This window comes from Sulfitobacter delicatus (assembly GCF_900102535.1).
Classification (GTDB): Bacteria; Pseudomonadota; Alphaproteobacteria; order Rhodobacterales; family Rhodobacteraceae; genus Sulfitobacter; species Sulfitobacter delicatus.
Map to the genome: position 1 here is coordinate 1 of NZ_FNBP01000011.1, position 113,625 is coordinate 113,625.

Genomic DNA, 113,625 nt, shown 5'->3' on the forward strand with positions numbered 1-113,625 from the left:
ACCTTCGATACCTTCTGAAAACCTGGAAGCCTCACACCGCTACGCCCGAACTTGATTCTATATTTTGGAGGTGTCTACAACTTCTAGCAGCTGTAGGTTCAAGCGCGATTGTCGCTAATTGGCTGGCAATCACGGACCTGTGAGGAGGTGGTGAATCTTGTGATGTCTGCCACTTAAAGCTACACCCTCTGTAGCTAATGTGGAGAGCCTGAAATGTTGACCATTGGGACGCTTGCAAAAAAGACCGGTACAAAAGTGCAGACAGTCCGGTATTATGAGCAGATCGGGCTCATGCCAGAACCCGGCAGAACTGAAGGCGGCCAGCGACGATATGGTGATGCCGAGCTTGACCGCCTGTCGTTCGTCCGGCACGCGCGGCAACTGGGGTTCTCGTTGGATGCGATCCGCGAACTGCTCGACCTCAGCGATCACCCGGGAAAATCTTGCGCGGAGGCCGATGCGATTGCCCGCCGGCAGCTTAAGCAAGTTGAGCATCGACTGGCTCGCCTGGAGGCGCTGCGCACGGAATTGAAACGTATGGTGCATGAGTGCAGTGGCGGGCAGACCGCTGACTGCCGTGTGTTAGAGGTGTTGAGAGACCACTCCGAATGCCTGACAAACCATGAAGAGATCGGCGGCTAAGATGCCCGTTGCGTTTGTCTATCCGATCGCGGCGCTCTTGCCGCGCCGCGTGGGGTGTGACCGCTCTTCGCGTCAAAGAGACAGACACTGTTGTTCAACTTGCATGATCTCGATGTCGCTGCGCGCGCTCTTCATGATGCAGAGGGCAAGACCCCGGCCTTCGACCGCGTGCTCAAGGCCAAGGCCAACTTGTCGCGCATGTGGTACGCGGACTGACTGAAAAGAATCGGGCAGCCGTGTCTGGTCGGTCTGGGCACGGCTCTGAGTTCGCGCGCATCTTTGGCGACGAAGTCATCTTGTGCAGACTGGGATCCCATCTTCCAGTCCCGGAAAATCGCCGCAGGTTCCGATCTCCGTTGCTGAACGCTAAAAGCTGACTTGTCGCGGCTGGCCTCTGGGCGATACGACGGGCGACAAACATTGGCGCAGACAAGGGACGTATTGAATGTTCGAAATCTCCGGTGTCGGGATCATTGAAGAGGTTGCCGGTTGGGTTCGTATTTGTGCTCTATCGTATTGCGCCGCTCTGCCGGGTGTCGAATTCGCTTGAACCTATAGCAGCTAGAGGAACTATGTTGCACAAAGGTTGGAAAGACCGACTACCTGCGCCTCTCGAAGCCGCGTAACGCGAACGCCTCTCGTTCAAAAGGAATACCGCATGTTTTTTCATCGGCCCGCGTGTGACGGATCAGCCAGTTAATCTGATCGCATGGCGACAGGTGCAAGTCAGGACCCGCCGATATTGGATGAGACGGAGATGTAGAAAGATTGTGTATGCTGCACATTGCAGGACATCAACCTCCCCAGACCACTTTGCCATCGCCGTCCCAAAGGTGGCTCATTCTATCTGTCTCAATCGTAGTCGCTCTTACCGCAACGTCGCTTCGCGCCCACACCGACGGCGCACCTCTAGAGCCCCATGACTTCTGGACAACCTGGTCTCTACCGCCTTCCGTCATTTTGCCTTTAGCAAGTGTCGTGGCATTGTACTCACGGGGCGTTCTTCTTGCATGGACGAAGGCCGGCCTAGGCCGCGGCGTCCGAACTTGGCAGACGGGTTCGTTCTGCATAGGCATACTGGCCCTGATTGCAGCCTTAGTGTGGCCTCTCGATGCGTTGGGCGAAAGTCTCTTCGCTGCTCACATGGGCCAGCACATCGTCTTGATGGGGCTGGCAGCGCCATTCCTTGTGCTGGGCCATCCTGTTCCGACTATGATGCGCACGTTGCCAAGGACATGGCAAAGGGGGCTCGCGTCACTCGCCTCATCTGAGGCCTGGCGAACGGGATGGAACTGGCTCACCGCAACCAGCATCGCATCCCTTCAGCAACTGGTCGTGTTTATCTTATGGCACGCGCCACCAGCGATTGCCGTTTCCCTGGAAAACGACCTCGTGCATTCGATCATGCACGGCTCGATCTTTGCTTCTGCATTAGTCTTCTGGACAGCGATAACACGCAAGCACAGTAGCGGACCGGGCGCCGGCGTTCTGGGACTGCTGATTACCTTTAAGTTCTCACTGATCACCGGAGCCTTGCTCGCTTTCGCTCCAGAAGCGTTCTATACGAGCTACGGTATCCGCTCCATGGCTTGGGGCTTGTCGCCGCTCGAAGACCAGCAGCTGGCCGGACTGCTGATGATGACGGTCGGTTCCATGATGTACGTCGTGGCGACAGTCATTCTAGTGGGCGTCTGGCTGGGGGTATCGGAAAAAACCGGAATGACGCCAAACGGATTCGGCTCGAAGGCCACGCGCAAGGGTCCCACTTGATGAAGAAATTTCGAACGAGCAGAACATTTCCAGCGATCTTCGCACTTTCCGCTTGCGAAGGTCCTCAATCTGCGTTCGACGCGGCCGGTGCTGAGGCTGCGCGGGTTCTCACACTTTTTTGGGTAATGCTTATTGGCGCCGTGGCGATCTGGGCTGTCGTTGTCGCCATCGGTTACTACGCTACAAAGACGCGGCCCGGACAACACAGCGAAAAAGCCGGCCTACGGCTCATCATCTGGGGAGGATGCGTCTTTCCGACCGTCGTGCTGGCGATGCTGCTGTTCTGGGGGCTCAGGATGATGCCTGATCTGCGCCCCCCCGGTGACGGCCCTACCATCGCCGTCTCGGGTGAACGATTCTGGTGGCGCGTCGCCTACGGCGTCGAGGGCGAACCCGGCGTGGTGCGCAACCTCCCGATAGGCGGGGTCCCTAGCGCCAACGAGATCTGGATCCCGCTGGGGAAACGTACGGAAATTCTCCTCGGCAGCCCGGACGTTATCCATTCGTTTTGGGTGCCGCCGCTTGCGGGCAAGATGGACGCGATACCCGGACGGGTGAATCGGCTCATCCTCGAACCGACAGAAGTCGGCGTCTTCAACGGTGCTTGTGCGGAGTTCTGTGGTACGGCTCACGCGCAAATGGGTTTTCGTGTGGTCGTGGTGCCTGAAACCGAATTCACGGAGTATGTGAGGGCGCAGGCCCAGCCTGCAGCAGTGCCCGAGAGCGAGGGCCTCGATCTATTCATTCGGAACGGATGTGCAGCCTGCCATGCGATCCGGGGCACACCGCCCGACGGGGTAGTAGGGCCCGACCTTACGCACCTCGCCAGCCGACGTACGATTGGAGCTGGCATTGTTCCAACCACTGTCGAGAATATCGCCGACTTCGTTGCCTCGCCGGACCATTTCAAGCCAGGCATCGAGATGCCGGCCTTTGGCATGCTGCCGAAAGACGAGATCGCTCAAATTGCTGCTTGGCTAGGGAGTCTGGAATGACCGAACGCGAGAACACCGCAGCAGATGGACCGGATCAGGAGGACGAGGAGGTTCGTCGCGGCCAGGAGGAGCGGCTCCGCAAGGTCTGGGCTGCACCAAAAGGTTGGCGCTACTGGTCGGCGGTGAACAACACTGAGGTCGGTATCTGGTACACGGCTGCGGCATTCGGGTTCATGTTATTCGCTGGAGTATTGGCGCTGACAATGCGGGTGCAGCTCGCGGTGCCAGAGAACGACTTTCTCACGGCAACCTTCTACAATCAGGTTTATACCCTTCACGGCACGGTGATGATGTTTCTTTTCGCCGTTCCGATCTTCGAGGCAGTGGCCATAATTCTGCTTCCTGAAATGCTTGGCGCTCGTGATTTGCCCTTTCCTCGCCTGTCGGCATTCGGATTCTGGTGTTTCATGATCGGCGGCGTGTTCGTCGCAGGATCCATTTTCTTCGATGCCGCGCCGAACGCAGGCTGGTTCATGTACCCGCCACTCACTACGGACGAGCGGTACACGCCGGGCTATGGCCCGGACATCTGGCTGCTGGGTCTGTCGTTCATCGAGATTGCCTCGCTTGCCGCGGCGGTTGAATTGATCGTGGGAACGCTGAAATGCCGCCCGCCCGGCATGCGGCTAAACCTGATGCCGCTCTACGCCTGGTACGTACTCGTCGTTGCCGGTATGATCCTCTTCGCTTTCCCGCCACTGATCGCAGGTGACATCCTTTTTGAGCTCGAGCGGATGTTCGATTGGCCATTTTTCGACCCTAGCCGCGGCGGCGATCCTGTCCTCTGGCAGCACCTGTTTTGGATCTTCGGCCATCCGGAGGTCTACATTGTCTTTCTCCCGGCAATCGCGCTGGTTGCGATGATCGTGCCGACCTTCGCCCAGCGTCCGATCCTCGGCTATTCGTGGATCGTGCTCGCGGCCGTGGGCACCGGTTTCATCTCCTTCGGGCTCTGGGTGCACCACATGTACACCACGGGCCTCCCTGCGATCTCGCTCGGTTTCTTCTCAGCCGCCTCAGAGGCAGTTGCGATTCCGACCGGTGTGCAGATTTTTGTGTTTTTGGCAACGCTCCTGACCGGCCGCGTGATCTTTTCCGTTCCGATGCTCTTTGTCGCGGGAGCGCTCGCCACCTTTGTCATCGGTGGGTTGACTGGCGTCATGGTGGCGTTGGCGCCTTTTGATTGGCAGGCCCACGACACCTACTTCGTGGTTGCTCACCTGCACTATGTGCTGATCGGGGGGATGCTGTTCCCCTTGATGGCCGGAGTTTACTATTACTGGCCGATCATCGGCGCGCGGAAGCTATCGGATCGGCTGGGCCGGATCGCGTTCTGGCTGATGTTCGTGGGCTTCAATGTCGCATTCTTGCCGATGCACTGGGCTGGACTAATGGGAATGCCACGCCGCGTCTGGACCTACCCGGAGGCACTTGGCGTTGGCATATCAAATCTGGTCTCCTCGGTCGGCGCCTTCGTGTTCGCCTCCGGTGTGTTGGTGATCGTCTGGGACGTGATTCGGCCCCGCAGCAGGGAGCCATACGCCAAGCGAAATCCGTGGACCGCCGGCACGCTGGAGTGGCTGGCAAGAATGCCCTCAGAGAGTTGGGGTGTGCGCTCGGTGCCGATAATCTCTTCTCGCTATCCCCTCTGGGAACAGCCGAACTTCGTCGACGATGTCGACAAGGGCCGGTTCTACCTGCCCGACGCCGAGGAGATGAAGCGCGAGACTTTGGTCACAACAGTTCTCGACGGCAAACCATTGCATTGCCTACGCGTACCTGGCCCCAGCTTCATGCCGATGATCGCAGCCATCATGACCGGCGCAGTGTTCATCTTCGCCACGTTCCACTGGTGGACCCTCACCATTACCGCGATGGTCCTGTCCATCGCGTCTATTATTATTTGGCTCTGGCGCGGCACCGCCCAGATTCCTGAGAAAGCCGAAAAGGATGTCGGCCTCGGCCTGAAACTGCCACTCTACAAGTCGGGTCCGGATTCGATTGGCTGGTGGGCGATGTTTATCACCATGACGGGCGACGCCACGGCCTTCGTCGGCCTGATCTTCGGATACTTCTACTTCTTCACTATCCATGCCGATTTTCCACCACCGACAGCGGTCGGACCTGGTGTGTTCTGGCCAAGCATCGCACTCCTGCTGTTCGCGAGCGCTTGGACGGCAGCCCTCTTCGCACGGATATTGAACCGCGCTGGACGGGTCGGACCGGCACGTGGCCTAATGGCTGCCGGCAGCGTGGCCTCGCTCGCTGCCAGCGCGACACTGCTTTGGGGACCGTTCACCAACGGCCTCGACCCGTCCGCCCACGTCTATCCGGCGACTGTTTGGGTGTTAGCAATCTGGACAGCCGTCCACGGTGGGGTGGGCGGCCTGATGCTCGGCTACTGCTTGGCTCGTTCCTATGCCGACCGGATGACCCCCGAATACGATATCGATATCTCGAACGTGGCGCTATATTGGCATTTTGCCGGAGGTACCGCTCTGGTCACTGTGGCGACGCTCGCGTATTTTCCGATGTTGATGTGAGATCGGCCATGCAGATATTTGGCAGAACAAAGGACAATCTTTGGACACTGATCGCAGCACCAGTGATTTGGGGAATTCACTTTCTCTTCAGCTACTTTCTCGCAGCCTTTCGGTGTGCCCCAAATGCCGATATTTTCGAATCGATCGGAAGCACACGCGTTGCTATCGGTTTCGTGACGCTCGTCTCGCTTTGCCTGATTGCACTCGTAATTCGCCGCGCATGGCACGAATGGCTAACCGGAGGCGGGGGTTTCCGGAATGACCAAGACACGCCGGAAGGGCGTGAAAGCTTTCTCGAATTCTCCACGCTGCTTTTGGCCGGACTTTCATTCGCTGCGGTAGTCTTCGAAACCATGCCCATTCTGGTCATTGGAGACTGTAGATGAACTGCAGACCTTATCGCTCATTATCGCACAGTTGGGATGCAGCTTCATGCGGCTAAAGCTCGTTCTGACCTGGAAATGGATGGCCGGAATCGTTGGCCTCGGCATCGCGGGGGCGCTCCTGATCAGTTGGTCGGGACTGGTTTCGATCGCCGCCTCATCCGGCCACTGGAGCGTGACGCGCTGGTTTCTCGGCTGGACAATGGAGAATGCGGTCGAGAGCCAGTCGTTGCTTGTCTCAAAGCCGGAGGGTCTCGACCTCGATGACCCCACATTGGTTCTTCGCTCGGCCGCCCACTATGCGACGGCCTGCTCCATATGTCACGGCGCCCCAGGTGTCCCGCAATCTCCAGTAGTTCAGGCGATGACTCCGAGCCCGCCTCGTCTCGAGGAAAAAGTCTCTGAATGGAGCGACGAGGAGTTGTTCTGGATCGTCAAGTACGGGATAAAGTATTCGGGCATGCCTGCTTGGCCAACGCAAGATCGCGACGATGAGGTCTGGGCACAGGTCGCCTTCTTGCGGGCACTTCCCGGCATGACGCTAGGCCAGTACGCCGAGTTGGCCTTGCGCGGTGAGCCGACGGGCATTGATTTCGCGCAAGGCGCCGAATCCGCCGCTGCACCAGACGGCGTTGTTGAAAACGCGCTCGCGGATTGTGCCCTTTGCCACGGACGCGATGGCTTGGGTCAAGTAGACGAAGAGGCGGAGAACGCATTTCCTGCCATCGCCGGTCAGCCCGCGCCGTATCTATATGCCACGCTGCGCGCGTTCGCACTCGGAAAGCGACGAAGCGGCTTCATGGAGCTCCCCGCGAGCCGCTATGAACCGAAGGTGCTTGAAGCGCTTGCGCGCTATTTCTCGGAGCAACCGAATCCGGCTCTGGCAACAGTCGCAGGTTCCGGAGCGGAGTTTCGAAGCGCAACCACTGACCTTCCCACCGATAGCAATGCCGTGGACAGCCCTCTCGTTGCCAGAAGTCCAGAACCATTCGTACCGCCGTTGTCCTCCTGGCAGGACGAAGCCGGAATCCTGGAAAGAGAAGATGATGTTTCTAATCCCATGACCCCGACAGCAGCGCCCGCGGGTCTCGTCACTCCAAGGGAAGGATTGCTCGAATTTGGAAGACGCATCGCTGTCGAGGGAGTCAGACCGTTAAAAATTCCTGCCTGCCAAAGCTGCCACGGCCGGTTAGCGCGGGGAAATAACCCCTATTACCCCTATCTTGAGGGCCAGCCCGAATGGTATCTTTCGGAGCAACTCAGCCTTTGGCAACAGAGGAAGCGGGGCGGCACTGTATATTCACACATTATGTCCGAAATCGTGCAAAACATGAGCGATAATCAAATTGCAGCAGTTGCCGCCTGGTACGCTGAACAACCTCACGTGCGCAGGCGCAAGTAAAGTGGCCGGAGCGCTCCAAAGACCCTTAGGGTGCGACAGCGTCAGTAGTTCGCAAGTCCAATGGAATAGGTACAGATGTCACGGTCTTGCAATGCCAGCTTCCGTTTCGTGACAACACATCAAAAGGCGGAGCCTGAACCGTCGTTGCGGAACGGCGACATCGCCTAGATGCAGATTGGGAACCAAATAACCGCTTGCGCGTTCTTGTTGAACTGAAATTAGTATTTTTGGACTTCGCGAATGGTACAGCGGCAGGACGCATCGGAAAGAAGCACACTCTGGATCGTCCTGGGTCTCAACATCGGGCTGGCAGTCGCTTTCTTCGCATCGGGTGCATTCGGCGATTCAAGTGCGCTTATCGCCAATGGCCTCGACAACCTGTCGGACAGTTTCGTCTACGCGATTAGCCTCCTTGCGCTGTCCCGTTCCGCTAAGTGGAAACGCGGAGCGGCGAATGTTTCGGGCGGCCTACTGATCCTCTTCGCCCTTGGCATCCTTTATGACGCCTGGCGCCGCTACGTCGACGGATCGGATCCTCTTGGCACAATCATGATTGTCATGGCGCTGATAGCGGCGGCCATCAACGCGCTTTGCGTCTGGCTGTTGGCGCGGATTCGCGATCCGGACGTAAACATCCGAGCGGCGAATACGTTCAGCTGGAACGACTTCGCGGCTAATCTCGGAATCGTCGTCGGAGGCGGGGTCGTGGCCTGGCTCGGAACTAACTGGCCGGACCTTGTCGTGGGCGTGATCGTCGCCGGTATCGCGGCCTGGGGTGGAGTCGGAATCCTGAGAGACGCACATGGTGAACACCACAAGGCGGTGCACGATGACGGTAAGGCAAGTGAGGACATCGCCTGAAATCGGGGCTTGAAGCTACAGTGACCGTAGCAACTACATTTCCTTGGAAGCGATCCGACGAGAAACCAGCACTCCAAGTATTGAAAAATCCAAATTGTGGCTGCTGCACCGCTTGCGCGGAAACTCGCTGCTCAGCGCAATGAAAGGAACTTGAACACCCGTCTTTCGGTTTCCACGCTAGTAACCAAAACAAGGAGTAAGATCATGCAAGTTCACGAAATCATGACCAGCAATCCAACATGTTGTAGTACCGACACTACGATTCAGGAGGCCGCAAAGCTGATGGATGAAAAGTCGGTCGGCGCGATTCCCGTGATCAATGACGCCGGTGAGCCGGTCGGCATCATTACGGACCGCGACATCTGCTGTGGTGCCGTCGCAGAGGGAAAGGCAGCCGACACGCCGGTTTCTGACGTCATGTCGGATGACCTCCTGACAGTCTCACCTGATGAGGACGTTAAAAGCTGTTGCAGCAAGATGGAAGAAAAACAGGTGCGCCGCAGCGTGGTTACAGACGAAAGCGGCAAATGCTGTGGGATCGTGGCTCAAGCGGACGTGGCACGGGAAGCCGACGGCGCGGAAACAGCCGAATTGGTGCAGGAAGTGTCGCAGCCAGAGAAGAGTTCTGGCTGCTGCTGACCCAATGGCGCATGGGATCCCGAGTGACCGAACTTGTTGCGAATAAGTCCGGTCTGGCTGCACATGTTGAAAGGAAGTCAAAACGCGGCGCTTGACCGCGTTTTGATCTGCCGAACAGATAGGAAATTGCCTGATGGCCCACGATCACGCCCATATCGACCCCGAGTCCGGCGACCGTCGAGTCTCCATCTCCATCTGGGCCAACGGTCTTCTGACCGTCGCGCAGATTGTCGGCGGCATCCTATCCGGCAGCCTCGCACTGATCGCGGATGCTCTGCACAATTTCTCGGATATGGCATCGTTGGTGATCGCCTTTGCCGCTCGGAAAATCGCGCGGCGGCCTGCGGACGCGCGCATGACCTTCGGCTATGGGCGGATAGAAATTGTCGCAGCGCTCATCAACTACACGACCCTTATCCTGATCGGCTTCTACCTGATCTACGAGGGTGGCATGCGCATGATCGACCCGCCCGAGGTACAGGGTTGGACGGTGGTGATCCTAGGCGGTGTGGCACTAGTCGTCGACACGTTGACGGCGGTGCTCACCTATTCGATGCAGAAGGGCAGTGCGAACATCCGTGCGCTCTTCCTGCACAACCTATCGGACGCTTTGGCCTCTGTCGCGGTCATCATCGGCGGCTCGCTTATCCTACTCTACGACATGCGATGGGTTGACCCGGCGATCACCATCGGCATCGCTCTCTACATCCTTTACCTCGCCTTCACCGAGATCGGCGGTCCGATTCGGACGCTGATGCTCGGCAGTCCGCCGGACATCGATAATGAAGCCGTCGTTGAGGCGATGCGGCGTGTGGATGGCGTGGCGGAAGTTCATCACGTGCATCTGTGGCAGATGCAGGAGCACGAAGCGGCTTTGGACTGCCACGTCGTGCTGACAGCGGACGGCTGGCGTCAAATCGAAAAAATCAAGACGGCAATCAAGGACCGTCTGAAGGACGATTTTAGCATCGGTCATTCGAGTTTGGAATTTGAGCACGAAGACCGAGCCCATGAGAACGCCGACCTTTACGGTCACGGCAAGCCGGAAGAAGACGAGAAAAACCATGTTAACCAAGACACTGGCTGATCATGACGAGATGATTGCCCTTGTCGGCGAAGGCAAGCTGAGCGAAAGCGATCTGAAACGGATGCACGTCCTGCTTCAGCAGCGTCTGCAAGAGACAAGCAAGCTAGGGCCGAGACCTCAATCTCACGAGGTTCGAAGCCGGCGCATAGTCGCGTTTGGCTCTGTGAATCTGGCCTACTAGGTCAGATAAGAAGATGGTTCCGCGGAGAGGGGTGAGCTTAGCCGGAGCCAATCAATCGGCAAGCTGGATCGTGATCTAGTCCTCCCGCTTCTAAGAACGATTAAGAGGAGGAAGACCTTAAATGGACCCAAAGTTTTCGAAATCCGACGCTACGTGGGGATATATCCTTTCCGCCCAAGGTAGGCCGTCCGCCAAACGACAGCGACAAGAAATTTCGCTGCATGGGGTAATTGAACAGGTTAGGTGTGACCAGTTTGAAGGGCAAACTACGCGTCCTCGAAAGCATCTCATCCAACGAGAGCAACTGCTGCTGTCGGTAAATCAAGGGGATAAGGTCGTTGTGACGGTACCAGAATGCTTGGGATTGTCAGAACGTGACGTGAACTGGTTCTTGACAGAACTCGCCATTCGCGGCGTGCTTCTGTTGGTCCATTCCGGAACGATTGTTGTTGATCCGGGTGGATCGACAAGGGACTTAGCTGCTGCAGCTGGCCGATTTCACAGCAAACTGCGGGCATGACACTGGAACGCGGAGAAACCGCTCAACAGCAATTTCCGCCAGCTTGAGATCCCTCCAGTCGGCGGAGGGTCCAGAATAAGCGCTAAATATTCAGTGCAATAAAAGATACTTATGGACATCACTGATCAAACGCTGCTGCTTGCATTTGGCCTCGGCTTGCTCGGTTTTGTCGAACCCTGCACAATCGGTGCCCATATGCTGTTTCTGGGAAGTCAGAGGACCCGACCGATGGGTCAGCGGCTCAGCGCAGCGTTAATCTTTCTTTTGGCAAGGCTCGCCGTCATGGGCGGGTTTGGCGGTATGATCGTTGTGCTTGGTCAGCGCCTTATCGGGTTGCAGACAGGCGCATGGCTCATTTTCGGTGCGATCTATCTTGGCCTTGGGGTAACGATCCTTGCGGGTTGGGACAAACCAATGCGTCACCGCATCGGGGTCGCGCCGGATCGCTGGAAAATGGCCTCAAGCCCGATGCTTCAAGGGCTGGCGTTCGGACTGAACATACCAGCTTGTGCTGCGCCGATCCTTTTTGGACTTATGGGCACGGCAACAGCGATTGGATCAGCCAGTATGGGTTTTTTTGATGATGGCAGTCTTCGCTCTTGCGCTGTCGCTCCCGTTGATCCCGCTCTCCGTTATCCCTGGTCTTGCACGCCCCCTCGACCGGGTTGCCGTATGGCTGCGGCCTCGACGCTGGTTGCTGGGCGTGATCTTTGTTGGCCTCGGTATCTGGTCGATATGGTTTGGATTGTTTGTTGAGCCTGTGGATTGGAGTGGGACATGACCCCCCGCCGCCGCTTCTGGCATGTGGCAGGCGCAGGCACTGCATTCCAGGCTGGTTCGGCTGCGGTGGACAGTGGAACAGTCATGTCTGCGCTGGTCTTTCAGTTGACAGGCAGCACTATCGCCGCAGGCGCAGTTTCCACAATTCTGCGGCTCGGTTGGCTTCTGCCCCAACTTTTCGTCGGCTATCTCGCCGGTCGCGGTGCGTCCTCAATGCCATTCTACATCGTGGGCGCGTTCGGAAGGACCGCTGCTATTGCTCTGCTCGCAATCGTTCTGTGGACCGGCGCGGTCGCTGGTTGGAGTGATGCCGCGCTTGGTGCTGCGACCCTTGGGCTTTGGGTTCTCTACGCTTTCCTTAGCGGGATCGTGGGCGTTCCTTACAATGACATTGTTGCGCGGTCCGTTTCGTCGGAACGCCGGAGCCGGATGCTCTCGGTCCGTTTTTTCGGCGGCGGCCTCGTAGCACTTCTTATAGCTGTGGTGGCGGACAGGCTTCTGCGAACGCTTGATTTTCCGATTTCCTATGCTGCGGTGCTTGGGATTGCAGCGCTCCTGATGTTGCTCTCGTCCCTCATTTTCACTGCAATGGGAGAGCCTGAGCAGAAAGCACCTTCAAAAGCGGCCACAAGCTTCATGGCCTATTTGCGCGAAGGTGTAATGACGTTCCGGGACGATCCGGTGTTCCGCCGTTTCGTCTTTGCGCAATGGTGCGGAGGCGCTGTTCTCATAGCCGCTCTGTGGCTGATTTAGCGTTTTAGGCAGAAATTTTTGGGGTAAACGGGACCCCTTACGCCTTCATCGCTGCGATCATTGCTGGAATGCCCATGATGTTCATGACGCGGGTCATATTGTAGGCGTGGACATGCAGCGCCATCTCGGTGGCGACGTTTTTTAGCCGCCGCATTTTGAAGTGGGTGGCCCCCATCCATAATTTGATCGTGCCGTAGGGATGCTCAACGGTCATACTGCGAACAGCCAGTTGGGTTGGGTCTCCATCCAGCCGTTCCTGGACCCGCTCAAGCACACCCTCTTTCTCCCATCGACGCACGCGCCGCTCTTTTGAGGTCGTGCATTTGTCTTTGATGACACAGTCGGCGCAGGCTCTCGACCAATACGATCTAATGGCTTTGCCGTCTTGCTGGCCGGTAAATCTGTACGTTAGGTTCTCACCCGCCGGGCAGATATACACATCCTTTTCGCTGTCATAGGCGAAGTCAGCCTTGTCAAACTGACCGCGTGCAGCGGCGTTTGATGTCATGGGTTTGGGAACGACAACTGAGATACCCGCGTCTTCGCTCGCAACGATTTCCTCGCTTTTATAGTAACCCTTGTCTGCGATTGCTGTGAGCTGACCTGTCGTCATGACATCTTTTGCTGCCGCAGCCATCATCGACAAGGCATCCCGGTCAAACCCAAGCATTGTTACCTCGTGCGCGACGATCAGATGATGATCTGCTTCAACGACCGTTTGGACATTGTAGCCAACAATACGCGGCATGCGTGCTGTGGTCGCCATCGAGCGCGCATCAGGATCACTCAACGAGACCTGCGTCTCGCCCGTCTGATCCATGCGCTGCTCGATTGATCTGTAGCGCACCGCCTCCTTTTGCAGGTGGTCCAGCTTTCTCAAAGTGCGTTCCATGCGGGCCTCTGGCAGCACCGTGCCGGTTTGCTCCAACACTTCATCCGCACGATCCAACTCACCCAAATAGCGCTCAATTGCCTTGTCAATCTTGCCCAGCTTCTGGCGCAGCTTACCACGTGTGTAGTTCTTGGCTTTGGCATTCACAGCCTTGAATCGGCTGCCATCAATCGCAACCACATCCCCATCGAGCAAGTTCATGTTGCGGCATAGCGCGACAAACTGCTGGCACACCTTCCGGATCGCGGAACCGTTATCTTTCCGAAAGTCGGCAATCGTCTTGAAGTCCGGCTTTAACCGACCCGTCAGCCAGATGAGCTCCAGGTTGCGGCCACACTCGCGCTCCAACCGTCGCGACGACTGCGCTTGATTAAGGTATCCGTAGAGATAAATCCGCAGCATCAACCCCGGGTGATAACCCGGCCGACCCGTGGCAGCAGCCTGCGTGTTGAAGCCAAGCGTCGCCAAATCAAGCAGGTCTGCAAAGGCATCAATCGCACGAACAGGGCTGTTCTCATCAACATAATCGTCCAGACATTAGGGCAGCAACATCGTCTGCTGACGGTTTTGACCCTCGATAAACTGCGTCATCATCAACCTCCGTACCGAATAGGGAAATTATACCATCAGTCCGCTCAAAATGGGGGAGTTTTCACACAGCCTCTCCGCTTAGCGGACCAACACAATATGCGGACACCCCCAAATAGAAGGCGGGCTCGAAAGCCCGCCTTCTGCGTTACTTGATGTGAAATCTTATTCCCAGCCGACCGAGTTGAAGATCTTCTGCGCGGTGCCGATGTTCTCGGCCACGTCCGACAGGTTCACTTCATCGGCTTTGAACTCACCCAACTGCTTGACGCTGTCGGCCAGTTCCACGCCTTCCACGGTGGGGAATTCATCGTTGCCCGCCGAGAAATAGACCTGCGCCTGATCAGAGGCGAGATACTCAAGGAATTTCACCGCGTTCTCACGGTTCGGGGCGTTCTTGGCCACGCCGCCGCCCGAGAGGTTCATATGCGTGCCGTTGCCTTCTTGGTCCGGCCAGATCAGGCCGATCTTGCCGATATCGGCGCTCACGCCGTCGACGTCGGTGCGGATCGCGCGGGCGAAGTAGTAGCTGTTGGACACAGCGATGTCGCACTCACCCGAAACGATGCCGCGCAGCTGGTCGGTGTCGCCGCCTTGGGGTGCGCGCGCCATGTTGTCGACCACGCCCTGTGCCCAGTCGGTCGCGGCTTCTTCGCCCTCATGGGTCACGATGGAGGCCAGCAGCGTCTGGTTGTAGGTGTTGGTCGAGGACCGGATGCAGACCTGACCTTTGTAGGCCGGATCGGCGAGGTCCATGTAGGTCGCTGGCGGATTGTCCATCGTCTCTTTGTTGTAGAAGATGATCCGCGCGCGTTGGGACAGACCGAACCACTGGTTGTCGTCGTCCTGCAGGTTGCCGGGGATGCGCTCTTCGAGCGTGTCGCTCTCGACCGCTTGCAGCAGGTCCATGTCTTTGGCGCGCTTGAGGCGGCTGGTGTCCGCGGTAAGCAGGACGTCGGCGGGGGAGTTCGCGCCTTCGGCTTCCATACGGGCCAGCAGTTCGTCGGCTTTGCCTTCGATGCGGTTGATGGTGATGCCGGTTGCTTCGGTAAAGTCGGAGTAGAGCCGCTCATCGGTGTCATAGTGACGCGAAGAGTAGAGGTTCAACTCGCCATCGGCCAGCGCGGGTAGTGCCAGCGCCATCAGCGCGGCGGCGGCAGTCGATGTTTTGCATAAGGTCATATCAGGGTCCTGTTCCATTTGGGATAACTTGACTGAAATAGTAAGAAACAGATTTCAAACGTCACTGCAACCAATTCCGATAAAATCGGTCAGAAGGCCCGGCACCATTTCCCGACGCAGACCATCAGCCATTGAGCGCACCGAGAGGCCGGGCGATGAGGGCGGAACAAACATCTCGACTTGTCTGGCTGCGCAATAGGACACTCCGTGGCTGCCTCAAACGTAAGACTTCAAAAATTGCGTCGGAGGGCCGAGCGCTAAAGCGAAAGAAGTCACTGGGGGGGTTGTCATTTCGAGGCCAGCGAAGCTGCGCATTGCTGTGACGTCATAGAGCGTGTCCTCGGCCATCGGATCGTTCAGGGCATACCGATTCTGGAGGAAGTAGATGCGCAGCATCATTTCCAACGGATTCGGTGAACGCCCGCCTTTCGATCCGGTCTTCGGATAGTGCGGTGTGATTAACCCCATCAGCCGCCCCCGGGGTACTACTGCGTCCATCTCGGACAGGGACACCTCCCGCCCGCGTTTGCTTCTTCTTCATCGCATCGCGAAGGCCGTGAAATGCAGGTTGCTTCAGCATCAGCAAGGTTCCTTGCAGGGGATGCCAAAGTTAACAAGTTCACGTTGGAAAAGGGAGGTTTTTCAGATTTCCCTCAAGATAGTTTGACTTTCGAGTAAGACTTCGAAGGTTCTACATTTTGATGCCTCTTCGGGTCTAAATTACCTGCGCTCTCCAGCATAGAAATTGCCAGAGAGGCTCAAGAAAATCGCCATATCTTGGGTCCTGCCCTTACTTTGCCTCGTCTGCGGAGTCCGCATTGATTTGGCCAAATCCGGCGGCGCCAATCGTTTCGTAGAGGTGGAGCTGGGTTTCGAGGAAGTCGATATGTCCTTCCTCATCAGAAATAAGGTCTTCGAATAGATTCTTGCTGACGTAATCGCCAACCTTCTCGCAATGCTCCCGGGCCTCAATATAAAGAGTCCGCGCATCGTGCTCCCCTGAAAGATCGGCCTCCAAGGTCTCTTTCAAGTTCTGACCAATGCGCAGCGGATCAAGCTTTTGCAGGTTTGGGTGTCCTTCCAGAAAAATGATCCGTTCGATCAGCCTGTCGGCGTGGTTCATTTCTTCAATGCTTTCCTCCCGGGACTTAGCTGCGATTTTGCCGAACCCCCAATCCTCCTGGAGCCTGTAGTGCAGCCAATACTGACTGACGGCGGTGAGTTCACTCCGCAGCGCGTTGTTGAGGTACTCTATGACTTTGGTGTCGCCCTTCATCCGCTTTCCCCTGAGTTGTAGCGCGCTGTAGGCCGCGCAGTTGCATGGGTACTTCCATAGTATCGCAACTTGCCAACGTGGCAATGAAAAGTGGCAGACAGCCGCCACAATCGGGTCGCTTCCCCAAAGCGCGGTAGACTTTGCCCGGCGTAATGAGTGTCTGAGCATCTGCGGCGCGCATCCAGTCGACAGCCGCATGGATTTCATGGTCGGTGATGCCCGTACAATGGCAAATAATCATTGGAAACCGCCATAATACGTCGCGTTAGCGGCCATATGTGCCCGGTTTGTCTCTGTTCGGTTATTCGGCCTAGGTTCAAGTTTATCTACCTGCCACCCGGCGACGCTCAGATCATTCCTTTCGCGGACGAACTTAACAGCAGATGCGGGAAGGTTGGTTTGCGCGGTGGTGGCGGGAACCGCCATGCGTGTGGGTTTCAACGGGTAGAACCTCTTTCAGTGCCTATAGCTAGTTTGTTGAACCTTGGACGTTCCTGGGAGGCCTGCGTTGCGCGCCAGGCGAAGGAAGGCTTGCCCCAGTGGCAGCGCCACCTGAACGGCGACCCATGCCGCAGCACCTGTCATCAGAGTGCTCGCAAAAAGGAGCGCGTCCTCGCGGTCCTGACTGGCGGCCGCCGCAATCATATTGGCGAAGGCGCTCTCGTCGCCCCCAAAGCACTCGCAGCCAAGGCTATGACGCATGACTGGCCTACGTGCCCCGCTAAGGAGCATCTGCATCAGAGCATCCCAGTCTTCGGCGGCTTTCTTTCCTTCACGCTCGCCCAATACAAAGGTGAAATCCCGTCCGATCATTTCTCGGTCAGCCCTGCCTTTGCACCAAGCGCGCAGATAGACGATCGCCGCCAATTCGATGGAAGGCAGTTCCTGCAAAAGGCCGATTGGAGCCGCGCCGCGCTGCGTCCCAGAGGTTGGAGCGATCTCCGGTAATTCAGAGCGCAACTTCATTTGGTCGACTTGAACTTGCTCACGCGGGTAATGCGCAGAGTGTAGACCTGACCCTCGTCCACGATCCCACCTTCCTTCAGAGCACTGACATTGTAGGCCGGTAATTGCGAGGTGTCAGCGAGGACTATTTTGTATAAGGTTTTTGGTGCAGTCATGGTGTGCCCTTGATACGATCCAGAAGATATTCCAGCGGGAGGTCGCTCGGGAAAATTCCATCCATGGCAAGTTTGACGAGTTCGCAACGATAAAGACGAGGCTCGCGGTCTTGCTTGCCAACTCTCTTAGCATGGCGAAAAGACCCGAGAATGCCGTTCGGAATACTGAATAAAAACATCAATGTGCCTCTCAGGATTTTTAGAATCAGACCTGTCTGACAGGTGCCTAGAGCACCTCTAGAGAAGCTGACTGAAAGCATCAGGTAAGTCAATTGGGGATGGCTGACTGAATTACTAAGGTATAACAGTTGCAATCGTGACAGGCTTCGAAGTATCTGCGGATGTTGTGTCCGTCCTTGACGCGGAAGCTGACGCGACAATTACACTGCTATCTGAGCTGAAAGGTGAAGCTACCGAGAACGCAAGCGCTTTGGACAATGCTCTGAGCAAGCAGGAAGAAGGCATTGCTGACCTACGCACAGAGATTGAGGCAAACGCAGAGTTGATGTCCGCACTGGAGGCCGAAGGTTATTCGGTTGACCAAGTGGTCGCCGTCAACTCCGCCAATTCTGGCGAAATTACCTTGGTGGTAGACGACAGCCAATGATGCTGGCTTATCACTTGTGGCATCAGAGGGTGTCTGCGCCACGCTGTATCATGCAGCGTGGCGTGTTCAATCTTGAGCCACAGCAGCCCGGTCACCGATCAAATACGGTGCAAGCCTGCTTTTCTTCGGCCCTGACAGCCGAATACTTGCGGGCGTCCGCAGAAGCTCCTTGAACATTTCGGGGTCCTCTACTGCATCCAACAGCAACTGCCTTGCGCTATCATTTGTCAAATTACGCAGTGCCTTCCGAGCGCGTTCTGTGAAGATGTTGGCGGTTTGGATGCTACCACCCATCGACCCGCCCCCCATGCTGCCGCCATGCCGTGCTGCGGCAATCCTGACGACCATTTCGACCATCTTGTTCGCGGGGCTGTCCATGACATTGCCCACGTCTGCGGCAGGCTTCGCGTCCACCTTGGCCAATTGAACGGCGATCCGACGCAGGCGCGCGACTTCTCCGCTATTGAACACCTGAGCCATGGCAGAGTGCATTTGCTTATCCTGCATCAGGCTCTTCAGGTTTTAAAGAAAAAGCTTCAACGCGAAGGCGTTTTCCGCCAAATGAAGCTCAAGCAGCACTTCGAAAAGCCTTCTGAGAAGAAAGTTCGCCAACAGGCCGAAGCGATCCGCCGGGCTCGCAAAGCGGCGCGCAAGCGTTTGGAGCGTGAAGGCGTGATGTAGGTCTACGGAAACACATCACTCAGAAAATTGCCCTTCGGCGTGAGTTCCCATCTAAAACAAATGGCTTTTCCCGACTGGGCTCAGTAGTTGACCTGCTCGTAGCCATATTTGCCCTCGTAATCCCGCCACTCGACGAATACCGAACGGTGGCGGATGCTCGGACAATTGTCGCCCCACCTCTCCAGCCCCACATGATCTTTCGGCAAGGTTCCGATCGATGAACGCTGCCAAGAGAAGTCTCCTTGAACGCCATAAGTTCCAAGTACAACGACCGCGCTCCGCTCGCAGCCCCCCTCGCTGCCTGCCTCATATTGTCGAGCGTTCCGCACATCAAAGATCCGTATCGAGCGCACGAAGTTAAACTCCGGACCGCTGATGTCGATGTCGGCGCGATTTTGACCAAGCATAATAGAAAATTCATTGCTCCTATCACCCGTTTCAACCCTTTCCGCCGGGAACACGCCTGTCGGTGGTAGGTCGACTTCCTGAGATGGGGCAACGGTGATCGTCTGGAGCAGCTGATGACGCGGTCTATCGAACAGAATGTCGAAGATACGGCCGCCATTTTCACCAGTGCCATTGAGTTCATGGGATGCTCTCATCGGACAACGCCATATCTGCAACGGAGGTTCTACTGGCCAGGGTGTTATTCTTCGAATGAATTCCGCGCGGGCGCGTGAGCATGGCACTGATGCGGGCCAACCCCCTGAAAGACAGAGGAGAATTGCGCAATCGATCGGATAGGTTTGCGCCCTAACCCGCTCGGCCGTTCCGAAGAAAGACGTGGAGCCAAGAGCGACAAGGACGACGAAACGAGTAAGAGTTTTGGGCATGAATACTCTCCTACAGTTTTGGCAGGTTGACGGTCTCTCTAGATATTTTATATTATTACGCCAATAGTATATTTTTGAAAGCCCTGCTCCGATGACTATTAAGGCCTGCTAATTTGGGTATGCTCGCCGCCACTCGAAAGCGCTTCGAGGTACTCGATCACTTTCACCGGTGTCGACGATTTTGCCTCTGCCAGCACTTCGGGATGAAGCGGCGGCTCGATAGAACCGGCAGGTACCTGCTCGTCCAGCCAGAGCACCGACAACTCAGAGGAATTCCACAGGTATACCCATCCAACCGTGCGCTCCCGATCATTTCCAGACAATCGGGCTATGGGCTCTGCTTCTTCTTTCAACAGTCTCACCGCTTTCTTCATTCCAGTTTCCAACCACCAAGCAGGATTTCGATCACGTCAGACATTCTCTGGCCCATTAGATGGCGATCGAATCACACTGCCTGTAGTTGCACTGTCGTGAGCCGCGAATTCACGATACCAAGCGAACGCCAGCGAAATAGAACGAAACGAACACCGGTACGCCCTTGATAAAGAATGGAAAATATTTTGTTCCTCCGCTGGATGACGGAAGTGACTTCAAGGAGTTGTTCAGACGGTTGAGCGCAGCGGGAGCGGGTCGGCCTATTGACAAAGATGGGATACCCTTGGGGCCGTGGACAGCCGAGCTTCTTGCCACCGCAATCACTCAGATCGAAGCCAACCGGTCCGGGATCGAACTGCGAACGGTGCAGCTTTGGTACCAAGACAACGAGAAAGGAATCAGCACCGAGAACATTCGATGGCTAGCAAGGGTGTTTGGGTGTGATGATCCGAAGGCGACCAGCGAATGGCAGACGGAACTAAGTGCGGCCCGGGCACGATTGGTAGCCAGGAGGCGAGCGCTGCGTGCGGGGTCAGACGGCCACGATGCGCATAGTCCTCCAGATACGGTTCAGAACGCGGCAATCGATGTTGATACCGTGGTTCCGTCACCGCTGGCGCACAAAGGTGAGGTTATCTCGCCGAGTCGGGGATTTAGCTTGGCGAGAACAACGGAGGCCGTGTTCAACCGGGGATCCCCTTTGGATTTGTCGGCGTCGGTGTTCGCAGGGGCAGTGGCCCTTGGATTTTCCTCTTACTTTTTGGGCATTCACAGCATTGTTTTTCCGCAGGCGAATGGCGTGATTAAGCAGGTTGGGTACTTATGGGCACCGAACTGGACACTCCTCTTCATGGTGCTCATGCCGCTATACTTTGTATTCGTGCGCGACTTAGTGGTCTTTTGGAGGGGTACAAGGCGGTCACTGTTAAGTCCTGAAGGTGAAGGAATCGCGAATGACGACATGTGGGTGCGAAAAGTCGCGACCTTTTCGGTGACGTATTGGGCGGCCTTTCTTGTTTGTTTACCTATAGCTACGGTTCTTCAGTGGATCGATAGGTGTTTAGGCCCATTACTGACCCGCGATACCGGCAACTACCCGGTGGAATGGGCTCGGATGGCGATTGAGCGCCCGCACGTCATTTCAATACCGGAGGCGGTCGCGTTCACCGGGTTCGCCTATCTCTACATGGGTGTGGTATTTTTTCTCTTCTTTGCAGGACTCATTTTGCTCTTCACAATAGCGCACGATTCTTGGGAACTTGGACGAAAGTCTGAATCGTGGGTAGATCGAGAATATCAATGTCAGCCTAATCAAGTCGGTCTCAAAATCATGCGTGGGATTTTTCGGTGCTGTATTTTGGGACTCTTGATTGCCATATGCATGAAGCTCCAAAGCACTTTTATGCTATCAAGTGAATCGACCATAACGGGTTGGTTGGCTAGCGATTTTCTGTCAGTCTTGGGAAATCATGAGAAGGCAAGCGACTGGCTCGAATACAGCATGCCAACAAACTATAGCAGCCTGCTGATCGTATTGGCGACCTGCACTGTGTTTCTCTATGGGCTTATTCGAGTCCACGCCGCGTTGCGTCAGCAAGGGGAAATTGGACATGGTCGAAATCAGAGAGAATTTAGAATCATGTTGGCGCGCGTCGCCCTACTGGTCATCGTCTACGTGCTGATCGGTGCGATTGCCGGTTTCTCGATCTTGCTGTGCATCGGGCTGCTGTCAGCAATCTACGGTCTGGTTTATCCAAGCATTGATACATGGCGGGCGACTGACCAAGGAGAAAAACAAAGTGTATCATAGCTGGCTGGACCGTTGGGATGAGCGACGAGCAGAGCGCGGGGACGAAGTAAAGAAGCCGACAGACTTCGCTCTGGAAACTGAACTTGCCTTTCCTGGCTCCGGGCGTCCGGCAGGTATCGAGGCCTTTTGTAAACTTGCAGAACAGGCGGTCGAGGACCCAACCTATTTCGATGATCCGGGTAACAACGACTTGGTCGTCGAACGCGAAGGAGAGTGGGTCAAATTTCCTTCAGGAATTTCTACTGACGTCGCAGAGAACAATCTCGTCTGGGCGAAAGTAACAGAAAGCAGATTATTCGATAAAGCTTTGGTTGTGTTTCACCATTGGAATGCAAGCGCGCGGTATCAACAGATCGCCAACTTTTTCTCTCGGCGCGGGATTACAGTTGTCGAGATGGCACTGCCGTATCACTTCGAGCGCAGTCGATCCGGCGCTGAATATGCCGATTACATGCTCAGCCCTAATCTCGGAAGGACGGTTCAATCCTTCAGACAAGCAGTGCGGGACGGTCGAATGCTCATTAGATGGCTGAAAGGGCAAGGTTATAAAGAGATTTCTGTACTCGGAATGAGTCTGGGTTCCTGGGTTGCCGGGTTGATTGCTGCCCATGACAAAACTGTTTCAAAAGCTGCGCTATTCCTCACAGCCGGAAGCCTTGCTGACATGGTGTGGACCGGGCGCGCAACGCGAACGATTTGCGAGAGCCTCCAACCCGCGATAGAATTGGGCGATCTCAGAAGGGCTTGGGGACCACTAAACTTGGTGAACCATGCGCATCATCTTGCGCGGGACAATCTCGAACTAAAAGTAGTATTGGCCAAACGAGACAAGGTGGTGCTGCCGGAGCTTTCTGAAAGGCTGATACAAGGGCTGAAGGACGCTGGGGCCGAGCCCAGCATATTGAAACTGAATTGTGGCCACTATTCGCTGTCCATGCCGCCCTACATTGTGTCGGCCGGCCAAAGCGTGGCTCGCTTATTGAAACCCGGCCCCTAAGCCGCTGACGACGGGACTCGAACGGGTTCTCGGCTGAATTTCGCTCGTAGTCCAGTTATCGAATTCGGAACCCGCGCGACTCGGACCAAAAGTTTCGCCCCGAAGTTATCGGTGAAGCGAGCCCAAGAAGCGCCCATATTCCTCGCTGACTTCGCGCGCTTCCTCGAAGGCGCGAGCACGCTCCTCGTCGAGGCAGCGAAAATAAACCTGTACGTCACGGAAGTAGAGTTCGAAGTCATGACGGAGGATGTCCATAAATTCCGTGGCAACCTTTGGATCTCTTGGAACAAATGGCCGAGGCGGGGGGATGCATGGACCGGCGAGCGCCGGACAACCGACGAGCGACAGCAGAACGAATGTGCGCATCAAAGGTACGATGCGCAACCGAAGGTAGCAAAAGCCGCTTAAATCCTTGAACGAGTGCATGTTACGTGCCTAAAGGTATCGGATCAACGTATACCGCGAAAATTATAATACACTATTGCGGTCATCAGTATACTATCGTAACCCTAGGCATCAAGTAGGAGTGCCCGGGTGTTGCGTCTTTGGAGAAAGCGTGAGCCGGGCCATGAACTGGGACATCGAAGCACCAAATGTGGTTACGGAAGCCAGGTTCCGCGAACTCGTGGAAAGCGGCTATAGCGCAGAAATCCTGTGCCAGGAGTCGGCACATAAGAAAGGCCCCAGCTATTACGGGGTCTGGATCATGCGCGTTGTCTCTGATGACGGGGTGGAAAAGCTCCTCGTCACCGCCCGCACGCGGACGACCTACAACGATATCAAGATCCGCGAGTTCAAGACGATCTCCGGCGTGGTGTCCTTCTTCATTGGCCTTGGCTTTGCGCATGTCGACCTGCCGCTTGAGGCGGGTACAAGCCGCACGCATAAGCTCGCCCCGCCAGACAAAGCCCCATCAGACTTGGGCACTGGCAACTAACCTCGTCTGTCTCTGGCTGGTCGCAGCACCTGCCTCAGCGCAAATGGTCCTGATCATGGAGAGCGACGGCTCTCTGACCCCGTCGCGGTCTCAGAGCGGTTTTGCCCGGAACTACAATGACGGCGTTGGTCAGGGATCGGCGTCCGATGGTTTGGCCATTCTTGGTGAGACTGAAACAGCTTCCGAACCTGACGCGCTGAGGCTTGCGGCACTCGCCCAGCCAGCACCCCTGCCCCGCGCAGACGTTCTCTTGGGCATCGAGGCAACAGCCCTGCGCTATGTCGGCCATCCCGGCCTGCGCCGCGCGGGACTGTCCGTCACGGATTGGCTGGCTCTCTACCGGGCCAATATCGAGGTGGAAAGCGCCTACAGGCAGAATGCCGTCTCGAGCGCGGGCGCCGTTGGTCTGGGCCAATTGATGCCTGCTACTGCCCGAGATCTCGGTGTGGATCCTCATGACGCGCTGCAGAACCTCGACGGCTCCGCCCGCTACCTGACAATGATGCTGGAAAGCTTCGGCGATCCGCATTTGGCGCTGGCAGCCTACAACGCCGGGCCGGACGCCGTACGCCAGTACGGTGGCATTCCCCCTTACAGAGAAACCCAGAACCACGTGGCCCGCGTCATGGCTGTCGTGGCCCGATTGGAAGGATCAAATTCATGATGTCCCAACCTTTTTGGAAATCATTCCTCAAAACACTTATCGGCAATGTCACGAGAGCGCGCAGCGCGGCAGTGCATTGGCGATACCGCTTTTTCCAAACAAGTTGGATTTCAAACCTCTTTGTCGCCTCACTGGCGCTATTCCTGCTCATTGCCGAGCCCGCCCTTGCCCAAAGCATCGATCTCTCCCCGATCCAAAGCTTGTTGCAGGGCATTGTCGATGCGCTGACCGGCCCGCTCGGCGTCGTGATCGCCACACTCGCGGTCCTTGGCGTTTTCTTGAGCTGGTTCTTCAACATCATCGATCTGCGCCAGGCGCTCTGGGTCCTCGTCGGGATCGCCGGTGTTGCGGCTGCCCCCACCATCGTTGCCGCGGTCTTCGCCGGTGGCTGAGCGCGCGCCTCTCTTCCTCGGCCTCGTGCGCCCGCCCAAGCTTCTGGGCCTGCCCATCATGTATGCGATGGTCTGGCTCTTCGGCTCGGTGCTCTTGTTCGTCTGGGTCCAGCACATCGCGGTACTGGCTGTCGCGGCCCTTCTCTACCCGGTGCTTTGGAAGGCCGCAGATTGGGACCCGCGTTTCATCGACGTGATGATGACAGCCCTGCAGGAGACACCGCCCACGCGCAACAGGTCCATCCATGGCGGGGACAGCTATGCCCCGTGATGCTGCGCTCGATGCCCGCACAATGACGCCAGACTGGTATGCGCGCGAGACCCGGCTTGCGCATATGCTGCCCTATGTGAGCCTCGTCGACGACCAGACCGTGCGGACCCGGGTGAACGAACTCTTCCGGTGCATTCGCCTTGAGGGGATCAACAGCTACACGACGGACGATGCCTATCTCGACAAGGTGACGGCGCTTTTTGCTCGCATCGTCGCGCAACTCGGGCCAGAATTCAGCTACTACGTCCACATGGTGTCCAAGGCGATCAAACCGGATCTGGACCCGATCCGTGAGGACAGCTTCGCGGGCGAGGTGGACCGGCGCTGGCGCGCGAAACTCGAGACCAGCGGGCTCCGCGACAAAACACTGACGCTCACCGTCATTCACCGCCCGCCCCCGAAAAGCCTCTTGCCGTTCCTGAGCCGCAGCGCGCCGGACCGACTGAAGGAGGAGACCCGCAAACGCCTGCAGCGCCTCGGTGAGGCCGTGAACGTCTTCCTCTCGGGGCTTACCGAGCTCAAGCCGCGCATGCTGTCAGCCGGATCGGGTGAGTTGGTGGGATTTTTGGGCGCGCTCAACACGGGCACCGAGCTGCCGCTCTACCCTGCCAATACCTACGGCTTCCTGTCCTTCAACGTCGCCAATACCCGCGTGACGTTTCACGGCGACCATTTCGAGCTTTCCGAGGGCGTCGTGGGCCACCGCTACGGCAAGAGCTTCACCATCGGAGAATACTCGGAAGGCACCTCCTGCACCATGTTCGACATGCTGAACCTGCCGGTCGACATGATCGTGACGCACTCCTTCACGCCGATCAATTCGAACCTCATGGCGGGCCGCATCAAGCGGCAAAAGCGCCAGATGCAGGCCAGCCAGGACGCAGCCCTCTCGCTCCTGGAGGCCCTCGACATCGCCGCCGATGATCTCGAGGCCAAGCGCCAAAGCTTCGGCGAGCATCACATGGTCGTGACGCTATTTTGCGACACGCTCGAAGAACTGCAAACCCTCAGCGCCGAGATCGTGAACGCCGCCGCAACCGAAGGCGTGAAGATGATTGGCGAGCGGGTCGCGGCCAAGGCGCATTACCTCAGCCAGCACCCCGGCAACCAGCCAAAGCGCGTCCGCGCCAGCGCCGTCACCAACCGCAACTTCGCGGATTTTGCGGCCTTCCACCGGACACAGCTCGGCAAACCTGCAGCACTTACCCCCTGGGGCCGGGTCGTCACATATTTGCCCACGCCGGAGCAGAGCGCCTACCGGTTTTCCTATCACGAGCAGGGATCGCCCGATAAAGAACCGACCAGCGGCCATACCCTGATCATGGGGCGGCCCGGGTCCGGCAAATCGGTGCTGTCGGCCTTTCTGATGACCCAGGCCCGTCGCGCGGGCGCCCGGATCTTCGTCTTCGATTACCGTCTTGGCATGGAGATGGCGGTGCGCGCCAATGGCGGGCGCTACGCCTCCCTGAACGCCGGCCAGCCCACGGGTCTCAACCCGCTCTGGACAGAGACCGATGCGCGCGGCACCGCCTGGCTCTCGGATTGGCTCACAACCCTGCTCTACCGCGCCGACAAGCCCCTGACCCCGGCGCAGACCCACCGCATCCAGGAGGTCGTGCGCCAGAATGCCCAGGCCACCAATCCGGCCCTGCGGAACTGGCGGGATTTCGCGTCGCTTTTTGTGTCCACCGATGATGGCGGCGATCTGCACCAGCGCCTGCTCGAGTGGACCGAAGACGGCCGATATGGCTGGATATTCGGGCAGTCGCTGGAAGATACCTTCTCGCTCAAAGGCGATGTGGTGGGCTTCGATCTCACCGGCATTCTCGACAGCGAGGCCGACAAGGAGCGGATGGCGGTTCTCTCCTATCTTTTCCGCCGGGTCGAACGCGAGATCGAGGATCGCCGCCCCACCATCATCGTGATCGACGAGGCCTGGAAGGCCCTCGATAATGCGTATTTCGCCGAGCGTCTGTCCAACTGGCTGGTGACCGCACGCAAGCAGAACACCGTCGCGGTGATGATGACGCAATACGCGAGCCAGCTCGAGCGCACCCGGACCGGCAAGACCATCATCGAGGCGGTGCCGACGCAGATCCTGCTGCCCAATATCCGCGCCAATGCCTCGGACTACGCCATGCTGAACCTCACGGAGAAGGAACTCGACGTCCTTCTCAACACAGGCAGCAGCAGCCGCTTGGCGCTGATCCGCGACGATCAGGGCTCGATCGTGGTCGATGCCGATCTCAGTGCCCTTGGGCCCAACCTCACCATCCTCGGCGGCATGGAGAAAGGCGAGGCGCTCGTCGGTGCCGATTACCGCGACCGCCCAGACTTCTGGAGGCTTTCATGATTCGTACCCTGTTTCTTCTCACCGCGCTCGGCGGTTTGGCCTCCTGCGCCCAGTACCAGGAACCGCAGGCGAACTGCTTCACATTCCTCGCGTCCACGGCACCTGTCGCGCCTGATTGCACCTTTACGCCTCTAGATGCGCCGGAGGGTGACATTGAAGTCTAGCCTGCCTCACATCCTGGCACTTTGCCTGCTGCCCGGTCTCGCCTTGTCTCAAGGCGTGCCGACCAATGACAGTGGGCTGACCGCGCGTGACATCGTCGAGACTGGCGATCGCGAGGCTGACTTGGCCGTTCAGACGGACAAGCTTGCCGTGCGCGAACTCATTGCCGAGATCGAACGGGAGCAGCTGGAAACCCTGCAACGCATCCTCGATGCCCAGACCAGCTTCGGCGGTCAGGGCTTGCCAGCTATGGTCTCGGGGCTGGAAAGCGGCAGCGGGGATCCGGCCCGGTCAGTCGAGGCGGTCTATGGCACGGGCGAGATCGATCCCAATCCCGGCGGTGCGCAGATGTTCGGGGATACGTCTGAGACCATCGAGCAGCTCATCATCCGCGTGGCTCAGGAGACCAGCGGCTTTGCGGGAGTTGGCCGCGCAGGGCTCTCACCCGTCCAGTGGCGCGCGTTGCTGCAAGCGCTCATCTGGCAGGAAAGCCGGTTCACCATTGGGGCACGGTCTCCCGTCGGCGCCTATGGTCTCACCCAGATCATGCCGGGCACCGCCAGCGATCTCGGCATCAACCCGGAATACTATGACAGCCCCTATCTGCAGGTGCATGGCGGCGCGCGCTATCTCGCGACCCAGCTCAACACATTCGATGGCAACATCATCAACGCCCTCGCGGCCTATAACGCCGGACCCGGCCGGGTCTTCGAGTATGGCGGCGTGCCCCCCTTCCGCGAGACACAGCACTACGTGTCGGTCATCCCTGAACGCTACAATCTCTATCTAAGCCGTGTCGGCGGGATCGAAGCGCTTGGCACGATCGATCCGGCGCTTCTGGCCAATGCCAGCCTCTCAATCACGGGTCATGGGGCGGCCTTCTATGGCAACAACTCGCCCGCCGCGATCAGGCAAGCCGCCCTGCGTATTGCGGATATCGTCGAACGGATTTCCGAAACCGAGGACGTGCAGGAGAGCGTCGCACTCAACACCTATGCCCGCGCCGAACTGGTGCGTCTCGTGGCCGCCCGCATCCGGCTTCAGGCCGCCCGCACCCGCGTGCTCTCCGCCGAAGAGCTGGCCCAGGCCAGCGCCCGCATGGCCGAAGGCGCGTTCATGGATTTTACGATCAGGGAGATTGAATGATGAGACGGAAGTTTCTGAGAGCGGCCTTGGCCACAACGCTTGGAATTGGCCTGCATCTGGGAGCCCTCTCCCCTGCCGCAGCGCAGGGCGTGCCCGTCGTCGATACCCAGAACATCACGCAAAATATCCAGCAGCTCCGGCAGATGATCGAGGACGAGATTCTGCAAAACGAGCAGCTGACGCAGCTCCGCGAACAGCTCGGCCTTCTCACGGACCAACTCGCGGAGCTGCAAAGAACCTACGAGGCCCTCACCCGCCTCGCCGAGCTTCCAGAAATCATCCGGACGGAAATGGAAGACGAGTTGAACGGTCTGCTCGACCAAGAGTTCGGGGACATCCTCGCCACGATTGAGGCGATCAAGACTGGGGATTTCTCCGGCCTGTCCGGTTCTGGCGCAGGCGAGATCGAAACCCAGATGGACCGGGTGCTGGCCGATCTCGGATTTGACGATGACACCCTCTCGGAAATGGCCACGAGCGGCAATCCCGGGGCCAACCGCGTGGCGACGCAGGCCACCACCGGTGCCCTTGTATCGGCGGCGGCCCAGAACAGCTATGAGGATGCCGGCCAATCGCTCGAGCGGGTCGACCGCCTTGTCGGACTCATCGACGACATGGACGAACTAAAGGAAAGCATCGATCTCAACACGCGCGTGACCGCGGAGCTCGCCATTGCGCTGGTCGCCATGTGGCAACTCGAAGCCATCCAGACCGTGGGCGATGGCACCGGCGGCGTGATCGATGCCGCCACCATCGCCGAAGAACAGCGCTTCATGGATTTCACCTTGCCGGACCTCCGGGCAGACTAAGGCGTTTCGAAATTGATCCCCAAAAAACAAATATCGGTTTTCGCGTTCGAGCGCAGCGAGAGGCAGCGAAGAACCGCTTCAACTCATTTCGAAACGCCGAGCGGGGGCATGACGGGTGGTGACTGAACAAGAAATCATCGAGGAAGAACTGGTCTACGGTGCCCTGCGCCGCGAACGGCTCTGGCAACGCCTTGGCTTGATGGGCCTTGTCTTCGGTATCATCGGCTGTCTGAGTGCCGCGGCTGTCTCGATCCTCGATGTCGACCCGCCCCCCGTCGTTGTCCCCTATGATCCCGCCACCGGCTTTGCACTCCCCGAAGCCTCGGTGGGCGCCTCCTCGGTGACCGCCAACCAGGCGATCATCGAGGCGGAGGTGTTCCGCTATGTGGCCGACCGGGAGGTCTATAACCAGCTCGACAACGATCTGCGCATCCGCAGCGTCCTGCGCCGCTCGGACGGAGCTGCCGAGAGCGGGCTTCGCCAGATCTGGAACAGCGCCAACGAGAATTACCCGCCGACGGTCTATGGCCCCAATGCTCGGCTCGACGTGGAAATCCTCAGCATCAACCGGATCGGAACCAACCGCGCGACGGTCCGCCTGCGCAAGCGCCTGACGTCCATTAACGGCACCCAGACCGGCCTCTTCACTGCGACGCTTCTCTTCGAGTTCCGCCCGGAGACCCGCCGCTCCATCGATGAGGTCTGGACCAATCCATTCGGCTTCACCGTCCTCGAATATTCCATCCGCTCCGACAGATTGGAGAACTGACGTTGTTGTTTATAAGATCGCTTATTTTTGTCATTGCCCTGTTGCCCGGCCTCGCCTCTGCCGAAGCCATCCCGCGCGGCGGTCCCAACGACAGCCGGGTGCGCTTGGCCACCTACCAGGAGGGTCAGGTCTACCGTCTCAGCGTGTCGCTCACCCATGTGACCACCATCGAGTTCGGCGAGGGCGAAAGCATCCGCTCGATCATCGCGGGCGACACCGAGGGCTTCGAGATCGACGGCGTCCCGGGCGGTCAGGCCTTCGCGATCAAGCCTGTGGCGCGCGGGGTGCATACCAATGTGACAGTCTATACGAACCGCCGGAGCTACTACTTCAACGTCCAGGAGGTCCGCAGCCCAACCTTCTACGTGGTGCAGTTCCGCTATCCGGAGGACGATGCGCGCCCGACCCGGGCCATCGCCGCCCAAGCGCCGAACTACAACTACGGCGCCAGCGCGCGGACCGAGTTCACGCCAACCCGCATCTGGGATGACGGGACGTTCACGTATTTCGCCTTTCCGAGAAACGCACCTGTGCCAGCGATCTTCCGCTACGCGGGCGACCGTGAACGCACGGTCAACACGCAAACCCCTGAGGACGGCGTGATCCGCGTCAGCGGCGTAAACCGCCAATGGGTCCTGCGACTTGGCGAAGAGGTGGTCTGCATCGAGGCGATCCCGCCCGCGGAGGCCGCCTCATGAGCGATACCGAGAATACCGAGCTGGAAAAGCGCCTCGCCGCCCTTGAGAAAGGCAGTGCCCGCGCCCCCACGGCGGCACAGCGCCGGTCGCCCCTTCTCGCGCTGATCGTGGTCCTCGTCATCGGCGCAGGTGGTGCCCTGTTCTATCTCCTCTCACAGCCCGACGAAGAGGAAGCCTTGCCGACGGCCACTCCGGACGTCTTCCAAAACGAAGGGGACGGCTTTGGCGCTATCGAGACCTTGCCCCCGCCCGAGCCCGAGGTTGTGTTCGTCGGACCAGACCCCGTCGAGCCCAACGCGGAGCTTCTGGCGCAGATCACCGCCCTGCAGGCTCAGATCGAGGAATTGCGCAACGCCCCTGAACCGGTCGTCGAGGAAGACACCGCCGCCGCAGAGGCGATCGACGCGCTGACCGCTCAGATCGCTGCGCTACAAGCCGCCTCGGAAGCCGCACAGCAACGGTTCCAGGACGAACTGACGGCCCGGGATCGCAACCTTGAGCAATTACGCATGGATCTGGAACTGGCCCAACTCGAGGCCAGCAGACCCCAACCCGCCCCAGCGGGTCCTACGGAGGATGAGCTGCGCGCACGCGAGCAAGAGCGACTGCGCCGTGAGGAAGAAGCCCGGCGCATGGCCGAACTGGAGCGCCGCGCCGCGGAGGAACGCGCTTTTCAGGAGCGGCGCATCGTCTCGCCCACCATCGCGTTTGGGGGCACGTCCGGAGCGAATGAAACGGCTCTGACCGAACGCACTTTTGGCGAGGTGACGGATTTCGTGCTGAACGGGGCGCTGCCCTCGACGGTGACGCAGGCTGAAGTGATCGCCAATCCCTCCAACACCATCATCCAAGGCACCATGATCCAGGCCGTCATGGAAACCGCCCTCGACAGCTCCCTGCCCGGCCAGACCCGTGCCGTGGTGTCCGAGGATGTCTACAGCGTCGATGGTGCGCGCCTCTTGATCCCGCGCGGATCCCGTCTCATCGGGCGCTACCGCTCGGGCGTCGATATCGCGCAGCGCCGGGTCACCATCGCTTGGGACCGGATCATCCTGCCCGCGGGCCAGACCGTCCAGATCAGCTCTTTCGGGGGCGATGAACTGGGACGTTCCGGTGTCACGGGGCTCATAGACACGCGCTTTGCCGAGCGTTTCGGGTCGGCCGCCCTGATCTCGCTGATTTCCGCAGCACCTGGTGCCGCCGCCTCCGAGGTCCAGGATGAGACTGCCGCCGACGTTCTTGAGGACGTTGGCGATGATCTGGCAGATGCGACGGACAGCGTCATCGGCGATTACCTCTCCATCGGCTCCGTCATCTATGTCGACCAGGGCGCCCGCGTCACGGTCATGGTCGACCGCGATCTGGAGATATTCTGAGCCCATGTCGCTGAGCTATCTCGAAACCTCGCTTGACGGGATCGACGCCGCCGCTCGCGACGATGTCATCGAGATCTGCATCAACCCTGATGGCACCTGCTGGGGCGAATTCCAGGGCGATCACTTCATGCGCGCGCTGGACCAGAGGCTGACCGGCGTTCAGGTCAGGGACCTCGGCAACCAGATCGCCTCATCAGCCAATACCACGATGAGCAAGGACCGCCCCATCGTCTCGGTTTCGATCACCTACAAGGGGCGCCCGATCCGCGCACAGGTCATCACCCCGCCCGCCGTGCTCTCGGCCATGTCGATCAGCCTGCGGTTCTTCTCAAGCCTGCCACTCGAGGGCATCGCGCTCGACTTTCTCTACGGAAAAGAGCGCAAGCTCGAAGACCTGCGCGTGGAAAAGAAGCGCGCCTTGCGCGCAGTGGTGGCCGCGGGTTTGATCGATGATGCGCTCGCCTTCTGCGTCGAGAACAAACTCAACATGATCGTCTCGGGCGGCACCTCCACCGGCAAGACCGTGGCCGCGCGCAAGATCCTCTCTCACGTACCGGCCGAGGAACGCATCGTCACCATCGAAGAAGCCGCCGAGCTTCTGCCGACCCAACCAAATGCCGTGACCCTCATCGCCAATCGCGACGCGGAGTTCCAAACTGCTGACGTGCTTCTGACCGCTACCCTGCGCATGCGGCCTGACCGGATCATCCTCGGCGAGGTACGTGGCAAGGAAGCCATGACATTCCTAGAAGCAATTAATACCGGCCACGGCGGGTCCATGACCACGTTGCATGCAGAGACACCACAGCTTGCGGTTCAGCGCCTCGCGATCGCAGCGCTCAAGACCGAGATCCCGATGACCTATGCCGACATGATCCAGTACATCGAGAATTCCATCGACGTGATCATCCAGGCCGGTCGCCATGACGGCAAACGCGGCATCACCGAATTCTACCTCCCCGGCGCAACTGAGATTGGAATTTCCCCATGAAGACGTTTGAATACAATATCCTGTCCTTTCCCATGACCCGCAAGACCAGCCTCTCCGACATGCAGGCCAGCCTGAACGAGAAGGGCGCAGACGGGTGGGAGGTGGTGTCGATCAGCTCCTCGGAATTCGCCAATATCGGGCACACCGTTTTCCTGAAACGCGAAACCACACCCGCTGAAGCCACGGCATGAGGCAGGCGGGCTGTACTCTCGTACTGACTGCGCTGGTCTTGGGCCTAACGTCGGCACCCGGCTTCGCTGAGCGCAATCTCGTGCCGACCCTCGAGCGCAACTTCACCGTCTGTCCAGACCGGCCCGCTGAACCTGTCTGGATGCAGGAGATCCCCTTGCGCCAAGCCTATCAGCGCGTGTTAGTTCAAGACATTTACCGCGCACAGAACCTCGAGCGGATTGTTGAGATCGGCAACTGCGACTGCGCGACCCGGTTCCCGTCCTGGGACGCGGCCGAGGCCGTGTTTAGTGAGCGCCACGAGAGCAACGAACGATGGGAGATGCTGCAAGCCTCGGAGGGCTACAACCGCCGCGCCAACGCCGCCCGCCCTGCAGCGAAGGCAATCTGCGACGCCGCAGGCAATTGGTAAGGCTGATCCCCGATGAGTGTCGTCACCTACTTCGTTGAAACCTCCCAAGCCTATCTCGACACCGCCGCTGAGACCCAGTTTGGCGCGGTTGCGGCAACGGTCGGCACGCTCCTGGTTTTGGGGACAACGCTGGTGGTGATCCTCGTCGGCACCAACATGATCTATCAATATCGGGCCATGGATGGGCACACAGCCTTCTGGCTCGCGGTCAAGATCGGGCTCATCGGGATATTCGCGACCAATTGGATGCAGTTCAACGCGTTCTCGTCAGCCATTCTCTATGGGATCGACAGTATCGCGGGTGCGCTGGTAGCCTCCGTCGGCGGCGGCAGTCCGGGGCCCTCTGGAACTTTCGCCGAAGAATTCGACCGGCTGATCGCGGAACTGGGCAACTATTTGAACGCTGCCGGGTCCGAACTGAACTGGATGGCCGGCGCCATGCTCGACATCGTCGGTGTTCTTCTGCTCTCAATCCTCGGCGGACTGGCCGCCTTCATCCTCGTGGCCTCCCGACTGATGATCGCGCTTCTGATCGGGATCGCCCCGGTGATGATTTTCCTGACCCTCTTCGAGGTCACCAAGGATTATTTCGCGCGCTGGCTGTCCGCGCTGATTTCCTTTGCGCTATACCCCATCGTCGTCGCAGGCGTGTTCGCAACGATCACAGGCGTTTCCTCCGCGCTCATCGGCGAACTAGGCGATCCCGAAGGGGCCTCAAACATCGGCGCGCTCATCCCCTTCTTCATGATGGTGCTCATGGCCAAGGGCTTCATTATCGCCACGCCCTTCATCGTCCGCGCGATCTCCGGCAACATCATGATGCCCGCCCTCTCCGGAGGTCTCGACGGCGGCTACAGCTTTGCCCGCGCCGCCATGGGAGGCCAGCAGGCCTACAATCGCTACCTCATCGGCGGGGCCAGTGGCGCAGAATACGCAGCCCTCAGGGCGCGGCAGTTCTTTGGCGTGCAGCAGATGCCTGCAAGGCAAGGCATGGGGCAGACGGGTTCCGGAGGCGGCACAGGATCCACTGACGCAGGGTCCAAAATGCTGGCGCAGCTGGCGAGACTGGGTCGACTTGGACGACGGTGACGGCGCTAGCTGGACGATAAAGAGTTGATCAGCGCCATGGACCAGTTTTCGCAAGAGCGGTCATTCGCGACACCTCACGAATCAGGATGCCTCAAGCACATGCTTACGTCGGAAAACTCGCACTTGCTCACACATTTCACGACAGTTCTGGCATGTGCTCGGCAATCAACGCGTATGTCAACTGTTCACCACGCTTGCTGAGTTTCTCGATCCACTCCTCCGGCATTGTAGAGAAGTCAGTAGGATATCCATGTACGTCTTCTCGTGAAACGAGATCCGATGGCGGAAACGCGAGGCGGGAGTCATCCTGGCCGAGAAAAGGCATGGCAAACCCCTTAATCTGTCCTGACGACTTCAAATCGAATAGACGCTTCACGGCTGCGTTTTGAGCCCTGTCGAAGATGCTCGTGAACGTGCTTGTAAGGCGCGCCATGAAGAATTGGCTCGGTGGATCAAACCGAAGACCGTATCCCGCGCGGCAGCAGATGATTGTGTCCACATTAGAGACGTTTAGACTTATGGAGGAATCTCGATCCGGCCAAAGCGGCGCAAGGCCCAAGTTGTCATATGCCCCGCCGTCAGTCAGGGTAACGTGTTCCTCGCGCCGCGATCCGTCAGGCTTGTTGAAGGCGAGACGTTCATCAAGCGCTGGCAGAAACAACGGATATGCCGCAGAGGCCATGACTGCATGTGCAAGAGTCGTCTGTGAACCGGCAAGTTCTCCGAGACGCCAAGATCCCGACTTCTCCCGCGAGAAATAGAAAGCCGAACCCGTGCGCAAATCCGCGGCATTGATAATCAGAAGTGGGCGCGTCAAGGGCAATTGCCGCAACTTCTGACCATGAAAGACATCTTCGTCCAAGACCCTACGCAAGATCGTCGTCCTGCTCGCAAAACGCGGCATGGGTGCGCGCAACTTTTCTAGGCTCCAGCGCTTTCGCGCTGTCGTTGGCAGTAACAGAGCAAGGAGGCGCGGTCCGGTCGCGATCGCCAAGATGGCGACGTTGATCACTCCAAGAAGGGCAGCACAATAGACCGCTCGCAGGCCTTCGGTAGTTGTGAACACTTTACGCAAGGCGGGGCGAACCAAACCGCGGGCAAGTAATGATCGCACTTTGGTCTCGAAGACCGTGAAAGGTTCGTCATTGGCCGCGTAGAGTGCGCCAATGACGCTTCCCCCGGATACCGTCGAGATAACCCGAACTTCGTCAAGAATCCCCAAGTCATGCAAGGCGCGCAGACAGCCCAGATGAAACGCAATGGCACGGGATCCACCGCCTGAGAGCGAGAGGCCGATTGCGGGCTTACTCATTGACCCGATCCGTCAGCCAGCGGAGAAGGTTCTTTATTTCGGCGCATGAACACAACAGCGAGTTCAGCCTGCCCGGCAATCAACATCAGTCCGGGCAAGGTATCCATGTCAAATATGGTGGCGAGCCAATTGATCTGGGATAGGTCCGTAACACTCGGCATCACCCCCGCCAGTGGCGGGTGTGAATGCCACTCACCGACGTAGCGCAGCTGTCCCTGTGTCTCGGCCATAGATCGGTCGATCATCTGTTGGACACCGCCGGTGCCCCGGACGAACCCGGTCGGCGATCCGATGCTGTCAGCAGGTGCTTTGGCGGCATCGGCAAGGTGTATTTTCCGCGCAGGAATGTCGACGACACCCAGCAGAATACCTCCGGTCTCGTTCGGCAGGCAATCATCTCGCATCGCGGCGATGCGTGAGCGGAGTCCGCCATCGAGTGCGACCTGCCAGCCATCGACATCGAAGCGACGCACATCCTCCGCAGGATAGGAAACGTGCCGGACTTCGCCGCCCGCTCCGAGTGACCAGATGCGAATGACCCCATCATCAGAATCGGCGGCCCGTCCCAGACCTTCCGCAACCAAGCCACTTAGGGCCATGACGCGCGATTCAGGGATCAGGTTTGTGATGGCACGGCAGGCGCCAGTGTAGGCGAATGTCCGTACCGGGGTTTCCAAATGACCGGCGAGAGCTTCCTCGCGGACGATGTGCCCCAGATACTGCGCTTCCAGATCGCGCAACGTGACGCTGCGATCTTTCGGTTCGGCCAGTAGAACGGCGGCATCGCCCGCCGGGCTGAAAAAGATGCTGAACCGCCGAGCCTTGGAGTGATGGTCAGAGAGGAAGCGCTCAGCCAGCAAAGAAGCGGATGCATCCACGATGATATCGGCATCATCGAGCGCGCGATCAACATCGTCATTCCGCTGCCCTTCGACCCCGATCTGGGCGGTTATCGCCGTGGCCACAGTGTCTTCATCGTCAAGTATGCTCGCCAGCGCCCCGGCAAGCAATTCAGATTTGCGTCTCGTGACGTCGCCGCCGAAGCCGACATGACGAGCAAGGTTGTGTGGAAGCAGGACGTCATCGTCTATCACCGTCCAGCAAAAGCGCCCCTCTCGGGCAAGACAAGGAGCGACATGGGCACCGATCGCGCCCCCTCCGACGATCACAGCTTGGCGTTCATCCGGGATGGTGCGGCCCGCAAGCCGGGTCGCAAGGTCTCGGTCAAAGGTAGCGTGGACTTCGACCGGAAGCACGGCCATCGCGATGAGGGCAGCCTCATCCACAGCTCCCGCAGTCAATGCCGGAACGAAGCCGGCGGCACCCCCCTGATCCCTGCTTTCAACCTTGTGGGCAATTCCGAGCGCGACCGCGAGGTCACCAACCTTCTCAGCAGTGACAAAGGCCCGCATATCGGTGCCCTGTTGTGTTCCGTCTGGTGAGGCAATCGGCATCTCGACGATCACGGCCAGGCAGGAATTGATCCGCGCAGCATTGGTCTGCGCGTCGTTCAACCAACCAGCGAGGCGCGTGCGCAGGTCGGCGAACAGGTCGATCCCGCGCACCGTAAGCAAGTCGGCAAGGCTGCCAAGATTACCTGGCGCGAACGAAAGCCGCACCATCTGCGCCGGAAGCACTCGGTATGCTGCCACCGTCAACGGCAAAGCCAGTGTGCGCCCCTCCAGCTGGGAACGCGGGACCACGCGCATCAGCGTGCCCGTGTCGTCAGGGACAGCGACGAGATCCTGTGTGTTGGCGTTATCGATCAACGCACGGGACATAATGATGTTGTAGCCGGTCCCGAACATAAGCGGGTCGACCGGCTGCCGGGCGTCATGCAAAGCGCCCTCGGCAGCTCGCCGAAACCAGGCAAGGATACGGTGGACAAGCTCGGCCGGTGTCCATGTGAGGCGCGCTTCCGCCCAACTTCGGTTATCGATACAGATCGCGCGGGGTGATCCTTCGGCAGTGAGATTTTGGTGGGCAGTGTCGGGAAAATCACTCCGCAACACGTAGACGAATGGCATCGTATCGCCGCCAGCGAAGCGAACGCCAATTCGTTCTGTGCGCCGGATTGGCACGACGCTCTGCTGCGGTCTGCCGGTCCTGAAGGTGAGTTCTACAAGCTCACCGGCCCCTCCCCTGCGTAGTGCTAACACGGCAGCGAGCTCGGCGGCATGCCGGTCGACAAACCGCGCAAACGTTGACGCTGCCGAAGAGGTGAGGTCATCGACCTCGATCACTTCGTCGAAGGATGCGGTGAGCCAGGCTTCGACGTCCATTAACCAGCCCTGGGCGACGCCGCCGCGGCGGTTCCAGCAACCATCGGCGCGGCAAGCGCAAGGGCGAAACCAAATGCCGTGATCTTGTATGCGAAGGGCGTAGGGTCACTCTTCGACGGGTACTCCATCGTCACGATGAATTCGCCGTCGTGCGCCACAGTGATCCGACGGTGATAGTTTGCAGCCTGCCGGTGCGGGGGCTGGACGTCGTCGTCGGCCTTCGAACCTTTCACTGGGATCGGCCAGGACGGAGAGATGATGTCGCTGCCGGGTTGGCGCTGATCCTCGAACAGCCACTTGACGTTGGGGTCAGGGACAGTCTCGTTCGAGCCACGCTCTGGCCCCAACGACTTATAGGAGCAATGGTGCGGCAGCTTCATCAGATCCCAAGCGAGCCTGTCCTCATTGCCGTGCTTCCGGCTAACCTGGATGATCGCAGCCAGCGTCTCGTAATTGACGTCTGAGGCGAGAAGCAGCCTCGTCTTCCGGCCGCCCTCGACAAAGGTGGCCTGCATGACGATCGAATCTTCGTTGCGGTCGACGACAGTGTTTTCATCTTGTCGCCAGCCAAACGGGCAGTGCACAAAAAACTCTACCTTCTCTGGTCCAGTCAATGTGTACCCAGGCACGAGTTTGCCAGCATCCACAATCAAGTGCTTGCGGCTTTCAAAGTCGATCCCTTCCGCCTCCATCCAAGCCTTCAGCCGTTCGGGGCGAGAGAACACTCGAATACCCTTGCCCTGACGCAAACGGTACCGTGCCTCCGCACGGACCAACCGCGCATCATCCTTCAAGTTCTCTTCAAGGATTGCCGCTGCAGGTACCCAGAGCTCCCTGATCTTTACGCGACCCTTGCCTTGGTAGAGTGCAGCATGATCCAGCCAGAAGAAGTCACCGAACCCCTTACAGTGATCGGCGTCAGTGTGCGTGATGCAAACCGCATCGAAGTAGTCGCGGCCCGCTTTATCCAAGTCGCGGCGAAGTGTCGTCGGCAAGTCGCAACGCTGGTCATCCTCATCGCCGTCGCAACGCATTGCGGCGAAGTCGATCAGGATCTTGCGCCCATCGGCAAGGTCGAGGCGGGCGGTGTCGGCGTTGCCGAGCGGAAAGAAGTTCACCAGAGCCTGCATTTCACTGTCCTCATATTTTTGCCCGAGCAGATTGGGCAGTTTTTTTGACCTCCAGCCCCGTGCTGGAGTCTAGCCTTTCGGCGGATAGGGATCGTTCCCATAGGAATTGGCATCGCGGATCTGGCCATTGGGCCGATGGATGACGACCTCGCCTCGCTCTCGGATCGCCGTGGTGCGTGCGGCCGCGCTCGCCTCTGCCTGAGTCGCATGCGTGGATCCGACCCGGGTAGCGCCCTCACGGCGTGCAGCCCAACCATCCCCGTGGCGGACCACATGAATACGCTTTGACATCGAATTCTCCTTATTTTCCTGACTCGCCTCAATTCGAAACTGTTGACCCCGGCCCTTCGGCATGATTCAAGTGTTTCACAGACTGGTATAGGCCAGAAGCCTCGCCAAGTAAACAGTCGTCGCACCACTAATACCAGTCTACGAAACACTAAGGAGGGCACATGAATATCAACGAACTCGCCCCACTAGTCTTAAGGCGACGGGGAAACATGGGGGTTAGGGCTGCCGCGAAGGAGATCGGGATCAGTCCGACCACACTCACGAGGATCGAAAAAGGGCATGTGCCAGACGTGGGCACGCTCAACAAACTCAGCGAATGGTTGGGGGAGGAGCCTTCGAAGTTCACGGGCGTTGGAGACCTTCAAATCGCATTCAAGAACAGAAAAGCCGTCCCGCAAGCGACCGCCCTTGCTCTGGCTGAACTAATCACCCAGGCTTCGCGACAATTCGAACAAGACGTCGATGCTCGAGGACACTAAGTGGCATTCAGACGAGGGTTCAAATCTCAATGTGAGCGGCGATCGGTCGAGTTTCGAAAACAGTTTGGCCTGTCGGATCACGACGCGCTGTCTGCCGACCGATTGGCAGAAGAGCTTCGAGTAACTGTTTGGTCCACCGATGAAGTTGATGGGATATCAGAAAGCGCAAGGTCGGTTCTGAGCGACGAGACTGATCAATCGTGGTCCGCCCTCACGATGAGATTAGGCGCGGCCCATCTTGTCGTTCACAAACCGGTTTCATCTAAAGGTCGTCGCAACAATGTGGTGATGCACGAGCTGGCGCACATCATCTTGGGCCACGAACTCGCATCAGCCTGCATCCTAGAGGACGGCTCGCTTGTCCCGGGAAACTTCGATCAAGACCAGGAAGACGAAGCCGACTGGTTGGCCGGCGCCTTGCTGCTGCCCCGGCCCGCCCTTTTGTCTATTCGTCGCCGTCGGCTCTCAGACCGTGACGCTTGCAAAGAACATCTCGTCAGTCCGGACATGCTGAAGTGGCGGTTTCGGATGACGGGTGTAGACTACCAGCTTTTGCGCCGCCACACGTAGCATTCTTTGCTCCCACTCCAAACGAAGGTCAGCTTTCGTTCCGGATTGCCAATTCATTTTCGGTTTCCACGAAAGCCCGATTCCAGTCCTGCCCGACAGACAGACCAAGCTCGCCAACCTATCGAGCAACCAGATTTTCACCACCGTCCTCTCGCAGCATCGCTTCCATGTCGTCCAAGCCATCGACGGCGGAGCGCATCTGCGCCTCATTTACTACGCTCGCTGCCTCTGCATCGGCGACCTGGCTCCCAAAATCCATCTCCATCTGACGCTGTTCCTCGGCGATGACGGCTTGAACGACGGGCGAGGTTTTCTTTGGAACGCCGTCAGTTTGTCGTGACAGTTGCCCCCCAGACGCCTGAGCTGAGTTTTCCACGACGGCTTCAGGTCCACTTGGTCCGTTCGCAGGCGGCGTCATCGGCATGGCGCGCACGCTCAGCGGCAGCTTACCCTGCGACCCACCTCCCCCCGGCTTCGGAAACGGCAACTCTCCCGTCTGTGCCGCATGGATCGCCTTGAACAGCCGATCGTCAAAATATTGGATCCGCTTCGCGCGGACCGGCATCTGGGCATCGATGACCATGACGATCTCGTCGAGCGGTAGGCGGCGCGCCTCATCCTCGGGCAGGAGAGAGCTTTCTTCGGTCCGGGTGGACTGGCTGCGTCCTTCAAAGGGGTTCTTGCCGATGGACTGGGAGCGCGTGACGACGGTCTTCGTGGTCTTACCGACCGCCTTGCTCAGCTCTTCGACGGTCTTCTCATCCGAGGGCGTGAGATAGAGCTTCACGCCCGCATTGCCCTGCAGCGCGCGACGGGTGTTCTCGCCGTAGATTTCATCGAGGGCGGGGATGGTTTGGGTGACCACGGCTAGGTGACCACGATAGGTCCGCAGGGTCTCGATGCTCTCGACCACGATGGGCATCTTGCCCAAGCGATTGAACTCGTCGAGCATGATCATCACCGGCCAGGGCTCATCCGGCCCGGGATCCTTCTCCTGCATCGCCGACAGCAGATCAGAGAAGAAGAGCCGGATCAGCGGCGCGAGGGGTTTGACCATCAGAGGCTGGACCACGAGATAGACCGAGAAGGGCTTCTTGCGGATTGTCCGGAAATCAAAGTCCGAGACCGCTGTCGCCTCATCGATCGCCGGGTTCTGCCATTGATCCAGTCCCGAGGTCATCAGAAGCGAGACATAAGAAGTCAGCGTATCGTTGTTGGTCGAGGCCAACCGGGTGAAGATCAGCTTGGCGGCCCGGTTGTCCACCTCGTGGCCCCGCGCGAAGTATTCCTTCTGCTTGTTCCCGCCCGAGGCCGCGATGCGATAGATCTCGCCCAAGGTCGGGCGCTTGCGCTGGAAGGCCAACAGGCCTGCCGCCACGAAGAGATCGATCCCGCCTTTGAGCAGGCCCTGCACCCGGTCGTTGTCACTCTGCAGGAACAGCGTCGCCAGGAGCTGCAATTCCATCTGCTGGCGCGCGGGATCTTTCAGTTGATAGATGCGCAGGAGCGGGTTGTAGCGATGCGTGCGCTTGCCCTCCCAATCGGTGGGGGCAAAGCGATAGACCTTGTCACCTTGGGCGGCGCGATGCCGGGCCGTGGCCTCGAAACACTCGCCTTTCACATCGAGCGTCACGGCGGAGCCTTGCCAGGTCAGCAGGTTCGGAATGACGAAGCCCGTGGTCTTGCCGCGGCCCGTGGGCGCCACGATCAGCGCGTGGGGGAAAACCTTCGAGCAAATGTAATTGGCGCGGGAGCCCGGCGGCCCCAGCTTGCCGAGGATGAACCCGGTCCCGGGCGCCCCAAAGAAGCCATTGGCCTTCATCTCGCGCGCGGTCTGCCAATGGGTCTGGCCAAAGCGTGTCAGGGCGGACCCCGACAGGGCGAGGCTCAGCATCAGGCCGACGGCGGCGAAGCTGCCGATGATCAGGTGAATAAGTTGCGCGTCCTCCGGGCGGCGATCGAGGATCGCCAGATAGTTCTGCGCGATATAGGCGAAGTCGATCTCGGCCCCGAAGCCGAGATCCTGATAGGTCAGCACAGCCGAGGCGATGGTATAGCCCATGGCGGCGGTCACCAGCGTCACCAGCAAGACCCCTGTTGCGATCCGCGCTTTTCCCATGCAGGCGCTCAATGGACCTGACCCCGCTCGGTTTCGCCATCCACGTCTGTCGCGCGGTGTTTTTCGTATTCGGCATCGGCGAGATCATCGACCACCTGGCGCAAGGCCTCCGTGTTGGCCGTCGCTGCATCCGATTGCAGATAGACCTTGGCGACATAGAGCCGGTCGAGGCGGTCCTCGAGAATCTTTTCCAGCGCATCCGCATCGCCGGATGTGAGCCGGTCGAGTTGGCGAACGTCCAGCACCCGCGCAATCTCGTCGCGGAAGGCGTCCCGCTCCGCCTCGGTCTCGAAGGGCGCGGACAACTCCCCCGCCCGCTCATGGTCCAGGACACGCGCAATCTCGTCTGCAAGGCGGTCGGCACGGTCAGACTGCGAAGCAGTTTCACCGCGGGCTGCGAGGAGTGCGTCGCGCGTGCCAGACCCAAGCCCCTCGCGCAACTCGTTTTCGTGGCGGACCTGGTTGATGGCCTCCGTGTCGCGGATCTCGACGACGGCAGCATAGGTCGCGCCAAGCCCGCGGGCGAGGTGGGACGGCATGTCCGGATAGCGCTCCCTGAATTCATCCGTGACAGCATCTGCAACGGGCGTGCGGACGTCGCGTCCCTCCATGATCCGGTCGACCTCGCGGGTGATCTCGCTGGCGCGGGCCGCATCGGTAATGGTCTCCCTGTAAGGCTCAGACCGGTCGATCACATCGCCAGGGCGTGCAAGCAGCTCCGGGTGTGCCTCGAAATACGCGCGCTGCTCGGTCTCGATCCGGCGCTCTGCCCGCGAGACAACCTCCCAATCCCGGTCCTCTATCTGCTGCGCTGTCAGACCGTCTGCGCGCATCTCCTGACGGATTGTCCCTTCCATCGCCCGCACCGAGCCCTCGTGATAGTGGAACCGCTCGCTGACCGCTTCTGCTTCCATGACGCCATCCCGGCGCAGCACGTTCTCGCGCTCCAACAGCGTGCCAAGTTCCACATGCACGTCATTGAGAATGTCGCGGGCCTGTTCCAGATCGGCGCGGCGCTCGAGGTTCAGATCGCGCGCCTCAGCCACTTTGGAGAGATCATTGGCGATCCATTGATGCTCGAGCGCTGCATTTGAGGCGCCCGTCTCGATCCGGGCCACAACTTCCGATGTGCTGATCCCGGTACCCCGTAGTGCTACGTCAATGCGCGATCTCAGGTCGGGCTCGGCCAGACGCTCGCGCTGGCTGGCGTCGATATTGGCTTCGGAATAGATCCCGCCCTCCGAGGGGGTCTCTGACAGCGTGGATGATCGCAATCCGAGAGGCTGCATGTGCTGGACCTGCGTCTGGATTTCGATGAGACGTTTTTCCAGCACGGGACGTTCCGCGTCAGACTTCTCGGCGATCATGCCCTGCACCCGCGCGAGCTTTTCCGCATAGAGGCTTCTCAGATCCTCGAAGCTTTGATCCTCGGCCATATACACATCTCCTGTTCGGTCCATCTGTCCGCCATGCGCCAGCACCTCGCCCGCGCGGAAGAGTGCCGCGGCGATGTCTTCCCGGGCCTCCCGGGAGGCCTCTGCGGCAAGCGAATGGTAGACGGTTCTGGTGTTGGCGATCTCCGCCAGCGTCCGGGCCAGGTCCTGCCCCACACGTTCGCGCTCGCGGGGTGCGCGCCCCTCTTCTTTCGCCGCATAAACCTCGCCGGTGCGGGCCGGGTAATGTACAACCCCGCGATCCACCCGGCGCGTGGCCTCCAGGCGCACACCATACTTCTCGGCCTCCTCGACCATCGCGAGGCGGAAGTCGTCATAGTTGAAGCGGTGATTGCGGCCGAGGAAGAAGAACTCGCCTTCCTGCGAGCGGCGGTTCAGCACCAGATGCGCATGGGGGTGATCGCGGTCCTCATGCACCGCGATGATGTAGTCGAAATGCCCCGCGTCGGTCTGGAAGAACCGCTCGGCCACGTCCGTCGCGATGTCGCGCACATCCTCCCCGCGCGTGCCGATGGGGAAGGACATGAGCATGTGGGTGGTCTGCCCAAGCTTGGGCTTGAAGCCCGCGTCCCACCGCTTGGCAAAGCGCTCGGTCAGGTCCTTGATGTCACCCGCCTCGAGCTTCGCCTTGCCATCCAGGAACCCGCTACTGTCCACGATATGGGTGGACTTGGTCGTGAGGTAATCGAGCTGGTTTGCGAGCTGCGATTTGGTATGGGTGCCTCCGCCCCGGATCGCCTTGAAGACCGCTGGCCGGTGCCCGGCTGCCGCGCGCGTCAGCTGGGTCTGCTTGGCAACGTGCAGCCCTTGCATCGAGCCCCGGACGCGGCTCCAGCCATCCCGGAAGACCTCGCCCGTGACGGCATGGACGGCATCATTCAGCCGCATGGGCAAACTCCCTTAGCGCGGCCGTGGCCTGCAGCCGCATCGCGTCCCGACGGCGGCGCAAGAGCAGATCGATCTCGTCAGCAGAATCCAGGATGAACCGCGCCAGCCCGCGCATCTGCGCGAGGCGCAATTCGGTGAACTCGGCACTTGTGCCGCCCACGGCCCCCTGCCCCATCCGATTGGCCCGCGTCATCTGTTTGGCGATTTGCGCGACCTCATTGCCGACCTCGTGCAGCGAGGCGCGGTAGCGCGCCATCTCGGCCGCCATCTGCGCGTCCGGAACGAACACCCCGCCTGCTGCCTGGATCAGCCGCCGCAGCCCTTCGGCCCGGCTCTCGATTCCGGCGGCGGCCAGCACCTCGTCGAGCGCCGCAAGCTCCGCAGCCGTGACCTTCACACTGATCGCTGAGACCGGGATCGCGGCATCGGCTTGGCGCTCGGCATCGGCTTTCAAGACGTAGCGCACGGCGCGCGATGTAACCTCGAAACGCTCAGCCAGCTCGGACGTCGACACACCCTCCGAGGCCTCGCGGACGATCTGCATCTTCTCGATCTCTGTCAGGCGTTTTGTTCGGGACATGCGGAAGAAAGACCCCCTATTTCCTGCCACCTTCCACCAAGGCTGCCCCATCTTACGATAATATACCTATATGTCAATTATATACTTACGTTGCCTTCAGTCTCAGGCAGCCTTGGTGTCCGCTTCCCCCGCGCCCCGCAGGGGCGCGGGCCTGCCGCCCTCACCACCGGGCGACCCACCTGTCCTAGGGGTCCCGTCCACCAGCCCCGCCCGAGGGTCTGGCCGAACGCCAAGTGTTCGGACGGAAACGCGGGCGGGCGCAAACCCCACCGACAGGGCGGACAGGCAGGGTCAAGGAGGGCCAGATTTGGCTTGCCAAATCTCTGCCGCAAAAACCGGGAGGCCCTAGCCGATAGGTTTTTGTGGATGCCCCCCTTGAGGCTGACTGGCCGGTCTGTCGCGACCTGATCATTCCGGGAGAGGTGCGTCCGTTGAATGCGCAGCTACCGGCATCCCTGGAACAGGAATCGGGCCGCCCCAAGATCGTGCTCGGGCGGCCCATCCTCGTGAGAGGATTTAGTCCTGGGGATCTTTCGCGCTCGGTGGGAACATCACCAGCTCCGAGACCGCGACCGGGAAGTCGAGCTTGAGGCTGAAGAACTCCGAGCCGTCCCCGTTGCGGGTGTTGCGGAACATCGCGCCCACTCGCTGAAAACGGGTGCGCTCCTGGCCATTGGTATCGGTGAACTTGACGGGGACGGTGGCGACGTAGTGGTTGGTCATTTGGGTTACTCCTTGTTGCGATGGGGATCACCCGGCACGGGGCAAGTGGCCCGGTCGCAAGCGCAAATGCGGAGGGTCCGCGGCTACCCGTGGAAGCCGTATTTGTGCTTGCCGAAGCGTGAGCTGAGGGCACGGACGGGCCGACCCCGTGCGATCCACATCTATGAGCAAAAAGGAGTGATCCGGATGACCCCTGCCATCACGCCGCAGCCACCATCCGCGTCCGCGTCCCGCCGAGCCTGGCCGGGGTGCTGACGGAGCCCGCCCGCGTGGATGCGATGTTCCGAAACATCACCCGAGGAACGCGCAGGTCTTCAGCCTCAAGTGGGACGTCTCGACCCCTCGCGTCTTGCCCCGCTGACGATGTGCGTGAGGTGCGCACCATCCCGAGCCCATACCGATGCGGATGGGCCGCACTCTGACGGACTGGGTAGAGGGATAACGGGGCTGGCCGCCTCTAGCTGCCGATCACGCGTGACCGACCGCACGCGCCATGAGACATGACGAAAGGGCCGCGCCAAGCGCGACCCCCTCTCCTCAATCCTGCGCAGTCTTCTTCGCCGGGTCAGCAACCCGCATGACCGTCAGGCCTTTCGCTTCCGCCTTCTGCCCGAGGTTCAGCGCAACCCCATTGCCGCCGAAGAGCACAACCCCCGTCGCCGCGAACTTGTCGTCCAGCATCTCGTCGTTGCATTTGAACGGAGCTGCGCGTCCATGTGCGGACCAGCGCGGATCGAAGCGCGCCTGCGCGACCCCGCGTGCCCGGGCCCACCGGGCTGCAATCATCTCCGCCCCGTGCTTGCCACCCTTGTGGCAGAGGAAGATCTCCTGATTGCGGGTCTGCTTGATACGGTCCCGAACCTTGTCGAGCGTATTGAAGATCACATCGACATCGGTCCAGTCGGTGGCGCCCGAGACGATCAGGGGAACCCCCTCGACTTTCGACTTCTCGGCGGTTTCGCGGTCATGCTGCTCCAGGAGTTGCCGCGCCTCGAAGACCGCCCCGGTCTCCTGCGCCCGGACGCTCGCACGCGAGCCAGCCGCCGGAATGAAGGCGTGGCCCGTTTCGATCTCGTAGCATTCCGCCGCTGCCTCGCTCATCACCTCAATGGCGCTGACGATCTCGCGCAGCTGCAGAAAGCGCGCCTGCGCCTCTTCGAGCGCGGTCTCGGCGATCTCCGATCCGTCGTGGGATTTTGCCAGCGCGCCGATCTTGTCGGCGGTGCGGTCGACCTCCTTGCCAAGCGCCACCTTGCGGCGCTGCAGGATCGTCGCGAGCCCATGGGCCAGCGGTTCGATTTCGGCTTCAAGCCCGGTCCCGCGCAGCTGCCCGAGCAAAGCCTCGAAGCTCTCGCGGATGATGTGATCGGTCAGGACGTGATCCTCCGGGATCGGGAGCTGCGCGTCCTTTTCGGTCAGTCCGAAAAGTTCGATGGTCTCGTAGGTGTTCGCATTGTCGTAAGCCATGTCTGGTCTCCAGTATTCGGTTCCAAGGCCGCCACGTGAGTGTGGGGGCATGGCCGAATGCCTGGTTTCCGAATCTGCCCGGGTCAGGGACGGCGCAGCCGCCGGCTTGCCGGCCGCAAAAGTTTTCTGCGCGCTGCACCCGACACATGCGCGGCCTCACGCACAGGACTGCCCCCCGCCACTGGCGCCAACCTCGCCGAAAACTTTTGCGATCCTTGACGCGGGCTGATTTGGGGGCCATCCGGAGGATATGCTTCCGCACTCATGTGTGTGTGTTTCGACGGTAGGTTTGCCCGACCCGAGCAGGCAAACGGCCCGACCGGACGCGGGAGACGGATGGAGCGGCGGGATCGTTTTGGCCTCGGGCCAAAACAGACCAGAGCGCAATCCGGCGGAGCGGCCGGGGAGGAACGTGCTCGCGAGGCGGGCAAACCGGGACGCCAAGCGCAACGCCGCGGTGAGGCCGCATGGCCGAATGCGCGACGGACCGAAGGGCCGTTCTCCCCTGCGACACGCGAAGCCGAGCTGGGGAGGCCGCAAGGCTGGGACTCAGGTTGATGGTCGAGTGCACAAAACCGACACACTCCGCATGTAAACCGTGCAAATTGTCTGGTCTATTAAAGGGTTCGGATGTAGAAAAGACCCTATCAACGCTGAAAATGATCATTCAGAAAGAGCAGTTCGACTTTGGCTTCCGCCCAACAACTCATCGGTCTCGTCAAGAGCCACGCAGAAGGGGACGCTGATCGTTTTTACGATCTGGCGATGCAACTCTCGGCGGCCGAAGAGCAGAAGGGACACACCCGGCTGGCTGAACAGTTGCGGCAGTGGGCTGAAGCGGGGCAAAAGCCGCCAGCAAAACGAACCCCTGCAGTCACCCCTATCGCAACGCCTCGCGGCGATCTTGCAGAGTTTCTTGCCGCGTCCTATCCGACGGAGCGACTCGTCGATGTAATCTTACCGGATAGGATTGGGAGTGAACTGTCGCATCTCGTATTCGAGACGCGTATGCGCGAAAAGCTCGAGGCAAAAGGCCTGAAGCCACGGAGGCGCGTTCTCCTCTCTGGTCCTCCCGGTACCGGCAAGACACTGAGTGCGTCAGCACTGGCCGGGGAGCTGCAGTACCCCTTATTTTCGGTCATGCTCCACGGTCTAATAACGAAGTTCATGGGCGAAACGGCGCAAAAATTGAAGATGGTCTTTGATGCCATCAAGACGACACGCGGTATCTACCTGTTTGATGAAATTGACGCTTTGGCTGCGGCCCGAGGCGGTGAGAACGATGTCGGCGAAGCCCGGCGGGTTCTGAACTCATTCTTGCAGTTCCTGGATGAAGACACAGGGCCTTCGATCGTCGTCGCCACTACAAACTTGCCGGGAATTCTTGACCGCGCCGTGCTGCGCCGCTTCGATCTCGTGTTGCCCTATGTGATGCCCGATGGTCCCGCCATCCGACAGGCACTCGAACGCCGTATGATGGGTTTCTCGTTCAATCGAATAGGATGGAAGCGGGTGACGGATGTCGCCACTGGCCTCTCAACGGCCGATATTGTGGCGGCGGCGGAAGATGCCGCGAGACGTGCGGTTTTGAATGATACTGACAAGATTGCGACACAGGATTTGCTTGATGCCCTCGAACGCCGACGGTCGCTCCAAGAATTAGGGACCGATGACAATGGCGCGAGACCTTCTACACTTCCACCTTCGCAATCTCGGACAACCTCGCCCGTTCCAAGCAAAGGGCGGGGGCGGGTCCAAAAGACCAAGTGACGTCCCCAATCGCGCGGCGCACGCCCAAGCATTGCTTCAGGCCATCGACGCGCTGCCGGATATTCCAGCAGCCGAACTTCCTGGCGTTTATCTGGAAGTCCGCTCTCGAGTAGACGAACGTCTGAAAAAAGACAGCTTGGACGCCAGCGGCCTGATGCTTCTTCGCATCGAAGATGCTCCAGTTCCCGGTGGCGCTGAAGAGCGAGCGACGGTGTTTGCGACAGCCAAGGGTATCGAAAAGCTGCGCAAGAAGGTCGAGCAGTTTCGGACTGAAGACACGCCTGATCGCGAAAAAGATGGTGAAATCGTCCCGGGCCGTCCGAAGAACGCGGACCTTGTGCAAAGTGTCGCTGCCATCACGGAAGCGGGGTTGCGTGCCCTCTGGCGCAGCCCCCCAGGCAAATTTCCCGGAGTGGATGTTGCGACCGTCTGGGAGGTTTGGCTCGAGCCTAATATGACCGAAGCCTTCGTCGCGGCCGCACCAAACTACGGCGTCACAGTGGGAGCGGATCGACTGGAGTTTCCCGAAGATACCGTTGTAGTCGCACAGGCCGATCGCAATCAGCTCGCTCAGGCCGTCCGCCGACTGGGCGGCGTGCGCGCCCTTGCCGCTCCGACCATCACAGCGGATTTCTTCGACGGCTTGCCAGTGGCCGAACAGGCGCAGTGGGTCGACGAACTGGCGGGTCGTACGACCTACACTGACAATCCCGATCCAGGCTACGTTACGCTTTTGGATACCGGTGTCAGTCGCGCTCATCCTCTCATTCAGCCGGCGCTCAGAGTGGATGACCGACATGCCGCCAACCCAGCTTGGGGACTGGAAGACGTGAAGGGCCATGGCACGGAGATGGGAGGACTGGCGCTCTTTGGCGATCTCACGCCGAAGCTGCACCAGGCGAATCCAGTTTCCGTCTTGAACCGTCTGGAATCTGTGAAGCTGCTCCCTGATACAGGGATGAACCCGCATCATCTCCTCGGCTCGGTTACCAGGCAGGCGATCAATACAGTAGAACTGGTTGGTCACCGACGCCGGACGTTCACCATGACGACGACGACAGGCGAGGATACGCCGCACGACGGCGCTCCCACCTCTTGGTCAACGGAAGTCGATCAGCTTGCCGCCGGTGTATCAGGTGAAATCAAACATCAGCGCCTGGTGCTTGTTTCCGCAGGGAATACCGACAACTTCACCTTTGGTGCCGGAAACTACCTCGACCGATGCGATCACGAGGACAACGAAATCGAGTCGCCGGCCCAAGCGTGGAATGTTCTGTCTGTCGGGGCCTTCACAGAGAAGACCGTACTGCCAGACGGAGAGCCGGCCCAAGCGCTTGCACCATTCGGCGATCTATCGCCAGCTTCGAGAACTGCATCGTGGTCGTCCCATTGGCCGAACAAGCCGGACGTCGTCCTTGAGGGTGGAAACTGGGCGCTAAGTGCCATGCCACCGCCAATGCGGCATGGATGGTTATCGCTCCTTTCGACGCACCACAATTACCCGGTCCGATCCTTCACATTCACCTTCGACACCAGCGCGGCGACAGCGCTTGCAGCGAAGGATGTAACGGAACTCTGGTCGGACTATCCGACGCTTTGGCCCGAGACAGTCCGTGGTCTCTATGTGTCTTCAGCGCGGTGGACGCAGCAGATGCGCGCACATCTGCCGGCCCAGCCGAACAAGGGTCATTACACGCCGCTTTTTCAACGCTATGGATATGGTGTGCCGGACATGGCCCGTGCCCGCCGCAGCGCGTCGAACGCACTGTCCCTGATCGTGGAAGACACGATTACGCCTTACGGGATTTCTGAAAAGACCGGGGGTGATGTCCACAACGAAATGAAGCTGTTCGCCCTTCCCTGGCCCGTTGAGGCTTTGCGCGCGCTCGGCAATGCCGATGTCACCTTGCGGGTGGCACTCAGCAGCTTTATCGCTCCGAATCCGTCCGAAGCCTCGCGCGGCGTTCGATATCGTTACGCGTCCCACAATCTACGTTTCCAACTCAATCGCGCTGACGAGAGCGAAGCCCAGTTCCTGGCTCGCATCAGCAAGGCCGCCGAACAGCCTGATGGTCCCGCAAGCGACGAGGATGATCTTTGGGACTACGGTAGCAATCGGCGCCATGTCGGCTCGCTGCATATCGATCAACTGACGTGCAAGGCTTCGGATCTGGCGCGGCGCAACTTGCTGGTTGTTCACCCTGTCACTGGATGGTGGAAATCGAAAAAGCTTCTCGCTGAAGGTTTGCCTTCTGTGCGCTATGCATTGATTGTGGAAATCGATGCGGAAGAGTCGGACACCGAGCTCTATGCCGAGGTTCAAGTTGCTGTTGACGCCTTGATTGCCGCACAAGCGGTTGTACAAGTCTGACTGTATTGGAGACCCCGCGCAGCCCTCCCAATCTAGGCATCGCATCTACATCGGACCGCCACATGAAATGGCAGTTCGATCGCTCTATTGAAACAAACACAGCAAAAGGGGAACCGCGGTCCCACGGCTCCCCTTTGGGTTCAGATCGTCTCCCCCTCGCGTGCCAATTAGGCGACCAGCGAGAGCCCCGCGCCTGCATCCTGCGGCTGCTCACCGCTGTCGATGAACGGGATGATCGAGAAGGTCTGCCCACCGCGCTGTTCTTCGTTCTGCACGGCGTTGACGCGCAGGTCGCCATCGGGCGTGTTGATCAGCAGTGACAGGTAGTCATTGCCCGTGCGGCTGCTTTTGGCCATCCACGCCGAGCCGACGCGGATCGGTGTGCCCCGGGGCGAGCTGACCTCGATCCGGTAATCCGGGTGGGTCTCCTCGGATTTGTAGCTGTTCTCGATCAGCATGAACTCCAGATCGAACATCATGTTGGCGATGTAGCCGGTGAAGGCGTTGTCCGCGTCCATGGCGGTGAGCTCGCCCGAGATCGAGCCGGATTTCATCAGGCCGTTCGAGACCAGCGGGATGATCTCGAATGCGCCGCTCTGGGCCGCGCGCGCCTCTTTCGTCTGCACCGCGTTGACCCGGAACGGGCCGCGGCCGACATCGATCTGCATCGAGATGTAGGGGTTGCCGCTGGTATTGCCGGTCTCGTTCCAGGCCGTGCCGATGCGCACCTTGCGGCCCGACCTGTTGATTGCCGTCACGTCAAAATCCGGGCTGCGTTCGGACATCTTGGCCCGTGCCTCGAGCTGGATGGCGATGTCAAAGCGCGTCGAGTGGATCATGCCGGTGTACTCGGCGGCTGCGGGCTCGACATTGCGGGTGAGGGTTCCTGCGAACATGGGATAGTTCCTTCTTGGATTGGCCGGTGCCTGACGTTCTTGCCAGCGCATCCGGGATTGCTTTCTCGACCCCTTGAGGGATCACAAATCAGAAAGCCTGCTTTCCTTTCAGCCCTACCCGCGGGTCAGAGCTGCCGGCCGAGTGGGAATGCCCCCGCGCCTCCGGGTGCCACGCCCCTCCCCTGCCCGTCTGGTCTTGATTGGCTGCCCGGATTTTCCGCGCCGTCCTCCGATCGCGCGATGAAGAACTCCGCCTCTTTTCCGTTCAACCGGTGCCCGCTCCGGTCGGTCAGGCCGATGCAGCTACCGTTCGGCTGATAGGTGATCAGGTACTGACCGAGCCTGTCCTTGTGGACAATGTCGCCGGTATTGGCCCAATGCACGGTCTGGCCGGCATCGACGGCCGCCTTGATGTCTTCGAGTGTCATGTGATCCTCCTCAAGTAGAATGGTGGGGAAACGACGCAAGAAGCCCGATCTTCCAACCGGGCTTCCGTGCGGCATTCAATTGGCAAAAAGCCGGGTCATGTCAGGCACCTTGCGTGGCTTGCGTCGCGCGCGCCGCCATCCAATCCTTCAGGCCAAGAACCGTTCTTCCGGCGGCGACCTCGGAGGCCCAGGCAACCCTTGGGTCGCCGCAGGGCTCATCGCCGGAATGCCGGTCGATGTGGCCATTGGCCATCCATGGCTCGGGCTGGATCCGTCGCAGCCAGTCCGCCATGCTCGGAATGCGGCCCTGGCAGTCTTCACGGATATGCTGCTCGCCGATCCAGCGCACGGGGATCTCTCGACCTGCGCTATTGGTCAGGGACAGGCCGAAGACACGTTCGGCCTCGAACAGGCCTTGGGCATGGTGGCGCATGGCTCGGTGGGTAAAGAGCGCGAGGTGCTCTTTCGAGGCGTCAAACCAATCGTGCACAGCCTGATAGTCAGACGGCACCCCGCCGAATTTTCGGGCGGAGCTTTCGGCATGATGAAGCGGATGGGCCATCTCAAAGACCCTCGACATAGCTGTGCGAGCATTCGACATAGCGGTCCGCGTGATCGAGGGTGATGCTGTCGTTGCGCAAGTCCCAGGTCAGCGTGCCATAGCCGCCTTCGTTGTTTTCGAACCCCGGGTGATGGTGGTAGACGAGCGACCAGGCGAAGTCGCCAACCTCTGTGGCAAGCGGCTCCGGCAGTTGGACCTCTTCTGGCTGCACCGTCACATCCTCGACATTGCCGGAGTCGCCATAGCCTTCGTATTCGGCAGTGACCCCGCTGATGCCAAGCGCACGTAGTTGCGCGAGCAGCTCCGTTCGGGATGCCTTCAAGGTGGTTTCGCGCTCTGCACGCCACTGAGCCGCCATTGCGGCATAGTCGATCTGGGGATTGGTCATGGGTCTGTCCTCTTATCTGAAATTGGGGGGCCGGGCCTGGCATTGGTCAGCGCGCGCCCGGAAAGCGCAGATCGGCCAAATCCCGATCCACGCCGCCCGACCGGAAGCTCGCTTTGACTTTTCAGGCGGCTTGTTCTGCCGCTCTAGCGGCTCGCTGCCCCACGATCCGGGCCAGAATGCTTCCCGTGTCGACCCCGTCCCCATGCGGCAGGAACACCCGCAGCTGGAAGGCAATGATCTCAGTGAAACACCCCATTGCCTTGAGGCCATCAATCATGCCCCGGTCCACGCCGCCCAGCTCGAGACGCATCTCGCCTGCGACCCGGCGACGGGTCAGGGTCAGACCCCGGCCCAGATTGACAGGTGCGGTGGTGCCGAGGGCGGCGGTCAACATCTCCTGCGGCGTTTGCGGATTGGAGACGAGGAAGCGGGCGCGCAACGCTGCCGCCCCTTCCTCGCTCAGCGTGCGCCCGATCATGGCGGTCGCCCCGTCGGGCGTGACGCGGTAGATGCGCTCATTGGTGGTCGGAATGTCCTTCCAGATCGGCAACAAGAGCCCGGTCAGCAGGTAAAGCTTGGTCGTGGTGGTTTTTGGCAGGGACGCAGCCTCGGCATCCCAAAGCCTTGCGAACTCAGGCCTTCCGATGTCTTCCCAGGCCGAGGACCCGAACCGCGTCTCCTCCAGATAGCTCGACCCGTTTGGCCGCACCACCTTGCGCATCAGCGTGACAATGTCCTCGTCATACATCTGCATGGTGCGCGCCGAGATGAGCGCCGCGCGGCCGGAGGCGCGATTAACCATCGGCAGCTTATCCGGATTGCGCGATATGGCCTCTTCGGCCCCAAGAACGTGGACCGGGTCGGTGACCTCCAGCCCGATGATCCGCGTCACGGCGCCGGATTTCGGGCAGGTCCAGAGATCCTCGGTGGAGACCTGCTCGATCCTTTCGCCACGCAGGGTTTCCACGCCGAGATCGAGCGTGCCCGCCGCGCGCGCCCGTTCGGTCTGATCAGCGATCCGGCGCTTGAACTCGGCAAAGAGTGCGTTCTGCATGTGGATGGGAAGGGCCAGAACCCGGTTGAGAAACCGCTGGATCGGGGGAAGCTCCTCAAGGAGCACCCCGTCCTTGTTGATCAGCCGCAGGGCCGTCCAGTCGGTGAAGCTCTCGTAGCTCATCGCCTCAGCGCGCCCGGCGGCAAGATCGGCGAAATACCCACGTAGTGCGGCCCGCGCGATCGGGCTTTCGAGATTGTCCTCCTCGCGGAACATGCCTTGCGAGCCGGTCTCGCGCTGACCCTTGGTCAAGGCCCCCAGCTGGTCGAGGCGCTTGGCTATAGTCGAGGTGAAACGCTTTTCGCCATGCACATCCGAGGTGCAGACCCGGAAGAAAGGTGCGCTGACCTGGGCAGAGCGATGCGTGCGGCCCAGCCCCTGGATGGCCGCATCGGCGCGCCAGCCGGGCTCCAGAAGATAGTGCCGCCGCCGTTTCTGGTTCTTCGCCGTTTGGGCCGCGTGATAGGACCGGCCCGTGCCGCCTGCATCGGAGAAGATCAGGATATCCTTTTCGCCGTCCATGAAGGCTTGGGTCTCCGACGAATTGCTGCTGGCGGCGCGCTTCTCGATGAAGAGATGTCCATCCTCGGCCTTGAGGGGCCGGATCGATCGACCCGTGACCTCGGCAACTGCCTCGTCGCCAAAGGCCCAGAGGATCTGATCCAGCGCCGAAGGGATCGGGGCCAGCGTCATCAACTCCATCATGGCCGCATCACGCAGGGCAAGCGCCTCGCGCGAGACGACCAGCGCGCCATTGGCGTCGCGCAACGGCTCGGCCACCATATTGCCGTCGATCTCGACCAGCTTTTGCGCGTGGATTGGGAAGGCCTGTTCGAGGTATCCCAGCACGTAGTCGCGCGGCGTTAGCGCGCCCTCAACCAGCTCGTCCGCCGGGTCCATCGTCTCAAGCCGGCGCTTCAGCAGGCTCTCACCCGTTGAGACCACCTGAATGACGCAAGCCTTGCCCGCCGCCAGATCGTCCTTGATGGCGCGGATGATGCTCGGGGCTTTCATGCCCATCAGGAGATGGTTGAAGAAGCGCTGTTTCGTGCTCTCGAAGCGGGACTTGGCCGAGGCGCGTGCGGCCGAGGCATTAGTCTCTCCTGAGGCGACGTTGACGCCGGTCGCTGTCAGCGCGGCCTCGAGATTGTGATGGATCGTCCGAAACGAAGTCGCGTATGCGTCGTAGATCTCGATCTGGGCAGGGGTGAGCGCGTGTTCAAGCACATCGTATTCCACGCCATCGAAGCTGAGGGCGCGGGCCGTGTAGAGCCCGAGCGTCTTGAGATCGCGGGCAACCACCTCCATGGCGGCGACACCGCCGGCTTCCATCGCAGAAACGAAGCTCTCGCGGCTTGGGAAGGGGTATTCGGGGCCCTGCCCCCAGAGCCCCAGCCGCGCGGCATAGGCCAGGTTGTGCACGCTCGTGGCGCCCGTGGCCGAGATGTAGAAGACGCGAGCGCGGGGTGCTGCTAGTTGCAGCCGCAGGCCAGCAAGGCCCTGCTGGGAGGGTTTGACCCCCCTGCCCTGCTCGGACCCTGCCGCGTTCTGCATGGCATGGGCCTCATCGAAGGCAAGAACGCCGTCAAAGTCTTCACCCATCCAGGCGAGGATCTGGCTCAGTCTCGTGGTGCCGCATTTGCCCGCGGACCGCAGCGTGGCGTAGGTGACAAAGAGGATACCGTCGCCCATCGGGATCGGCTGGTCCGGTTTCCATTTGGAGAGCGGCTGGATGTCGGCTGGCGAGCCGCCGAGATCGGTCCAGTCGCGGATCGCGTCCTCGATGAGCGTGGCGGATTTGGAGACCCAGATCGCCTTTCTGCGTCCAGCCAGCCAGTTCACAAGGATGAGCCCCGCGCATTCGCGCCCCTTGCCGCAACCGGTGCCATCTCCGAGGAAATAGCCGAGGCGATAGGCCCGTGCATTAGGGTCATCATCGGCGCGCGTCAGCTTGGTCTGGTCGTCATCGATGGTAAACCGACCGGGCAGATCGCGCCCATGGGCATCATGCGCCATGATGATGGTTTCCAGCTGCGCCTCGGAGAGATGTCCCTCCCCGATCAACCGTGCGGGCAGCCGCAAGTCATCACTGCCCATGTTTGAGGGCATGGGCGGGGCAACCGAGGCCATGGCGATGCTTTCAACGAGCGGCGTGGGATGTTCCTGCGCACCCGCAATCTCGATCCGCTGCGGCCGGTAGCGCGCATAGATGTCCGAGATCGGCGTGTTGTCGCGCGGGGTCTCAAAGCTTGTGAAGCTGAGCGGACGGACGGCATTGGCCCGGGGTTTGGAGGCGGCAACAGGCGAAGCGGCGGTCTTGCGCGGGGCAGATGATGGAACGGTCGGTCGAGCATGAGGGATCGCTTCAACCCGTTGGGCCGGGCGCATCTCGGTCCGTGTTGCGGCCACGGCATCGACATATGCCAAGGCTTCATCCAGATCCCGCACAGGGACGCGGATCATTTCGCCGTCCTCCTGCACCTTGTCAAAGACCATCAGCTGGGTTTCGACAGAGGTGCCGAGCTTGCGGTAGACCTGCCCCGGCATCGTAAGCGCCGAGCGCGGCGTCAGGAGACCGCAGGCGCGGGACCAATGCGCGGCATCGAGTTCGGGCGTGAATCCCGGCGGCATGATCGCCACCAGCCGCCCACCGGGCGCAAGACGCTTTGCAGCCCCGATAAGTTGCTTGGCGGCGATGTGCTTGTCCCGGGAGCGATCGATCGAGGAGGCGAAGGGCGGGTTCATCACCACGACGTCGGGTAGAACCGGCGTCTGCAGCAGATCATCGATATGCTCGCCGTCATAGCCTGTGACCTCGCCGCCAAAGAGCGCGCGCAGGAGGCGCTGGCGAAAGGGGTCGATCTCGTTGAGCACAAGCGTGGCACCGGCCCGGGCGGCGAAAGCGGCCAGGGCACCGGTGCCAGCCGAAGGCTCCAGCACGGTCTCGCCCTTTCGGATCGCTGCGGCCCGCACCACCAGCGCCGCGAATGGCAGCGGCGTGGAAAACTGCTGCAGCCGGATCTGCTGCTCTGACCGGCGCGTTTCCGTCAGCAGCCGCGAGGCAAGCAGCTTTGCAGCGGCGATGTCACCTGCTGCACCGTCCCCACGCAGCACAACCTGGATGGCTGCGGCCTGCATCAGGTCATAGGCCATGCGCCAGTCCCAGGCACCGCCAGCATCGCTGCCATGAAACCTCTCGCGCATGATGCGCGCGAGCGCTGAACTGCGCAGGGGTTGGTGGTCGACCTCCGCGCCGATCTGCGCGAGGGCAGAGGCGAAGTTAGCGTTGGATTCAAAAGGATTGGGGAGCGTTGAGCGGGGCTTGGACATGGGGTTTCCTTTGGATCAGGGTCTGAGTTCCAAAGGACAAAAAGCCCACTTTCGCTTTTCGGGGTGATGAGCTCAGACCAAGAGGCATCCAATCGCCGACCGGCCAATCAAACGGTTTTTCGGAGTTAGATTAGAAAACTGAAAAACCCGCCGCAATGCGACGGGCTTTTGCTTTCTTTGTGCAATGAGGGGAGGCATAGTGCCCGCAGTCTCAAAGCTCACGCCCTATATGGCACCGAAAGTCTTTACTGTCAATGTATCCACCGTTCACGGCTGATGAAGAACACCACCTTCCGAACGTCCTATCCGCACCTAGGTTTGCGACCTATCTGCGCGAAACCGGCAATGATAGGACGCGAGCTCTCCACCTATACCACTGGAATCTTCAAGTATCAGCCGCGTTCATGGTTCCACTCCATGTTTTGGAAGTTGCGCTGCGAAACGCTATCGTGGAAGCAATCGAAGCTGTCCATGGAGGAACATGGCCTTGGACACAAGGCTTCATCCGTTCGTTACCGAACCCGCGCGGTCCGGCATACAGCCCCAAACGAGACCTCGAAGGTTGCGCAGCACAGCAACCCACTGCCGGAAAGGTCGTTGCCGAACTGAAGTTCGTGTTTTGGGAGAAGATGCTGACAAACAGGCACCAAGGCAGACTGTGGGACGATCATTTCTACGCAGTGTTTCCGGACGCGCCTCGTGGTGTCGCTGCCAGCCAGCGCCGATCAGAATTAAGGTCTGACATTGAAGCCGTGAGGAGGCTCCGCAACAGAATCGCACACCATGAGCCTGTTTTTCCGCGCGCCCTTCAGGATGATTTTGATCGGATCATCCGCTGCATAAGATGGCGCAACGAAACGACTGGCAACTGGGTGCTGGAAATCGAGACGGTACGCGCACTACTCGCAGTGCGCCCCTAAGGGTCCTGCCCCGCCAGAAACTCCGCCAGCACAGGACTGGCCTCGCCCTTTGCGGAGCTGAGCAGCTCCGAGCCCGCGAGCGTCGCTTTCGACAGGCGCACGAGCCCGCCGGTTTCCTCGATGCGGTAGCAGCGGCGTTTCTGCCGACCCCGCCTGTAGTGTGTCGCGGTGACGATTAGGCATGTACTGCCATCGGTGAGCGTCACGGGCGCGGCGAGCCTGATCTTGTCGCCTTCTTCGTAGTCCGGGATCGAAGCCCAATCCCGGCAGCGCTGGCGCCAGTCCTGGGCGTAGCTGTCCGAGTCTTTCAGATCGGAGAGAAGCTCGATCAGCCCAAGCGGAGCACGAGATTCGTTCGGGCCAGCACTTTCCTCCATGTCCTTGTAGCCCCAGCAGCCGTCATCGTATCGGGTGAGGAAGACAGCCCCGAACGTGATGGAGCCATCCGCATCGGTCATATAGGTCGCGTCTTCGACAGGGGTGCCGTCGAGATTGGTGACCCTTGCCGCCGCATACCAGGTTGAGCCGACCTTGCAGGCCTTGACCAGTTCGGTTTTTTGCGTGTCGCCATGAGAGGTGCAGAGCCGGGCAATCTCCGCTTTCTCATCCGCGTAGGTCTGGACGCGGCCGTCGGTGTAGAAGAGCCATCCCATCTCAGAGTCCTTTCTCTCGTTGGGGAAAATTGTTGTCGCCAATGTCCCGAGAGGGCCGCAGGCCCGGCAGCGTATTGGCGATGCGTGTTTGAGAAAGGGCGCGTTACGCCGCCCTCCGGTCATCGATTTCCATCAGCGCATCGAGCGGCACGCGGTAGGGCTGCATGGCGTCGAAATCCTCGCAATTGCCGCAGTTCTGCACGATCGCGAAGGTGTCGCAGGCATCCTTGAGGATGACCCGGAAGGTGCCGCCGAGGCCCGAGGGCACCTCGTAGGTTCCGCCGATGAGATAATCCGAGGCCCGGCGCACGAAGACGCGGATACTGTGGCCATCGGTGGCAAGCCGGATCGCGCCCCGCCCCCGGTCGATGAGCACCTGCACGTCATCTAGGATGTCGGTGTAGAACTGGCCGGTCAGATCGCGAAACGTCATGCGGCGCTGCGCCATCCAGTCGGTGTCCCGAAACGGGTTCATGCCGTCGGCGAAGGCAAAGGAGGGATCGGCCTGTTCGGTCGTGACGATGCGGGTGGTCGTGCCATCGATGCCGTTTGAGCGCAGATGCACACCAGTGCCGACGATCAGGATCAGGGCGGGCCTGTCCACGGGTCCGTTCCAATTGGGCAGGAAGGTTTTGCAGGCGCGCGCATGGGCGATTTGCGCCGCAACAGCGGAGGCAGAGAACTTGAGAATAGCCATGGGGATGTCTTTCCGTTGGGTGTGGGAGGGTCGACCCGCGCGGGTGGTATGGCCCACGCGCGGGTCGCGTGATGGCTCAGGCCGCTTGCGCGACCTCGCTGTCAGGCTCCACGGTTTCCGCAGTGGGCTCCGCCTCATCACAGGCGACACCGGCGGTCTGCATCATCGGCGGGCACCAGGCGGCCACGGCAGCGCGCTGCGCGTCCGTGAGCGTGGCGAAGGGTTCGGCGAAGAGCTTGTCGCAGAAGGCGACGATCTCCTTCTTGCTCGACGAGGCGAGCGTTACCGCCTCTTGGGCGAGACCCAGATCTTCGCCGAGGATCTTCAGGAGCCAAGCCTTCTTGAAGCGGTTGAAGAGCGCCGCATTCGGCGTCCAGTGGGCGCGGATGTCGGGCATGATCTCGATCTCGAAATCATGCATCAGGCTGTCGCGCTGCCGATCCCGGGCAAAGCAGGACTGCGTGGTACTTGCCGTGGCATAGGCCACGAGCTTGGCCTTCTCCCCTGCATCGAGCGCGCGAAACGCCGCGAACTGATCGGTGGGCGCGCGGGCGTCATCGAGCCAGGAGAGGTCCAGCACATCATGCGCCGCCGCCACCTGCTCAAGCGAGGTCTCGTCGATCTCGTCCATCTTGGCATGGCTGCGGTATTCCTTGCGGGCATCGATCTTGATCGCCTGCGTGACACTCATGCCACTGGCCAGAACATCACTGACCAGCTTGAAGAGCGTCAGATCGAGCGTGGCCTCCGGATGCAGCGCCATCGCGGCCCCGAGCGCCATGGCCCGCTCGGTCTTGAGGTCCTCGGCCAGTGAGGCAGGATAAGTGATTTCGCCGGCGTCCGGGGCTTCTTCCCCGGTCGGGCCAGCCGAGGAGCCGCGTGCGCCCTCCTCTTTGACGGTGTCTTCCGGGCGGACGAGGCCAACATGGAGGGTCACCTGCCCGCCCGACCAGGACGCGATTACCCCAGACCGCGCGAGGTCCTCGGCGCTGTAGGCCTCCTGCAGATCGCGGGCTTCGTCTTCCAGAGCGTCCACGCGCTCGTAAAGGGCATTGTAGGCATCGTCTTCGAGCCCCTCATCCTCCATCTCGAGTTGCAGTTTCTCAAGTTCAGCGGTGATCTCATCCACGCGCTTTTGCGCAGCCTCATCAGGCTCGATCGGGCCGGGATAAACGCGGCCGTAGTCGGCCATGGTCGCGTAATCATAGCGGACCATCGCATCGGCCCAGGCAAAGCCCAGCTTTATGCGGGCCTCTTCGGCGGCGGCACCGAGCTTCTCGAGCAGGATGGTTTCCACCAGCGCCGCATCCTCCAGCACGGAATGCTCTTCCAGAAGGTCAGCTGCAACGGCCCCGCCGCGGGCCTCGTAGTCCGCGCGCACGAAAGCCCCGATATCGTCGCTGACCTGCACACCGCGGGATTTGAGCGCCTGACGGACGGTGTAGGCCTGCAGATAACCGCCGTCTTTCGTGAGCGCCTCGAAGACCTCGCGCTGCGCCTCTTGGCTCGGGTGCTCGGCGAAGGCCTTCATCGTGTCGAGCGTGATCACCTTGCTCCGGGCCGCGGCGCGGATGTCGGGGTGGATCAGGCCGTAGCGCAACCGACCTTTGACGGCGGCGACGGTGGTGCCGAAGGTCCTGGCGATGGTCTCAGGCGTCTGGCCGTCGGCCTCCATCATCCGGGCGAAAGCCTCGAACTCGTCGATTGCGTTCATCGGTGCCTGGGTAATGTTCTCGGCGAGCGACAGCGCCGTGGTGATGTCGCAGTCGTCAGGGACAAGGCGACAGTCGACCTTGGTTTTCGCCGTGAACCCCTTCGCGGCCTTGTCTGCGACCAGCTCCTTCAGCGCGGCATGGCGTCGGCCACCGGCCAGCACGGCGTATTTGCCGTCAAGCTTTTGGACCAGGAGCGGCTGGAGCAGGCCCAGAACGGCGATGCTGGCTTTCAGATGCGCGATGTTCTCGGGGTCATAGGTTTCCGGAGAGTTGCTGCGCACATTGGCACGATGCGGGACCAGATCGCCGATGGCGACGGTGAGAGGGGCAAAGCTTGTGGTCATGTGATATCCTTCCAGGTGGGTGAGGTGTGGCCCGCGCACTCACGCGCGTGACCAATCCCCGGCTTCAGGGATCACCACGACAAAAGGCCCACTCTCCCTTTGAGGGGCCAGTGGGCCTTCATTGCTTGACGTGTAAGGTTTGAGGGGTGTCCCCTCGCCTACCAGTCCCGCGCAAGCATGATGGTCAGCACGCGCATGGTCGTGGCAGGATTGTCCAGGGTCTCGGCCCCGTAGCGGAAATCCGAGTCTGCTGCATAGAGATCGATTTGCCAGAACACGGTCTCGCCCCGGATCTCGACCACTCCGAAATCGTGCCATCCCTCGGGATCATTCTCAGGCTCGAATGTTGCAAATTCACCAGTGGACTTCACCGCCTCGGCCATGAAGCCGTCGCTGGCCTCCATAAGCGAGCGGGTGACATGCATCCGGCCCTGGATGGGCTGGGCGGGCGGCACTCCAAGGCACGCGAGCTTGCGAAACGCGTCGTTCTGCGCCGCGATCACCGTCGGATCCGAACGGTCTGGCTGGGATTGAACGGTCATGGACATGGGGCTCTCCTTTGAGAATTTGAAACACCCTTCCCAAAGCCTGCTTTTTCTTTTCTGCCTGGCGGAAGGACCGAAGCAGAAGGTGCCCTACCCGAACAGCCCCTTGGGTCTGTAATTCGGGTTGGGGATGGTTTCGATCCAGCCGCCCTGTTCCTTGATGCTCTCAAGTGCTGCCGAGAGCGGATACGCGCCCTCTGACGGGCTCCACCAATAGGCTTCGCGTTTGAGGACGATGATCTTGCGGCGGCCGTCTTCGAAGCAGGCCACCCGCAGCGTCTTGGGTTCCTTGCGTGACATGCGAGTCTCCGTTCTCCTTGTGGTCAGGCGGCCTCGGCGCTGCGCCCTGCCCTGCCCGCCTCCGATCCGGCGATCAGGTAGTCGCAAGCGCGCTGCGCGTCCGCGGCGTGCCGGAAGATCGCACCCTTGTCCGACCGAAGGACCCGTAACCAGTTGTGAAGGTAGGCGGCATTCATCTCGAGCGTATGCGCCGTGAAGCCGAGCGTCTGACCCAGGAACACCGAGGTCAATTCCGCGACGATCTCCTCGCGCGCATAGGACGTGTTGCCAAACTTCGAGAACCCGAAATCGCGATACAGTCGATGGGGGGCTTTCGTGGCATGGGCCAGTTCATGGGCCCAGACCCCGTAGAAATTGCGCGGGTCCTGAAACCGCGTGATCGACGGCATGTAGACCTTGTCCACGGGCGGCAAATAGTACGCCTCCGTCCCCGTGAGGACGGTCGTGATGTCGATGGCATCGAAAAACGCCTGCATGTGCGGGATGGGCTCGGACGGCGGATGCTCGGGCGCTGGCTCTGGGTCGGGGAAGAAGCTGTCGGGCAAGCCCTCGATCTGGCAGGCATTGAACACGCGGTAGGATTTCTGGAAGCGGAAGATGCGGGCTTCATCGGAGTGATCATCCCCGTCGCTGCGGTCATGCTCATCTGCGCCCGCGTCTTTCCGGCTTTGACCGTAATAAACGATGACAGAGGACTTCTCGCCCTTGCGGACCTTTGCATCCAAGGCATTGGCTTGCGGCAGCGTCATCCAGAAGGGAGAGCTGTGGCCCGCCATCACGGTCCGCATTGTCAGCAGGAAGTTGTTCACTCCCTGGTAGGGTTCACCACCCACGCGCAGGGGACGAGAACTGCCACCTGCGGTCCAAAGCTTGCGCCACGGCAGGACGCCGCGCTCGATGATGCGGATGATTTCGTTCGTGATGACCTCGGAGGCATCGAATTTGGGCGTGCGGGATCGGGCCATGGCGGGCGTCCTTTCGTGTGGTGGTGAGAAGATTGAGGATCAGATTGACCGACAGGGCCGCGGATCGTTGGCGATCCTGGCACCGAGGGCTTCGACCATGTCGATGTAGGTGGTCAGCGAGACAGACTGGCCGGCACCTGAATGGTCAGGGACGACAGATCTGTCCCGCGCCACCCGCGGCAAGTTCGCGAATGCGATGACATCGGTGACGGGTCGGATATCGATGAACGGGGTCCCTCGTGCGACCGCAAGAGCGGCCAAGGGAAAGCGCTCGATCGGCGCGAAGGTTGAAACGGTGGTCCAACCGAGATGGAGGAACGTCCCACGCTCTCCGCAGATCACATGCGCGTTTGGCAAAGTCGCCGCCTGTCTGAGATGGCCGAGATCACGCAGGAGGGTCTCGCTTTCGAGCCGCTTCGCCAGCCCCAGCTGACCGGTTCGGCGAAGCTCGCGATGCCGCCACCACGAGGCAGCGGTCGCGCGCAACACGCGCAAGACACCTGTTTGCATGGGAATGCCCTTCATCAGGAACGGCAGACCGGAAACCGGCCCGGACCCATCTGAGGGACCCCAAAGGCCCTCATCCGTCAGTCACAAAACCTGAAGAACACTTTCTCTTTTCCCAGGCCCTTTGGGCACGCAACAAAACTGAAAGCCCGGCACATCTGCCGAAGCTATTGATTTTACACAGCAATTTTAGATCGGAAACGCATATCGGCAAAACCTTGCTTGCAAATACGAAATCGGTATATTTTTCGATTACTTTGCAAACATAGAAGATTGGCAAAAATGCTAGAAACACCCGCCAGAAGCGAACCCTGCTTCTTCGAGCAGCATATTCCTACAGAATTGGCAGACCTTTCGGTCGACATCCAGAGGGAAGCCACCGGGCTGGGACAAGGGCTGCATCCTGACAGCGCAGCTGAGCTTGCCGATCTCGTCCGCGTGATGAACTGCTAATACTCCAACCTGATCGAAGGACACAACACGCGCCCCCGCGACATCGAAAGGGCGCTGGCTGGCGCCGAGCTTGAGGAAGAAACCCGCCCTCTCGCCCTTGAGGCCCGGGCCCACGTCATCGTTCAACGGGCCATCGACGAGATGCATCGCATAGGCACCCTGCCCCGCCCCACATCTGTCGAATTCCTGACTTGGGTCCATAAGAGCTTCTACGACGAGATGCCTGACGAGTTTCGGGTCATCGAACATCCAGACGGCACACAAGAACCCATCGTTCCGGGACGCATGCGCCAGGATGACGATCGGGAAGTTGCGGTCGGGCGCCACCTACCTCCTTCTTCGTCGCGCGTCGCGGCATTCATGGACCATTTCGACAAACGATTTCAGATTGCGGCGCGGTCTTCGAGCGGACGGATCATTGCGATCGCCTCTGCACATCACCGTCTCAACTACATCCACCCTTTCCCGGATGGTAACGGCCGTGTCAGCAGACTGATGTCTCATGCCATGGCCCTCACAGCGGGGATTGGTGGCCAGGGGCTCTGGTCCGTATCGCGTGGGCTGGCCCGCGGGCTAACCGATCAGGGCGAGTACAAACGGATGATGGATCTGGCCGACAGCCCACGCCGCGGGGACCGCGATGGACGTGGGAATTTGTCAGAAGCGGCGCTGAAGACGTTCAGTGAATGGTTCTTAAGGGTGACACTCGACCAGATCACCTTCTCAGCAAAATTGTTCGATCTTGGCGGGTTGGATCAACGGTATCGTCGTCTTGTTGCAGATACCATCGATGACAAGCGCGCACCGGAACTGATTTCGGCGGTTCTTCGGCATGGTGCGCTGGAACGTGGCGAGGCGCAGATTGTGCTCAAGACGTCGGAGCGTACGGCTCGCAACACGCTGAGCAAACTGACTGCCGCTGGATACCTGACTTCCTCCTCGCCGAAGACGCCCGTTCGGTTGGCGTTTCCGTTGGATTATCGAGAGCGGCTCTTTCCAAACCTTTTTGGTGATGGTGACCTCCCACAATAACTCAAGGGATTTAGGGTGTAATGCCTGACCGCAGATTTCTTCCATGGCCGGCGAGATTTCCATCAGGGCTCGCTCGTGTGTCACTTGTCCACCGCGGTGGACACCTGTTGGTCTGAGATAAACGGAATAACCACCACGCGCCGCTAGGTGCGTTTGGACAGTCGTGGGTGCCATAATCACTGCTTCCCGTTCGAAGTCCACCGCGGTGGACATTAGACGGTTTGCTCATTGGTTTCAGACAGTCGCTGAATCAAAGCTAATGGATCAAATTGGTTTTGCCTTTGACCCAGGGTGATACTGTGGAAGTACGCTCCAAAATCCCTGATACGTTTTCCGAGCTGTAGCATGATGAAGATCGCGCATGACGTTTTCTGAGCTCCTACAGCATTCTTGGCTTTCTCGAAAGTTTCTGGGTGAATGCCCATCATGGGTGCAAGTGTTCGAGCATGGTTTTCAATGTCCAACCAGTTTCTAAGTCTCTCTGTGGAGAACGATGTCGCCTGATCGCAGACTGAGGTCAGTAAGTCTGGTTTCAGGGCCTCATCGCCTATGTTGCTATCTAAATCTTTTTTTTCTTCTTTAGACTTAGATTGATGCCGGACAGTTTGTCCGTCATTGGCGGGCAATTCCATAGTTTCAGGTGGGTCATCCGGGGTAGACAAACTCTGGCATTCCGCATCTGTATTGGCGAGCAGAGCGTGGTATTCGGGGAGGCTCAGCTTCCTGCGTAGAGCTTTCCGTGCGTTGTTGATGAATGCGTTGCTGGGATCATGCTCTTCCAAATGGGCGAGCTTTGTAAGGATCTGTTTGCGAATAAATATCCGATCCCGCCGGTTATTCTCTATCTCTTGCGCGATGGCGATAAGCTCGCTCGCACGTTGGAGCAGGGGGGTGAGAGACAATCCATAACTGATGCACTCCCCGCCGGATGAGCGGACGCGGTAGCGCTTTCGGTTCGAGCTGTCATTGCGCTTGATGAATCCGAGTTCAACGAAGCGGTTGATGTGCCTGCGGAGTGTCCGTTCGTCGATGCCGCCAACGCGCTGGCAAATGGTGTAGTTGGACGCAAAAACCGTTTCGCCGTGGCCAGGTTTCAAAAAGCTGAGCATTGCTTGAAGGGTCTGGATGTGGCCAGGGCGAAGCCCGAACACGCTGCGCGCGTCTCTCAGGGCCCGAAAGATGGTCCAGATATCGATTTCAGATGCGGGAATTGAGCCGCATGATGCATCTGCACCAGCAGCCTCGATTGATAGTTTTGTAAATGCCATGATTTGATCACGATGACCGTTTGGCCCACAGCTTCCCTGTCTCCTCCCAAGATTTTATCTGGGAAAAGGCAATAAAAATCGGTTCACCGAATCGGTGACTCTTGACCGGTTTGCTGGAGGTTGCTACATCATGAGTGCAAATCGAATGATGAGGGCTCTCCAAGGGAAACTTTGGGGGGCTCTTTTCTTTCTGGTCTTCGCTTTTCTCCTTTGCTCGGGTTCCTCTATGTGGCCTGGGTTAGGACCCAGAGCCGCTCTCATTCCGCCACTCATCGAAGAGTTGCAAAAGCGTAGCTTCCGCACGCTCCTCGAGCCACTGGCCGAATTCCGGGTTGTCCTTTTTGGCGATCTTGATGGCGATCGCTTTCTGATCGACTGTCAGCGTTCCGACAGTGTCGCCGCTCTCATTCTTGACGACGGACGTCACGCCGCGACTGGTCGGTTTCTTGTCTGCACGCGCCTTGTGCGAGCAAGCAGAATAGACCGCCTGAAATCTCTCGGGGCTTGGAGTGTCGTCGGGCAGGGCGGCGATCACCTCTTTGGCCGAATTCACCAAGTCTACCTTTCCCGATAGGGCCGCTAAATCACCCCACTGCCGTCTTCCGATGCCATGTGCCGGCCCGATAAGCTGAACAAGCCCATCAGGCAGTTGATCGATAACGACCCGGTGGTTGGACACGCCTTGCCGGGTTAATCCCAAAGCATCCTGAATGACGCCGGGTTTATATCCAACTTCCTGCATCTCTTTGATAAAAAAAGATTTTTCTATGAAAGACGGATCAAGTCGAAGGTTGTTCTCTTGACCCTGCGCGATAAGCGAGGCGTCGTCGTCCAATGTGCGAACGATTGCCTTGACCGTTCCTCCGATCTTGCGGATCGCCGCCAGTCTACGGCGACCGTAGATGATGCGGTATCTGTCGGGTTGGCCCGATGGGCGGACCATGATCGGCACTTGTTGGCCATGCTTGCGAATGCTCTTGGCAAGCTCGTCGATACTCGTATCTTCCAGCACCAACCGATCGCGAAGGCCATCCATGTCAATCTGATCGGGTTCGATGTCCCGGATCGAATTGGCCGTGATTTCGCGCAAGGAGTCCCGCAATCCGCCAACAGAGCCGGGCAGCTTTGCAGCTTTTTGCAGGGTAGGGGAGGGAGCCGCGCTCTCTTTTTCGTCCTTCGGAGATTGGTTGAAAATGTTTCTGGCCATCAGCGACGCCCCCATGCCATTTGGATCGTCTGCTCCAGTTCATCGGCAACGCCGTTCACGCTGGTTAGAGCGCGATCAATCGTTTTCCTGATGAACTGGCCGGGATCAACTTCGTAGACGGTTTGCTGGGTCATTCCGGCGTCAGAGATTGCGGTAGACTTCAGCATGGGTTCAGTCATGACCTGGCCGGCGAGAATTGATCTCAGGTAGCCAGCCATTTGGGTCTGTGGCCCGTCTGACGGCTCATACCTTGTGATCAGGAATTTGACGAAATCCCATGTCACACGCCGTCCGATCGCTTCTTCCACGGCCTTTACCGTTTCTGACGCAAGTTTCAGGAATTGGCTCATGGAAGCGATGTCGAGCATGCCTGGCACGACGGTTACCAGGAGCCCCGTAGAGGCCGCCAATGCCGTGAGAGTGAGAAAGCCGAGTTGAGGAGGGCAGTCGATCAATACGATGTCGTAATCTGCCTCTACCTCCTCGAGCGCCAAGGCGAGGCGCTCCGCAAAAATGGGCTGCATCCGACGGGCGAGCGCGTTTGCTGTCTCGGTTTCGTACTCCGAGAGCATCAAGCCCGCCGGAACCATGTCGAGCTTGTGAAAGTAGGTCTTTTGGATCACGTCAGAGAGCGGAACCTGATCCTCATATTTCAGAGCATCATAGATTGTTCCGCCCTCGGCGAACTCGAGCTCAGGCCGAAAGCCGAAAAATGTGGTCAAACTTGCTTGCGGATCGAGATCCAGGACCAAAACACGGTAGCCGCGCAAGGCATAACGCTGTGCAAGATGTATCGTCGCTGTTGTTTTCGACGAACCACCTTTGAAATTGACGACCGATAGCACCTGAAGTCGGTCGCCATCGCGTCGACCTGGCCGATACGATTCGGCGTTCTTTCCTGTGCGCTCCAAGATGTTGCGCACTTCGTCCACTTCTTGGGCTGTGTAGAACCGGTGCCCGCGGTTATCAGTATGCACTTCCGGGAAGCTACCGTCCTTGTGCCGGTTGCGCAGGTTAGACGTGCTTACGCGCAGGAGACCGGCAACTTCGGTCGAGCTGAAACGCCGCAAGGCTTTACGCTCTTCGGGTTCGAAGGCGATCTTCATCTGCCGATCCAAGGACTCGGCCAGATTGTCGGCAAACGTGCCGATGTCAGAAGAGCCTATGCCTTGCGCATATCCAACGTTTCGATCATCCATATCCTGCCGCCCGCTCTTGGCCTCTGTTAAGGCTCTTGATCATTTTGACGACGCACAACGTGTCTGACGCAATTTGCCGTCAGAATGGGAATGCCACGATCCAGCGAGTCCGGCAAGAAGAATCTAGATGTAGTGCAAAAGTTATCCACAGCACCTATAGGTGTTGCCGCGTAAAAAAATCAGCAAGTCATTGATATAGATATATTAAATGCAGATCTAACCGAATCGAGTCGCTACTCTGTTGAGTTGGCACAATAGCAGCTAACCCCAAGCAACTAATGGCACTTTCTGCCTCCTGCGGAGTTTTCTCCCAGTGAAATTTTTTGGATTCGGGTCAGAAGCTACACCTGATCTTGGCTCGATTCGTACGGCATGAGGCCAAGTCGTTCCGCCCGCTCCAACAGCATTTTCACCGAAGACGGCTGCCAGCTTGTCCGCCCGCGTGGCGTGCGCTCGCGCATCGCTTTCAGGCGGGTGCAGATCGCCTGAAGCGTGATGTCGGGATCCGCGCCCTTGATGGCAGCGACGATGGCGGGCAAGCGATCGTCCGTTTCGCGGCGCCCGGCGCGGGCCAGTACCTCGGCAGGCAGGAAGCCGTCGCGGACATAGGCCTTCACAGCGCGTAGCAGGCGGCTTTGGGTCCAGCGACGCGCCTCAGGCAAGGGGCCGTTGATGATGCGCAACACATCCTCCCAAGCCAAGTCGGGGCGCAACCGGCGCACATGAGGCACCCAGTCTTGAGCCGTCTCGTTCAGCCGCTCCATATAGCCGTCCTGTCGCGCGAGCCGCACCTTGCGAAGAGCGGCAGGGTCTTTGGCCCGCAGTCCGGGGTTTCCGCCCACGCGGCCCTTTGAGCGCGCGCTGGCGAGGCCGGCCTTGGTGCGTTCCCGGATGAGGGCGCGCTCGAACTCGGCCGCAGCGCCCAAGACCTGCAGCGTGAACTTGCCCTGCGGGGATCCAGTGTCGATCGGGTCCAGGATCGAGCGAAAGAACGCGCCCTTGGCCTCAAGCCGCTCGATCACCTCCAGCAGATGCGACAGGGATCGCGCGAGGCGATCAATCCGCACGACGACCAGCGTGTCGCCCTTTGATACGCGTTCCAGCACCCGCGCCAGTACCGGCCGTGCACGATTGCCGCCAGACGCCTGTTCTTCATGGATCTCGGCGCAGCCCGCAGATTTCAGAGCCTGCGACTGGGGCAGGGGGGTCTGATCCTCGGTGGATACGCGGGCATAACCGATCAGGGGCATCAAAACAGTCCTTTTGCAGTTTAATGCATCGCTACTAAACGACCGTTTGTAAACGGATGCAAGGGCGCTCTCTGTGGCGCTGTTTACTGGAATACCCTTGGTTTCCATACAGCGAGCGCGATCAGAGAGCCCTCCCCGACCATCGCCCGCGCGTGCTATATAGGTAGCGAGGGAGCACTCTGACAAAACTCTTGGGTAAAGTGCAAAATGGCAGTATTTTGCGCATATGAAGCCTCAAGCGCCCGCCAACTCTGATGATTCTGATGCTCTCTTCCTCGACGCTGAGGAGGTGGAACAGTCGCCCGAGAACGATCTTTGGTTCCTGCCCGGTCCCATGGAAGAGGAGCCGGATTATCTGCCCCCCGGACCACGGGCCGAGCCGCGTGAAGCTGAGGCTCTCGACGATTGGCGGAAAGCAGAGGCGGGTCATGTCGCGCATCTTGCCCGTGTGGCCGGTCGCGTCGGGGCGCTAGACGACCGTCTGAAGCGTGGCCCGGAAGGCTGGCGGCACAGGCTTGCGTTGATCGAGGCGGCAGACCTCAGCTGGTTTGCAGGCGACCGAATTGGCCCGGATCGGCTGGCGCTCTGGATATCCATGCGCTTGTCCGGCGTGCAGGACGACACCGCAGCGCATGCACGTGTCGGATGGGCGGTGCGGCGTCTTACAGGCGGTCCCGGCCCAGAGGTGGACCTGTCCGCCTTCCTCGATCGCCGTGACCCCGAAAACATGGTGGATGAAGCCGAGCCCTTCGCGGATCGCGCGGGCGGGTGGCTTGACCTGATGGCACAAGCCGCCGACCTGCACCCGATCACGCGTGCCTGCATGGGGTTTCACCTCTGGAGCCTCGCGGGCCTCGGACAGCAGAGCGACGGAATGGAAGCGGCGGTCACGGCGTCGCGCATTGCCGCGCATGAGGGCGAGGGGGCGATATTCGCACCCCTGGCCATGGGTGGGGCGGGGGCACTGCGCACCGGCGGCCCACCCGCTAACCGCCTGGCGCGCTGGCTCGACGGGATGGAAACGGCATGCCTGACCGCGATGCGTCACCTCGACGATATTGAGACATGGTCGGCGCGGGCGGAAGCCGAGATGAGCCCGCTCTCGGGCAAGACGCCACCAGCCCTGCGCGAAGTGCTGACCGACTGGCCCCTGGTCTCTGCCCCCATGGCCGAGGCCCTGACCGGAGCCAGCCGCGCCGCTGTCCAGCGCAACCTCGCCTGGATGGAAGCGCGGAATCTGGTCCGCGAGCTAACAGGGCAAGGACGGTTCCGAATGTGGCGCGCCACAAACTGACTGTCGAAGCGATCTGTGCGGCGCCCATGTCGCGTCTATCCGCAGCACGGCTGAAACGGTGAGGAGCACCGTTTTGCAGATGCTCGAGGTCAAAGAGTTCGGCTGATCGGCTGAGACAATTCGGCTATCGCAGCGTCCCCAACTACCATGAAAGCATTGTCGACTGGGTCGTGACCGGTCTACCAATATAAACCGGACAGACCATACAACGCTCCAAGCGACGAACGAGCCGTTGTCGCAATGGCCTGTCCAGTGATGTCTTCTTGAAGATTGCCTTCGGAAAGAGCAGGGGCAGGACATGAAGCTGCAAAATCTCGAACGCCATCAAGCCTGGATCTACCTCGCTGCCATCCTTTCCGGTCTGGTCTTGGGCTCGCTCGCCCCCGGTATCTCGGGGGTGTTCGAGGCACTGCTGTGGCCGGTGCTGGGGCTTATGCTTTTCACTACCTTCGCTCAGATGCCGCTCGCGCACCTGCCGCGCGCGACGCGCGACCGGCGTTTCATCGGCACCATGCTGATCGGCAATTTCGTCCTGGTGCCGCTGCTGGTCTGGGGGCTGATCGCGTTCCTGCCTGACGATCCTGCGCTTCGGCTCGGGGTGCTTGTCGTGCTGCTGGTGCCCTGCACCGACTGGTTCATCACATTCACCCATCTCGGTCGCGGCGATGCGGTGCGTGCCGCGTCCGCGACACCGATCCTCCTCGCGGTTCAGTTCGCCTGTCTGCCGCTCTTCCTTTGGCTCTTTCTCGGCGAGGCATTCCTTGAGCTTCTCGCCGCCGACCGCATTGCCGCCGTCTTTGCGGCGCTTGTCCTGCTGCCGCTCACAGCGGCTTTCCTGCTGGAGCGTTGGGCAGAGGCGCGCCCGGAGCGGGCCGTGATAGTAAATCGCCTCGCCTGGCTGCCGGTTCCGCTTCTGGCTGTCGTGGTGTTCCTGATCGCGGCCTCGCAAGTCGACGCGGTAAGGGATGCGCTGCCGGTTCTGGCGCAGGTGGCGGGCGTCTACGTCGCCTACCTCGTCGCCGCAGCTCTTCTCGGTGCGGCGACCGGGCGGGCGGCCGGATTGCCCGCTAGCGGGCGACGAACGGTCATATTCTCGCTCGGAACCCGCAACTCCTTCGTCGTACTTCCGCTGGTGCTGGTGCTTAGACCGGAGTGGAACGTGGCGGCCGTTGTCATCGTCTTCCAGTCGCTCGTCGAGCTCTTCGGCATGGTCGCCTATCTGTGGATCGTGCCGCGCTATCTGGTCCCCGAACACGCGGCGAACACGCAGGACTCCGCGGGGAACGAATGATCGCAAACAACGGCGCTGGCACCATTGTACGCTTGGCTGACATGCGTGGGCGTCCTCAACTATGGCCCTTCAGGTCACCTCCGTCAGCGCGTCGATCACAGGGCATTCAGGGACATCGTCACCGGTGCATTGCGCTACGGTGGAAGACAGCACGCGTTCAATGCGTTTGAGATCGTCGATCTTGGCGCGGACCGAGGCGAGATGCGAAATTGCAAGACCCTGCACCTCTCCGCAGGTCTGGACCCCGCCATCGACCAATGCGAGCAGATCGCGGACTTCGTCCAGCGTGAACCCCAGCTCGCGCGCCCGCATGATGAAGCGCAGGCGCCCGACATGGCTCTCGTCATAGGCCCGGTAATTCTTCGACGTGCGCGGCGGCTCGGGCATGACGCCGATGTTCTCGTAGTAGCGGATGGTTTCGAGGTTGCATCCGGTCAGCTTGGCGAGATCTCCGCGCCTCAGGATCTTCACCGATCTGTGATGATTTTTCACACCATACCCCCTTGAGCCTGTATCAACTACAGAGCCTAGTCTCAGATCATCACTGAGGCAAGGACGATTCGAACCATGACTGAGACCACATTCGCGGGCTGGCAGACGGCAATGGACGAAACAGCGGCTGCCGACAAAAAAGCATGGGCGACAACCTGGCTCGGCGCGCTTGGCGCGCTGGCCATGACCTCATGCTGCATCCTGCCGCTGGTGCTGGTCAGCTTCGGCGTCACCGGCGTGTTCATTGCGCAGCTGGGCGTTCTCTACCAGTACAAATGGATCACCTTCGCGTTGAGTGCCGCCTTTATCGGCTATGGATTTTACAAGGCCTACCGTCCGATCCCGGCCGCAGTCTGCGCGGATGGCACCTGCGCGCGTCCCATGAACCGGACACTCATGCGATCCATTCTTTGGGTTGCCACCGCCATCGTCGCCGTCGCGATGATCTTTCCCTATCTCACCCCTTACCTTCTGTCCTACTGAAAGGCCGAACCCATGAAGTCACTTCATCTTGCCCTTGCGGTCGTTGGAACTCTCGCAACTTTCCCCGCCAGCGCCGCCGAACAGCGCATCAATATCGGGGTCGGCGAACTGACATGCCCGACCTGCTCCTACACGGTGGCGGTGGCCATGCGGGGCGTTCCCTCGGTCGAGATCATCGACTTCACGGAGGGAGAGGACTTTGGCACCGGCACCTACATCGTCGCCTTTGATGACGAGGCCGCCGATCAGGACATGATCGTCGAAGCAATCCGCGCCACCGGCTATCCGGCGGACATCGTCGAGTCCGGCGATTCCTGATGGCATTCGCCGACCCGCACCCGAAGCTGGAGACAGCATGACAAACATGAACAATAACAATGAACCCACGACCCTTTTGCGGCGCGGCCTCATCGGCAGCGTCGTTGTGGCGATCTGTTGCTTCACGCCGTTCCTAGTGCTGATCGTCGCCGGGTTCGGACTTTCTGCCATTGTTGGTTGGTTCGACTACGCGCTTTTCCCGATGCTCTTTGCCTCGCTGAGTGTGGTTGCATATGCCCTGTGGCAGCAAGCCGGCAGACCAGGGCACAGTCCGAAAGCCCTTCTCATCGGCTTGGCGGTTGTTCTTTCGGCTCTGCTGTTCTGGCTGGAGTTCCGCTTTGCTCTCCGGATCTCGGTTGCCGCCGCTTTGGCGGTGGCGGGATATGCGCTCTGGCTTAGAAAATCAGGCAGTTAAGCAGTGAGCCAGATCAAGAGAAGCTGGCACAAGGAAAGGAACAGGTATGACCAAGACGTATGACCTCATCGTGATCGGCGGCGGCACTGCTGGAAATGGCGTCGCCCGGATGGCGGCGAATGCCGGCTGGAGCGTCGCCAGCATCGACAGCGAGCCCCATGGCGGCACCTGCGCCCTGCGCGGCTGCGACCCCAAGAAAATGCTGATCGCGGTCACCGAGGGCGTTGAATGGACGGAAAACATGAAGGGCAAGGGGCTGGAGGCGCAACCTTCGGTCAACTGGCCCGACATGATCGCCTTCAAGCGCAGCTTCACCGACAACATGCCGCCTCGCATTGAAGGCGGGCTGGAAAAGGCCGGGATCGACGTCTTGCACGGAGAGGCGCGGTTTACCGGCCCCGATGGGATCGAGTTGAACGGCGAAACCCTGACGGCGAAGCATTTCCACATCGCCACGGGCGCGCGGCCGATGACGCTGAACATTCCCGGCGAAGAGCATCTGACCACCAGCACCGAGTTTCTTGAACTGCCCGAGCGGCCCGACCGCATCGCCTTTGTCGGCGGTGGCTTCATCGCGATGGAATTCTCCCATATCGTCAAGCGCGCCGGGGCCAGCGAAGTGACCGTGCTGGAGATGATGGATCGTCCCCTGGGCAATTTCGATCCCGACCTGGTCGAAATGCTGGTCGAAGGCACCGAGGAACTTGGCATTGATCTGCGCACCAATGCGAAGGTGGCGAAGATCGAGAAGCAGGGCGACGAATTCGTGGTCACCGTGGAACGTCCCGACGGCACCGAAACGATCACTTGCGACCTGGTGGTGCATGGCACCGGCCGCGTGCCCAACATAGACGGGCTGAACCTCGAGGCCGCTGGCGTCGAATACTCGCGCCGCGGCATCAAGGTGAGCAACGCGATGCGCACCACCAACCCGGCCATTTTCGCGGCCGGCGACTGCGCCGACAGCGGCCTCAATCTCACTCCCGTATCGGCGGCAGAGGGGCGCATCGCAGGCAAAAATCTTCTCGCCGGAGAGGACGCTAGGGAGATCAAATACCCGCCGATCCCGTCAGTGGTCTTCACCCTGCCGATGGTGGCCACGGTAGGCTTGTCGGAAGCGGCGGCCAGGGAGCAGGGGCTGAAATTCGATGTGCAATTCGAGAAGACCGAAGGCTGGTATTCGTCGCTGCGCGTCGGCGCTAAACACACCGGATTCAAGGTTCTTGTCGAACAGGGCAGCGGCAAAATCCTCGGCGCGCATTTGATCGGGCCGGGATCCGAGGAACAGATCAACTTGCTCGCAATGGCCATGGGCACCGGACAGACCGCCAATCAGATCAAGGCCATGATTTTCGCTTATCCGAGCTATGCCTCCGACATCGGGTCGATGGTGTAATTTCAGAATTTTGGCCGGGCGACCGTCGCGATGTCCGGTCGCAGGCCAAGGAAGAAGACATGGACCAGACCGTCAAGAAAAAGGATTGCTGCTCATCGAAAGAGGTCAGCGGCGACCAATATGACCTCATTGTCGTTGGTGCCGGCTCGGCCGGGTTTTCTGCCTCGATCACGGCAGCCGATGCCGGAAAGCGCGTGGCGCTTATCGGGCACGGCACCATCGGCGGCACCTGTGTGAATGTCGGTTGCGTACCGTCCAAGGCAATGATCCGCGCCGCCGAAGCGGTGCACGGTGGCACGTCCGCTGCCCGGTTTCCGGGCATCTCGCCTTGCGCCCATGCCGTGGATTGGGGTGGCGTGGTGAAAGGCACCGCCGATCTGGTCGCGGAGATGCGGCACAAGAAATATATCGACCTGCTGCCCGCCTATGAGAACGTCACCTATATCGACGAAGGCCCGGCGCGATTGGTCGAGGGTGGAGTCGCTGTCACCGAGCGGGTCATTTCCTCCCCTCGCATCCTGATCGCCACCGGCTCGCGCCCGCACATGCCCGCGATCGAGGGTATCGACGCCGTGGAAGCACTTGATTCCTGGGGCCTTCTGAGCCTGCCTGACCGGCCCGAAAGCATCCTCGTGCTGGGCGGCGGCTATATCGGCTGCGAGCTGGCGCAAATGGCCTCGAGACTGGGGGTGAAGGTCACGCTAGTGACCCGCTCGCGCCTTCTGCCGGGTGCCGAGCCGGAGGTGACCGAGGCGCTGACGGAGGCGCTGAAGGTCGAGGGCATCACGGTCGAGACCGGTCTTGCTTACGTCTCGGTCGCGAAAGCTGCGGGCGGCGTCAGTCTGACTGTCGAACGGGGTGGCAAGACCGAGGATCTGACCGCCGAGCGGCTGGTTGTGACCACCGGCAGGATCGCCAATTCCCAGGACCTTGGTTTGGAAGAGCTTGGGATCGAGACTGACGGACGCGGCTCGATCAAGGTCGGCCCCGACATGGCCACCACACGGGCCGGCGTCTGGGCGGCAGGCGATGTCACCGACCGTGACCAGTTTGTTTATATGGCGGCCTATGGCGCCAAGGTGGGGATCAACAACGCCCTTGGAGTGGAGCCGATGCGCTATGAGAATGCGGCGATGCCCTGGGTCGTGTTTACCGACCCGCAAGTGGCCGGCGTCGGCCTTTCGGAGGTTGAGGCCAGGGCGGCGGGGCACGAGGTCAAAACCAGTGTGATCACGCTCGACAACGTGCCCCGCGCCGTCGCTGCACGCGATACCCGCGGCGTGATTAAGCTGGTGGCCGACGTCAAGACCGACCGCCTGCTGGGCGGTCAGATCGCGGCACCAGAGGGATCGGACACGATTCAGACACTGGCAATGGCGCTTAAATTCGGCATGACCACCAAGGCACTTGGAGAGACGATCTTCCCATATCTGACCACGGTTGAAGGGCTGAAACTCGCCGCACAAACCTTCGACAAGGATGTAGCCAAACTCAGCTGCTGCGCGGGGTGAAAAGACGAGAAATTCCGGCGACACCGACTCATAAGCAGCGCTCATTGTGAACCAGCGCGTACAAAGCCACAAAGTGCTTGTGGCGGTCAGCATTCTCTCGGCATGGAGGCTGACGGCGGTAACGGATAATCACATATTAGAGCCAGCAGTGCACATCCCATCGTTTTGTCATTAGGTTGGTTATTGTGGCGGGGTTCATAAACAGACCGATCTCATCAAGATGGAAAGTGATCGGGAGTTGCCGAGAACGTCGCTGGGTCAACAATTGGTGATTACATTAGCCCCTGTCTATTTGATCGCCCGCAATACAAAGAAAGAATCGCCATGAATACAGTTGACACTGATTCTCGCACAACAGGTTCACTACCCGCATTCAACGCCCGAACATTAGGGTTAATGTTCGTCGCAGGTTTTTTTTGCAACCGTCGCGTTCGATCTGTTGGGTCAGATCATCAGCCCGGGCTTGGGCTTTTCGCGGTTGTCACCGCACGGGCTAGCGAGGAGCTTACTCGGCAGCCTTGGTCTGCCGAGCGGTGATTTCGCGGGATATTTCGTACATTTTTGTCTTGTTGGCCTGATTGGCTATCCCGTCGGTTGGTTGTTCGTCTTTAGACCAGTTTGGCACCGCATCGCGGGGCAGACGAACTGGTTTTTGCCCTCGGCGATTTAGGGGTTCGGCCTGTGGGTGTTCGCCATCGGCGGCATTACGTCTGTCGCAGGTCTTCCTTTCTTTCTGAATTTCACCGGCATTACCTGGGTAGCGCTGGTGGGTCATATGCTCGGGACCGGGATCATGAAAAAGCGTGGCACGCTACAATTTCCGGGCCAGAGACCAGTCACTATGGATGAGAAATCACCGTCATTTGCCGGTAGCCCTATTGCAGGAAATGCGATTCTTGTTGACGGTGATCGATGGACCCACTCCTGATGTGAGCCAAGCGAAAGAACCATCGGCTTTCGTCCGGAAACCTTCAATAGGAAGCGAAAACCGTGCGTATAGTCGAACTCGGTTCCGGATCATCCGAGTTGCTGGGCTGTGTCCACGACAGGTAAACCCCTTCATTCGTTCGCGCCGTGCGCGGGAAGTTGACCGAACCTGCGCCGTTGTTTCGCGCAATCAGTTGCAGGTCCTTACACTGCTGACCGGTTGTGATCTGGCAAGCAAGGATCACCTCGCTCTCATTTGCCCATTCGACCCACGTCACGAACGCAGTCTGAGGGTCCAGCATGAGAACATCTACCCGACCGGCAGCAATGCCCAGGCTGACTTTCGCCGGATCGCCAAAATTCCTTCCGCCGTCGGAAGAGAACGCAACCTTGACTTCCGGCTTGTCATTTGCAGCCGTGAACCAGGCCACGGCGGCTGTTTGGCTGGCGGTCGCGATGGCGGGGCCATTGACCGGGCAGCCGGAGATTTCCCAGCCGTCATTGTGGACGTTTGTTGGTTCTGACCACATGCCGCCTTGGTGTCTTACGACAGATATATCCCTGATTTCCGCATCTGTTCTGTCGCGGTATGCGACAAGGACGGTGCCATCGTCCAGCGATGCGGCGGACGTCTGGCAGCATGAACAGGTCTGCGCATCGACAAGAACATCATCGGTTCGCGTGCCTTCGGGCGTGATCCGGGTTGCGCGCAACTGCATGGCATCCGGGTAGTTGCTGGCTGCGCTGGTGAAAAGCGGCTTGTCATATGCGCGTCCGTCAAGCCAGACAGACATCAAGGAACCGTCTTCGAGCGGCTGGAGCGTGACAAAACCGTGTTGGCTGACCGACCGATCATCATGTGGCGTTATCGGAGCGCTCCATGTCAGGCCCTCATCCGGCGAAAGAGAGATCTTGACGTCATAGGCATAGTCGTTTTTGGAATTTTCCCACAGCCAGTGAGCCGCAAAGGTACCGTCATCAAGCGCAACAACGGACGGAAAATCGGCCCAGTTCACGAAGAGTTCGTCGGACACGGTAACAGTGCGGGCCGCGCTCCATTCTGCGTTTTCAAGGACCGACAATTCTACCGCAAACCCGTCAGGGTGTGGTTCGGTCCAACCCAGCAGGACCCGATCATCTTGCAGTGCGAACAGGGTGGGTTCCTGCGCATTGTTCCCGACCGGTGGGGCCAGGTCGGAGAACTCCAACGGCTCGGCAAGGGCAATGTTTGCCGTCATGGCCGCAAACAGATACGCAACACTCAAAACAGAATGGATTTTTGATGGCATTGCGCACCTTTCCGATTATCAGACCAGCGTCATTCACAACCTGAGCATAGGCAAATTTTGGCGAGTGCCATGTAAACTTTTGTATGACGGGCCTGTGCTTGTTGTTAAGAGCGATATCCCGTTGTGGCACAGCTTCGCGTCAACGGTTGGCGCAACCACCGCTCCGACCTCAGCTGACTTGCACCCAGGTCGCCATGCCATCAGCCTGATGGCTCAGCATATGGCAGTGCAGCATCCACGCGCCGGGATTGTCGAGTACGCACACAATCGTCATCGTCTTGCCCGGCGCTACGAGGGTCGTGTCGCGAAGGTGGGTTCGCGCACCATTCTGATCGGTTTCCCAGAAATGGTGGCCATGCAGGTGGATACCGTGCGGAAAAGCAGTGTCGTTCACCATCCGCACCTGCACTGCTTCATCACGTCTTGCCGAAATCAGCGGTTTGTTCGGCAGACCGCTCACGTCGTTGAAGGCCCAGCCCCCGAACCCGCCGTGCGCGCCGTCCCCGGCACCGCCTTGCATGAAGAGATCTGCCGTTTGCGTGATCTCTCCGGGCGCGGGCACGAGGTTCGCGGGGAGGGGAGCTATCGGCGCAGACCGGATTTGTCGCTGACCGTTCAACATAATGCCCCCCAGTTCCTCGCCACCCGAAGGCACGGTTTCTCTTAGGATCACATCACCCGTCACATCTGCGATGATGTCGATGCGCTGCGCCGGTGCGAGTTTTAGATTGCCCAGCGAAACCAGCTCGGGCAGCGGCATCCCGTCATAGGCCACACAAAAGCCCGTCAGCCCGTCGATACGTATCTCGAAAATGCGATCCGGTGTCGGATTGATCAGACGCAACCGGATGTGATCCCCCAGCCGCGCCTGCTCAGACGACAGGAAGGTGGTCATCAAGTCCCCCAGCCTACCTGCTGTTATGAAATCAGCGCGGTCGAATTCCATGTCGAACTGGCCGGTGTCATCAAGCCGAATGTCGAAGAGGATGGCCGTGATGTCCTGATCCACGTCTGGCGGGGCAGGTTCTTCGACGATCAGGGGCCGAACAGTCCGCGGGCGACCTGTTCGTAGGAAAGGTAGTGGGAGTGATACCAGTAGGTTCCGGCATCGGGAACCGGAAACCGGAAACCGGTACTCGTAACCCTCATTCGGGATGATGACATCCTGTGTCAGCACGTTTACGCCGTCCATCGCGTTGGGCAACCGAATGCCATGCCAGTGTACGAGGGTCCCGTCCTCCAGCCCGTTTTCCACCCGCGCCCGCAGAATATCGTTCTAGCGCTGTCTGATTTCGGGGCCGGGACAGGTGCCATTGAATCCAAGCATTGCAATGTCCCGCGACCCGATCCGGGTGAAGGCCGGGCGTCAGGGTGACAGGCACCGAAGCCGCACTCAGGGGCAGGGGGAGCGTGGCTGCGCCAAGCGCAACCATCATCTGAAGACGCTTAAGCATGGGTTTCCGTGTATTCCGTTTCTGGGGCCTGCAACCCACATCCCCCACCGTTGCGGAAGGGCGTCCCGGCGAGATATATTGATACATTGCAGATTGGCGCCCAGGTTTGGCGGAATACCGGAGAGCACCTAACGTATCTGCAGGTCCTGAATGGCCGCAAGGATCTTTCCGTCGGTATCATCGCTGTCGGCTGTCACCGCAAGACCGACCAGAACCTTTGGCATGTCCCCGAACGCACGCACGAAATCGCGATCCAGGTTCACATTCTCGGTGAAGTTGCCGGTTTGCGCCGTTTGCAGAATTTTCGATTTGAGACCCGTCGAGTAGGGGCTGTTCAGCAATGCGCCTTTCGCATGATTGCCACCCCAGACATAAACCAGCGCCCGCGTATTGGGATCACGCAGCAATTTGCGCGCCGTTGTTCGGCCAAGCGTGCTTGCGGTCTGCGGATCGACGAATATGAAGTACAAAGCAAGATTGCGATCATCGCCGCCGCGCCGTGTGAGGTCGGTTCCCTTAACACCCTGCGTGACGGACCATTCCCACATTGCTGCCTTTGCGGTGCCAAGGGCTGCGCTGACCGGACGCCAGAGAACCGAAACCGTGCCATCGGAAATCACGTCCAGCCGCCGACCTTGCAGGCCGTACTCGTTCGAAAAGAGCCGCAAGAGGCCCTGTTCTTTCCAGCTTCCATCGAATGGAATTGTCTTTCCTTGCGCATAGAGGGGCGGGGCGTTTGCAGCTAATGCAACAAAAGCGATGAAAAGTGTCGCTGCGAGGGACCGTATAAACATCTGAACTCCTTTTGCGATGCCGCTGGTCCTGCTTTGATCCCGGTTATCACCATTATGTGCCGTCATGATCCGTTGAATTGTGCCGGGCGCGCGCAACTTCAATGAACATATCCGTGATCATAGATGTGGTTGCGCAATGGTCGTTGCAGGACGCGGGAGCGAATTCAGATCATGGAGCGCGACCTTGATCGGCTGATTTCCCGCGACGGACGGATCCAGTAGGCGGCGGAGCTTCCAACCGTTACAAACAAGTACAAAACTCATGGGATACAAGCGCCTGAACACATGGACGCGGGTGGCGATGTGCGTCATCTCTGGTTCAACGGAACCGACTCCCGCACGCAAGGATGGCACATTCACCACAGCGCTTTGGGCTGGGGACAACAGGGTTGAACGCGCCAACGTCCGTTGCGGGAAACAAAATGTGGCCTTGTGTGAAACAGGCAAAGGTAACAAAGAATGCTGACTTCGATTATCCAATTTCCTGACATCGGAACAGAGATTTTTGCCGTTGATATCGGATCGTTCCGCTTTGCCCTGCGTTGGTATGCGCTGGCCTATATTGTTGGCCTCCTTATCGGCTGGCGCATCTGTGTCGCATTGGTCCGCTCTTCGTCAGTCTGGGGGGCCGGGGCGCCGCCGCTGCAACCCAAGCAACTGGAAGACCTGCTGACATGGATCATTCTGGGCGTGATCGTGGGGGGCAGGCTGGGGTTCGTGCTTTTCTATCAACCTCAGTACTATTTTCAGAACCCCGTCGAAATCTTCATGGTCTGGCAGGGTGGTATGTCATTTCATGGCGGCTTTTTCGGCGTGGTCGTGGCCACCTTGCTTTTTTGCTATCGCAACGGCGCACCCGTTCTATCAACGGCGGATCTGCTCGCTGTTGCAACACCACCGGGTCTTTTCCTCGGTCGGCTGGCCAACTTCACCAATAACGAGCTTTGGGGCCGTCCGACCGATGTGCCCTGGGCGGTGGCATTCCCCGGCGAGGCGGCCCAGTCCTGTGCGGGCGTCGTGGGCCTGTGTGGCCGCCATCCGTCCCAGCTTTATGAGGCTCTTCTGGAGGGTATCCTGCTTGGCTCGGTCCTGATCTTTCTGGCCTGGAAACGCGGTTGGCTGCGCTTTCCCGGAAGCCTTACTGGCCTGTTCCTGGCGGGATACGGAAGCGCAAGGTTCCTTGTCGAGTTCTTCCGGCAGCCTGATATGCAGTTCGTCACGCAGGACAACCCGATTGGACATGCGGTTCATTGGGCGGGCTATGGGCTGACAATGGGCCAACTGCTGTCGTTGCCGATGATTATCCTTGGCGCGGCCCTGATCGTATGGTCCCGCAGGCGTGTGACGGTTAATTCTGCGGATCTGGTGTCGACATCAGATTCTTTGTGAATATCCGAGCGTAGTGTTGGCGAAGTGACCATTGCGGCCTGGGTCCGCATATGAGCCTTGGGCGCGTGCTCAATGATGCGGCTTGCGTCCTTTCGCAATCATCAGATGGTGCTCTTGATGATGTACACCGATTGTCATCAGACCAAAGAAACCAAGGCCCTGTATTTGTTCACCATCGCCACCCACGATCAGTGCGACACCATCCTCCATTTCTTCTGACGCAACACTCCAGCCTGTTTCACCGGCAAGGAACGGTGCATGGGCGGGAACCATTGTGTTGATGGCCGACAGGACACGCGGGCTGCCACGCACTTCGAACCGTGCCCCGTCGGGCCGCAGAATGCGGGTGACCTCTGCCTTTCGTGTCAAAAGGTCCATATCGACCAGATGGTCCCTCAGTTTGTCGATATTGACGGCGCCCCAATCGGTTTCGGGATCGGCCTGGAGCAGCACAACTATTTCGGCCAATGCGGCGAAGGCGGACTGGCCGGTTTCCTGGGGCGTCGGACGCGTGACCCATGGATGAATGCATTTGTTGCGGCGTAACGGGTGTCGCAAGCAAGACAGCGAAGAGAACGGGTATCAGTCGCATGGACCAGCCTTTCCTGAGTGTATTCGGATTCAGCCTAGTACCTGATCGGACCCTGAAATATGATTTGGATCATATGAAGCCTGAACCCTATAATCTCATACCGCCCTCCGCCTTGCGTCCGCTGACGAGGGCCGCAGGGGATACGGTCTTTCGTCAGGGCGCGCGGACCTGCGGCCTTTATGTTATTAAGTGCGGGCGCGTTCATCTTGAGCGTGTCGGCCCGGATGGCGAACGATTTATCATCTACCGTGCCGAGCCCGGGATGAGCCTTGCCGAAGCATCGGTGTTTTCGGATAGATACCACTGCGATGCGGTCGTGGCGGAGGCTGGGGCGTTTGTACAGATCGACAAAGCGGCGGTCTTGTCTGCCTTTGCAGATCCGGATTTTGCACGCGCCTATGCGCGGCAAGCGGCCCAGCAGATACAAGCGCAACGTCAGGCGCTTGAGATCGTAGGCATCCGCCGCGCAGAAGAACGGGTCTATGCCGGTATGGTGGCGGGCCTGCTTGAAAGCTCCGTTGTCGATTTTGCCAGCGCGCTGCACCTTTCGCACGAGGCCACCTATCGGGCCTTGCGAAAGCTTGTGAATGATGGCCGGATCGCAAATCCGACCCGGGGAACGTATCATTTGCGCCCCTGAATGGATCAGCCGGACCATGCCCGGTTCGAGATAACAAAAGGTGCGGTAGCAAAGCTTGGCGGGTATTTCGCTTGCCCGATAACAATGAGAATTGCTGCCCGCGACGATGACCTGTTTTCAAAGATCGCCGTTATGCCCTGTCTTACTGCTCGCCGCTGAAAGGTCGATTGCCTCAGCGCCGCTTTCGTCGAAGCACCGTGTTTCGATCTGCAGGGTTGCGAAAAAGAACCCGAAGTCCTTACGCAGCATGTCGTAGGCGGTTTGCAGGACCTCTTCTTGATCTGCTTGCTCTGTGACACGCAGATGCGCGGAGAAGACATGCTTGCCACTTGTCAGCGCCCAGGCATGAATATTGTGAACATCGGAAACCTCGTGCAGTTCTTCAAGGGTACGTTTGATTTCAGGCAGACTCACTTCGGGAGGCGTGCCTTCCATCAAAAGATGCGCCGCTTCTTTCAGCAATCCCCAGCTCGCCCATAGCAGGACAAACCCGAACGCCATGCCAAGCAGCGGGTCGATCAGCAGAAACCCGGTGAATTCGATTGCGAGGGCGGTCACGATGATCAACAGACTGCCAACAAAGGTCTGGATGATATGCCAGAACGCTCCCTTCGTGTTCAGATCTTCCTTGCTTTGCTTCCAGATCAGCGCAAGCGAAATGAACTCCGTAAAGAGCCCCCCGGCAGCCGCAATCAGCATCGGACCCGTTGGAAGATCAATTGGCGCAGACATGCGCATGGCAGCCATCGCGATGACAACAACCGCCATGGCCAGCAAGAAGCCGCCATTCACAAGGGCGCCGATGATTTCGGCGCGCGCCCAGCCAAAGCTCCGCTCTTCATCCGCCGGACGCAACGCCATACGCGCCGCGACAATGGCGACCAGCACACCGCCCACGGCCGAAAAGGTATGGAACGCGTCGGAGATGACCGCGATTGACCCTGTCCATAGGCCAATCGCCAGTTCAATCACAAAATAGATGCCGGTCAACTAGGCTGATATCGCCAGCCCCTTGCCGCCGGACGGCATATGCCCCTGATGTCCGCCTGCCATCATCTATCTCCTTAGTTTGCGACTAAAGCCGTACCCGTCGCAGCCGCAGTGCATTGCTAATGACGGAGACCGAAGACAGGCTCATCGCGGCGGCGGCGATCATCGGCGACAGAAGAAGGCCGAAAAACGGGTAGAGAATACCAGCCGCGATGGGCACACCTGCGGTATTGTAGGCGAAGGCAAAAAACAGGTTCTGCTTGATGTTTCGCACCGTTGCCTTTGCCAATCGGCGCGCACGCACGATGCCGACAAGATCACCACCCAGAAGGGTGATGCCTGCGCTTTCCACGGCAACGTCGGCACCGGTGCCCATCGCAATGCCCACATCAGCCGCCGCCAGGGCAGGGGCATCGTTCACGCCGTCTCCTGCCATGGCGATCCGGGCCCCTTCTTGTCTGAGGGAGTCCACCAATGCCTTCTTGTCTTCGGGCAAGACGCCTGCGTGGACTTCATCAATACCCAGCTTTGCGGCGACGGCTTCGGCGGTTTTCTGATTGTCACCGGTTGCCATTATGACCCTGAGACCGAGGCGATGAAGGTCATCGATGGCGTCTGCCGTGGACTCCTTGATGGGATCGGCAACAGCGACAATGCCGGCAAAAGTGCCATCTATCGCCACAAGCATTGCTGTCTTTCCAGATTCACGAAGGTCGTCCGCAGCAAATTCCGCAATCGAAGCGTCAACGTTGATCTCTGCCATCATGGCGGGATTCCCAAGTGCCACGACCTGGCCATCGACCATGCCTTTCACGCCCTTGCCAGTCACGGCTTCGAATTCCGTTGCGTTCGGAAGCGTCAGCCCCCGTGCCAGCGCACCCTCGACTATTGCTTCGGCCAGCGGATGTTCGGAGCCCCGTTCGAGGGCCGCAGCCATTGTCAGCAGGTCATTTTCAGCCTTGTCCCCCGTGGGCACCACGTCTGTCAGCTTGGGGCGCCCTTCGGTGAGTGTTCCGGTCTTGTCAACGATGACGGTATCGACACGCGCCATGCGTTCCAGTGCTTCGGCGTCTTTGATCAGAACGCCAGCCTGTGCCCCGCGGCCCGCCGCCGTTGTGATCGAAATGGGCGTCGCAAGGCCCAAGGCACAGGGGCAAGCAATGATAAGAACGGATACGGCTGCAGTAACAGCGAAGGCGAGCGCGGGATCGGGCCCTAAGAACAGCCAGACAACGAAGGATATGATCGCAATGACGACAACCGTCGGAACAAAGACGGACGATACCCGGTCCGCCAGACCCTGAATCGGCGCGCGCGACCGCTTTGCACCTGCCACCATGTCCACGATCTGGGACAGGACCGTGTCCGCACCGACCTGTGTGGCCCGGATCGCCAATGTGCCGTTCTTGTTGATCGTGCCGCCTGTGACCCGGTCGCCTTGTGTTTTCTCGACCGGCAACGGCTCTCCGGTGATCATACTTTCGTCGATAGATGAATGCCCTTCGAGGACCTCGGCATCGACGGGTATGCTGTCGCCGGGGCGTACCCGCAACCTGTCACCCTCAACAATGTGTTCGAGAGGTGCGTCATATTCCGTCCCGTCCGGCAGGATCCGCCGCGCCGTTTTTGGTGCGAGATCGAGCAATGCACGGATGGCATCACCCGTCCGTTCGCGGGCGCGCAACTCGAGCACCTGACCGACAAAGATCAGCGCAACGATCACAACCGCAGCTTCGTAATATGTCCCGACGCTTTGGCCGTTTCGATACGCTTCGGGGAAAATGCCGGGCAGGAATGTTGCGGCAAGCGAATAGATATAGGCAGCCCCGACGCCAAGCGCGATCAGGGTCCACATGTTCGGCGATATATTCCTGATCGATTCCCACCCCCTTTTGAAGAAGGGAAGAGCCGCCCAGAGAATGATCGGGGTTGCGAGGACGAATTCGATGTAGACAGCCGTCTGATGTCCGATCCATTCCCGCACAGGTAGGCCGACCAGTTCACCCATCGTCAGGATAACCAGCGGAACGGCGGCTGCCGCGCTGATCCACATGCGTGTTGTGAAATCGGACAACTCTTCTGACGGCTCGTCCGATGGAAGCATCGGTTCAAGCGCCATGCCGCAGATCGGACAGGACCCGGGCTCATCCTTCAGGATTTGCGGATGCATCGGGCAGGTCCATTGCGTACCGGCCTCGCCATGTGCTGGTGTCTTTTGGGCGTTTCCCGACGCATAGTAAAATGGGTCTTTGCCAAACTTGGTTTCGCAGTTTTCCGAGCAGAAATGAAAGACCTCTCCATCATACTCGGCACTGCGCGTGTCTTCGTCTATCTCGACGGTCATGCCGCACACCGGGTCGGTCGCTGTATCTGGGTCTGATGCGGTCGAGGTGCGCGTCATGTCGTGATGATGTTCTTGGTCCGTGGCCATCTTCTAATTCCCGTTTTCAAGACAATTGAACACATAACCCTTCCAGTTACTGGAGGGTCAAGACTCTTCCGACAACGCTGCGTATGAATTTGTATGGGCCTTCGCGATGCGCGAAGCTCCTGTCAGCCCAGGGTCAGTATCATGTCTTCCGAAACGGACATCGTGGGAATATGCAGGTTCTCCGGTGCCGGACCCTTTCGAATGCGTCCTGCTGTATCATAATGGGAGCCATGACAGGGACAGAACCAACCACCAAAATCGCCGGCTCCGTCACCAAGTGGTACACATCCCAGATGCGTGCAAACGCCTATCATGACCAAGAAATTCTCATTTCCCGCCACTGCCCTGTTTGCATCGGTGGCCAGGTCATCTCCGGATATGTTGGGATTTCTGGCGACGGTATCAGGAAGGGAAAGCACATCTTCCGAACGGGCCTGCGCGATTTCCGCGTCGGTCCTGTGCCGGATGAACACCGGCTTGCCGAGAAAACTGACAGTCAATTGCGTTCCGGGTTCCACACCGGAGATATCGACGCGGATCTGGGACAGCGCGCGGACATCGGCGGATGGGTTCATCTGATTGAGCAATGGCCAGACCGCAGCCCCTACGGCAACCGCGCCCGTTCCGGCGGTGGCGTAGTACAGGAAATCCCGGCGGAGTTGTGGTGTTTGTGTATCCATAGCGATTCACGGTCGCAGCTTCCTGTGGGGGAAGGTCAATGGTAAAGTAGGCAATCACGGTTTTCATTTTTGCTGACATACTCAGACTTAGGAAGCGTTGGTTGACCGATTTGTTCGCCAGAGCGCTGCGACCAGCAACGGTGCGGCAGTCATCAATCCAAGACCGATGATGATCCACTCAGCAGTGCCGAAATCTCCCGACATGGCCTCTGCTCCGAAATGCGCGAGCAGGAAACTGGCTGGAAGAATGCCTGCCAGAGTTGCGATCAGGAACCGCCAAAGGCGCAGGCGGCTGAGACCGGCAGCGTAGCTCATTGCGTCAAACGAGATGAAGGGCAAGAGGCGAGACGCGAACACCGTCAACATCAACAGATTTTGAGAGCCCAATAACCCGAAACCGGCCTTATCCCCAAGCCAGCGCTCAACGTGGTCGCGCCCGATATAGCGGGCGATGATGAATGCCACGAGTGCACCCAGTTCCGACCCGATGGCGACATAGACAGCTCCGGCAACATGACCATACGCCGCGCCTGCCACCAGTGCGACCGGTGCACTTGGAATGGGGCTTGCCACGATCGAAACCATCATGAGCACGATGATGAGCAACGGTCCCAAAGCGCCGGCCCGCTCTATCCAGACCTCGATAGTCTCGCGGGCTATCGCCGGGCCATATCCCATTGCCCATATGGCTATCAAAAGTACGCCAAGCGCAACCACCAACCATAGCCCAACCCGATGCAGGCGCGGTTTGCTAAGCGGCATGGAGCACCAAAAGAAAGAGAGCTGCGAAGACAATTGGTCTTTGCTCGGGCAAGATGAAATGCATAGGCGCAGAGATGACGATCAACAGCCCGCCGGCGAGGGTCAGCCGCTTGATGTGCAATTCGGTTTTCATCTCAAACCTCTATCGAGGAATAGGATTCCCCTAAAGGTTCCTGTCAGCGGAGGGTAAAGGGATTTCTGCGCTAAGCAACACTGAATTGCCCCATCATGCCGCCGTCTTCGTGTTCCAGAATGTGGCAGTGATACATGTAGGGCGCAGCCGCTGAGGCAGGTTTTTCGAATTTCATCGCAAGCTCCACTTCACCATCCACCAGTACCGTATCCTTCCAACCCCTGTTCTCTGCACGCGGTGCCGTACCGTTTTCCGACAGGACCTGAAACCGGACGCCGTGAACATGGAACGGGTGCATCATCATGGCCCCACGCACAATCCAACGCTCGATGCTGTTGAGTTTGGTGGAAAAATTGAGCGTTCCCGAATCGTATGACGCGCCGTTGATCGAAAATCGGTTACCGGACCGCGAGAACATCATCCCCATGCCCATCGACATATCCAGTGACAGACGTCGGACTGGCGCGTCCTTGACCGCAAGATCAGGCAACTGCCCGTCCAGAGAGCCGGGCAGGGCGTCGATGCGAACCGGAAGGGTTGTGTCGACAGCGAAAGGCAGCACGGTGAATGGACTGCCGGAACCGCCGCCGCCCATCATTCCGCCCATGGCCGAATTAATGATATCGTCGGACTTCAAAACACTGTCCCGCCCGCTTGTGAAATCCACAAGCACTTCTGCGCGCTCTCCTGGTGCAAGGGTCAGGCGGTTCAGCGCAATCGGTCGATCCAGAAATCCGGCATCTGTCGCGATGAGATGAAGCGACCGGCTGTCAGACATGGACAGGCGGTAAACCCGCGCATTCGAGCCGTTGACGACACGGCACCGCACGATCCCCTTCGGAACCGCTGCCGACGCGCCGATTTGACCGTTCACAACCATTGTGTCGCCCTGAAACCCGTTCATGGACTGGTGCATGCCGGGATCGTATTTCAGGCGTCCGCGCCAGTTGAACTGACGGTCCTGCAATACAAGGGTCAGATCATCGACCCCGTAGGCGGATGGCAATCCACGGGCGTCATCCGCGTCATCCGTCACCTGCAGAACACCCGCCAGCCCCAGCATGACCTGCCGTGCCGTCGCGCCGTGAATGTGGCTGTGATACCAGGCCGTTGCCGGGGGCTGGTCAAGGTCCAGCACCGGCTTCCAGGTGTCTCCCGGTGCGATGGCCTGATGTGGTCCGCCATCGAACTCACCGGCAACAACCAACCCGTGCCAATGCGCCGACATCGGTTCGCCAAGCGTGTTGTGCACCTCTGCCCGTGTCTCGACCCCGGCCTGCACCCGGATCGTCGGGCCAAGGTATCCCTGGTTGTAGCCGAACGTTTCGCTGGCGGCACCGTCGTCAAAACGGGTCTCGCCCGTGCGGGCTTCCAGCTGAAAAAGCCGGGATGTCGTCGCATCGAGAAGGGGAGGATACGCGAGCCTCTTGTCCGATGCCGCGAATGCAGCCGATGGCAGGGCAAATGCAGCCCCAAAGCCTGCGGCATGGCCCAACAGTTCTCGACGGTTCAACAGTTTCACTTCAACTCAATTCCTCTGGCAGCGCCGCCAGAGCCATATCGACACTGACGACCGGATAACCGCCCGCGATCCAGCCCGGTCCGGCGGCAGAACCGAGCATGCCTTCGGATACGTCAAGAAAGCCGCTGTAGCCAGCCTGCCGAAGACTTCGCATGACGCGGCCAGACCGCCCGCCTGTCGCACAGATGAGCGCGACAGGCCGCCCTTCGGCCCGTTCCCGGGCGGCAAAAAGCCGCTCGGCGAAACGGTCCTCATGCAGGCTGATGGGCCAGGTACCGTCGGTAACGCCGGTGTCGGTCCATTCCGGTCGCGACCGAACGTCGATCATCCGGATCAGGTCCTGTTGCAGCGCATCTGCTGCCATGTCCGCCGACCAGACCTCGGCGGTCTGGGCGACAGCCGAGAAAGGTGCAACGGAACTGGCCAACATCGCAAGGCTTGCGCCGCGGCGCGTCAGAAAGAAGGCCATAATTTGCCCCCATCAAGCTGAGTGCCGCAGGCTTGACCCTTATTCGCTGTCATGATGACCTTCCATGTCCGTTCCGGTGGAAGTACCGTTCATTTTGCTCATCCGTGTACCGGCATCTTCCATCTCGTCCTGAGAGATCTGGCCGTTACCGTCCGCATCGAGATGCTGAAAGCGATCTACCATGCGCGCGCGCATTGCGTCCATATGCAAGGCTTCGAACTCGTCAAGTGTCAACGCTCCATCGGAATTCGCATCGAACTCCCGCATTTTTTCGGACATCTGCGCGGCCATTTCATGAGGCTGTCCACCGGACATCATTGTCGACATCATGTCCCGATCCATCATTCCCATCATGTTGCCCTGGCCACCCATCATAGCGGCATGCATCTTCATCATTTTTCGCATCATCGGCATCATGTCCCCGCCCATCATGCCCATCTGATTGTCGCCATCGCCCATCGCCATGCCGGACATATTCCCGCTGTCAGGCTTGCTGTCGGCAGCCCCGTCGGATTCCGCAAATGCTGTTTGCGCCATGCCAACCGCGATCACCACGCCAAGCGCAATAATTTCTTGTTTTTCATTTCTCATTCCTTTCAGACTTACCCTAGATACATTGGCGTTATAGCGCTTTGATTAAAGGCCAAGCGCGGGCCGTTTTGTAATCATTTGTCACAGCATCCTGTTACAAACGGTGACAAAGCAACCACTCACAGTTCGCCGGAAGATTTGCTAGACAGACGTCGATCCAGTGAATTCATTGAAGAGGCTGATGATCCTTTGACACCTGAAATCGGTCATTTCGCGCTGGCACTGGCCTTGGCCATGGCGCTTGTTCAAAGTGTGCTGCCCATCCTCGGTGCGGGGCGCGGAAACATCCTGTGGATGCAGTCTGCCAGATGGTCCTCGTTCGGTCAGATTTTCTTTGTCGGCATCGCGTTTCTGGCGCTGATGCAAGCCTTCGTCACAAGCGACTTCACGGTCAAGAACGTGGTGGAGAATTCCAATTCACTCAAACCGATGCTGTTCAAGGTGGCAGGCACCTGGGGCAGTCACGAAGGATCCCTGTTGCTGTGGACCCTTATCCTGACGGTGTTTGGTGCGGCGGTCGCCCTCTTCGGATCGAACATTCCTCTGTCGCTGAAGGCAAGAACGCTGTCGGTGCAGGCCTGGATCAGTGTCGGTTTCCTGACTTTCATGCTGCTGACGTCCAATCCCTTCGACCGCGTTTTCCCTCCGCCAGACGACGGTCAGGACCTCAACCCATTATTGCAGGATGTCGGTCTCGCCATGCACCCGCCGCTTCTCTACTTCGGGTATGTCGGGTTCTCGATTGTCTTTTCGTTCGCGGTTGCCGCCCTGATCGAAGGGCGGGTGGACGCGGCCTGGGCACGGTGGGTACGTCCGTGGACGCTGGCTGCCTGGATGAGCCTGACCGCAGGCATCGCGCTGGGATCCTGGTGGGCCTATTATGAGCTTGGCTGGGGCGGCTGGTGGTTCTGGGACCCCGTTGAGAACGTCAGTTTCATGCCATGGCTGATGGGCACGGCACTGCTGCATTCCGCAATCGTGACGGAGAAACGGGATGCGTTCAAAAGCTGGACAATCCTTCTGGCGATCCTGACTTTTTCCCTATCGCTCTTGGGCACGTTCATTGTCCGATCGGGCCTGCTGACCTCTGTGCATGCATTCGCGGTCGACCCGGAAAGGGGACTTTATATCCTTGGATTGCTGGCCGTTTCGATCGGCGGTTCCCTTGCTCTGTTTGCCTGGCGCGCGCCGACAATGGAGCCCGGCGGCCTGTTTAAGCCGATCAGCCGGGAAGCGGGGCTATTGGTGAACAACCTGCTGCTGGCCACGGCCACCGGCATTGTGCTGTTCGGCACCTTGTACCCGCTCTTCTACGAAGCCGCGACGGGCGGTGAAAAACTGTCGGTGGGGCCGCCCTTCTTCAATGCGTCCTTTATTCCCGTGATGCTGCCGCTCGTCTTTGCGATGGGGCTGGGGCCTTACCTGTCCTGGAAACGTGCCGATCTGGCGGGCGTTCTGCAGCGGTTGCGTTTCGTGGTCGTTCTGGCCGTGCTCGCGACATTGGTGACCTGGTATCTCGCCGAGGGCGGTCCGGTGTTGGGGTATCTGTCGCTGATGCTTGCATTCTGGCTGTTTTTCTCAACCCTGCGGGAATGGGCGATGCGCATAAAGCTGTTTGAGGCACCGTTCCCGGAATCGGTGCGCCGTGCACGCAACCTGCCCAGATCCTCTCATGGGATGACACTGGCTCATGCGGGGCTCGCGATGGCGATGTTCGGATTTATCGGCTCGACGGTCTGGAAATCCGAGGAAATCATCTTTGTCCGGCCCGGTACAGAGGTCAGCATTGGTGGGTTCGATGTCACCTTTGAGGGGGCCGAACGTGTGCGTGGGCCAAATTACTTCGCGGATCGTGGCACGCTTCGTGTGGCCCGGGAGGGGAACTATGTCACCGATCTCTTCCCGGAGCGGCGTACCTATCCGGTCGCGCAAACCACCACCACAGAGAGCGCCATCAGATCGACAATGGCCGGTGATCTCTATGCGTCCATCGCAAATCCGGCCGCCGAGGACGAGAGCACGCAAGGGGCTTGGACCCTGCGCATCCTGTATGAACCTCTGGTCAACTTTATCTGGATCGGATCGGCGATGCTTGTGCTTGGTGGGGGTCTTTCGCTGTCTGACCGGCGGTTGCGCGTCGGGGCACCCCGTCGCAAGGCGACAGCGCCCGCAGCACTTCCTGCGGAGTAGGCATGGGACGTATACTGGCATTCATTCCGCTGGCAATCGCGGCCATTTTCGGGGGGTTTTTTCTGTGGGGCTTGAACCCGGACCGGGACCCGAACAACATTCCTTCGGTTCTGATCTCGCAGCCGGCACCCGAATTCGATCTGGCCGCTGTCGACGGGTTGGAGACGCCAGGGCTTTCCCGCGCCGATCTGGTCGGGAACCCGCGACCGGTCATCGTGAACGTGTTTGCCTCGTGGTGCGTGCCCTGCCGGGCCGAACACGGGGTTCTGACCCAGATGGTCGAAAAGGACGGGCTGACGTTGTTCGGGATCAATTACAAGGACAAGCCGGAGGATGCGACTAAATGGCTTGCTGAGCTTGGCAATCCCTACGAAAGGATCGGGTCTGATCTGAGCGGCAGAGTGGGGATTGAATGGGGCCTTTCGGGCGTACCTGAAACATTCATTGTCGGCTCTGACGGGACGGTGTTGTTCAGATATGTCGGCCCCGTCGTGGGCGAAACGGCGATTTCCACATTCAGGGAAGCATTGATCCAGGCTGGCGCGTTAGCAAGGGGCCAGAACGGATGAGGTATATCGCATTTGCTTTCCTCCTGCTGCTTCCGGTGACGGCCTTGGCGGTCGAGCCAGACGAGATGTTGCAGGATCCTGTACTGGAGCAACGCGCCCGTGAAATATCACGGGAACTGCGCTGCGTTGTCTGCCAGAATCAGGACATCGACAGCTCCAACGCCGGGGTTGCGCGGGACCTGCGCATACTGGTGCGCGAAAGGCTTGTTGCCGGTGACAGCGACAAGGAGGTCATCGCGTACATCCACGCCCGGTATGGCGATTATGTCCTGATGCGCCCGCCCCTGAATCGCGCCACTCTCGCGCTCTGGATGGTGCCCTTCGTGTTTGCGCTTGTTTCGCTGCTTGTCGGCTGGACCGTCATTTCGAGAAGCCGGCGCAGGGCTGCCGCAACGGGATTTTCCGATGACGAAAAAGCGGAAATTGCGCGTTTCATTGAAGAGAACGCTTCAAAGGACGGTTCATGATCTGGTTGGTTTTCGCCCTGTTATCCGTTGTCGGTCTGCTTTTCATGGGCCTGCCGCTGCGCCATCGGTCGTCGCGGACACCCGTCCCGGCTGACGCCACGGATGCGGTCCTCATGGATCAGTTGGATGAGGTTCGGCGGGATCTTGAGCGCGGTGTCATTTCCGACACCGAGGCCACGGCGGCGGAGCAGGAGATCAAGAGACGGATCCTCGTGCAGTCGCGCCGGTCCGTTCTGTCAGATGGGAAACCGGCGGCAGGGGGCCGCTTGATGGTCGTTCTGAGCGCAGTGTTCGTGCCGGTCTTCGCTTTTGGATATTACTCCGCAATGGGCTCGCCAGAGATCCCAGGTGTCGCCTTTGCCGAACGTGCCACTGAACGGCAGGAAGCGGCGGAAATCGCCGAATTGACAGATCGTCTGTACGTCCGGCTCAGTTCAGACCCCGAAGGCGGGCCTTCGGAAGGCTGGATGCTGCTGGGGCAAACCTATTCGAAAATGGGCCGGTATGCGGATGCAGCCGATGCATATAGAGTTGTCGCACAACGACCGGAGGCCGATTCCGCCGTCTTCTCCATGTTGGCCGAGGTTCTGATCTACGCAGAGCAAGGTGTGGTGACACCTGAAGCGGACACCGCGATTGATCGGGCGTACGAACTGGATCCTTCCAATCCCGGTGCTGCCTTTTTCAAGGCAGTCTCGCTCGAGCAGAAGGGCGATGAGGCTCGGGCTCACGAAACGCTGGTGGCCCGGCTGGACGATGCGGATAGGTTTTTCCCGTGGATGGAAAGCTTTGTTGGCGAAGCCAACCGGATTGGCGCGAAGATCGGCAAGGCTCCGATCTCGCTGGCCGACTATGCCCCGAAGACCAGTGCGTCCGGCCCGACACAGGAAGACATCGAAAACGCGCAGGACATGAGTGTGGAGGAACGACAGGATTTCATCCGCTCGATGGTCGAACGGCTGGCCACGCGGCTGGAAGATGAGCCTGACGATCTTGATGGATGGATGCGGCTTGGCAATGCCTATTCGGTTCTGGGTGATACCGCGCCGGCAATCGCGGCGTTTGAACACGCTGAAATCCTGTTGTCGGAGGTGCCGGGAGATGACCCGCGCCGTCAAGCCGTGCAAAGCGCGTTGGAACGGTTGCGCCCGTAGTGGCGTGGGCGACCGTCGCTGTGCAGGTGAATGTGAGGCAGGATCAAGGTTTGGCGCTTAATCGAAAGCCCATCCGGTCCGGCCGTCGTCACAGACTATTTCGTGGGTAGTACCTTCAGACTGACCGACCAAGCGACATCCTACGGGAAGCATGACGTCGTGTGCCGCATCCCGTGTCACGGAAGGGGGCTCAAGTGGGCAAAGCTTGCCCGAGGCCGACTGGGCACAACCGCCGAGGGCCAGAATACCTGCAATCGGAATTCCGATTGTCAGCCGCGTTCTAGCGGGCGCGTACCAGTTCTCGTTCGGGAGCTTGGCCATCTTCAAATTCTGCATCCACAGTCGCCTCGTTCGCCTGTTCAACTCTTGACCCGTGACACGACTTTCCCATCATCCTGTGCATGACGACATGCGCACCAAGACAAAGTGCGAGCGGCGCAAAAAGGCCGACGTTGCCCCACAGACCCGCGATCGTGCCGCCTGCAATAAAGAATGCGGCGACTGGAAACAACATAACGGCACAACAGGCCATCATACCATACTGCATCAGTTTCGATGAACCGGTGGATTTTTGACTTTGATTGTCAGACATGTAGCTCTCCAGAATATGCTCGTGTTCTTCTGCGACATTCCAGTGAGGCAAGGTCAAGGGTACATTCGGATACAATTTGATCAGATGACAGCCTGCGGGTCGTTGACCAAGTTGGCCCGTCAGGTTGCCAGATCCAACGCATAGGACAGGAATGTGACGAGGGGGATCGGGGTCAGGCTGAACAGCAAGGCCATGCTCATTGTCCTGAACATGGTAGGCTTCGATGCCTCGCCAGAAGGTTCTGTCAGAACCACCAGAAGCGCGATGAAGGTGCCGGGCGCCAGGGCATAGAGATATACGCCCGAGATGTTCCCAAACATGAACGACCGCTCGAGCGTTGGTCCGACCACGCTCAAAGCTGTTGCACGGCTGCCGTTGAACGAGCCGAACAGATCGGCCGACATCACATAGACGGCAATGTGAACCCCAATGAATGCGACACTCCGCAGCGGGCCATCTAAAACCAGGTAAACAATCGGCCGATGCTGGTACTGCTTCAGCGCGACCGATGCGGAAACGAACCCCAAGTAATTCACGAGGAAAACGACCACAAACCCATTGGTAAAGACCTGCCGGAGGAAGCGCGAGAGCGCGGTCCAATTCGTCAGCAGCAGCGTCGCAAAACCAGGCGTTGCGAGGATGTAGACAAGCAGGAACGGCAATATGCTTGCCAAGCTCAGAACGGATACGTTCCAACAAAATCTGCCGAATGGTAAGGTCGGCGAAAAACTTTGTCGGAACGTATCGCGGGCAAACACGTCAGCCGTGGGTTGCGAAGACTTGCGTCGACCCGTCCATCAGTACAAGCAGCACGTCATAGGGATCACCCTGGGTGCCCATGCCGGGCGACCCCATCGGCATTCCCGGTGCTGTCAGTCCGCGCGCGACAGGTTTTTCGCTCAGCAACCGCCCGATGTCAGCCGCAGGCACGTGACCCTCGACGAAATATCCGCCCATGGACGTAGTGTGACATCCTGCCAGTTCCGGCGCGATGCCGTGTTTCTGCTTCAGCACCTGAAGCGTGTCGTAATCGACGTCTTCGACCGATGCCTTGAACCCGGCAGAGATCATCTCATCAACCCAGGCGCCACAGCAGCCGCAGGTCGGTGTCTTTGTCACCTGCAACGTGGGTGCGGCGGTTTGCGACAAAGCAGGCCCGGCCAAGGCCAGGCTGAGTCCCGTAAGGACGAATTCGCGTCTGTTCATTTCAAACTCCTTGATGTTCTTCCTTAAATAGTTGCTCGGTATCCCGAAGTCGACTGCCCGCGCTGTTACATTTGGCTACAAACACGGGATGGGCGTCCCTTGGTGAAAATGACTATGTTGGCGGCATGAGCGATCTGCCACGCATCCTTGTCGTCGATGACCATTCAGAGATTCGGAAATCCGTCACCAGTTATCTGGAACGCAACGGCATGCGTGCTTCAGCGGCGGAAAATGCAGTTGAGATGGACGCAAGGCTGGCGGAAGCGCATTTCGATCTGATTGTCCTCGATGTGATGATGCCGGGGGAAGACGGGCTGTCCGCGTGCAGGCGATTGCGCAAGGAAGGGCATATTCCGATCCTGATGCTGACCGCATTGGGTGACGACGAAGACCGCATCGCGGGTCTGGATGGCGGGGCAGACGATTATCTCGCCAAGCCGTTTAGTCCCAAGGAACTGGTGGCGCGGATCAACGCGATATTGCGTCGGACGCAGCTGATCCCAAAACCGAATGGTTTTGCGGGGAAAACGTTGAAGTTTGCACACCTAAGGCTGGATTTCGATGGCCGCACACTGATTGACCAAGGCGGTTCGCGTACGCAACTTACATCCGGTGAACTCAAACTCCTGACCCTGTTCCTGCAAAGGCCAAGGACGGTCATTGGCCGCGACGAGCTGCTCAAATTGAGCACCGGCCGGGTCGCCGGTCCATTGGACCGAACCATCGACAATCAGGTGAGCCGGTTGCGCCGGAAGATGGAAGAGGACGTTTTGCGCCCGAAGATCATCGCGACTGTCCGGCATGGGGGGTATAGTCTTTCCTGCGATGTCGAGATTTGCGAATGAAGCTGCTTCCGCGGACGTTGCGTGCACAGATTGCCCTTCTGGTCCTCGGTGTCTTGATCCTCGCGCAAGCTCTGAGTCTTTGGTTTTTCGTTGATGAACGCTCGTTAGCCATTCAGGCCGCCATCGGTGCCGAAGCCGCCGGAAGGGCCGCAAATGTCGCACAGTTGATTGAAGGCGCACCCCCGGAATTGCATGCCCAGATCGTCCGCGCGGCAACGTCTCCGCTCGTACGGTTCGACCTTACAGACGAGCCGTCGGTTGCACACGGACAACACGATGACGGTGGAGCGGTCGAAGCGCGGATACGGGCACTGCTTCAGGAAAGCTACAGCCGGGATATCCGGGTTGAGGTTCATGAAATCGAGGGAGGTCTGCTGCCCCTTCCGAACCTGTCACCGGAAATGGCGCAAATGCACGCCGAAATGATGCAGGGCAGCCTTGCGGCCATCGAGATGGAGTTGTCCATTGCGCTGTCCGGTGGGAATTGGCTCAACATCGAGACGCGGTTCGAACGGCCGCCTCTGCAACGGTCGCAGGCATCCAACATATCCTTCGCGCTGACTGCAGGCCTGCTGCTGGTGGCAAGTTTCTGGTTTCTTCTTTCAAGATTGACCGGACCGCTCAACAATCTCGCGACTGCGTCGGAACGTCTCGGTCGAGGTGCTGCAGAGGGCGATTTGCCGGTTGTGGGGCCTAAGGAAGTTCAGGACCTGACCCGTGCATTCAACATCATGCAAGACCGGCTAACGCGATTTGTCAGTGACCGAACCCAGATGCTTGCGGCACTTGCGCATGATTTGCGCTCGCCGCTGACTGCTCTCAGGGTGCGGGCCGAGATGGTGGACGAGGAAGACACGCGCGCGTCCCTGGTGGCGTCAAGCGAAGAGATGCAGCGGATGATCGATGCAACACTCGATTTCGCCAAGGGTGTCGGCCAGCATGAAGAGGTCCAATCGGTTGATTTGCACGATCTGATCACCGGTATGGGGTCTGACAAGGTTCAGGCGGGCAGCCAGGGACCGCTGATCGTATCCGTGAAACCAAGTGCGATGGGACGGGCCTTGAGAAACCTCATTGAAAACGCGATCCGCTACGGGAACGAGGCCAGGGTGTCCTGGGAACGTGCCGGCGGTGAGGTGGTAATCGCTATCGACGATCGGGGCCCCGGCATTCCCGACGATCAGCTGGAGGCTGTCTTCGGGCCCTATGTCAGGCTTGAGGAGTCGCGATCCCTTGACACTGGCGGGCATGGTCTGGGGCTGTCAATTGCGCGCAGTATCATCCTTGAGCACGGCGGCTCCATACGACTGAAAAACCGTACTGATGGGGGCCTGCGGGCTGAGGTCACGCTGCCGGTAAGGCCGGGTGCCGACCCACCCGGGTAAGAGCCAGTTTCGCGACCTATGGCGCAGGCTGTCCGACACCTGAAACCACAATAGTTTCGTGAGGCAAGCATATGAAACGAAGATTTTTCCTGACTTCTGTTGCGGCTCTTTCTGTGAGCGGAAATACAGCATTCGTGCATAGTGACGCAGAGCACGACCGGCGCGTCGGGCCATCTGTGGTGCCCCCAGAGCAGTTGCCCCGCGAGGTTCCGTTCACCAAGGCAGACAAGCCGGGAGAAATACATGTCGATCCGAACCAGTTCGCTTTATTTTGGACTTTACCGAACAATCGGGCAATCAGGTATACCGTCGGAATTGGTCAGGAGGGGCTCTATGAATCCGGCGAGTTCTATGTCGCGCGCAAGCAAAAGGGGCCGCGGTGGACGCCCACACCCGCCATGATTGCCAGAGATCCTGACCGATATCTTCGTTTTGCGGGCGGTGTGCCCGGCGGGCTAAATAATCCACTTGGTGCTCGCGCCTTATATCTCTATCAGCCGGGGCGCGGAGACACCTACCTGAGGATTCACGGCACAACGGATCCGACGACGATTGGTCGACGTGTCTCGAACGGCTGTGCAAGGCTTACCAATAATCAGATCATCGAACTCTATGAGAAGGTCCCGCTCGACACGCGTGTTGTCCTGAAACCCATCGAGGTTTGAGGCAGCAGCGCGAAGACGTGTCCGTTGGCCGGGATACATATCGTTACATAAAACCAGGCCCCGGACTGTTCATGAAATGCCACCAGGCGGATAGTCTGACCGGCAGGCAGATAACAACATGAGGCCGTATGATGACCCGTAAGCAAACACGTGTAACGCGTCGCGCATTCACGACAGGTGCCGCGTCGGCAGCTTTCGCAGCCCCGTCCATCCTGCGTGCACAGGTGGAACAAGCCGGTGTGCGAAGGAACATTTCGTCGTTTCGCACCCATGCATGGCAGGATAGCTTTGACGCCTTGGGCAAGGGCATTATCATCGCGGATACCACCACTCGCGTGATGCAACATTGGACATCCGATGGCGAAATGCGCATTTACCCCACATCGGTTCCCTTGACCGACGAGCTGACAAGGCGCGGCTACACGACAGTCACGTTCAAGGACCCCGAACCTGACTGGACCCCTACACCCTCCATGCGCGAACGTGACCCGTCTTTGCCGGCCTATATGCCGCCCGGGCCGGATAACCCGTTAGGCGTCCGTGCCCTGCACCTGAGTTGGACGTACTACAGGATTCACGGCACCCATGATACGCGCAAGATCGGAAGACGCTCTTCAAGCGGGTGTATCGGTCTCTACAACGAGCAAATCATCGAGGTGTTCGACAGGACACCGGTCGGCACGCAGGTACGATTGATCTGATGTCGAAGTCCGGCATCCTGATTGCGGCGGTTTTTGTCGTCGGTGGCGCGGTTGTGATCTGGCAGCAATTGCAGCCATCGTCTTCGATGCCCGGCCACACGATGACAACGCCTGATCTTTCGCAGGCGGAAGAGGGCGCGCCGATTGCAGACGTCGTTGTGCCTGCCGAATTTTCAGCAAATGCCCAATTGGGAAAGCGTGTTTTCGACGGCGCTTGCGCCGCTTGTCATGGTGCGAATGCTGCCGGACAGAATGGCGTGGCGCCACCCCTTGTCCACAAGATCTATGAACCGAGCCATCACGGTGACGCCGCATTCTTGCTTGCCGCGAAACAGGGTGTCAGAGCGCATCATTGGAAATTCGGGAATATGCCGCCAGTAGAGGGCGTGACAACTGGCGAGGTGAAAATGATTGTCGCATATGTGCGGGAACTTCAGCGTGCCAACGGGATTAACTGACAGGATTGGCCAACATGAACATGAAGATATGGATCACTGCTATTGCGATAGGGACGACCGGCGTTGCTGCCTTGGCGCATTCCGGAGCAACCGGCGTGGTGCTGGAGCGGATGCAGGGCATGTCCGCGATGGCCAAAACACTCAAGACGCTATCACCCATGATGCGGGGTCAGGTACCTTATGACGCCGATGTCGTCCGCAGTGAAGCTGACGCGATGATCGGCCATGCCGGTGAGCAGATGACACGGCTCTTTCCCGAAGGCTCGGGTGGCGGGGTATCCAAGGCGCTGCCGTCGGTCTGGGATGATGACGAAAAGTTCGCGGCCTTGGCGGAGGACCTCAGAACAGCGGCGGAAGGATTGAAGTTGAGCGCAGGCAATGGGTTGGCCGCGGCACAGGGCAACGGCAGCGGATCAATGATAGGCAGCGCCACTGACGGGATGATGGGTGGCTCAACGGACGGGATGATGGGCGGCGGGTCCGCGCCTGCAATGGGAGGGGGCATGATGGGATCGGAACAACCCATGACGCCCGAAATGTTTGCTGAAATGCCGGTTGACCGCGCGTTCGCAATGGTCGCCCAGACCTGTTCGGCCTGCCACCAGAAGTTCCGCAGAGAGGACAAGTAATCAGATGCGGTGGTGGCGTTGGATCATCGGTGCGGGGGTCATTGGCGGTATCAGTGTTGTTGCTGCAACGATCGCCTGGCCGGTCGGTGCACCAGTGTCGACCCTGACCCTGGAAGGGGAGGTCCAGCGGGGATCGTATCTGGCGCGCGCCAGTGGGTGCATTGCGTGTCATACCAATTTTGAAGCTGGCGGAGCGCCTTTGGCAGGAGGGGCCCCGCTCAAGACCGATTTCGGGACATTCTATCCGCCAAATCTGACCACCGATGTCGAATTCGGGATTGGCGGCTGGACAGTAGAAGAGTTTGCAAAAGCGGTAAGGCAGGGAATTTCCCCGGACGGAGACCCCTATTATCCCACCTTCACCTACCCGTTTTATGCAAACTACACGGATCAGGACATTGCCGATCTGTGGGCCGCGTTCCAGACCGTGCCAGCCGTGAATGTGCCGACCCCGTCCCATGAGGTGCCTTTTCCGTTCGATCAGCGATGGGGGATGAAACTTTGGCGGGCGGCTTTTCTGACAAAGCCTGACACCGCACCAGAGGCGGACCGAAGCGATGCTTGGAACAGGGGCAAGCTGCTGGTCAACGGGGCGGCACATTGTGCTGCCTGCCACACAACGCGGAACTTTGCAGGCGCACGCATAGTATCGAAGAGGTTTTCCGGCAACGACGCCTTGCCGGGAGGTGGCAAAGCACCTTCGATCCGGACGCGCGATCTTGTGTCCGAAGGCTGGACAACAGACGATATGGCTTATGCATTGCGATCTGGCATAACGCCGTCTGGCGACGTATTTGGTGGATCAATGGCCGAAGTCGTGCGCTATGGCACGGGCTTTCTGAGCGACGCAGACCTGAATGCGATGGCCACCTACCTGCTGGACAACAAATCATAATCTTGGGAACCCACGAATGATCACGCTCAATCGCCGCCAATTTCTGGCAACATCTGCTGCGTTCAGTGGTCTGTCGGCCAGCACTGGATTTGCGGGCACGCCATTCGCGACCCTGACAGCCCAGCAAAGCGACGTGCAGCTGCTGCCCGGCAACTATGGCAAGACATCGCTTTGGTGCTTTGACGGCGGCTCACCCGGTCCGGAGATTCGCGTGGCGCAGGGGGGGCGTGTCCAGCGCAGATTGGTCAACCGGTTTTCTCAGGGAACGTCGACGCATTGGCACGGCATCCGCATCGACAATGCGATGGATGGCGTTTCCGGCCTGACACAGGATGTGGTCCAGCCGGAGGAAACATTCGACTATGACTTTACTGTCCCGGATGCCGGGACCTATTGGTACCATGCCCATAATAGGTCGTTTGAGCAGGTGGGCAGAGGGCTTTACGGTGCACTGATCGTGGAAGAGGCCGAGCCTCTCGACATTGATCGCGAGGAAGTCCTGATCCTGGATGATTGGCTTATTGACCCCGAAACCGCGCAGATCAAAGACGACTTCGGAGCGCCTCATGATCTCAGCCACGCAGGGCGCATCGGCAACCTGCTGACGACCAATGGAACCTTCAATCTGGGCCTGAGTGCACGCAAGAACGAAAGACTGCGCTTGCGGCTGATCAATGCTGCCAATGCGCGCAATTTCCAACTGGGGCTGGAAGGCCTTGACGGTTGGGCGGTTGCTTTGGACGGCATGCCCCTGGCTGCACCCATTAAGGTGACGGAGCCGATGATCCTCGCTCCGGCTCAACGGATCGACCTGATCGTCGATGTGGTCGCGGATGTTGGTGAAACGGCTCATATTCTTCAGTTCGGCCGGGAAGAGGCCTTCAGCCAGGTTACATTCGAGGTCGTTGAGTGGGGCTCGAAAAATCGTCGAGACGCGCCTTTGGCCTTGCCGCCGAACGACCACAGGATGGTCGACTTGAGTGAAGCCACGATGCTCAGCCTGAGTATGGAAGGCGGTGCCATGGGGCGGATGAGGTCCGCTTCCCTTGGGGGCGAACTCAAGCCGATCGGCGAGATCGTCGAGGCCGGGTACTTCTGGTCGTTCAACGGCAAAGTGGACGGGATCAACGGTGATCCTCTTGCGCGGCTGGAACGCGGCCAGAATGTTCGATTGAAAATGGTGAACGACACGGCGTTTCCGCACGCGATGCACCTGCATGGCATTCACTTTCACGAGGTCGCCGAAAACGGCACCCTCGGACCGCTGCGTGACACGACCCTTCTTCAACGGGGTCAAACGCGCGAGATTGCCTTCGTGGCGGACAACCCGGGCCAATGGCTGCTGCATTGCCATATGCTGTCGCATGCGGCTTCGGGCATGATGACCAAGATCGTCGTTGGATGACCCCGCGGTCCGTCTATCTTGCGTTGGGCGTAGTTACCGTTGCGGTGGCTACCATATTTCTGTGGACCCGGTCCGGCGGAACCGACGTCGCGGCGGAAAACCTCATCAATTCCTCGGCGGATGTGGCCGCGGGCGAAGTCCTCTATGCCGAAAATTGCGCCGCGTGCCATGGCGCAAATCTGGAAGGTGAAGAAAACTGGCGCAGCCCGCGTGATGACGGAAGCCTGCCCGCACCGCCGCATGATGCAAGCGGCCACACCTGGCACCACGCGGACAGCATGCTGTTCGCCTACACCAAGCTGGGGGGCGCCGAGGTTCTCGCGGCGCAAGGCGTTGACTTCAACAGCGGCATGCCCGGTTTCGGCGACCAAATGAGCGACGGGGAAATCTGGGACATCCTCGCATACATCAAGTCAACATGGCCGGAGCGTGAACGCGCCACGCAAGCCGAACGCACGGCCCAGGATATTGCCTCACAAGGAGACGGATAATGAAAAGATTCTTGGCTACCACCGCACTGTTAATGCTTCCCATCGCTGCGATGGCAGACGGCATGGACGAAGACCGGATCAAGGAACTGGTGCTGGAAGCCATCCGCGAGAATCCGGGCATCGTGTTCGAGGCCGCGCAGTTGTTCGAACAGCAACAACAGGCGTTGCAGGCGCAAACCGCAGCGCAGATTCTCGATACGGAAAAAGCCACGCTTGAAAATGATCCCAATGCGCCCGTTCTGGGCAATCCGGATGGCGATGTCACGGTTGTCGAATTCTTCGACTACAACTGCCCCTATTGCCGCCGGGTTAAACCTGAAATGGAGGCATTGCTTGCCGCTGATCCCAACGTCAGGGTGGTTTACCGGGAATGGCCCATTCTGGGGGACGGGTCGGTTTTTGCCGCCCGCGCGGCGCTGGCGTCCCGAAACCAAGGCAAATATGAAGAGTTTCATTGGGCCATGATGCAACTGAAGGAACGCGCAGAGGAAGCATCGATTCTCCGCACTGCGGAAGACATCGGCCTCGATGTTGCACAGTTGCGTCGCGACATGAACGGACCGGAAATCGAAGAACACATACAGACTTCCATGCGGCTTGCGCAATCTCTGGGGTTCAGTGGCACACCTTCATTTGTGATCGGCGACAGTCTTGCGCCGGGCCTGATCCAGGCGGACCAGATGATCGAGCTTGTCGATCAGGCACGGGCCGCCGAATAAGGACAATCCTACGCGGCTGAAGCGTCGTAGCCAGCGTCAGCGATGGCTTGCCGCACGGTCGCCTGTTCCAATGTGCTTTGGACAGTGACAAGGCGAAGGTCCAGATCGGCCGTGACAACGGCTGATGGATCCTTTGCCTTGATGCCGCTTTCGATAGCGGATGTGCAGTGTCCACAGCTCATTTTCGGGACGGAAAAAATCATGAAGGCCTCCATTTTTGGTACAACCTCAGACTTGGTCGTTCCATCGGGAGGAAGGTCAAGCAAATATCAGAAAAATAAATGAGATACTCTCTTGAGCTTCCAGCAACTGGAAGCCCTATATCAGGGTAAGTTCAACCGAGGAGTCTCTCATGACCGAACCCAATACGATACGTCTGTCCGTTTCCGGCATGAGCTGCGCGTCCTGTGTGGGCAGGGTTGAAAAGGCTCTCGGCGAGGTTCCAGGCATTTCGAACGTCAGTGTCAATCTGGTGAGTGAAACGGCACAGTTTCAGACGGATGATGCAGCCACGACGGGCGCAGCGGTTGCGGCACTGTCGCAGGCCGGCTACCCGGCAAGCACGGCGCGCGTCACGCTGAACGTAGACGCCATGTCCTGCGCGTCCTGTGTCGGTCGGGTTGAAAAGGCGCTTGTACGGACACCCGGCGTATTGAATGTGGCGGTCAATCTGGCAACCGAAACGGCTGTGGTCGAATATTTCTCAGACACCATTACCCCGGAAGAGATTGCCCGGATCAGCACGGAGGCAGGATACCCGGCCGAGATCAAGCAAAGCGATGCGCAAGCCGACCGGTCGCACCGCAAGGCCGAGGAAGCCGACGCTCTGGCGCGTCGTGTCATACTTGCCGCGATCCTGACCGTTCCGGTGTTCGTTCTGGAAATGGGAAAACACACCATACCCGGCTTTGAGGGCCTGATTGAGAGCACAATCGGCATTCAAACGTCGTGGCTGATCCAATTCGCGCTTGCCACGGTGGTTCTGTTCGGACCGGGTTGGAGGTTCTTTGCGAAGGGCATTCCGGCGTTGATCAAGCGTGCTCCGGATATGAACAGCCTTGTCGCGCTGGGAACCGGGGCGGCGTGGACTTATTCCGTAGTCGCGACCTTCCTGCCACAGGTGCTGCCTGACGGTGTGCGCGCCGTCTATTTCGAAGCAGCGGCGGTTATTGTCGTTCTGATCTTGTTGGGTCGCTGGCTTGAAGCGCGGGCCAAGGGCAAGACCGGTGCAGCCATTCAGGCCCTTCTTGGTCTGCAGGCAAAGACAGCCAGGGTCCTGCGCGAGGGGCAGGCGACCGAGGTTGACATCAAGGAACTTCGGATCGGCGATCAGATCCTCGTGCGTCCCGGTGAAAGGCTGCCTGTCGATGGCGAGGTCACAGAAGGATCAAGCAACGTCGATGAAAGCATGATCACCGGTGAACCCCTCGCCGTGCCAAAGGCTGCTGGCGAACCGGTGACCGGCGGCACGGTGAACGGCACCGGGAGCCTGACCATAACGGCGACGCGGGTCGGGGCGGATACCACGCTGGCGCAGATTATCCGCATGGTCGAAGATGCTCAGGGGGCCAAGCTGCCGATCCAAGGCCTAGTGGATCGCGTGACCATGTGGTTCGTGCCTGCCGTTCTGGTTCTGGCGCTTGCGACTGTGGTTGTCTGGCTGCTGGTCGGTCCCGATCCGGCTCTGACCTTTGCGCTTGTGGCGGGTGTCTCCGTTCTGATCATTGCGTGCCCCTGCGCCATGGGGTTGGCCACGCCCACCTCGATCATGGTGGGGACAGGACGCGCTGCCGAGATGGGGGTGTTCTTCCGCAAGGGAGATGCGCTGCAACATCTGGACGACGTCGGCCTCGTTGCGCTCGACAAGACCGGGACGGTCACCCAAGGGCAACCCAGTTTGACAGACCTCATCACGGCCGACGGCTTTGACCGGGCAGAGATACTCGCCCTCATCGCATCTGTCGAGGCGCAGTCTGAGCACCCGGTGGCAGAGGCCATCGTGCAGTCCGCAAAGAGCGAAGGCCTGTCCTGGCCCGATGCGACGGAATTCCGGTCCGTGACCGGCTACGGTGTCGAGGCGCTTGTCCAGGGCCGCAAGGTTCATGTCGGTGCGGATCGCTTCATGGTGCAGCAGGGCATTGACACCAGCCCGCTGGAAGACCGCGAAAGGGCGTTAGCCGAAAAGGGACGCACCGCGCTTTATGCTGCGGTGGATGGAACCCTGGCGGCTGTGATTGCCGTGGCAGACCCGGTCAAATCCTCCAGCGCCGAAGTGATCGCAGCTCTGCATGATCGAGGGATCAAGGTCGCGATGATCACCGGAGACAAGAAGGCCACCGCAGATGCCATAGCCCGCGAGGTCGGGATCGACCACGTCATTGCAGGGGTATTACCGGATGGAAAAGTCGCCGCCCTGGACGAATTGCGGCAAGGGAACAGCAAGATCGCCTTTGTCGGGGACGGCATCAACGACGCGCCAGCACTGGCCCATGCCGATGTCGGCATCGCCATCGGAACCGGCACGGATGTCGCTATTGAAAGTGCCGACGTGGTGCTGATGTCGGGGGATCTGCGCGGCGTGGTGAATGCAATAGACGTGTCGCGCAAGACCATGCGCAACATCCGGCAGAACCTCATCTGGGCCTTTGGCTATAACGTCGCGCTGATCCCTGTGGCGGCGGGCGCGCTTTATCCAGCCTTTGGATTGCTCCTGTCGCCGGTGTTTGCCGCCGGGGCCATGGCGCTGTCCTCCGTGTCGGTTCTGACCAACGCGCTGCGGCTGCGACGGATCAAGGCGACGATGTCGGAACAGGATCCGCCCCACGACGCGGCGACGAAATTCGCAACGCAGCCCGCAGAATAGGAGACAGGTGTGAACATCGGAGAAGTATCAGAACGCGCGGGTTTGCCAGCGAAGACAATCCGCTACTACGAAGACATCGGCCTTGTCCGGCCTTTGCGCAGCGATAACGGATATCGCGCCTTTCGCGACAGCGACATCCACAAGCTCGCATTCCTGGGCCGCGCCCGGACCTTGGGGTTCTCGATAGAAGACTGCCGCACGCTGCTTGATCTCTATGAGGATGAGACACGGGAAAGCGCACAAGTAAAAGCGGTCGCACAAGAACACCTGGCGGCCATTGACGAAAAGATTGCCCAGCTCAGGTCGATGCACGATACGCTGTCACACCTCGTTGACGCCTGCCATGGCGATCACCGCCCGGATTGTCCGATTCTGAAAGATCTGGCCAAAGAGCCGTAGCGCATGATGCTTGGGGCCGACATTCTTCGGATTTTCGCACCGTAGCGTTGGAGTTTGTTGGAGCCCTCCCCCGCTGGAATGTTGTTTCTTCAGCAATTCAAGCCAAGGTGGAGGGATCAAATGTCTGAAGATACGACCGGGAAATCTAGCGGCGGGTCCCACGCCCGTTCAAGTGAAGATGCAGCACATTCGGGGGGCCATTCAGGTTCATCCTATGGCCGGTTTCTGGCGATGGTTGGCACGTCGACAGCGATCATGTTCGGCCTGATGTACATCAACTCGTACTCCTTCGAACATGTCTACTGGAGCGAAACCCGATTTTACATGACGTTCATCATGGGCGCGACGATTGCGACCGTGATGCTCCTTTTCATGTTGAACATGTACAAGAACAAGGGCGTCAACGCCGCGATCTTTCTCGGGTCTGTCGTGATGTTTGCCGGCGCGCTCTGGCTCGTGAGAAGCCAGGAGACCATTCAGGACGAAAGCTGGATGAGCGCGATGATCCCGCACCACTCCATCGCGATCATGACAAGCGAACGGGCCGAGCTGACAGATCCACGGGTCAAGGCTCTGGCTTCGGAAATCGTGACGGCGCAAAATCGCGAAATTTCCGAAATGCGTTTCCTCATAGATGACATTGAGGCAAATGGCGAAGCCGGTCCTGAATGGCCACTTGGTGAAGCGGACGGTCCGGCTGAAATGGAGGGGCTTCAAGAAGCGATTGCAACCCCGGTGATTGCCGGAATCCGTCCTGCACCGCTCAAAGCCGAAGAAATAACACGCGCACTGGGGTCCGACGGACAATGCCGTTTCATTCGCGCCGTGAACGCCGATCCCATTCTGGTCACGGACGGGGCGGGGAACGGCGTCGCCAAGATATCCGGATCGCTGGTCAACTTCACGTCGCAAGACACAGTGACGTCCGGTGGCGTCCTGTCTGCCGATGGTGGCCAATTCACGCTGGCGCCGGGTGACGCGGACGGTGAAGACGCCACCCTGCTGTTTGAATTGACGGGAGAGACGCCTCTGACTGTCGGATTTACCGGGTATTGGACCTGCAACGGTTAAAGGATTTAAAGGAACGCGTCATGACGAGAGAGGCAAAATCCACCCCGAAGACGGCGGTTTTGTACCGAATGGTGATGGAGGAGCATGTTTGTCCCTATGGGCTGAAAATCGAAGGACCTGCTTGAGCGGTAGGGGTATTCGATTGAGGACCGGCCTCTGAACACCCGCGAGGAAACGGATGCTTTCATGGAAGAACACGGTGTCGAAACGACTCCGCAGACCTTTATCGGCAATGAAAGAATTGGTGGCTATGACGCGCTGAGGGAATTTTTCGGCCAGGACGTAAAGGATGACGACGAGACGACTTATCAACCCGTCATTGCGATATTCGCGGTCGCATTCCTTATGGCGCTTGGTCTCAGTTGGGCGTTTTACGGTTCGATCCTGACGCTGCGGGCATTCGAGTGGTTCATCGCGATCTCGATGAGCTTTCTTGCTGTTCAAAAACTGCAGGACGTCGAGACGTTTTCCACGATGTTTCTGAACTACGATCTGCTTGCCCAGAAATGGGTGCGCTATGGCTATGTCTATCCCTTCGGCGAAGCACTTGCCGGTATTCTCATGGTCGCCGGTGCCTTGGTCTGGATCAGCGCGCCTGTTGCACTGTTCATCGGTACGGTCGGAGCGGCTTCAGTTTTCAAGGCCGTCTACATCGATAAGCGCGAGATCAAGTGCGCCTGCGTGGGCGGCGGTTCAAACGTGCCGCTGGGTTTCGTGTCCCTGACCGAAAACC

At 59.3% G+C, this 113,625-nt stretch carries 117 protein-coding genes and 3 pseudogenes (1 of these 120 only partly in view); 64 read left to right on the top strand and 56 right to left on the bottom strand.

Annotated features, from left to right (window positions below):
• The first annotated feature begins 213 nt into the window (after positions 1-213).
• The 12 genes from BLS57_RS15870 to BLS57_RS15925 all read left to right on the top strand — a co-directional run bounded on the left by BLS57_RS15870 (position 214) and on the right by BLS57_RS15925 (position 12,556).
• A complete protein-coding gene (locus BLS57_RS15870) occupies positions 214-642 on the top strand; it encodes a MerR family transcriptional regulator (protein WP_067263750.1) in 429 nt (142 codons plus the stop codon).
• Positions 643-732: 90 nt separating this feature from the next.
• Positions 733-858 carry a hypothetical protein gene (locus BLS57_RS20065; RefSeq protein ID WP_279626457.1) on the top strand — a complete coding sequence of 42 codons (126 nt, stop codon included), beginning with the start codon at positions 733-735 and terminating at the stop codon, positions 856-858.
• Between the two features lie 558 nt (positions 859-1,416).
• Positions 1,417-2,412: a cytochrome c oxidase assembly protein gene (locus BLS57_RS15875; RefSeq protein WP_067263753.1), complete on the top strand. Its 996-nt coding sequence runs from the start codon at positions 1,417-1,419 to the stop codon at positions 2,410-2,412.
• Positions 2,412-3,407 (top strand): cytochrome c oxidase subunit II, encoded by a 996-nt coding sequence (locus tag BLS57_RS15880; protein WP_093743701.1) that lies wholly within the window; start codon positions 2,412-2,414, stop codon positions 3,405-3,407. The genes BLS57_RS15875 and BLS57_RS15880 overlap by 1 nt, the downstream gene beginning before the upstream one ends.
• Complete coding sequence (ctaD, locus tag BLS57_RS15885) at positions 3,404-5,950, top strand: cytochrome c oxidase subunit I (protein WP_093743702.1); 2,547 nt, start codon at positions 3,404-3,406, stop codon at positions 5,948-5,950. Before BLS57_RS15880 ends, ctaD begins: the two co-directional genes overlap by 4 nt.
• A gap of 8 nt (positions 5,951-5,958) precedes the next feature.
• The gene (locus BLS57_RS15890) at positions 5,959-6,336 is read left to right on the top strand and encodes a hypothetical protein (protein WP_136720527.1); all 378 of its coding nucleotides are present in this window, start codon (positions 5,959-5,961) and stop codon (positions 6,334-6,336) included.
• A gap of 46 nt (positions 6,337-6,382) precedes the next feature.
• Positions 6,383-7,735, top strand: a complete 1,353-nt coding sequence (locus BLS57_RS15895; RefSeq protein WP_093743704.1) for a c-type cytochrome — start codon at positions 6,383-6,385, stop codon at positions 7,733-7,735.
• Between the two features lie 240 nt (positions 7,736-7,975).
• Entirely contained in the window at positions 7,976-8,596 is a 621-nt protein-coding gene (locus BLS57_RS15900; RefSeq protein ID WP_093743705.1) for a cation efflux transmembrane domain-containing protein, read from the top strand.
• 204 nt (positions 8,597-8,800) lie between these two features.
• Entirely contained in the window at positions 8,801-9,235 is a 435-nt protein-coding gene (locus BLS57_RS15905) for a CBS domain-containing protein (protein ID WP_067631023.1), read from the top strand.
• Between the two features lie 133 nt (positions 9,236-9,368).
• Complete coding sequence (locus tag BLS57_RS15910; RefSeq protein ID WP_093743706.1) at positions 9,369-10,322, top strand: cation diffusion facilitator family transporter; 954 nt, start codon at positions 9,369-9,371, stop codon at positions 10,320-10,322.
• 812 nt (positions 10,323-11,134) lie between these two features.
• Entirely contained in the window at positions 11,135-11,779 is a 645-nt protein-coding gene (locus BLS57_RS15920; protein WP_231886324.1) for a hypothetical protein, read from the top strand.
• A gap of 21 nt (positions 11,780-11,800) precedes the next feature.
• Positions 11,801-12,556 carry a hypothetical protein gene (locus tag BLS57_RS15925; protein ID WP_093743708.1) on the top strand — a complete coding sequence of 252 codons (756 nt, stop codon included), beginning with the start codon at positions 11,801-11,803 and terminating at the stop codon, positions 12,554-12,556.
• Between the two features lie 37 nt (positions 12,557-12,593).
• Here BLS57_RS15925 and BLS57_RS15930 read toward each other — a convergent pair whose 3' ends face one another.
• The 7 genes from BLS57_RS15930 to BLS57_RS19780 all read right to left on the bottom strand — a co-directional run bounded on the left by BLS57_RS15930 (position 12,594) and on the right by BLS57_RS19780 (position 17,615).
• Positions 12,594-13,982, bottom strand: coding sequence for an IS1182 family transposase (locus tag BLS57_RS15930; protein WP_244153715.1), 1,389 nt, complete (start codon positions 13,980-13,982; stop codon positions 12,594-12,596).
• Between the two features lie 219 nt (positions 13,983-14,201).
• Positions 14,202-15,218, bottom strand: a complete 1,017-nt coding sequence (locus tag BLS57_RS15935; protein WP_067261087.1) for a Fe(3+) ABC transporter substrate-binding protein — start codon at positions 15,216-15,218, stop codon at positions 14,202-14,204.
• A 216-nt stretch (positions 15,219-15,434) separates the two neighbouring features.
• Positions 15,435-15,731 carry a transposase gene (locus BLS57_RS15940; protein ID WP_483027162.1) on the bottom strand — a complete coding sequence of 99 codons (297 nt, stop codon included), beginning with the start codon at positions 15,729-15,731 and terminating at the stop codon, positions 15,435-15,437.
• A gap of 277 nt (positions 15,732-16,008) precedes the next feature.
• The gene (gene bfr / locus BLS57_RS15945; RefSeq protein ID WP_067261091.1) at positions 16,009-16,494 is read right to left on the bottom strand and encodes a bacterioferritin; all 486 of its coding nucleotides are present in this window, start codon (positions 16,492-16,494) and stop codon (positions 16,009-16,011) included.
• Complete coding sequence (locus tag BLS57_RS15950) at positions 16,442-16,735, bottom strand: (2Fe-2S)-binding protein (RefSeq protein WP_082851923.1); 294 nt, start codon at positions 16,733-16,735, stop codon at positions 16,442-16,444. The genes bfr and BLS57_RS15950 overlap by 53 nt, the downstream gene beginning before the upstream one ends.
• A 215-nt stretch (positions 16,736-16,950) precedes the next feature.
• A complete protein-coding gene (locus BLS57_RS15955) occupies positions 16,951-17,460 on the bottom strand; it encodes a hypothetical protein (RefSeq protein WP_067261093.1) in 510 nt (169 codons plus the stop codon).
• Positions 17,457-17,615, bottom strand: a complete 159-nt coding sequence (locus tag BLS57_RS19780) for a hypothetical protein (RefSeq protein WP_156505593.1) — start codon at positions 17,613-17,615, stop codon at positions 17,457-17,459. The genes BLS57_RS15955 and BLS57_RS19780 overlap by 4 nt, the downstream gene beginning before the upstream one ends.
• A gap of 316 nt (positions 17,616-17,931) precedes the next feature.
• On the opposite strand from BLS57_RS19780, the gene BLS57_RS15965 reads away from it, so the two are divergent.
• Complete coding sequence (locus tag BLS57_RS15965; protein WP_093743709.1) at positions 17,932-18,222, top strand: hypothetical protein; 291 nt, start codon at positions 17,932-17,934, stop codon at positions 18,220-18,222.
• A 66-nt stretch (positions 18,223-18,288) separates the two neighbouring features.
• On the opposite strand, the gene BLS57_RS15970 is transcribed toward BLS57_RS15965, so the two are convergent.
• Entirely contained in the window at positions 18,289-18,702 is a 414-nt protein-coding gene (locus BLS57_RS15970; protein WP_136720525.1) for a hypothetical protein, read from the bottom strand.
• 12 nt (positions 18,703-18,714) lie between these two features.
• Between BLS57_RS15970 and rpsU the strand changes: the two genes are divergently transcribed.
• Positions 18,715-18,903, top strand: coding sequence for a 30S ribosomal protein S21 (gene rpsU / locus BLS57_RS15975; RefSeq protein ID WP_244153706.1), 189 nt, complete (start codon positions 18,715-18,717; stop codon positions 18,901-18,903).
• Between the two features lie 80 nt (positions 18,904-18,983).
• Here rpsU and BLS57_RS15980 read toward each other — a convergent pair whose 3' ends face one another.
• Both BLS57_RS15980 and BLS57_RS15985 read right to left on the bottom strand, forming a co-directional pair.
• On the bottom strand, positions 18,984-19,736 hold the full coding sequence (locus BLS57_RS15980) for a hypothetical protein (RefSeq protein WP_394376288.1): 753 nt from the start codon (positions 19,734-19,736) through the stop codon (positions 18,984-18,986).
• A gap of 98 nt (positions 19,737-19,834) precedes the next feature.
• Complete coding sequence (locus tag BLS57_RS15985) at positions 19,835-20,110, bottom strand: hypothetical protein (RefSeq protein WP_136720524.1); 276 nt, start codon at positions 20,108-20,110, stop codon at positions 19,835-19,837.
• A 164-nt stretch (positions 20,111-20,274) separates the two neighbouring features.
• On the opposite strand from BLS57_RS15985, the gene BLS57_RS15990 reads away from it, so the two are divergent.
• A complete protein-coding gene (locus BLS57_RS15990) occupies positions 20,275-21,921 on the top strand; it encodes an RcgA family putative transporter (RefSeq protein ID WP_093743711.1) in 1,647 nt (548 codons plus the stop codon).
• On the top strand, positions 21,911-22,918 hold the full coding sequence (locus BLS57_RS15995) for an alpha/beta hydrolase family protein (RefSeq protein WP_067261105.1): 1,008 nt from the start codon (positions 21,911-21,913) through the stop codon (positions 22,916-22,918). Before BLS57_RS15990 ends, BLS57_RS15995 begins: the two co-directional genes overlap by 11 nt.
• A gap of 105 nt (positions 22,919-23,023) precedes the next feature.
• On the opposite strand, the gene BLS57_RS16000 is transcribed toward BLS57_RS15995, so the two are convergent.
• Positions 23,024-23,344, bottom strand: a complete 321-nt coding sequence (locus tag BLS57_RS16000; RefSeq protein ID WP_231886268.1) for a hypothetical protein — start codon at positions 23,342-23,344, stop codon at positions 23,024-23,026.
• Positions 23,345-23,486: 142 nt separating this feature from the next.
• Between BLS57_RS16000 and BLS57_RS16005 the strand changes: the two genes are divergently transcribed.
• The 15 genes from BLS57_RS16005 (at position 23,487) to BLS57_RS16070 (ending at position 35,176) form a co-directional block, all read left to right on the top strand.
• Positions 23,487-23,855, top strand: coding sequence for a hypothetical protein (locus BLS57_RS16005; RefSeq protein WP_047997960.1), 369 nt, complete (start codon positions 23,487-23,489; stop codon positions 23,853-23,855).
• A gap of 43 nt (positions 23,856-23,898) precedes the next feature.
• On the top strand, positions 23,899-24,519 hold the full coding sequence (locus BLS57_RS16010; RefSeq protein WP_067261108.1) for a lytic transglycosylase domain-containing protein: 621 nt from the start codon (positions 23,899-23,901) through the stop codon (positions 24,517-24,519).
• 107 nt (positions 24,520-24,626) lie between these two features.
• Positions 24,627-24,911 (top strand): TrbC/VirB2 family protein, encoded by a 285-nt coding sequence (locus tag BLS57_RS16015; protein ID WP_027246639.1) that lies wholly within the window; start codon positions 24,627-24,629, stop codon positions 24,909-24,911.
• The gene (locus BLS57_RS16020) at positions 24,904-25,182 is read left to right on the top strand and encodes a VirB3 family type IV secretion system protein (protein WP_025042451.1); all 279 of its coding nucleotides are present in this window, start codon (positions 24,904-24,906) and stop codon (positions 25,180-25,182) included. Before BLS57_RS16015 ends, BLS57_RS16020 begins: the two co-directional genes overlap by 8 nt.
• Positions 25,172-27,535: a VirB4 family type IV secretion/conjugal transfer ATPase gene (locus tag BLS57_RS16025; RefSeq protein ID WP_067261110.1), complete on the top strand. Its 2,364-nt coding sequence runs from the start codon at positions 25,172-25,174 to the stop codon at positions 27,533-27,535. The genes BLS57_RS16020 and BLS57_RS16025 overlap by 11 nt, the downstream gene beginning before the upstream one ends.
• Complete coding sequence (locus BLS57_RS19785) at positions 27,532-27,699, top strand: hypothetical protein (RefSeq protein WP_167356448.1); 168 nt, start codon at positions 27,532-27,534, stop codon at positions 27,697-27,699. Before BLS57_RS16025 ends, BLS57_RS19785 begins: the two co-directional genes overlap by 4 nt.
• 55 nt (positions 27,700-27,754) lie before the next feature.
• Entirely contained in the window at positions 27,755-28,843 is a 1,089-nt protein-coding gene (locus BLS57_RS16030; RefSeq protein ID WP_067261112.1) for a lytic transglycosylase domain-containing protein, read from the top strand.
• On the top strand, positions 28,843-29,652 hold the full coding sequence (locus tag BLS57_RS16035; protein ID WP_067261123.1) for a type IV secretion system protein: 810 nt from the start codon (positions 28,843-28,845) through the stop codon (positions 29,650-29,652). The genes BLS57_RS16030 and BLS57_RS16035 overlap by 1 nt, the downstream gene beginning before the upstream one ends.
• Positions 29,653-29,767: 115 nt before the next feature.
• Positions 29,768-30,421, top strand: coding sequence for a VirB8 family type IV secretion system protein (locus BLS57_RS16040; RefSeq protein WP_067261113.1), 654 nt, complete (start codon positions 29,768-29,770; stop codon positions 30,419-30,421).
• 2 nt (positions 30,422-30,423) lie between these two features.
• On the top strand, positions 30,424-31,119 hold the full coding sequence (locus BLS57_RS16045; RefSeq protein ID WP_067261115.1) for a TrbG/VirB9 family P-type conjugative transfer protein: 696 nt from the start codon (positions 30,424-30,426) through the stop codon (positions 31,117-31,119).
• Positions 31,116-32,495 carry a TraB/TrbI/VirB10 family type IV secretion system protein gene (locus BLS57_RS16050; RefSeq protein ID WP_067261116.1) on the top strand — a complete coding sequence of 460 codons (1,380 nt, stop codon included), beginning with the start codon at positions 31,116-31,118 and terminating at the stop codon, positions 32,493-32,495. Before BLS57_RS16045 ends, BLS57_RS16050 begins: the two co-directional genes overlap by 4 nt.
• A 4-nt stretch (positions 32,496-32,499) precedes the next feature.
• Positions 32,500-33,486, top strand: coding sequence for an ATPase, T2SS/T4P/T4SS family (locus BLS57_RS16055; protein WP_093743712.1), 987 nt, complete (start codon positions 32,500-32,502; stop codon positions 33,484-33,486).
• A complete protein-coding gene (locus BLS57_RS16060; RefSeq protein ID WP_093743713.1) occupies positions 33,483-33,677 on the top strand; it encodes a DUF4177 domain-containing protein in 195 nt (64 codons plus the stop codon). The genes BLS57_RS16055 and BLS57_RS16060 overlap by 4 nt, the downstream gene beginning before the upstream one ends.
• Positions 33,674-34,087, top strand: coding sequence for a hypothetical protein (locus BLS57_RS16065; protein ID WP_093743714.1), 414 nt, complete (start codon positions 33,674-33,676; stop codon positions 34,085-34,087). Before BLS57_RS16060 ends, BLS57_RS16065 begins: the two co-directional genes overlap by 4 nt.
• 12 nt (positions 34,088-34,099) lie before the next feature.
• Positions 34,100-35,176, top strand: coding sequence for a TrbL/VirB6 family protein (locus BLS57_RS16070; protein ID WP_093743715.1), 1,077 nt, complete (start codon positions 34,100-34,102; stop codon positions 35,174-35,176).
• Positions 35,177-35,312: 136 nt separating this feature from the next.
• Here the strand turns inward: BLS57_RS16070 and BLS57_RS16075 are convergent, their stop codons facing one another.
• The 4 genes from BLS57_RS16075 to BLS57_RS16090 all read right to left on the bottom strand — a co-directional run bounded on the left by BLS57_RS16075 (position 35,313) and on the right by BLS57_RS16090 (position 40,191).
• The gene (locus BLS57_RS16075) at positions 35,313-36,488 is read right to left on the bottom strand and encodes a patatin-like phospholipase family protein (protein ID WP_093743716.1); all 1,176 of its coding nucleotides are present in this window, start codon (positions 36,486-36,488) and stop codon (positions 35,313-35,315) included.
• Positions 36,485-38,770 carry a ThiF family adenylyltransferase gene (locus tag BLS57_RS16080; protein WP_093743717.1) on the bottom strand — a complete coding sequence of 762 codons (2,286 nt, stop codon included), beginning with the start codon at positions 38,768-38,770 and terminating at the stop codon, positions 36,485-36,487. Before BLS57_RS16080 ends, BLS57_RS16075 begins: the two co-directional genes overlap by 4 nt.
• Positions 38,770-39,900, bottom strand: coding sequence for a ComEC/Rec2 family competence protein (locus tag BLS57_RS16085; protein WP_093743718.1), 1,131 nt, complete (start codon positions 39,898-39,900; stop codon positions 38,770-38,772). The genes BLS57_RS16080 and BLS57_RS16085 overlap by 1 nt, the downstream gene beginning before the upstream one ends.
• Before the next feature lie 69 nt (positions 39,901-39,969).
• Positions 39,970-40,191: a DUF2188 domain-containing protein gene (locus BLS57_RS16090; RefSeq protein WP_093743719.1), complete on the bottom strand. Its 222-nt coding sequence runs from the start codon at positions 40,189-40,191 to the stop codon at positions 39,970-39,972.
• 161 nt (positions 40,192-40,352) lie between these two features.
• Between BLS57_RS16090 and BLS57_RS16095 the strand changes: the two genes are divergently transcribed.
• Positions 40,353-40,670 carry a helix-turn-helix domain-containing protein gene (locus tag BLS57_RS16095; protein WP_093743720.1) on the top strand — a complete coding sequence of 106 codons (318 nt, stop codon included), beginning with the start codon at positions 40,353-40,355 and terminating at the stop codon, positions 40,668-40,670.
• Positions 40,671-41,240, top strand: a complete 570-nt coding sequence (locus BLS57_RS16100; protein ID WP_093743721.1) for an ImmA/IrrE family metallo-endopeptidase — start codon at positions 40,671-40,673, stop codon at positions 41,238-41,240. It begins immediately after the preceding gene.
• Between the two features lie 118 nt (positions 41,241-41,358).
• Here the strand turns inward: BLS57_RS16100 and BLS57_RS16105 are convergent, their stop codons facing one another.
• From BLS57_RS16105 to BLS57_RS16125, 5 genes are all read right to left on the bottom strand, one after another.
• On the bottom strand, positions 41,359-43,359 hold the full coding sequence (locus tag BLS57_RS16105) for a type IV secretory system conjugative DNA transfer family protein (protein ID WP_093743722.1): 2,001 nt from the start codon (positions 43,357-43,359) through the stop codon (positions 41,359-41,361).
• A gap of 8 nt (positions 43,360-43,367) precedes the next feature.
• Positions 43,368-45,701: a relaxase/mobilization nuclease domain-containing protein gene (locus BLS57_RS16110; RefSeq protein WP_093743723.1), complete on the bottom strand. Its 2,334-nt coding sequence runs from the start codon at positions 45,699-45,701 to the stop codon at positions 43,368-43,370.
• A complete protein-coding gene (locus BLS57_RS16115; protein WP_093743724.1) occupies positions 45,688-46,281 on the bottom strand; it encodes an HTH domain-containing protein in 594 nt (197 codons plus the stop codon). The genes BLS57_RS16110 and BLS57_RS16115 overlap by 14 nt, the downstream gene beginning before the upstream one ends.
• Before the next feature lie 516 nt (positions 46,282-46,797).
• On the bottom strand, positions 46,798-47,004 hold the full coding sequence (locus BLS57_RS16120; RefSeq protein ID WP_093743725.1) for a hypothetical protein: 207 nt from the start codon (positions 47,002-47,004) through the stop codon (positions 46,798-46,800).
• 537 nt (positions 47,005-47,541) lie between these two features.
• Entirely contained in the window at positions 47,542-48,471 is a 930-nt protein-coding gene (locus BLS57_RS16125) for a DUF2493 domain-containing protein (protein ID WP_093743726.1), read from the bottom strand.
• Between the two features lie 687 nt (positions 48,472-49,158).
• On the opposite strand from BLS57_RS16125, the gene BLS57_RS16130 reads away from it, so the two are divergent.
• On the top strand, positions 49,159-50,241 hold the full coding sequence (locus BLS57_RS16130) for an AAA family ATPase (protein WP_093743727.1): 1,083 nt from the start codon (positions 49,159-49,161) through the stop codon (positions 50,239-50,241).
• 31 nt (positions 50,242-50,272) lie between these two features.
• On the top strand, positions 50,273-52,612 hold the full coding sequence (locus tag BLS57_RS16135) for a S8 family peptidase (protein ID WP_244153707.1): 2,340 nt from the start codon (positions 50,273-50,275) through the stop codon (positions 52,610-52,612).
• A gap of 167 nt (positions 52,613-52,779) precedes the next feature.
• On the opposite strand, the gene BLS57_RS16140 is transcribed toward BLS57_RS16135, so the two are convergent.
• The 5 genes from BLS57_RS16140 to BLS57_RS16160 all read right to left on the bottom strand — a co-directional run bounded on the left by BLS57_RS16140 (position 52,780) and on the right by BLS57_RS16160 (position 59,270).
• Positions 52,780-53,508 (bottom strand): DUF736 family protein, encoded by a 729-nt coding sequence (locus BLS57_RS16140; protein ID WP_093743729.1) that lies wholly within the window; start codon positions 53,506-53,508, stop codon positions 52,780-52,782.
• Positions 53,509-53,633: 125 nt separating this feature from the next.
• On the bottom strand, positions 53,634-53,936 hold the full coding sequence (locus BLS57_RS16145) for a hypothetical protein (protein ID WP_093743730.1): 303 nt from the start codon (positions 53,934-53,936) through the stop codon (positions 53,634-53,636).
• Positions 53,937-54,036: 100 nt separating this feature from the next.
• Entirely contained in the window at positions 54,037-54,498 is a 462-nt protein-coding gene (locus BLS57_RS16150; protein WP_093743731.1) for a DUF6915 family protein, read from the bottom strand.
• Position 54,499: 1 nt separating this feature from the next.
• On the bottom strand, positions 54,500-54,886 hold the full coding sequence (locus BLS57_RS16155) for a DUF6878 family protein (RefSeq protein WP_093743732.1): 387 nt from the start codon (positions 54,884-54,886) through the stop codon (positions 54,500-54,502).
• Positions 54,887-55,007: 121 nt separating this feature from the next.
• Entirely contained in the window at positions 55,008-59,270 is a 4,263-nt protein-coding gene (locus BLS57_RS16160) for a strawberry notch-like NTP hydrolase domain-containing protein (protein ID WP_093743733.1), read from the bottom strand.
• 404 nt (positions 59,271-59,674) lie between these two features.
• Here BLS57_RS16160 and BLS57_RS16165 point away from each other — a divergent pair, with 404 nt between their 5' ends.
• Positions 59,675-60,190: a hypothetical protein gene (locus BLS57_RS16165; protein ID WP_244153708.1), complete on the top strand. Its 516-nt coding sequence runs from the start codon at positions 59,675-59,677 to the stop codon at positions 60,188-60,190.
• Here the strand turns inward: BLS57_RS16165 and BLS57_RS16170 are convergent.
• The 7 genes from BLS57_RS16170 to BLS57_RS16200 form a co-directional block, all read right to left on the bottom strand.
• Positions 60,187-60,843 carry a DUF6927 domain-containing protein gene (locus BLS57_RS16170; protein ID WP_093743735.1) on the bottom strand — a complete coding sequence of 219 codons (657 nt, stop codon included), beginning with the start codon at positions 60,841-60,843 and terminating at the stop codon, positions 60,187-60,189. The two genes, BLS57_RS16165 and BLS57_RS16170, sit on opposite strands and share 4 nt — an antisense overlap.
• 103 nt (positions 60,844-60,946) lie before the next feature.
• Complete coding sequence (locus BLS57_RS16175; protein WP_093743736.1) at positions 60,947-61,540, bottom strand: regulator; 594 nt, start codon at positions 61,538-61,540, stop codon at positions 60,947-60,949.
• Positions 61,541-61,616: 76 nt separating this feature from the next.
• On the bottom strand, positions 61,617-63,599 hold the full coding sequence (locus BLS57_RS16180) for a ParB/RepB/Spo0J family partition protein (protein ID WP_093743737.1): 1,983 nt from the start codon (positions 63,597-63,599) through the stop codon (positions 61,617-61,619).
• Between the two features lie 158 nt (positions 63,600-63,757).
• Positions 63,758-64,147, bottom strand: a complete 390-nt coding sequence (locus BLS57_RS16185) for a DUF3768 domain-containing protein (RefSeq protein WP_093743738.1) — start codon at positions 64,145-64,147, stop codon at positions 63,758-63,760.
• Positions 64,148-64,234: 87 nt separating this feature from the next.
• Positions 64,235-64,444, bottom strand: a complete 210-nt coding sequence (locus BLS57_RS16190; protein WP_093743739.1) for a DUF6330 family protein — start codon at positions 64,442-64,444, stop codon at positions 64,235-64,237.
• 23 nt (positions 64,445-64,467) lie between these two features.
• Positions 64,468-65,409 carry an ArdC family protein gene (locus BLS57_RS16195; RefSeq protein WP_093743740.1) on the bottom strand — a complete coding sequence of 314 codons (942 nt, stop codon included), beginning with the start codon at positions 65,407-65,409 and terminating at the stop codon, positions 64,468-64,470.
• 39 nt (positions 65,410-65,448) lie between these two features.
• Positions 65,449-65,934 (bottom strand): hypothetical protein, encoded by a 486-nt coding sequence (locus BLS57_RS16200; RefSeq protein ID WP_093743741.1) that lies wholly within the window; start codon positions 65,932-65,934, stop codon positions 65,449-65,451.
• A 264-nt stretch (positions 65,935-66,198) separates the two neighbouring features.
• Here BLS57_RS16200 and BLS57_RS16205 point away from each other — a divergent pair.
• Positions 66,199-67,401: pseudogene (locus tag BLS57_RS16205) on the top strand (Fic family protein).
• 212 nt (positions 67,402-67,613) lie between these two features.
• On the opposite strand, the gene repC reads toward BLS57_RS16205, so the two are convergent.
• The 4 genes from repC to BLS57_RS16225 all read right to left on the bottom strand — a co-directional run bounded on the left by repC (position 67,614) and on the right by BLS57_RS16225 (position 72,325).
• Positions 67,614-68,669 (bottom strand): plasmid replication protein RepC, encoded by a 1,056-nt coding sequence (repC, locus tag BLS57_RS16210; RefSeq protein WP_093743742.1) that lies wholly within the window; start codon positions 68,667-68,669, stop codon positions 67,614-67,616.
• Positions 68,670-68,907: 238 nt separating this feature from the next.
• Entirely contained in the window at positions 68,908-69,876 is a 969-nt protein-coding gene (gene repB, locus BLS57_RS16215) for a plasmid partitioning protein RepB (protein WP_244153709.1), read from the bottom strand.
• The gene (gene repA, locus BLS57_RS16220) at positions 69,876-71,075 is read right to left on the bottom strand and encodes a plasmid partitioning protein RepA (protein WP_093743744.1); all 1,200 of its coding nucleotides are present in this window, start codon (positions 71,073-71,075) and stop codon (positions 69,876-69,878) included. The genes repB and repA overlap by 1 nt, the downstream gene beginning before the upstream one ends.
• 341 nt (positions 71,076-71,416) lie before the next feature.
• On the bottom strand, positions 71,417-72,325 hold the full coding sequence (locus BLS57_RS16225) for a recombinase family protein (RefSeq protein WP_093743745.1): 909 nt from the start codon (positions 72,323-72,325) through the stop codon (positions 71,417-71,419).
• 226 nt (positions 72,326-72,551) lie between these two features.
• Here BLS57_RS16225 and BLS57_RS16230 point away from each other — a divergent pair, with 226 nt between their 5' ends.
• Positions 72,552-73,619, top strand: a complete 1,068-nt coding sequence (locus tag BLS57_RS16230) for a hypothetical protein (RefSeq protein ID WP_093743746.1) — start codon at positions 72,552-72,554, stop codon at positions 73,617-73,619.
• A gap of 298 nt (positions 73,620-73,917) precedes the next feature.
• On the top strand, positions 73,918-74,910 hold the full coding sequence (locus BLS57_RS16235; protein WP_093743747.1) for an arsenic resistance protein: 993 nt from the start codon (positions 73,918-73,920) through the stop codon (positions 74,908-74,910).
• A 69-nt stretch (positions 74,911-74,979) separates the two neighbouring features.
• Here the strand turns inward: BLS57_RS16235 and BLS57_RS16240 are convergent, their stop codons facing one another.
• A complete protein-coding gene (locus BLS57_RS16240) occupies positions 74,980-75,381 on the bottom strand; it encodes a MerR family transcriptional regulator (RefSeq protein ID WP_093743748.1) in 402 nt (133 codons plus the stop codon).
• A gap of 96 nt (positions 75,382-75,477) precedes the next feature.
• Here BLS57_RS16240 and BLS57_RS16245 point away from each other — a divergent pair, with 96 nt between their 5' ends.
• The 5 genes from BLS57_RS16245 to merA are packed head-to-tail and all read left to right on the top strand — an operon-like array spanning position 75,478 to position 79,525.
• Complete coding sequence (locus tag BLS57_RS16245; protein ID WP_208597590.1) at positions 75,478-75,885, top strand: mercuric transporter MerT family protein; 408 nt, start codon at positions 75,478-75,480, stop codon at positions 75,883-75,885.
• A gap of 12 nt (positions 75,886-75,897) precedes the next feature.
• A complete protein-coding gene (locus BLS57_RS16250; protein ID WP_093743749.1) occupies positions 75,898-76,203 on the top strand; it encodes a heavy-metal-associated domain-containing protein in 306 nt (101 codons plus the stop codon).
• Between the two features lie 37 nt (positions 76,204-76,240).
• Positions 76,241-76,618, top strand: a complete 378-nt coding sequence (gene merF, locus BLS57_RS16255; RefSeq protein ID WP_093743750.1) for a mercury resistance system transport protein MerF — start codon at positions 76,241-76,243, stop codon at positions 76,616-76,618.
• Positions 76,619-76,664: 46 nt separating this feature from the next.
• On the top strand, positions 76,665-78,014 hold the full coding sequence (locus tag BLS57_RS16260) for a dihydrolipoyl dehydrogenase family protein (protein WP_093743751.1): 1,350 nt from the start codon (positions 76,665-76,667) through the stop codon (positions 78,012-78,014).
• A gap of 59 nt (positions 78,015-78,073) precedes the next feature.
• Positions 78,074-79,525, top strand: a complete 1,452-nt coding sequence (gene merA / locus BLS57_RS16265) for a mercury(II) reductase (RefSeq protein ID WP_093743752.1) — start codon at positions 78,074-78,076, stop codon at positions 79,523-79,525.
• A 505-nt stretch (positions 79,526-80,030) separates the two neighbouring features.
• Here the strand turns inward: merA and BLS57_RS19790 are convergent.
• The 6 genes and pseudogenes from BLS57_RS19790 to BLS57_RS16285 all read right to left on the bottom strand — a co-directional run bounded on the left by BLS57_RS19790 (position 80,031) and on the right by BLS57_RS16285 (position 84,091).
• Positions 80,031-80,300, bottom strand: coding sequence for a hypothetical protein (locus BLS57_RS19790; RefSeq protein ID WP_167356449.1), 270 nt, complete (start codon positions 80,298-80,300; stop codon positions 80,031-80,033).
• 196 nt (positions 80,301-80,496) lie between these two features.
• Positions 80,497-81,741: a sialidase family protein gene (locus BLS57_RS16275; RefSeq protein WP_093743753.1), complete on the bottom strand. Its 1,245-nt coding sequence runs from the start codon at positions 81,739-81,741 to the stop codon at positions 80,497-80,499.
• 169 nt (positions 81,742-81,910) lie between these two features.
• On the bottom strand, positions 81,911-82,750 hold the full coding sequence (locus tag BLS57_RS16280) for a multicopper oxidase family protein (RefSeq protein ID WP_244153716.1): 840 nt from the start codon (positions 82,748-82,750) through the stop codon (positions 81,911-81,913).
• 26 nt (positions 82,751-82,776) lie between these two features.
• The gene (locus tag BLS57_RS19995) at positions 82,777-82,905 is read right to left on the bottom strand and encodes a multicopper oxidase domain-containing protein (protein ID WP_306419543.1); all 129 of its coding nucleotides are present in this window, start codon (positions 82,903-82,905) and stop codon (positions 82,777-82,779) included.
• A 7-nt stretch (positions 82,906-82,912) separates the two neighbouring features.
• Positions 82,913-82,996: pseudogene (locus BLS57_RS20000) on the bottom strand (multicopper oxidase domain-containing protein); the annotation flags it as partial.
• Between the two features lie 327 nt (positions 82,997-83,323).
• The gene (locus BLS57_RS16285) at positions 83,324-84,091 is read right to left on the bottom strand and encodes a DUF3047 domain-containing protein (protein ID WP_231886351.1); all 768 of its coding nucleotides are present in this window, start codon (positions 84,089-84,091) and stop codon (positions 83,324-83,326) included.
• Between the two features lie 357 nt (positions 84,092-84,448).
• On the opposite strand from BLS57_RS16285, the gene lgt reads away from it, so the two are divergent.
• The gene (lgt, locus tag BLS57_RS16290; RefSeq protein ID WP_050672452.1) at positions 84,449-85,378 is read left to right on the top strand and encodes a prolipoprotein diacylglyceryl transferase; all 930 of its coding nucleotides are present in this window, start codon (positions 84,449-84,451) and stop codon (positions 85,376-85,378) included.
• Between the two features lie 69 nt (positions 85,379-85,447).
• Here lgt and BLS57_RS16295 read toward each other — a convergent pair whose 3' ends face one another.
• On the bottom strand, positions 85,448-85,831 hold the full coding sequence (locus tag BLS57_RS16295; RefSeq protein ID WP_009824461.1) for a hypothetical protein: 384 nt from the start codon (positions 85,829-85,831) through the stop codon (positions 85,448-85,450).
• Positions 85,832-85,896: 65 nt separating this feature from the next.
• On the opposite strand from BLS57_RS16295, the gene BLS57_RS16300 reads away from it, so the two are divergent.
• Entirely contained in the window at positions 85,897-86,610 is a 714-nt protein-coding gene (locus BLS57_RS16300; protein ID WP_244153710.1) for a Crp/Fnr family transcriptional regulator, read from the top strand.
• A gap of 117 nt (positions 86,611-86,727) precedes the next feature.
• Here BLS57_RS16300 and BLS57_RS16305 read toward each other — a convergent pair whose 3' ends face one another.
• From BLS57_RS16305 to BLS57_RS16335, 8 genes are all read right to left on the bottom strand, one after another.
• The gene (locus BLS57_RS16305; RefSeq protein ID WP_276153439.1) at positions 86,728-87,600 is read right to left on the bottom strand and encodes a cation diffusion facilitator family transporter; all 873 of its coding nucleotides are present in this window, start codon (positions 87,598-87,600) and stop codon (positions 86,728-86,730) included.
• Positions 87,601-87,685: 85 nt separating this feature from the next.
• Positions 87,686-90,031, bottom strand: a complete 2,346-nt coding sequence (locus BLS57_RS16310; protein ID WP_043847221.1) for a heavy metal translocating P-type ATPase — start codon at positions 90,029-90,031, stop codon at positions 87,686-87,688.
• A gap of 122 nt (positions 90,032-90,153) precedes the next feature.
• Complete coding sequence (gene petA, locus BLS57_RS16315) at positions 90,154-90,711, bottom strand: ubiquinol-cytochrome c reductase iron-sulfur subunit (protein WP_009824465.1); 558 nt, start codon at positions 90,709-90,711, stop codon at positions 90,154-90,156.
• An 87-nt stretch (positions 90,712-90,798) separates the two neighbouring features.
• Complete coding sequence (locus BLS57_RS16320; protein WP_043847219.1) at positions 90,799-91,473, bottom strand: TVP38/TMEM64 family protein; 675 nt, start codon at positions 91,471-91,473, stop codon at positions 90,799-90,801.
• Positions 91,463-91,606 (bottom strand): hypothetical protein, encoded by a 144-nt coding sequence (locus tag BLS57_RS19795; protein ID WP_009824469.1) that lies wholly within the window; start codon positions 91,604-91,606, stop codon positions 91,463-91,465. Before BLS57_RS19795 ends, BLS57_RS16320 begins: the two co-directional genes overlap by 11 nt.
• A 70-nt stretch (positions 91,607-91,676) precedes the next feature.
• Entirely contained in the window at positions 91,677-93,128 is a 1,452-nt protein-coding gene (locus BLS57_RS16325; protein WP_043847217.1) for a multicopper oxidase family protein, read from the bottom strand.
• Position 93,129: 1 nt separating this feature from the next.
• A complete protein-coding gene (locus BLS57_RS16330) occupies positions 93,130-93,597 on the bottom strand; it encodes a rhodanese-like domain-containing protein (RefSeq protein WP_093743754.1) in 468 nt (155 codons plus the stop codon).
• Positions 93,598-93,636: 39 nt separating this feature from the next.
• On the bottom strand, positions 93,637-94,188 hold the full coding sequence (locus BLS57_RS16335; protein ID WP_067627155.1) for an EF-hand domain-containing protein: 552 nt from the start codon (positions 94,186-94,188) through the stop codon (positions 93,637-93,639).
• Between the two features lie 189 nt (positions 94,189-94,377).
• Between BLS57_RS16335 and BLS57_RS16340 the strand changes: the two genes are divergently transcribed.
• From BLS57_RS16340 to ccmI, 4 genes are read left to right on the top strand one after another with little or no spacing between them, the layout of a single operon-like run.
• The gene (locus BLS57_RS16340) at positions 94,378-96,378 is read left to right on the top strand and encodes a heme lyase CcmF/NrfE family subunit (RefSeq protein ID WP_093743755.1); all 2,001 of its coding nucleotides are present in this window, start codon (positions 94,378-94,380) and stop codon (positions 96,376-96,378) included.
• 2 nt (positions 96,379-96,380) lie between these two features.
• On the top strand, positions 96,381-96,947 hold the full coding sequence (locus BLS57_RS16345; protein WP_009824474.1) for a DsbE family thiol:disulfide interchange protein: 567 nt from the start codon (positions 96,381-96,383) through the stop codon (positions 96,945-96,947).
• Positions 96,944-97,414 (top strand): cytochrome c-type biogenesis protein, encoded by a 471-nt coding sequence (locus BLS57_RS16350; protein ID WP_093743756.1) that lies wholly within the window; start codon positions 96,944-96,946, stop codon positions 97,412-97,414. The genes BLS57_RS16345 and BLS57_RS16350 overlap by 4 nt, the downstream gene beginning before the upstream one ends.
• Positions 97,411-98,568, top strand: coding sequence for a c-type cytochrome biogenesis protein CcmI (gene ccmI, locus BLS57_RS16355; RefSeq protein ID WP_043847209.1), 1,158 nt, complete (start codon positions 97,411-97,413; stop codon positions 98,566-98,568). Before BLS57_RS16350 ends, ccmI begins: the two co-directional genes overlap by 4 nt.
• Positions 98,569-98,848: 280 nt before the next feature.
• Here ccmI and BLS57_RS16360 read toward each other — a convergent pair whose 3' ends face one another.
• The 3 genes from BLS57_RS16360 to BLS57_RS16370 all read right to left on the bottom strand — a co-directional run bounded on the left by BLS57_RS16360 (position 98,849) and on the right by BLS57_RS16370 (position 100,366).
• Positions 98,849-99,160 (bottom strand): DUF2933 domain-containing protein, encoded by a 312-nt coding sequence (locus tag BLS57_RS16360; RefSeq protein WP_037953520.1) that lies wholly within the window; start codon positions 99,158-99,160, stop codon positions 98,849-98,851.
• Positions 99,161-99,279: 119 nt separating this feature from the next.
• The gene (locus tag BLS57_RS16365; RefSeq protein WP_093743757.1) at positions 99,280-99,822 is read right to left on the bottom strand and encodes a hypothetical protein; all 543 of its coding nucleotides are present in this window, start codon (positions 99,820-99,822) and stop codon (positions 99,280-99,282) included.
• 97 nt (positions 99,823-99,919) lie between these two features.
• Positions 99,920-100,366, bottom strand: coding sequence for a DUF411 domain-containing protein (locus BLS57_RS16370; RefSeq protein WP_068241719.1), 447 nt, complete (start codon positions 100,364-100,366; stop codon positions 99,920-99,922).
• Between the two features lie 125 nt (positions 100,367-100,491).
• On the opposite strand from BLS57_RS16370, the gene BLS57_RS16375 reads away from it, so the two are divergent.
• The 10 genes from BLS57_RS16375 to BLS57_RS16420 all read left to right on the top strand — a co-directional run bounded on the left by BLS57_RS16375 (position 100,492) and on the right by BLS57_RS16420 (position 108,559).
• The gene (locus BLS57_RS16375) at positions 100,492-101,211 is read left to right on the top strand and encodes a response regulator (protein ID WP_093743758.1); all 720 of its coding nucleotides are present in this window, start codon (positions 100,492-100,494) and stop codon (positions 101,209-101,211) included.
• A complete protein-coding gene (locus BLS57_RS16380; RefSeq protein WP_074837899.1) occupies positions 101,208-102,596 on the top strand; it encodes an ATP-binding protein in 1,389 nt (462 codons plus the stop codon). The genes BLS57_RS16375 and BLS57_RS16380 overlap by 4 nt, the downstream gene beginning before the upstream one ends.
• 71 nt (positions 102,597-102,667) lie before the next feature.
• Positions 102,668-103,261 carry a L,D-transpeptidase gene (locus tag BLS57_RS16385; RefSeq protein WP_074837901.1) on the top strand — a complete coding sequence of 198 codons (594 nt, stop codon included), beginning with the start codon at positions 102,668-102,670 and terminating at the stop codon, positions 103,259-103,261.
• Positions 103,262-103,389: 128 nt separating this feature from the next.
• Positions 103,390-103,962 (top strand): L,D-transpeptidase, encoded by a 573-nt coding sequence (locus tag BLS57_RS16390; protein WP_093743759.1) that lies wholly within the window; start codon positions 103,390-103,392, stop codon positions 103,960-103,962.
• Entirely contained in the window at positions 103,962-104,420 is a 459-nt protein-coding gene (locus BLS57_RS16395) for a c-type cytochrome (RefSeq protein ID WP_074837903.1), read from the top strand. Before BLS57_RS16390 ends, BLS57_RS16395 begins: the two co-directional genes overlap by 1 nt.
• 14 nt (positions 104,421-104,434) lie before the next feature.
• The gene (locus BLS57_RS16400) at positions 104,435-105,049 is read left to right on the top strand and encodes a c-type cytochrome (protein WP_074837905.1); all 615 of its coding nucleotides are present in this window, start codon (positions 104,435-104,437) and stop codon (positions 105,047-105,049) included.
• A 4-nt stretch (positions 105,050-105,053) separates the two neighbouring features.
• Positions 105,054-105,944 (top strand): c-type cytochrome, encoded by an 891-nt coding sequence (locus tag BLS57_RS16405; RefSeq protein WP_074837907.1) that lies wholly within the window; start codon positions 105,054-105,056, stop codon positions 105,942-105,944.
• Between the two features lie 16 nt (positions 105,945-105,960).
• Positions 105,961-107,349, top strand: coding sequence for a multicopper oxidase family protein (locus tag BLS57_RS16410; RefSeq protein WP_074837909.1), 1,389 nt, complete (start codon positions 105,961-105,963; stop codon positions 107,347-107,349).
• The gene (locus BLS57_RS16415; protein WP_074837911.1) at positions 107,346-107,840 is read left to right on the top strand and encodes a c-type cytochrome; all 495 of its coding nucleotides are present in this window, start codon (positions 107,346-107,348) and stop codon (positions 107,838-107,840) included. Before BLS57_RS16410 ends, BLS57_RS16415 begins: the two co-directional genes overlap by 4 nt.
• A complete protein-coding gene (locus BLS57_RS16420; protein WP_093743760.1) occupies positions 107,840-108,559 on the top strand; it encodes a DsbA family protein in 720 nt (239 codons plus the stop codon). Before BLS57_RS16415 ends, BLS57_RS16420 begins: the two co-directional genes overlap by 1 nt.
• Positions 108,560-108,567: 8 nt before the next feature.
• On the opposite strand, the gene BLS57_RS16425 is transcribed toward BLS57_RS16420, so the two are convergent.
• Entirely contained in the window at positions 108,568-108,762 is a 195-nt protein-coding gene (locus BLS57_RS16425; protein WP_043847225.1) for a heavy-metal-associated domain-containing protein, read from the bottom strand.
• A 149-nt stretch (positions 108,763-108,911) separates the two neighbouring features.
• On the opposite strand from BLS57_RS16425, the gene BLS57_RS16430 reads away from it, so the two are divergent.
• From BLS57_RS16430 to BLS57_RS16445, 4 genes and pseudogenes are all read left to right on the top strand, one after another.
• Complete coding sequence (locus tag BLS57_RS16430) at positions 108,912-111,422, top strand: heavy metal translocating P-type ATPase (protein ID WP_093743761.1); 2,511 nt, start codon at positions 108,912-108,914, stop codon at positions 111,420-111,422.
• A 9-nt stretch (positions 111,423-111,431) separates the two neighbouring features.
• Positions 111,432-111,821 (top strand): Cu(I)-responsive transcriptional regulator, encoded by a 390-nt coding sequence (gene cueR / locus BLS57_RS16435; RefSeq protein ID WP_009824489.1) that lies wholly within the window; start codon positions 111,432-111,434, stop codon positions 111,819-111,821.
• A 120-nt stretch (positions 111,822-111,941) separates the two neighbouring features.
• Complete coding sequence (locus BLS57_RS16440) at positions 111,942-112,892, top strand: DUF305 domain-containing protein (RefSeq protein ID WP_009824490.1); 951 nt, start codon at positions 111,942-111,944, stop codon at positions 112,890-112,892.
• Between the two features lie 68 nt (positions 112,893-112,960).
• A pseudogene (locus BLS57_RS16445) lies at positions 112,961-113,625 on the top strand (MauE/DoxX family redox-associated membrane protein) (it continues 56 nt past the right edge of the window).

Coding starts and splice junctions, on each gene's coding strand:
- BLS57_RS16385 (WP_074837901.1), top strand. CDS start 102,668: ATGAAACGAAGATTTTTCCTGACTTCTGTTGCGGCTCTTTCTGTGAGC.
- BLS57_RS16050 (WP_067261116.1), top strand. CDS start 31,116: ATGAGCGATACCGAGAATACCGAGCTGGAAAAGCGCCTCGCCGCCCTT.
- BLS57_RS16390 (WP_093743759.1), top strand. CDS start 103,390: ATGATGACCCGTAAGCAAACACGTGTAACGCGTCGCGCATTCACGACA.
- BLS57_RS16010 (WP_067261108.1), top strand. CDS start 23,899: ATGGTCCTGATCATGGAGAGCGACGGCTCTCTGACCCCGTCGCGGTCT.
- BLS57_RS16085 (WP_093743718.1), bottom strand. CDS start 39,900: ATGCAGGCTCTGGTGAACTTCTTTCCGCTCGGCAACGCCGACACCGCC.
- BLS57_RS15935 (WP_067261087.1), bottom strand. CDS start 15,218: ATGACCTTATGCAAAACATCGACTGCCGCCGCCGCGCTGATGGCGCTG.
- BLS57_RS16180 (WP_093743737.1), bottom strand. CDS start 63,599: ATGACCACAAGCTTTGCCCCTCTCACCGTCGCCATCGGCGATCTGGTC.
- BLS57_RS16275 (WP_093743753.1), bottom strand. CDS start 81,741: ATGCCATCAAAAATCCATTCTGTTTTGAGTGTTGCGTATCTGTTTGCG.
- BLS57_RS16350 (WP_093743756.1), top strand. CDS start 96,944: ATGAGGTATATCGCATTTGCTTTCCTCCTGCTGCTTCCGGTGACGGCC.
- repC (WP_093743742.1), bottom strand. CDS start 68,669: ATGGCATTTACAAAACTATCAATCGAGGCTGCTGGTGCAGATGCATCA.
- BLS57_RS19790 (WP_167356449.1), bottom strand. CDS start 80,300: ATGACCCACCAGCGCTACCCAGGTAATGCCGGTGAAATTCAGAAAGAA.
- BLS57_RS15970 (WP_136720525.1), bottom strand. CDS start 18,702: ATGGCTCAGGTGTTCAATAGCGGAGAAGTCGCGCGCCTGCGTCGGATC.
- BLS57_RS16420 (WP_093743760.1), top strand. CDS start 107,840: ATGAAAAGATTCTTGGCTACCACCGCACTGTTAATGCTTCCCATCGCT.
- BLS57_RS16250 (WP_093743749.1), top strand. CDS start 75,898: ATGAAGTCACTTCATCTTGCCCTTGCGGTCGTTGGAACTCTCGCAACT.
- BLS57_RS16035 (WP_067261123.1), top strand. CDS start 28,843: ATGAGACGGAAGTTTCTGAGAGCGGCCTTGGCCACAACGCTTGGAATT.
- BLS57_RS16060 (WP_093743713.1), top strand. CDS start 33,483: ATGAAGACGTTTGAATACAATATCCTGTCCTTTCCCATGACCCGCAAG.
- BLS57_RS16125 (WP_093743726.1), bottom strand. CDS start 48,471: ATGGCTTACGACAATGCGAACACCTACGAGACCATCGAACTTTTCGGA.
- BLS57_RS19995 (WP_306419543.1), bottom strand. CDS start 82,905: ATGTCATCATCCCGAATGAGGGTTACGAGTACCGGTTTCCGGTTTCCG.
- BLS57_RS16190 (WP_093743739.1), bottom strand. CDS start 64,444: ATGTCACGCAAGGAACCCAAGACGCTGCGGGTGGCCTGCTTCGAAGAC.
- merA (WP_093743752.1), top strand. CDS start 78,074: ATGGACCAGACCGTCAAGAAAAAGGATTGCTGCTCATCGAAAGAGGTC.
- ccmI (WP_043847209.1), top strand. CDS start 97,411: ATGATCTGGTTGGTTTTCGCCCTGTTATCCGTTGTCGGTCTGCTTTTC.
- BLS57_RS16330 (WP_093743754.1), bottom strand. CDS start 93,597: ATGGCCTTCTTTCTGACGCGCCGCGGCGCAAGCCTTGCGATGTTGGCC.
- BLS57_RS16375 (WP_093743758.1), top strand. CDS start 100,492: ATGAGCGATCTGCCACGCATCCTTGTCGTCGATGACCATTCAGAGATT.
- repB (WP_244153709.1), bottom strand. CDS start 69,876: ATGGCCAGAAACATTTTCAACCAATCTCCGAAGGACGAAAAAGAGAGC.
- BLS57_RS16425 (WP_043847225.1), bottom strand. CDS start 108,762: ATGATTTTTTCCGTCCCGAAAATGAGCTGTGGACACTGCACATCCGCT.
- BLS57_RS15890 (WP_136720527.1), top strand. CDS start 5,959: ATGCAGATATTTGGCAGAACAAAGGACAATCTTTGGACACTGATCGCA.
- BLS57_RS16430 (WP_093743761.1), top strand. CDS start 108,912: ATGACCGAACCCAATACGATACGTCTGTCCGTTTCCGGCATGAGCTGC.
- BLS57_RS15910 (WP_093743706.1), top strand. CDS start 9,369: ATGGCCCACGATCACGCCCATATCGACCCCGAGTCCGGCGACCGTCGA.
- BLS57_RS15980 (WP_394376288.1), bottom strand. CDS start 19,736: ATGCCCAAAACTCTTACTCGTTTCGTCGTCCTTGTCGCTCTTGGCTCC.
- BLS57_RS16335 (WP_067627155.1), bottom strand. CDS start 94,188: ATGAGAAATGAAAAACAAGAAATTATTGCGCTTGGCGTGGTGATCGCG.
- BLS57_RS16310 (WP_043847221.1), bottom strand. CDS start 90,031: ATGGCCACGGACCAAGAACATCATCACGACATGACGCGCACCTCGACC.
- BLS57_RS15895 (WP_093743704.1), top strand. CDS start 6,383: ATGCGGCTAAAGCTCGTTCTGACCTGGAAATGGATGGCCGGAATCGTT.
- BLS57_RS16075 (WP_093743716.1), bottom strand. CDS start 36,488: ATGAGTAAGCCCGCAATCGGCCTCTCGCTCTCAGGCGGTGGATCCCGT.
- BLS57_RS16380 (WP_074837899.1), top strand. CDS start 101,208: ATGAAGCTGCTTCCGCGGACGTTGCGTGCACAGATTGCCCTTCTGGTC.
- BLS57_RS16195 (WP_093743740.1), bottom strand. CDS start 65,409: ATGGCCCGATCCCGCACGCCCAAATTCGATGCCTCCGAGGTCATCACG.
- BLS57_RS16360 (WP_037953520.1), bottom strand. CDS start 99,160: ATGTCTGACAATCAAAGTCAAAAATCCACCGGTTCATCGAAACTGATG.
- BLS57_RS16080 (WP_093743717.1), bottom strand. CDS start 38,770: ATGGACGTCGAAGCCTGGCTCACCGCATCCTTCGACGAAGTGATCGAG.
- BLS57_RS16300 (WP_244153710.1), top strand. CDS start 85,897: ATGGATGAATGCATTTGTTGCGGCGTAACGGGTGTCGCAAGCAAGACA.
- BLS57_RS15900 (WP_093743705.1), top strand. CDS start 7,976: ATGGTACAGCGGCAGGACGCATCGGAAAGAAGCACACTCTGGATCGTC.
- BLS57_RS16165 (WP_244153708.1), top strand. CDS start 59,675: ATGGTTCCACTCCATGTTTTGGAAGTTGCGCTGCGAAACGCTATCGTG.
- BLS57_RS16115 (WP_093743724.1), bottom strand. CDS start 46,281: ATGTCCCGAACAAAACGCCTGACAGAGATCGAGAAGATGCAGATCGTC.
- BLS57_RS16410 (WP_074837909.1), top strand. CDS start 105,961: ATGATCACGCTCAATCGCCGCCAATTTCTGGCAACATCTGCTGCGTTC.
- BLS57_RS16320 (WP_043847219.1), bottom strand. CDS start 91,473: ATGCCGCTTAGCAAACCGCGCCTGCATCGGGTTGGGCTATGGTTGGTG.
- BLS57_RS16065 (WP_093743714.1), top strand. CDS start 33,674: ATGAGGCAGGCGGGCTGTACTCTCGTACTGACTGCGCTGGTCTTGGGC.
- petA (WP_009824465.1), bottom strand. CDS start 90,711: ATGGATACACAAACACCACAACTCCGCCGGGATTTCCTGTACTACGCC.
- merF (WP_093743750.1), top strand. CDS start 76,241: ATGACAAACATGAACAATAACAATGAACCCACGACCCTTTTGCGGCGC.
- BLS57_RS16055 (WP_093743712.1), top strand. CDS start 32,500: ATGTCGCTGAGCTATCTCGAAACCTCGCTTGACGGGATCGACGCCGCC.
- BLS57_RS16160 (WP_093743733.1), bottom strand. CDS start 59,270: ATGTCCAAGCCCCGCTCAACGCTCCCCAATCCTTTTGAATCCAACGCT.
- BLS57_RS16235 (WP_093743747.1), top strand. CDS start 73,918: ATGAAGCTGCAAAATCTCGAACGCCATCAAGCCTGGATCTACCTCGCT.
- BLS57_RS16230 (WP_093743746.1), top strand. CDS start 72,552: ATGAAGCCTCAAGCGCCCGCCAACTCTGATGATTCTGATGCTCTCTTC.
- BLS57_RS16095 (WP_093743720.1), top strand. CDS start 40,353: ATGAATATCAACGAACTCGCCCCACTAGTCTTAAGGCGACGGGGAAAC.
- BLS57_RS19785 (WP_167356448.1), top strand. CDS start 27,532: ATGATTCGTACCCTGTTTCTTCTCACCGCGCTCGGCGGTTTGGCCTCC.
- BLS57_RS19780 (WP_156505593.1), bottom strand. CDS start 17,615: ATGACTGCACCAAAAACCTTATACAAAATAGTCCTCGCTGACACCTCG.
- BLS57_RS16405 (WP_074837907.1), top strand. CDS start 105,054: ATGCGGTGGTGGCGTTGGATCATCGGTGCGGGGGTCATTGGCGGTATC.
- BLS57_RS16025 (WP_067261110.1), top strand. CDS start 25,172: ATGCCCCGTGATGCTGCGCTCGATGCCCGCACAATGACGCCAGACTGG.
- BLS57_RS16070 (WP_093743715.1), top strand. CDS start 34,100: ATGAGTGTCGTCACCTACTTCGTTGAAACCTCCCAAGCCTATCTCGAC.
- BLS57_RS16200 (WP_093743741.1), bottom strand. CDS start 65,934: ATGAAGGGCATTCCCATGCAAACAGGTGTCTTGCGCGTGTTGCGCGCG.
- BLS57_RS16140 (WP_093743729.1), bottom strand. CDS start 53,508: ATGTTCGCAGGAACCCTCACCCGCAATGTCGAGCCCGCAGCCGCCGAG.
- BLS57_RS15950 (WP_082851923.1), bottom strand. CDS start 16,735: ATGATTATTTGCCATTGTACGGGCATCACCGACCATGAAATCCATGCG.
- BLS57_RS15920 (WP_231886324.1), top strand. CDS start 11,135: ATGGACATCACTGATCAAACGCTGCTGCTTGCATTTGGCCTCGGCTTG.
- BLS57_RS16170 (WP_093743735.1), bottom strand. CDS start 60,843: ATGGGATGGCTCTTCTACACCGACGGCCGCGTCCAGACCTACGCGGAT.
- BLS57_RS16150 (WP_093743731.1), bottom strand. CDS start 54,498: ATGGCCCATCCGCTTCATCATGCCGAAAGCTCCGCCCGAAAATTCGGC.
- BLS57_RS16415 (WP_074837911.1), top strand. CDS start 107,346: ATGACCCCGCGGTCCGTCTATCTTGCGTTGGGCGTAGTTACCGTTGCG.
- BLS57_RS16370 (WP_068241719.1), bottom strand. CDS start 100,366: ATGAACAGACGCGAATTCGTCCTTACGGGACTCAGCCTGGCCTTGGCC.
- BLS57_RS16090 (WP_093743719.1), bottom strand. CDS start 40,191: ATGTCAAAGCGTATTCATGTGGTCCGCCACGGGGATGGTTGGGCTGCA.
- BLS57_RS16440 (WP_009824490.1), top strand. CDS start 111,942: ATGTCTGAAGATACGACCGGGAAATCTAGCGGCGGGTCCCACGCCCGT.
- BLS57_RS16175 (WP_093743736.1), bottom strand. CDS start 61,540: ATGGCTATTCTCAAGTTCTCTGCCTCCGCTGTTGCGGCGCAAATCGCC.
- BLS57_RS16260 (WP_093743751.1), top strand. CDS start 76,665: ATGACCAAGACGTATGACCTCATCGTGATCGGCGGCGGCACTGCTGGA.
- BLS57_RS16155 (WP_093743732.1), bottom strand. CDS start 54,886: ATGACCAATCCCCAGATCGACTATGCCGCAATGGCGGCTCAGTGGCGT.
- BLS57_RS15925 (WP_093743708.1), top strand. CDS start 11,801: ATGACCCCCCGCCGCCGCTTCTGGCATGTGGCAGGCGCAGGCACTGCA.
- BLS57_RS15905 (WP_067631023.1), top strand. CDS start 8,801: ATGCAAGTTCACGAAATCATGACCAGCAATCCAACATGTTGTAGTACC.
- BLS57_RS16245 (WP_208597590.1), top strand. CDS start 75,478: ATGACTGAGACCACATTCGCGGGCTGGCAGACGGCAATGGACGAAACA.
- BLS57_RS15875 (WP_067263753.1), top strand. CDS start 1,417: ATGCTGCACATTGCAGGACATCAACCTCCCCAGACCACTTTGCCATCG.
- BLS57_RS16225 (WP_093743745.1), bottom strand. CDS start 72,325: ATGCCCCTGATCGGTTATGCCCGCGTATCCACCGAGGATCAGACCCCC.
- BLS57_RS16185 (WP_093743738.1), bottom strand. CDS start 64,147: ATGTCCATGACCGTTCAATCCCAGCCAGACCGTTCGGATCCGACGGTG.
- BLS57_RS16000 (WP_231886268.1), bottom strand. CDS start 23,344: ATGCACTCGTTCAAGGATTTAAGCGGCTTTTGCTACCTTCGGTTGCGC.
- BLS57_RS15880 (WP_093743701.1), top strand. CDS start 2,412: ATGAAGAAATTTCGAACGAGCAGAACATTTCCAGCGATCTTCGCACTT.
- BLS57_RS16105 (WP_093743722.1), bottom strand. CDS start 43,359: ATGGGAAAAGCGCGGATCGCAACAGGGGTCTTGCTGGTGACGCTGGTG.
- BLS57_RS16400 (WP_074837905.1), top strand. CDS start 104,435: ATGAACATGAAGATATGGATCACTGCTATTGCGATAGGGACGACCGGC.
- BLS57_RS16145 (WP_093743730.1), bottom strand. CDS start 53,936: ATGACACTCGAAGACATCAAGGCGGCCGTCGATGCCGGCCAGACCGTG.
- BLS57_RS16110 (WP_093743723.1), bottom strand. CDS start 45,701: ATGCGGCTGAATGATGCCGTCCATGCCGTCACGGGCGAGGTCTTCCGG.
- bfr (WP_067261091.1), bottom strand. CDS start 16,494: ATGAAGGGCGACACCAAAGTCATAGAGTACCTCAACAACGCGCTGCGG.
- BLS57_RS15870 (WP_067263750.1), top strand. CDS start 214: ATGTTGACCATTGGGACGCTTGCAAAAAAGACCGGTACAAAAGTGCAG.
- BLS57_RS15985 (WP_136720524.1), bottom strand. CDS start 20,110: ATGAAGAAAGCGGTGAGACTGTTGAAAGAAGAAGCAGAGCCCATAGCC.
- ctaD (WP_093743702.1), top strand. CDS start 3,404: ATGACCGAACGCGAGAACACCGCAGCAGATGGACCGGATCAGGAGGAC.
- BLS57_RS16005 (WP_047997960.1), top strand. CDS start 23,487: ATGAACTGGGACATCGAAGCACCAAATGTGGTTACGGAAGCCAGGTTC.
- lgt (WP_050672452.1), top strand. CDS start 84,449: ATGCTGACTTCGATTATCCAATTTCCTGACATCGGAACAGAGATTTTT.
- BLS57_RS16345 (WP_009824474.1), top strand. CDS start 96,381: ATGGGACGTATACTGGCATTCATTCCGCTGGCAATCGCGGCCATTTTC.
- BLS57_RS16120 (WP_093743725.1), bottom strand. CDS start 47,004: ATGACCAACCACTACGTCGCCACCGTCCCCGTCAAGTTCACCGATACC.
- BLS57_RS19795 (WP_009824469.1), bottom strand. CDS start 91,606: ATGAAAACCGAATTGCACATCAAGCGGCTGACCCTCGCCGGCGGGCTG.
- BLS57_RS16395 (WP_074837903.1), top strand. CDS start 103,962: ATGTCGAAGTCCGGCATCCTGATTGCGGCGGTTTTTGTCGTCGGTGGC.
- BLS57_RS15955 (WP_067261093.1), bottom strand. CDS start 17,460: ATGAAGTTGCGCTCTGAATTACCGGAGATCGCTCCAACCTCTGGGACG.
- repA (WP_093743744.1), bottom strand. CDS start 71,075: ATGGATGATCGAAACGTTGGATATGCGCAAGGCATAGGCTCTTCTGAC.